Genomic DNA, 83,465 nt, shown 5'->3' on the forward strand with positions numbered 1-83,465 from the left:
ACGTACGGTGGTGCTCAACAGCCTGTCGAAAAGCCACGCCATGACCGGCTGGCGGGTAGGCTGGGTGGTCGGCCCGCCGACGTTGATCAGCCATCTGGAGAACCTGCTGCTGTGCATGCTTTATGGCTTGCCGGGGTTTATCCAGGCGGCGGCCATCAAGGCACTGGAACTGGATGAAGCCGTGGTCGGCAATGCCCGCACGGTGTATCGGCGCCGGCGTGACCTGGTGGTGAACGAGTTGCGTGCAATCAGTGCGCTGGACTGCCGAGTCCCCCAGGCCGGTATGTTCATGCTCGTGGACGTACGCCGTACCGGGCTTACGGGCCGGGACTTCGCCTGGCAACTGTATCGCCAGACCGGCGTATCGGTGCTGGACGCCCAGGCCTTTGGCCCCAGCGCCGAAGGGTTTGTACGGGTGTCGTTTACCGTCGCCGATGACACGCTCAAGGAAGCTTGCCGACGCATTGCCGGGTTCGTTGAAGGGCTTGGGGCCACTTTACGTGTTCGCCGATAACAGGCATAACACGCCCTTTGCCCCGTTCGAAGGACTGCCATGTCTCAAGGATTGACCTATCGCCAGGCCCACCTGGACGACCTGCACACCCTGTGCGTGCTCGGCCAGCCGCTGAACCGCCTGCACCACCAGGAACGGCCCGATATCTACCGTGACGCCACCGACCAGGTGGAGCGCGACCAGTCCCATTGGCGGCCCTGCCTCACCAGCCGGGTCCAGGCGGTGTTTCTGGCCGAGCGCCAGGGTGCGGGGGTCGGGTTTATCACCGCGCAGATCATCGAGACGGCCAGCCCGTTGCTGCAACCGCTGCGCGTCGCCCGGATCGGCTCGATCTGCGTGCTGGAGGCACAACGTGGCCAGGGCATTGGCCGCGAACTGATGACGCTCGCCGAACGCTGGGCGATCCGCCAGGGCGCCGGGGATCTGCGCCTGACCGTCTGGGCCTTCAACGAACCGGCCCAGCGGCTGTATGAAGAGTTGGGCTATGAAAAGCGCGCCTTCGAAATGGGCAAGCGCCTCGGTTAAATCGATGGACAAGCCGGCCGGCGATCAAGCTGCGACGGGCGTTGGCGTCATTCAGCCGCGATGAGGGCATTGTGCTGCCTTGACCTGATCCCCCTCCCCGCTGAAAATGCGCGACGCTTTTCCCGTCTCCCCGTTTACTGAAGTAGTGAAATTTCAATGTCTGATTCCCGTACCGAAGAATCCGTAGTCGCCTTGCAATCCAAAGCTGAATACGAAAACGCCATCAATCTTTCACAGCACGTGCCGGCGGCCAAGACCATCAGCGAGATGGTGCTGGACGCGTTCCACACCTCCAAGGAAAGCGACCAGATCCGCGAACTGCGCGTGGCCATCCGCCAGGCCCATGACGCTTTCGACGACGACAAGGCCTACGACCTGATGGGCGAGCTCAAGCAGCTCAAGGACGCCGAAGCCGCCGACAACGCAGCCCTCGAAGACCTCAACACCAAGTTCTCCATCAGCCGCATCCTGTCCAGCTTCAAGGACGACCCGCAGTTCCAGGAGCTGGTCTACGGCCTGGCCCTCAAGGTGCTGAACCAGACCCACCAGGCCATCAGCAACCCGAGCGCCGGCAAAGGCAAGGCTTCCCGCCCGAAGAAGGAAGCGGAAGTGTTCGCCATCAGCAAGGACGGCATCAGCGTCACCCTGCCGATGCGTTCGCCGCGCTCCAAGCCGAATGTCGACCGCGAGGCGTTTGAGTTCCTCGGTTTCAGCTTTGTGGGTGAAGGTGACGAGGCGGAACTGGAAGTTGAAACCTTTGTGGATAACTCGGGCGCCGAGCAGCCACTGACGCGTAAAAGCATCATCACCGCGCTGCAGCAGCAGACCGCGTTTGAGGGCTACAGCATCGCCCAGCAGTAACTCGATCTAAATGTGGGAGCGGGCTTGTGTGGGAGCTGGCTTGCCTGCGATAGCATCACCTCGTTGCACCTGACACTGCGAGGTGCCTGCATCGCGGGCAAGCCCAGCTCCCACATTGACCCTGCGCCACCGCAAATTCAGCCTACGACCTGAGCCGCAAACACCTCGCGAAACCGCTGCATCTCCTCAGCGTTGCCCACGGTGACCCGCACCCACTGCGGCCAGTTTTTCCACACGCGCCCAATCTTCACGCCCTGTTCGCCCAGCCGCTCGATGACCTGCTCCGCCGGACGGCGCACGTCAATCATGAAGCAGTTGCTGTGAGACACCGTGCAGGTGAATCCCCGGTTTTTCAGCCAGGCCACCGTCTCATCCCGCAACCGTGTATTCAGCGCCTTGCGCGCAGGTAGCAGTTGCGCATCCGCGAGGCTCGCACGGGCAGCGAGCAAGCTGGCGGCGGCCGGCACGTTATCCCCGCCAAACACCGCCAACTGTTCCAGCAACGCCGGATGACCGATGGCCAGCCCCAGGCGCGCACCGGCCAGGCCGTAGATTTTCGAGAACGTACGCAACACCAGCAAGTCGTCATGGTCCTTGACCCAGGCCACGCAACTGGGCGCGTCACTGAAGTCGATGTAGGCCTCGTCCACCAGCAAAATGCTGCCTTTGGGTTTGTTCGCCAGGGCCTGCTCAATGGCCTTGGCAGGCGTGAGGGTGCCGGTGGGATTGTTCGGGTTGCAGAGGTAGATCAGGCCGGGCTGGCGGTCAACGGCGAGCATTGCCGGAAGGTCGTGGGCATGGTCGGCGGCAAGGTCCACTTCATGCACCCTGGCCTTGCGTGACTCGGCGGCCTGGCGCGGCACTTCGTAGGAAGGCGTGGCCATCACCAGGCTGCGAGTTTCGCTGGTAAACGCCAGCACCGCGTAACGCAACGCGGCCATGGAGCCGGCGAACACCGCCACCTGTTCGTCGGAAATCCCCTGCTGCTGGGCAAATTGTTCGGCCAGCGCGTACATGTCCGGGTACGGATAGCGCCCCGAAACGGCAATGCCGCGCTGCATGGCCTGCCGCGCGGCCGGCGATGGGCCGTAGGGGCTTTCGTTGTAGTTGAGCAGTACCTCGGACGACGCAGCGGCAGGGCTTGCCTCTGCCCAGTCCAGGCGCCCCAGCAACGGCAAGGCCGCGCCCAGTGCGATCAGGGAACGACGACTCACGTTGACCATGAAGACCTCTCCTTGTCGGCTCGCAGCTTCAGGTGCGGGATTCGCCCCCGTTCCTACAATGGGGTATGACGAGGAAAACATCCGGTAATTTACCCGGCCAACAAAAAGCCCCGCGCTTCATATCGAAGGCGGGGCTTTTGTGTTTCTACCTACTTGGAATGAAAGCGCCGGTTCAGCGCAATCCGCTTGGCCTCCACTTCCCGCAGGTGTTTGTGATGCCGCCGCCACAGCACCAGCACGATGATCAGCACCAACACCACCAAACCACCGCCCCACAGCAGGTACGGCATGGCGGTGATCAACAACGGCGCATCCCCACCCCGACGCAGGCTGGTCACTTCTGCGGAACTGACGCTCAGCGCCGGGTTGCCGAAGGTGTGCAGGCTGTAGTTGGCAATGGCGGCGATTTGCGCGTCGTCCAGGTCGCCGCCCAGGGCCGGCATGCTTACGGCGCCGTCGGCCCCTTTGCGGTCGATGCCCGCGATGATCGCCATCACCAGGTTGTTGGCCTGGTTGCCGTTGAGCGCGGTGTTGAGGCTCAGGGACGGGTAGAACTTGTCTGCACTGCCCTGGCCATCGCGGCCATGGCAGCTGGAGCACGCCGAGTTGTAGAGGCGTGCGCCATCCATGCCGGTGGCATCGGCCAGTGAGGCCTGGTCGCCCTGGCCGGTTTCCAGGGTGCTCATGTCCACCGGCGTGACTTTACGCACCACCCGCTCAGTCTGGCCAGGATCGCGGATCGGCGGCACGGTGTGCAGGTAGGCAGCCATGGCATGTAGGTCGCTGTCGCTGAGGTAGCGGAAGCTGTTTTCCACCGCTTCGGCCATGCCGCCTGCGGCCTGGGCCTTGTCGGCGAGGTGGCCGTTTTTCAGGAAGTTGACCAGGTCGTCGTCGCTCCAGTCCCCCAGGCCGCTGACCTTGTCGGAGGTGATGTTGGGCGCAACCCAGCCTCCCAGTTTCGCACCGGCCAGGTACTGGCTGTTGTCCTCGGCCATCAGGGCGTTACGCGGGGTGTGGCAGGCGCCGCAGTGGGCGAGGTTGTCCACCAGGTACTGGCCACGGCGGGTCTGTTCGGTGGCGCCGGGCTTGGGCTCAAAACCCTGGCTGTCGAGGAACACCAGGTTCCAGCCGAACATCAGTTGGCGGATGTTGAACGGGAACGCCAGGTGGGTTTCCGGCACTGGCTGGTCCACGGCTTTGACGCCCTGTTGCAGGTACACGTACAAGGCGTGGATGTCGTCATCGCTCATGCCCTGGTATGAGGTGTAAGGCATCGCCGGGTACAGGTGCTGGCCCTTGGCATTGATGCCTTTACGCAAGGCGTCGGCCAGTTGCTGCTCGGTGTAGTCGCCAATGCCGTAGGCCTTGGACGGGGTGATGTTGCTGGAGATGATCTTGCCCATGGGCGAGTCGATCACATACCCACCGGCCAGCGGCGCGCCGCCGTTTTCAGCCGTACGGTGACAGGCTTCGCAGTCGCCGGCACGGGCCACATAGGCGCCTTTCTGGATCAGCGCGGCGGTGTCTTCAGCGGCAAACACCGGCAACGCGGTGAGCAGCAAGGCCAGCAACGGAAATTTAAGCAACCCCATGACCTAGACCTCCCGCGCAATGATGTCGGCCATACGGATACTCAGCGCCACGCCGGCCAGGGTCGGGTTGATGGTGCCGGAGGCCGGGATCACCCCGGTGGTGGCGAGGAACAGGTTGGCGTGGTCGTGGGTGCGGCACTCGTGGTTGACCACCGAGTCCTTGGGGTTGGCGCCCATGATCACAGTGCCCATCAGGTGGTCGCGGTTCTGGTAGCCGGTGTTGTCTTCCACCACCGTGCCGCCCATCAGTTGCACGAAATGCGCATAGTCTTCGGTGACGCCGGCCTTGGCCGCCTTCACGTAGTCGCCCACCTCGTAGTTGACCACCAGCATCGGGATGCCCAGGGCGTCCTTGCGGGTGCGGCTCGGGCGCACGGTGTTGGTCGCCAGCGGCAGGGTTTCATACACGGTGGACACGTCGACCCAACGCGCCGCGTCGTGGCGGATGCGCTCGTCCAGCTCCTTGCCGTACACGCCCTGGGCGATCAGCCGCTTGGCCACGGCGATGTTGGGCACGTTGTTGGAGATCGAGTGTTTGACCGAAGCCCGTTCCTTGCGGAACTCACCGTCACGGCGGTTGAAAATCCCGCCCTGCTGCACCGCCCCGCGCCCCGGCCACAAGGGTTCGTCGGCGATAAATTGCAGGCCCTGGCCAGTGTGGTCCATCAGGTTGCGACCGACCTGGTCGGAGGAGTTGGCCACCTCGGAAATCAGCAGCAACTTGGGGGTTTCCAGGCCATGGGCGGCGACGATGAAGTACTTGGCGGTGAGCCGCACATCGGCGCCGGTAGAGCTGCGGTAATGGATCGCGACGATCTTGCCGTCCGCGCCTTTTTCCAGCTTGTAGGCCGTGGCGTCGGTGATCAGCTTGGCGCCGGCCTGTTCGGCGTGGCGGGCGTGCACATCGCCGCTGTACATCGCGCCGATGGGGCACACCGGCATGCAGTTGTTGTTGCCGCTGCATGCCGGGCGCCCGTCGTAGGGTTCGGTGGCGCGGCCGTTGGGCTCATGGATAAAGTGATACCCGGCCGGGGCCATGCGTTCGCGCAGGCGCTGGAACAGGTAGGTATCGCCTTCCGGCGCCATCGGATAGGGGCTGGAGCGCGGCGGGAAAGCGCCGCCGCCCTGCCCGCTCTGGTCCTGGGTGTCGCTGCCGCAGACACCGAGGGCAATTTCCGCGCGCACGTAATAGGGTTCCAGCTCGCTGTATTCCAGCGGCCAGTCGCGACCTACGCCGTACAGGGTCTTGAGCTTCATATCGTTGGGCAAGTAACGCCAGCACGCCGCCGCCCAGTGCCAGGTGGTACCGCCCACCAGTTTCAACATGCCGGGACGAAATTCAAAAGAACCGGTGTTCTCGATGTATTGCTCATCATAAGAATGATGGGCCCACGGCTCATTCGGATACGGCGAGTTGTAATTGCCCTTGTTCGACGAATTACGGAAGTTCTCGACTATCTTCCAGCGAGGAATATGTTCACCCGCTTCCAGAATAATCACCGACTTGCCGTGTTTGGCCAATTCAAATGCTGCGTTACTGCCTAATGCGCCGGAGCCAACCACAATGACATCGGCGTCAAAATCCTGATTCATAAAAGTGCCTTGTCTTAGTCGTTGGCCAGCGTGGCCGGAGGATTAACCCAGTAATTGGTTTTTCCCCGGGAGTACGTCGGGATCACCGTGGCGTCCGCGGTCGGCGCGTAGGCCAGGGCGCCGGTGAAGGTCACCAGCCGCGTGCCGTCGGTGGCGCGCAGGGACACCGGCGTGCCGGTGTAGCCCAGGTACCAGGCCGAGACGATTTTCTGCGTCGTATCCTTGACCACCGGGTCGCGGTAGAACGGGCTGCCGGACAACTGGCTGACGCTGCGCAGGTGATGCTGGCCAACCTTGCTCCACAAGGCTTTGATCTTCTGGGGGAACGCAGGGTCGTTCTGGGTGCACTGGGCCAGGATGCGCAAGGACAAGGCGGCATCCACACTCGTGCGTTCGAGGAGGAACATCGACAATTGGCGGAACGATTCAATGTCGTCAGTGGCGGCGCTGCTGACGTCCTGCGCCAGCGCAACACCGGCCCACAGCGGGGCGAACAGGCCGGCACCGGTCAAGGCTGCGCCTGAATATAGGAGTTTTCTTCGGGTTATCACGGGATATCTCCTCATGAGTCGAACAACTATCGGCGCATCGGCCAAGTTCGACTTCACTGCAAAAGGCTGAGTACTTCGTTCACGGAGGTTGAACGGACTTTAAGAGCCCTTTTTATAGCTGCCAGGAGAACGCCAAGCTGTCGTGCAGCTTGTTAATTATGGATATGAGCAATAGCGCGACCGTCTATAACAGCCGCTTAAACACCGTACAGCAATTGATCCCGTAATAACATGAAACATCCGTTTGGATGTTTGCTCAGTTATGCAGGTAACTCGCCAGGGGATATTTCGCGCACAAGGTTTGGGCCTGTAAATACAGGGATTTCTGTACGGCAGCGTCGAGGGCGTACTTGTGCTCGCCCAAGGGCGTGACCGCGTCGAGTACCCGACACACCAGGTCGACCACCTCGCGGCATCCCTCGGCATCGATGTGGCGTTGCGCCAGGGAAACGCTGCCGATGCACAAGCCGTTGGCGACGAACGACGGGCGCGTCTCCCCCGGCGCGCGATGTTTGTCCACGAGGATGCCGCACTGCTCCAGCGCCGCCTGGGCGATGGCGCCGGTGATGCCCCCGCGCAAGCGAATCAGCACCGAGTGGTTTTCACTGTGCCCGCCCACCACCTCGTAGTCTCCCGCCTGAAATGCACTGGCGAGTTCATCAGCGGTGGTGCGAACCCGTGCCATCCAGGCGTCGAATTCCGCCGACATGGCGTAGCCGAACGCCGCCGCTTTCGCCGCAATCATGTTGAAAGCCGGCGCGCCCTGCATCCGCGGGAACACCGCCTGGTCGAGCAGGCGACTGAAGGTGGTCTTCAGGCCGGGCACCTTGGTTTCGGCATCCCGACCCGAAAGAATCAGGCCGCCACGAGGGCCACCCAGCTGGCGGTGGGTGCACAGCGTGGTGACGTGGGCCAAGTCGATCGGGCTTGGATGGCGCCCGGTGGCGACCAGGCCGGCGATGGTCGAGATGTCCGCCAGCAGGATCGACCCGGCTTCGTCGGCAATGGCGCGCAACCGTTCGAAATCAATGAGGTGTGAATAGGCCGTCGCACCGCAGATGATCACCCGCGGGCGATGGGCCAGGGCCAGGGTGCGTACCTCTTCGTAGTCGATCACGCCCTTGGACGTGGTGCCGTATCTGAGTGCCTTGTAGTACGCGCCGGTGAACGCCACCGGGCTGCCATGGCTCAAGTGCCCGCCGTGATCCGTGGCCATGCCGAGCACGGTGTCTCCCGGCTCCAGCAAGGCAGCCAGCACCTGGTAATGGGCGGTTGATGCCGAGTGTGATTGCACACCGGCGTACTGCGCACCGAACAGCTGACAGGCGCGGCGAACAGCCAGGGATTCGACCCGGTCGGCATTCTCGCAGCCGGCGTGATGACGCCAGCCAAGGGCACCCTCGGCGGTCACGTTGACCAGCACCGAGGCGGACGCCGCCAGGATATGCGGCTTCACCGCGCAGGACGAAGCAGACAGTGACAGGGTCTGGTGTTGGCGCGTGACCTCCGCATCCAGCAGCCCTGCCAGCTCCGCGTCTTCTGCCCGCAAATCCGCCAACCCTCGTTGCAACAGGCCGGCGTGGTGGGTAAGTGGTTGCGTGTCGACTGCCATTGTCCTGTGTTCCTTCCCTGAAAATCACGAACGCCTTTCCGTTGGGCGCAGGGCAATTAAGCAGAAAAATGAACATTTTCCAAATTAAATGATTCTTTTTGGCCGGGTACAGGGGGACAAGGCCCATGTGCCGGGGCTGAATGCTGGCCAATCGCCAAAAAACTGATCACGGTCTTTATTCTTGTAGCGGGCGCGTGCAACACTTCGCGCCGCGGCGAAGCACGCAACCCCGGCCAAAATGGACGCTCGGGGTAAAACATAGGGAAGTGGTGGGCATTTGATCCATAGAAAAGAACGCACCGAGTATTTGAAGAGCAATATCAAATACCTGATCAAAAGCCGCGGAGAGACGCAGCTGTCGCTGTGCAACGCGGCCGGCCTGACCAGAACCACGATCTACAACATCCTGGAAGGCAAGGTCGTCAACGTACAGCAGTCCACCATCCGCAAGATCTCGGATTTCTTTGGCGTCTCCTATGAAGAAATCGAGACCCTCGACTTTGAAGAAAAAGAGATCATCGACAGCAGTATTTCCCCCCAGGGAAACATGAACCCCGCTGCCGTGCCGATCATCAAGCAAAGCCAGGTCATGGCGAACATGGACAAGCGCATTGGCGAACTCGCCACGCTGTACCCGCTGACCTACTACTTCGGCACCTCCTACAACTTGATCGCTGTTCTACTGGAACATGAAATTGCCGGCGTCAACGAGCCCGGGGATTTGTTGATCGTGCAGAAAGGCTCGTCGAGCGACGACAAGGAAAAGTTGGTGTACGACTGCGCCAGCAAACAACTATTCATCACGGATGAAGCGTGTGTGAGCTCGGATCGTATCTGTGTGGTGGGAGATATCATCGAGGAGCGCTTCAATGACCACGTATGAGCACGAAGTCGAGAACAGCAAATACAAACTGCTGGGGTTCGAGAATGACAAGAGCCTGGCGGTGATCATGGTGATCGCCACGGGCAAGATCATTCGAGTAAAGCTGAGCGAAGTGCTGAACAGCGAAATCATGGACAATTTAAACAAAATGGAAGTCAAGAACATGTACAAGAAGTTCTATTCACAGGGCGGGGCGCTCACCGCGTACGAGCTCAACGACCGCAATGAGAACTCATGGATGATTTATATCATCCTGAACCTGCTGCTCTTCACGTTCTATATCTTTACCAGCATCGCCGCGACCAAACCGATTTACCTGGAGTCGCTGGGCATTATTGTCACCCCCGGCACGTTTCTGTACCCGCTGACATTCCTGATCGTGGACTTGCTCAACGAGCAGTTCGGCCTCCGGCTGGCGCGAAGGGCGATCCTGTTTGCGTTTGCCAGCAACGCGATGATCATCATCCTGCTCTACGGCTCGACCTTCCTCCCCGGCTTGCCCGGCTGGAAGCTCGACGGGCCTTACAACGACGTGATCATCCAGGTGTCGTCGGTGCTGATCGCCTCCTCGGTCTCGTTCCTGGTGTCGGAGAACATAAACTCGTACCTGCTGTGCAAGATCAAGGAGCTGACCAACTCCAGGTACCTGTTCCTGCGGATTTTCCTGAGTACGTTTTTCGCGGTGATTATCGACAGTTTCCTGTTCTGCTTCATCGCGTTCTACGGTGCGATGCAGACCAGCGACATCCTGAACATGATCTACGTGCAGATCGCGATCAAAGTCTGCTTTGCCTTCTTCAACATCCTGCCGGCCTACGGTGCCCGCTCGTTGTTCAAGCGCTACATCACAGGCGATAACCAGGCTGCGCAGCAAGCCAACTGATCGATGAACGTTCCCGTGCTCAGCACGGGAACGCTGCGCATCAACCCAGCTTGCCTTTCAGGCTCTGCATGACGGCAGCCTTGTTTTCCAGGTAGTCGTTCAGGCCCCGCGCACGAAGGTTGCACGCGTCGCAGTTGCCACAACCGGTGCCGATAATGCCGTTGTAGCAGGTCAGGGTCTGGTTGCGGATCAGGTCCAGCTGGTGGTGATAGTCCGCCAGGGCCCAGGTCTCGGCCTTGTTCAGCCACATCAGCGGCGTCTGCAGGCGCACATCGTATTCCATGCCCAATTGCAGCGCTTTATTCAGCGCCTTGACGAACTCGTCCCGGCAATCCGGGTAGCCCGAGAAGTCGGTTTCACACACGCCGGTGATCACGGTTTCTGCCTTGACCTGATAGGCGTAGATCGCCGCCAGGGTCAAAAACAGAATGTTCCGGCCTGGTACGAAGGTGCTTGGCAAACTCTCGCCCGAGCTGTTCACCGTGGGCACCGGGATGTTGTCGCGGGTCAGGCTGCTGATGGCCAGCTCGTTCAACAGCGACACATCCATCACCTTGTGAACGGTGGCGCCCAGTTGCTTGGCGAGCTTCTGTGCAACTTCAATTTCCGCCACATGCCGCTGGCCATAATCGAAGGTAATGCAGTGCACCTCGTCATACAGCGGCAGTGCCTGGATCAGGCAGGTTGTCGAGTCCTGCCCACCACTGAAGACGATAACGGCTTTTTTACTCATCATTCTGCTTCCTGCATTTATCACATGTGTAGGAGCAAGGGGGACGCCTAGTTCTTGCTCGCGAAAAACGTCAATGATAACGCAGCGTATCTGGTTTAACGCGGCGCCCTCTGGTTTTTCGCGAGCAAGCTCGCTCCTACAAAAAAGCCCCGCGCTTCTCACGAAGGCGGGGCTTTTTTTACTTCATCCACTCAGTGGGCGTACGTCAGCAGCAACTCTTTCGGCACCTGGAAATCCAGGGACATCATCACGCTCAAGGCGGTGATGGTGAAGATCGAGAAGACGAACAGCTTGCGTGCCCAGACGGTGTCATCCACCGCCTTGTAGCCGGTCCAGGCCATGTACAACCAGTACATGCCCATGGCGGCGGCGACGGCGAGGTAGCTCATGCCGGCGTAGCCACTGAAGGTCAACATCAAGGTCGCCACGAGGAAGGCCAGGATGTAGAGCAGGATGTGTTTCTTGGCGACCTTGATGCCACGCTTGACCGGCAGGACCGGAATCGAGGCAGCCAGGTAGTCATTGAAGCGGAAGATCGCGATGGCATAGGAGTGCGGCATCTGCCACAGGCTGAACATCACCAGCAGCACCAGCGCGGCCATGTCGAAGCTATTGGTCACAGCCACATAACCAATCACCGGCGGCATCGCCCCCGACAGACTGCCCACCAGCGTGCCGTGAACCGACTTGCGCTTGAGGTACAGGCTGTAGAAGCCGACGTAGATGACAAAGCCGATCACGGCAAACAGCGCCGCCAGCGGGTTGGCCACCTTGTACAACAACACGACGCCGGCGATACCCAGGATGGTCGCGAAGATCAGCGCCAGTTTCAGGGAGATGAGGCCCTGCACCAGCACACGATTCTTGGTGCGTTCCATCTTGATGTCGATATCGCGGTCGATGCAGTTGTTGAATACACAACCGGAAGCTACCACCAGGGACGTGCCGATCATCGCAGCCAGGAAAATGGCCAGATCGACATGCCCCTTGGAGGCCAGGAAGAAACCGCCTGCCACAGAAAGCACGTTACCGAAAATGATCCCCGGTTTGGTGATTTGGATAAAGTGCTTAAGCGACATCGGGTCTTACCTCACTTCGCCATCATGAACGTATGGATGCTGAACATGATCCATACCGACAGGCCAACCAGCAGGAGGATCACCAAGCCTGCGAACACGAACGCAATCACGTTATCGCGCTGAGCCTTGGAGCGGTCCAGGTGCAGGAAGTACACCAGGTGAACCAGCACCTGAATCACCGCGAACGCCAGGACGATCATCAAGGTGATCGACTTCGGCAAGGTTGGGTACATCACCAGGCCGAACGGGATCAGCGTCAGGATGACCGACAGGATGAAGCCGATGGCGTACGACTTGACGCTGCCGTGGCTGTCATCGTGGCTGTCATGGGAATGTGCATTAGCCATTACAGAGTCCCCATCAGGTAGACAACGGTGAAGACGCAGATCCAGACCACGTCCAGGAAGTGCCAGAACAGGCTCAGGCAGCTCAGGCGAGTCTTGTTGGTGTTGGTCAGGCCATGTTTGTTGACCTGATACATCATGGTCGCCATCCAGATCAGACCGGCAGTCACGTGCAGACCGTGGGTGCCTACCAGCGTGAAGAACGCCGACAGGAAGCCGCTACGGTGCGGGCCGTAACCTTCGGAGATCAGCAGGTGGAACTCGTTGACCTCCATGCCGATGAAGCCCAGGCCGAACAGGAAGGTCAGTGCCAACCAGCTCAGGACGCCTTTCTTGCTGCCCTTGTAGAAGGCCAGCATGGCGAAGCCGTAGGTGATCGAGCTGAACAACAGCAAGGCGGTTTCGCCGAGCACGTAAGGCAGTTCGAAGATGTCGTGGCCCGACGGGCCACCCGCTACGTTGTTTACCAGTACCGCGTACACCGCGAAGATCGACGCAAACAAGATGCAGTCGGTCATCAGGTAGAGCCAGAAACCGAATACGGTCATTGGCCCCGAGTCGTGGTGATGGTCATCGTGCCCATGGTCATCGACATGGGCGTGTCCAGCATTGGTCACTAAGTTCGACATGGTTTAAGCCTGTTCCAACGAGGTTTCAACACGGTTGGCCGGGATCTTCTTCTCGGCAACCAGGCGAGCGTGTTGCTCGGCTTCGATGCGTTCGATCACGTCGACCGGCACCATGTAGCCTTGGTCATCACGGGCAGCGTGAACGATGAAGTAGCCGATGGTGCCCACCAGGCTCACGATGGCCAGCCACCAGATGTGCCAGATCATTGCGAAACCGAATACGGTCAACAGCGCACCCATCACAACGCCGGTAGCGGTGTTGTTAGGCATGTGGATCGGTTCGTAACGCGCAGGCTTCTGGTACGCCGTACCGTCTTCCTTGGCTTCGGTGAACGGATCGATGCTGTCAGCCTTAGGCAGTACGGCAAAGTTGTAGAACGGCGGTGGCGACGAGGTCGACCATTCCAGGGTGTGTGCATTCCATGGGTCGCCGGATTCGCACATGTTCTGCTTGCGATCACGCACGCTGACATACAGCTGGATCAGCTGGCAGGCGATGCCCACGGCAATCATCACTGCACCGACCATGGCGACGTACAGGTACGGCACCCACTCAGGGTTGGTCGTGGCGTTCAGACGACGGGTCATGCCCATGAAGCCCAACGCGTAGAGCGGCATGAACGCGACGAAGAAGCCCGAGATCCAGAACCAGAATGCAGCCTTGCCCCAGCCTTCGTGCAGCTTGAAGCCGAACGCTTTCGGGAAGTAGAAGCTGAAGCCTGCGATGTAGCCGAATACTGCGCCGCCGATGATCACGTTATGGAAGTGAGCAATTACGAACAGGCTGTTGTGCAGTACGAAGTCAGCACCCGGGATGGCCAGCAGTACGCCAGTCATGCCGCCGATCGCGAAGGTCACCATGAAGCCCAGGGTCCACAGAACCTGGCTGGTGATACGCAGACGACCGTGATAGATGGTGAATAGCCAGTTAAATAGCTTCACCCCCGTCGGGATGGAAATCAGCATCGTCGCCAGTCCGAAGAACGCGTTGACGCTGGCCCCCGAACCCATGGTGAAGAAGTGGTGCAGCCAAACCATGAAGCCCAGTACCGAGATCGCGCCCGAGGCGTAGATCATCGAGTGGTGACCGAACAGGCGCTTGCCCGAGAAGGTCGAGATCACTTCAGAGAAGATACCGAACGCTGGCAGGATCAGGATGTACACCTCAGGGTGACCCCATGCCCAGAACAGGTTCACGTACATCATTGGATTGCCACCAAGTTCGTTGGTGAAAATGTGGAAATCCAGGTAACGGTCAAGCGACAGCAACGCCATGGTTGCAGCCAGGATCGGGAACGATGCAACGATCAGTACGTTGGCCCAGGTGCAGGTCCAGGTGAAGATCGGCATGTCCATCAGCTTCATGCCAGGGGCGCGCATTTTCAAGACGGTGGCCAGGAAGTTGACCCCCGTCAATGTCGTCCCGAGTCCTGATAACTGTAGCGCCCAGATGTAGTAATCCACACCCACGCCCGGACTGTAGGCCAGGCCCGACAGCGGCGGATACGCAACCCAACCGGTCTTGGCGAATTCGCCGACGCCCAGGGACAGGTTGATCAGTACCACGCCGGATACCAGCAGCCAGAAGCTCAAGGAGTTCAGGAACGGGAACGCAACGTCACGCGCACCGATCTGCAGCGGCAAGGCAAGGTTCATCAGGCCGGTGAAGAAAGGCATCGCCATGAAGATGATCATGATCACACCGTGGGCGGTGAAGATCTGGTCATAGTGTTCAGGAGGCAGGTAGCCAGGCGAACCCTCGGTGGCCATGGCCAACTGGGTACGCATCATGATGGCGTCGGCAAAACCACGCAGCAGCATGACCATGGCAACGATGACGTACATGACGCCGATTTTCTTGTGGTCGACCGAAGTCAGCCACTCGGTCCACAGGTAGGTCCACTTCTTGAAGTAAGTGATACCTGCAAACAGTGCCAGACCACCCAGCGCGATCATGGCGATGGTCACCATCACGATCGGCTCGTGGAACGGGACCGCATCCCAACTTAATTTACCAAACATCGTTTACTCCTCTGCCCCAGCAGTTGAATGCGCGCCCGTGTCAGAACCTTCAACCGCGGCCACTTCTTTCTTCTCGTGCTCGATCGGCTTGCCTGGTTTCATACCTTCGTACTTGTCGACGATTTTCTGAAACAGGTCCGGCTCGTACGTGGAGTACAGGGCGACAGGGTTGTTTTGGCTCGGTTTGGCAAGAGCGTCGTATTCAGCTTGATCAAGCTGTTTAGGTGCGGCCTTGACTTCGGCTACCCAGGCGTTGAAATCTTCCTGGCTTGTCGAGATCGCTTTGAATTTCATGCCGGTGAAGCCAGCACCGCTGTAGTTGGCGGAGATGCCTTCCATTTCAGCTTTCTCGTTCGCGATCAGGTGCAGACGGGTCTGCATGCCTGCCATCGCGTAGATCTGGCCGCCCAGCGCAGGGATGAAGAACGAGTTCATCACGGCATCGGAGGTGATCCGGAAGTTCAGCGGGGTGTTCTCCGGGAACCGGATCTGGTTCACAGTGGCGATACCCAGGTCCGGGTAGATGAACAGCCACTTCCAGTCCAGCGCGACCACTTCGATGTTGATCGGCTTGACGTCGGAGTCCAGCGGACGGTACGGGTCCAGCTCGTGGGTCGACTTATAGGTGATGTAACCCAGGGCGATGATGATGAGGATCGGAACCAGCCACACCGCGATTTCAATCTTGGTGGAGTGCGACCACTTCGGCGCGTAGGTGGCGCTGGTGTTCGACGCGCGGTATTTCCAGGCGAAGGCGAACGTCATGATGATCACGGGCACTACAACCAACAGCATCAGCAGAGTGGCGGTGATAATCAGGTTTCGTTGATCCAGACCGACCTGACCTTTAGGGTCGAGCAAGGTCCACTTGCAGCCTCCCAGCATTAACAGCATGCCGAGCAGCGGCAAAAAGCCTAGTAATCGGGGGTACCTGTTTTTACTCATCTCACGACCTCTAAAGCAGCTTGCGCAATGCAGTTGGGTTTTGATCGCCAACACTTCACCCTGCCAAGGGTTGGCATTTCTCTTCGATTGAATAAGGGCCTGCCCGTCGCACCTTGCGCGAATCGACACGTCCCGGGCTAGCGGTGAGTTCTTATTCGAATTCGTTGGTCAAAGGCCTTGTTACAGACCAATTCCATTTGGTGCGGATAGTTGAAAGGCTGCCGGCACCTGGGGTCGCATGAAACGTTACATCCGCTTCTCGACCGCCCTAGTTTGCTCAGGGGTGAGCAGCACCGGACATTCAGTGCGGGCGATTGTAGTTAGCTAGCGATGTATAAACCATGTCTTATCCAGAAATAATTTTTATCGTTTCCAGCAATAATCCTTCACCATTATTGCAAAGGTCCGCGATCGTATCGCGTTTGATTCTCGACAAAAACCACAAAAAATGCCGTGTTATTGGGCAATCTGCCACATCCCCTACGGGCTGTAAGGGCATCAAAAACGGATCCAAGTGCCCTGAAAACAAGGCATTCGTACGTCAGCCAATGTCGCCGACCTCGCGCCACTCGCGGCGTCGCCCAGACCACGAACTGACAGCCATAAAACGCCGCTTCTTGCAAATTTACGCCGCGTTTACGGGCGTCAGAAACGTCCCGCGACAGTGTCCGTGTGACAACATGTCGCATGCTGCGCGCACCCAAACTTGCCCCGCGTCACGGTCCCTTCACAAAATGCCTACAAACAAAAACGCCCCGGCCTTCTTTATAGGAAGGCCGGGGCGTTGACGGGCTACAGCTTAGGCTTTGCCCTGGCGATTACGGTAGATGCCCAGTGGCACCAGGATCACCGTGAGCACAAAGGCCACCAGCGCCCACTGGGCCAGGGACAGGCCAAGCACGGGCGGGTACGGCGTCTCGCAGAAGCCGTCGACCTGGAACCCCAGCGGAAACACCGAAGCCAGCGGCAGGCCATCGACAATCGGTTGCAGCACATCGATGCCGCAGCTGACCTTCGGAAAGAACTGGATGTACACGTGATAGCCGGCAGCGGCGACGCCACCCAGGGCACTGAGGGTCACCAGCGCTTCAAATACCGTGACACTGCGGGTGGTGCGCATGGCGGCACCGATGAAGGCGAAGATCGCGATCAGCAGCAAGGCATAACGTTGCAGGATGCACAGCGGGCATGGCGCCTCGCCCAACACCACCTGCATGTACAGCGCCCCGCCGATCAGCGCCAGGCAAATGATGCCCAGCAGTACCAGAAAGCGTCGCTCCCTGCCCAAACGCAATTCGTCGATCATCCCCGTTTCCCTTTAGCCAATTGTGGTTGTGCCAATGGCCGCAAGTTTACACGCGGACGGTGAAAGTTGAGCAGTTGGCGTGAGGAGGTTTAAACAGGGAGGGTTAACAGCGGATTAATCGGGGAAATGTTGTGACTGTACTGACGCCATCGCGGGCAAGCCCGGCTCCCACATTTGACTGAGTTGCCCAAGCAAACACTGTCCCATGTGGGAGCCGGGCTTGCCCGCGATGGAGCCGACCCGGTGTATCGATTAAATCCTATTCCAGCGCCGACGCCGGCCCAAAGAACTCATACCGGCTCTGCTTCTCCGGCACACCCAGGGCCTTCAGATGGCGCTTGATCGCCGCCATAAAGCCTTTAGGCCCCAGGAAGTACGCATCCACATCGCGCTCCTGCGGCAACCACGCCGCCAGTTGCTCCTGGCTCAGCATGCCAACCTTGTCCGCCGCGGGGCTCACGCCATCATCTTCGGCGTAGCAATAGAAGCGCTTGAGTTGCGGATGCTGCGCGGCCAGGCCGTCCACCCAGTCGCGGAACGCATGCACCCCGCCGTTGCGCGCGCAGTGGATAAAGTGAATCGGCCGCTCAGTGGCCAGGGCGGCTTCAAGCATCGGCAGGGTTGGCGTGATGCCCACGCCGCCGCTGATCAACACCAATGGCTTGTCGCTGGCCGCCAGGGTGAACTCACCCGATGGCGGGAACAGGTCGATGGTCGCGCCTACCGGGAACTGGTCATGCAGGTAGTTGGACACCCGGCCACCGGTTTCGCGCTTGACGCTGATGCGGTACTGGCCCGAATCGCCACGCGCCGACAGGGAATAGTTGCGGCGCACTTCCTCGCCCTCCAGCACCAGTTTCATGCCGATGTACTGGCCAGGCTCGGCGGCCAGGATCGGGCCGTTATCCACAGGCGCAAAGTAAAACGAGATGATTTCCGCGCTCTCCTCCACCCGCTTGACCAGGGTGAACGCGCGCGCACCGCGCCAGCCACCCGGTGCCTCTGCCTTCTCTTTATAGATAGCCGCCTCGGCACCGATCAGGATGTCAGCCAGTTGGCCATAGGCGGCGCCCCAGGCGTTCATCACTTCAGGGGTGGCGATTTCGCTGCCCAGCACTTCGGAAATCGCCCGCAGCAGGCAGGTACCCACGATCGGGTAATGCTCCGGCAGGATTTGCAGGGCCACGTGTTTGTTGATGATCTTGGCCACCAGATCGCCCAACTGGTCCAACTGGTCGATATGGCGGGCGTACATCAGCACGCCATTGGCCAGGGCCCGGGGCTGGTCGCCACTGGCCTGGTGGGCCTGGTTGAACAGTGGGCGAACTTCGGGGTACTCGGACAGCATCATGCGGTAGAAATGGGTGATCAGGGCTTCGCCGCCGCTTTCCAGCAGGGGCACGGTGGATTTGACGATGGCACGGTCTTGGGCACTAAGCATGGGAGACTCCTGGGTCTTCTTACTGAATACCCTTTACTACTCAGTATTCATGCCAACTAATAAATCCATATAAATCAGTATCTTGAGAATAATATAGTCAATATGACTCCCTCCACTTTATAGTCACTATGACTACAAGGAGTCATTATGACTGCAAAGCCGCTGCTCACCACCCTGCTGCCACTGGTCGCCGACCTGTCCCGCGAGTTGCCCGAAGGCGAGCGCTATCGACGCCTGCTCCAGGCCATGCGCGCCCTGCTGCCCTGCGATGCCGCCGCCCTGCTGCGCCTCGACGGCGAATGGCTGGTACCGCTGGCAGTGGATGGCTTGAGCACCGACACCCTCGGCCGGCGCTTCAAGGTCAGCGAGCACCCGCGCTTTGGCGTGCTGCTCAGCAGTCCCGGCCCGACCCGTTTTGACAGCGACAGCGACCTGCCCGACCCCTACGACGGTCTGGTGGACGGCCTGCACGGCCACCTGGAAGTCCACGATTGCATGGGCTGCCCGCTGTTTGTCGACGACCAGCCCTGGGGCCTGCTGACCCTCGATGCCCTCGACACCGAGCGTTTCGAGCGGGTGGAACTGGACGCCCTGCAAGCCTTCGCCAGCCTCGCGGCTGCGACGGTGAATGTCGCCGAGCGCATCGAACGCCTGGCCCTGCGCGCCGAAGACGAACACCAGCGGGCCGAAATCTACCGTCAGGCCAGCGGCCAGCAGCACAAGGAAATGATCGGCCAGAGCAAGACCCACAAACGCCTGGTGGAAGAAATCAACCTGGTGGGCGGCAGCGACCTGACGGTGTTGATCACCGGCGAGACCGGCGTTGGCAAGGAGCTGGTGGCCCAGGCGATCCATGCTGCATCAAACCGTGCGGAGAAACCGCTGATCAGCCTCAACTGCGCCGCCCTGCCGGAAACCCTGGTGGAAAGTGAGCTGTTCGGCCATGTGCGCGGGGCGTTTACCGGCGCGTTGAATGAACGCCGGGGCAAGTTCGAACTGGCGAATGGCGGCACGCTGTTCCTGGATGAAGTGGGCGAGTTGTCCCTTACCGTGCAGGCCAAGCTGCTGCGGGTGCTGCAAAGCGGCCAGTTGCAGCGCCTGGGGTCCGATAAGGAACATCAGGTGGATGTACGCCTGATCGCCGCCACCAACCGGGATTTGGCCGAAGAAGTACGCAACGGTCGCTATCGTGCGGACTTCTACCACCGTTTGAGCGTGTATCCGCTGCAAGTGCCCGCCCTGCGGGAGCGCGGCCGCGATGTGCTGTTGCTGGCGGGGTTTTTCCTTGAGCAGAACCGCTCACGCATGGGCCTGGGCAGTTTGCGCCTGACCAGCGATGCCCAGGCGGCGCTGCTGGCGTACACCTGGCCGGGGAATGTGCGCGAGCTGGAACACTTGATCGGCCGCAGTGCATTGAAAGCGTTGGGCAACTGCGGGGAACGGCCGAAGATTCTCAGCCTGGACGCGGCAGACCTGGACTTGCCGAACGTCAACGCGCCGCCGATCGCAGACCAGCCCGCCGACGTGCCGGACGTCACCGGCGACCTGCGCCTGGCCACCGAGAACTACCAGCGCCAGGTCATCAGTGCCTGCCTTGAACGCCACCAGCACAACTGGGCCAGCGCCGCCCGCGAGCTGGGCCTGGACCGGGCCAACCTGGGGCGGATGGCCAAGCGCCTCGGCCTGAAGGAGTGAACGGTGATTCCCAGGCAAAGGCGATCCACTGTGGCAGCTGGCTTGCCTGCGATGCAGGCACCTCGGTCCTTCAGCCGCACCGAGGTGATGCTATCGCGGGCAAGCCCGGCTCCCACACAAGCCCACCCCACAGTCAGACCTGCTTCGCTTTGTAGAGCGGACTGATCGGCGCGCTAGCCTTGGGCTTACGAAACACCAACACATTCCCCAGCATCACCAGCACCAGCCCGGCCAACGCCGGTGCGGTCCACTGATAGCCCTCGGCAAAGGCCGAGACGTTCAGCGCCACCACCGGGAACAGTACGGTGCAATACGCCGCCCGTTCCGGCCCCATGCGCCCGACCAGGGTCAGGTAGGCGGTAAACCCAATCACCGAACCCGGAATAACCAGGTACAGCAACGAACCGATGTAGCGGCTGTTCCACTCCATATCAAACGGAATGCCCTGCACCGCGCAGTACATCGCCAGCATCGACGCGCCATAGGCCATGCCCCAGGCGTTGGTGGTCAGCGGCTTGAGACCGGCCTTCTGTTGCAGGCTCGACAGCATGTTGCCCGCCGAAAAACACATCGTGCCAAGCAACGCCAAACCCAGGCCGAGCAAGGTTTGCGGGCTGGCGGTGTGCCCCACCAGTTCCGGCCAGAACAACAGGCCCAGGCCGAGCAAGCCAAGGCCACCGCCCATCAACACATTGCGCGCAACCTTCTGGCCGAAGAACACCCGGGCGTTGAGCGCGTTCCACAAGGTGGCCGTGGAGAACACCACCGCCACCAGGCCGCTGGGAATCCACTGGCTGGCCGTCAGGAAGCACATGAAGTTGACGCAGAACAGGCACAGGCCCTGGGCCAGGCAGATCAAATGCCCGCGGCGGTTCATCACCTGCAGCTTGCGGCTGAGCAGCAACATCACGAACAGCACCAGCGCCGCCAGGCCGAAGCGATAGACGATGGACACTGGAATCGCCACCACCCCCAGCTGCCATTTGAGGGCGATCCAGGTGGTGCCCCAGATCAGCACGGTGAGTAAATACAGGAATAGATTCATGACGGGCTCCTTGGGGTTGAGCCACAGTTTCGCCCCGGGTGGCGCCAAGTCTCTTGCACATTCTTGCGCTTTTGTCGGCTGCCGGGATCACAGCCGTCGCCGCTGGGAGTAGGATGCAAACCGTCAGAGAGTACGAATATGCCGCCACTGGAAACCCTGCAAGTCTTTCAATCCCTCAACCGCTCGCCCAACGCTCGCCTCGAGCTGTGCGCCGAGCTCGGTGACGGCTTGTCTGCAGCCTTGTGGAGCAACCACCACGACGCCCAGGATTACCAGGCCCCCGATCACCACACCCTGTCCTGCTACATCGGCGGCGGCACCGGCACCTTTCGCCGCGACCAGCCCGGCACCAAGGGCGGCCCGGACAAGCTGTGCATCCTGCCGGCCGAGCATCAGTCGGCCTGGGTGATCAACGGCGAGATCCGCCTGGCCCACGTGTATTTCAGCCCGGAGCAATTCGCCCTGGGCTGCGTGACCTTGCTGGACCGCGAGCCGCGGGAGCTGTTGTTGCGTGAGAGCACGTTTCTCGACGATGCCCAGCAGGCCCGGCGCTTTCACCAGTTGATCCGCCTGAACTGGAAAGAGCCCGGCGAACGCTTGCTGACCAGCAGCCTGGCCCATGAAATGCTCAGCCATACCTTGCTCAGCCAGGTGGGGATGCGTGAGGGTTTGCGCTTGAAAGGCGGACTCGCCGCCCACCAGCGCCGGCAATTGGTGGAGTACATCGACCAGCAACTGGCCGAGCCGGTCAGCCTGGGGCAGTTGGCGGGGTTGTGTGCGTTGTCCGAGTACCACTTTGCGCGGATGTTTCGCGAGAGTTTTGGCTTGCCGCCCCATCAGTACCTGCTGGCGCGGCGGCTGGCCCGCGCCCGGGAGCTGTTGCGGGGCGGGTCGTTGCCTCTGGGCGAGATCGCCCTGGCGTGCGGGTTTTCCAGTGCCAGCCACTTTACCAACCGGTTCCGCCAGGCGATGGGGGCGACGCCTGGGGAGTACCGGCAGGCGTTCCTGCCTTGAACCCGTCAGGGAATGGAGATTTGAGAATGTGGGAGCTGGCTTGCCTGCGATGCAGGCGACTCGGTACATCAGTAACACCGAGGTGATTCCATCGCAGGCAAGCCAGCTCCCACATTTTGATCCTCAGTGCTCATTTGATCTTCAGTGCTCAATAGTCCGTGCTGTTGGCCAGCGCCGTGGCTAATCGGTTTTCCAGTGCCTTGATGCGTGCACCTTCAACCACGTAGTTATTGCTCACCATCGCAAACACCAACTTGCGCCCACTGGCATCGGTGACATAACCGGTCAACGACGACACGCCACTCATGGAGCCGGTCTTGCCGTGCAGGTTGTTCTCGGCCGCCGTGCCCCGCAGGCGATAGCGCAGGCTGCCGCCCGCCATGCGCTGCGCATTACCGGCAATCGGCAAGGCGTTGTACCAGGCGTTGAACCAGGGCTGTTTGCTGGCGGCCAGCAGCAAGTCTGTCAGGTTCTGCGACGACACCAGGTTGCGCCGGGACAACCCCGAACCGTCCACCTGGTTCAACGTCGCTGTATCAATCCCCTGGCGCGTGAGGAACCCCGCCACCGCTGCCACACCCGCCTGAGCTGTCCCGGCATTGGCGGTCTTGCGGCCCATGGTCTTGAGCAATGCTTCAGACATGTTGTTGTTGGAAAGCTTGAGCAGCGGCGTGATCAACTCCTGCAGCGGCGCCGACTCATGCACCGCCAACACCGTTGCCGCCACGGGAGCCACACCCCCAATCACGCGGCGCCCTTGCACGGTAATCCCCTGCTGCGCCAACGCCTGCTCAAACAGATTGGCGACCAGTTGCGTCGGCTCCCACACACTGATCAGTTGCGGACTCTGCCGACCCGGCGCCAGCGCGCCACTGAGGCGCAACAGGTTGGTGCCATGCTGGCGGTTGATCCCATAGCTGTTGCCCGCCCCGCTGACGGCGCGGTTGCTGATCTGCACGTAGTCGGTAGCCGGGCTGATATCCACGGTCACCGGGCGCCCCGCCACTGCCGGCGCCTTGGCCGTGACCAGCAGGGAACCCGCATCAAAATCCGTATTGGGCGACACCGTCAGCGCCGAAATCTGCGCGCCGTAATAGGTGCTTTCGTCGTCCTGGGACCAGTCGACGCCCAGGCGCTCGGCGTCGAAAAAGCTGTCATCGAACACCAGGTCGCCTTGTACCTGCTTGATGCCCTGCTGCGCCAGGCTGGCGGCCAACGCCTGGTAATCCGCCCACTGGACCGTCGGGTCGCCCAGGCCGCGCAAGTAAAGATTGCCGTTAAGCACCGCGCCCTGGCGCAGGCCGTCACTCAACAGTTGCGTGGAAAACCGATACTGCGGCCCCAGCACATCCATTGCCGCCGCGGTGGTCAGCAACTTGAGGCTGGAGGCCGGGGTCAGCCGCGTGCGCGGGTCGTGCTGGTAGAGCGTGCTGCCGCTGCGGGCATCGCGCACCATCAGCGACACGCTGGCACCGTGCAGCGCCGGGTCGGCCAGCAGTTGGTCGAGGCTGGCGCTGGTGGAAGTTTTCGGCGCCGTGGCGCAACCGCCCAGCAACAAGCTCAAGCCCAGCAGCAGCCCGCCGGCGTGTGTCCATCGTCCCAACTGCATCGGTCTCGTGTTCCCGCAAAGTCATTAAAGGCGGCAACGCTAGCAGCTCGACAACCTTATGGCGAGGTAACCCGCTACATCGCCATAAGCTGTCGCCGAATTCAGAAGCTCAGCGTACTGGACACCGACACCTGTCGCGCATCGCCAATGGAGACGAATTGGGTGTTCACCGCGGAGGTGTAATAGGTGCGGTCAAACAGGTTCTTCACGTTGAGCTGGAACTTGACCTTCTGCCCGTCGACCTTGGTGTCATAGGTGGCAAACGCATCGGCCACGGTGTAACCCGGCAGGTCGAAACTGTTGGCCGCATCGCCCGAGCGCTCGCCGACATAACGTGCACCGGCACCGACCCGTAATTGGTCACCGCCAAGGATGCTGCCGAAGTCATACACCGCCGACAGCGAGCCGGTGTTTTTCGCGACGTTTTGCAGGCGGTTGCCCTTCAGCTCCGGGTCTTCGGTGACGACCGCATCGGTGTAGGCATAGCTGCCGATCACACTCCACTTGTCCGTCAGCTGACCGCTGGCATCCAGTTCCAGGCCGCGGGAGCGCACCTTGCCGGCGACGCTGTAGACCGAGGTCAGGCCATCGCCCACCTGCACCAGCACGTTGCGTTTTTCGATGTTGAACAGGGCGGCGCTGGCGGTGATGCGGCCCGGTATATCGAGCTTGGTCCCCAACTCCCAGGACTTCGACTGCTCCGGTTCAAGGCTGCCATCCAGTATCGTTTTGTTGGCCAGTGGCGCGATGGTGGAGTTGGGTTTGAACGACTCGGTGTAGCTGCCGTAGAACGAAAGTTCGTCGGTATAGCGGTACACCAGGCCGACGCGGGGCACCCACTTCTGGCCATTGCCGTTGGTGTTGGCGGTGAACGGGATGCCCTTGCCGGCGTATTGGTCGTACATCTGATAACGCGCGCCACCTACCAGAATCCACTGGTCGGTGAGGTGGATCGCGTCCTGCATAAACAGCGAGTCGCTGCGCAGCAGGTCGGTCTGGTTGCTGTCGGGGGCGCTGACGGTGGTGCCCGCCACTTCATTGCCGTAGACCGGGTCGTTGTAGTTGAACGTGCCACGGGGCGACTGGCGGATCAGGTCGGCGCGGTAGATCTTGCGGTACTCGTCATCCAGGCCGAAGGTCAGGTCGTGCTGCATGCCCGCGACGTTGACCTTGCCTTCAAGACTGGCGGTGGCGAAGCGGTCGGTGGTCAGTGCGCCCTGGGTGCCGTCCATGCTGCGGGTCAGGGTGCCATTGGCGTTGACCTTGACCACACGCACCTGGCTGGCGTCGTAGGTCTCGCGGTTCCAGCTGTAGCCGAAGTGGGCTTTCCAGTCGTCGTTCAGGTCGTGATCGGCTTCGAAGCGGTACAGGTCGGAGCGGCCTTCCATATTGTTGAAGGGCTCATCGAGACGGCGAGTCGACGGGATATTCAGCGGGTGGTTGGTCTTGGGGTCGATGGCGGTGCCACGGTCAAACGGCGAGAGAAACTCCCGATGCTCATAGGCAAACAACAACTTGGTGCTGTCGCCATACCAGGCCAGCGACGGCGCAATCAGGCTCTCGCGGTGGGTGCCGTAGTTGCGCCAGTAGTCTTCGTCTTCATGGTCGACAATCAAACGGTACGCCAACCCGCTGTCACCGATGGGGCCGGTGGTGTCGAGGTTGCCGCCGCTGCCGTTCTTGCCGTCACCAAAGGTCGAGCCGCGCACGGTCAGCGAGGTGGACTGGATCAGCTCGGGTTTCTTGCTGACGATATTCACCACGCCGCCCGGGTCCTGGATGCCGTACAGCAACGACGACGGGCCCTTGAGCACTTCGACGCGCTCGGCGGTGGAGTTCAGTGCCCGGCCCTGAACCAGCGGCATACCGTCCTGCATGATCGAACCGTTACGGTTGTCGCCAAAACCGCGCAGCATCACCGCGTCCTGGGTGCTGCCCAGGGTGTTGGCCTGGGTAATGCCGCTGATGTTGGTCAGGGCGTCGTCGAGGTTGCGCGGCTGTTGATCGCGCATCACCTGGGCCGGCACCACGTTGACGGTTTGCGGGGTTTCCAGCAGCAGGCCGTGGGAACGCATGACCGAGCTGGTAGGCGGCGGCTGATAACTGGTGGTATCCGAGGCCTGGGCGGCGCCGTTGATGGTGGTGGCGCCGAGGTTCAGGGCGCCTTCGGTGGGCAGCGGCTCCAGGGCCAGGGTGCGGGCGTCGATCTGGCGAAAGGTAAAGCCGGAATTGCCCAGCAAGCGCTGCATGGCCTGGGTCGCGCTCATCTGCCCGCTGATGGCCGGGGCCTTGATGGCGTAGGGTGCCTCGTCGGTGTAGACCACGCTGATACCGGTCACCCGGGTGAAATCGCTCAAGGCCTGAGGCAGCGGCTTGGCGGCCAGGGCAAAGTTGAACACCGTGCTCTGTTGCTGCGCGTCAGCCGCCTGCGCCACGCCCAAGGGCAGCAGCGCCAGCCCCGAAACCGCCAATACCGAGGCTCCCAGCCACTGTTTAACCGAACCCGCCGACGTTGCCCTGGACTTCATGCTGTGAGAACCCGTGTGTAAAAAAGCTGTTAATGCGAATTAATCGCAGTTTCAAGCACTGCACGGATGGCCGACAGGTTTACCTCACACCGATTTGAAAATAATTTCAGTCACGCCGGTTGGATCCGAAATCCGAAGCGCGGAACGTGCACATGCACGGTGCCGGCGCGTTCATCGGTGCGCCGCAGAATCAGCTCTTCACGCCCGGCAAACAGCAACTCCCCGGCCACCGGATCGGTGCCGTAGTCGGTGGCGCTGATGGTCACTTGCTGGCCGGGCTTGAAGCCGTTCGGGTCTTCGAAGATTTCTTCCGGCAGGTTGGCGGGTGTGGCGTTACGCGCAACTTCCAGGGCTTGCTCGGCGCTCATCTGGCTCGACGTGCCATGGCCGAAACCCAACACCCGGCCCAACCAGGCGGCTACAGCGGGATAGGCTTCCACCAGCGGCGAGGTTACCGGCGACCCCATGAGGAACCACAGCGGGTGGGCCAGGGCGAAGTCGGCAATCGACGGTTCGCCAAACAGGAAGTCGCCCTGCTGGTGCTGCAACTGCTGGTTGATACGGCCGATGATCACCGGCCATTGATGCTTGGCCTGATCCAGTTGCACACGGGTGGCCGTGCCGCCGCTGAACAACTTGCTGCGATCGGCCACCAGCACCTGGATCATTTCCGGCGGCACTTTGGCGAACTTCACCGCCAGGGACTCCGGCTGGAACACCAGGCTCACTGCATGAGCGAACACCGTCGAATCCGCCCAGGCGGCGAAGCTTTGGCTGACCAGCTCCAGGCCCTGGGGAAACAGGGCCGGCGCGGACTTTTCCTGCTCCAGGCGGCGGGCGATCAGCGCGGTGTCGCAGTAGATATCGGCGCCGACCTGCAGCACCGGGGTCTTGCGATAGCCACCGGTGAGGGCGGTCAAGTCAGGCTTGGGCATCACCGGCGAGATATGCACCGAACGCCAGGACAGCCCTTTGAATCCCAGCAGCAGGCGGGCTTTTTCAGCAAACGGGGATTGCGGGTAGTGGTGGAGGATCAACTCAGACATGCCAGGCTCCGCTCAATGAGTGAGCGTCCAGCTTAGCCTGCAAACCCGGCGAAGGCGCGCATGGGAACCTATCAGTCAAATTGATGGGCCGATCGCCGCCAGGCACTCCTTGGCGCTTTTCTTCAGCTTCTTGATCAGCCGTTCCTGGCGCAATGCCTCGGCCTTGCTGGTGCATGCTTCGGTGTACACCAGCGCCACCGCCGGGCTCGAAAGAAAAAACCGTGCGCCCTTGCCACTTTGGTGAGAGGCAAAGCGGCGCACCGGGTCATTGCTGATACCGCAATAGAGCGAGCCATTGGCGGCGCGCACCAGGTACACAAACCAGGGCTTGGTTTCGGAGGGAGTCGTCACGGATCAATTCGGCAAACCAAAGGAGCGCCAATCTTATCAACGACTGGCCTGGAACGCCTTCAACCCTTTCAGCGCCTGGGCGCGCACGGCGTTTTTCACCAGCGGTGTCCAGCCCAGCAACAGGCCTTTGGTGCCCAATGCCTGGCGCGACCAGCGCCACAGGTCGAAATGATCGTGGTGCTCGCAGATCTTGCCGTCGCGAAACACAAAGCGCGCCTGGATGTCGTTGACCACGGTATTGCCGGTGGCGCTGAACAGGTAGGTCGCCACCCAGTGCGCGCCGCCGGTGATTTCGTCGCTGCGCACACTGTCGAAGGTCAGGGAAAAATCCTTGGCCCGGGTGGTGAGCATGCGCCACATGTCGCCGGCATCACGCCCGCGCAACTCGCCGAACGCCGGGTCGCTGAACACCACGTCGTCGGTGTAGCAGGCGCTCATGGCCTCGGCATCAAGGCGCTGGAAGGCACTGTAGAACTCGGTGATCAGGGCGTTATGGGCATCGCTCATGGGCTGGTTCCGCAAAAGGGGTTGGATGGCCGGTACGATAATCCCCAAGGCCCGGGAACACTACTGGCATTAACGCCAGGAATATCCCATCCCACACATCAGGGAACCATCCCGCTGCTGCGAGCATAGGCAAACAAGTCCACATCGGTGGAGATACACAGGCGGTTCATGGCCGTGCTTTTCTGTTTGCTGATGGTGGAGATGCTGCGATTGAGCCGCGCAGCAATCTGGCTGACGGTCATGCCGCTGGCCAGCAGGCGCACCACTTCGCGCTCCTTGCCGGACAATTGCGGCGTTTGCGACTGGTCGCCAGTACCGGCCAGGTCCAACTGCAGACGCAGGTTTTCACTGACAAAGGTCTTGCCCTCGCTGATGGCCTTGATGGCCATGGGCAGTTCCTTGGCCGAAGCGCTCTTGGCGACAATAGCCCGGGCGCCCTGGGCGAAGGAGGCACGCAAGGTGGCAACATTGGCAAACATCGTCACCAGGATTACCGGCACATCGGGGTACTGGCGCTGCAGCAGGCCCAGCAACACATAGCCGTCGGCCTGTTGATTGCCCGGCATGGCAAAGTCCGTCACCAGCACATCGCAGGGCATGGCATTCAACAGCTTGAGCAGCTCGTCCGGCCCGTTGGCCTCTCCCACCACCTTGCACCGGCCGTTGGCCTCTATCACCACCCGCTGGCCAACTCGAACGATCGGATGGTCGTCAGCAATAATTACGCGAAGCATAGAAATCCAGACTGATGGCAAATTGATTTAAAAAAATACCCCCGTCCGGCCCGGGCAACAACCGCTGCCCCAACGTCGGTTTTCACCCCGGCCCAGTGTCTTTTAGAGGATGGACTTAACCCTACAAAACAAAAGGAATACACCTACAAAAAAAAGCTACAAACCTTGGTAATACGCCCTACGGATTCAGCTCATTCGTCATAAATCTGTCAAATACCGCAGATAAGCCATCACGTCCTTTTCAAACTGTTGAAGCTCCCGTTGGTTGAGCGCAATGCCGTGATCGCGCACTTGCTCGATCAGTTTCACGGCGCGGGTATCGAGATCGACGCCCCCCAGAAACACCAGGCCACCCACCAGTCGGTGCAGGCACTCGATCGCGGCAGCCCGGTCCAGCAAATGGCAGGCGCGGGCCAGCCCGGCAAAATCCGCATCCGCTTCAGCGCGCAAGCTGTGCAACATCTGGTTGACCATCTGCTCATCGCCGAAGGTGGCGATCAGGTCGGCGCGGGTTGGCCAAGGGGATTGCACCGGCGGCGAGTACGGGTCGACACCCACGCCGGGCGGCGGCAACCATTGCTCCAGCACGCTACGCAATTGATCAAGGGTCAACGGCTTGGGCAGCCAGGCATCCATGCCCGCCTCCTCGCAACGCCGAAAATCATCCGGGCCCGGGTTGGCGGTCAGGGCAATGATCGGCACGCGCCGGCAACCGCCTGCGCGTTCACGCCGCCTGATCTCCCGTGCCATGCGGTAGCCATCCATCACCGGCATCCGGCAGTCACTGATCACCAGGTCGAAATGGCTCAGGACACAGGCGTTCAACGCCAACTGCCCATTGCAGACCACCTCGTGAAGCAGCCCGAACTTCTGCAAAAACAAGCTCATCAATGTGCGGTAGGTGGGGTGGTCTTCAACCACCAATACCTTCAAATGCTGCCAGTGCGCGGGGGAACGACTCCCGGATACGGGATCCCTTGGCCTCATGGCCACCTCTATATCGGTGCATAGCAGGAGAATCTATCCATACGGATACATACATAGCTATACAAGAACTACGAGAAGACAAACTTTCCTACATCCGCAATCACCTATTCCGACCGGATAAAAATCGCTTTCTTCTGGCCCTTCCGATTCTCGTATTTGTTGTATTTCCCCCCTCCCACCCGACCGCTAAATTGCGCCCCAGCCCAAACGGGCAACCCCGCCATTTACATGTGGCGGGCAACTATCCGCACTGACCCAACGCTCAGCGCGCCGGCCTTCCCGCCGCCGCAATGACGCGCCTGTGTCAGTTGACCGAGACCTGGAAACACACCATGAACAAGCACCTGATCGCCCTTGCCAGCACCCTGTTGATCGCAGGCACGTCCTCCGCTTACGCGGCCAGCACGGTAGACCTCACCGTCAAGGGCATCATCACCCCGAATGCCTGCACCCCGACCCTGTCCGGCGGTGGCGTGATCGATCACGGCAAGATGTCGGCCAAAGATCTGAATCAGACCACGCCCACCCAACTTCCGTCCGCCTTGCTGCAAATGACCGTGACCTGTGATGCGCAGACTGCGTTCGCCCTCAAGGCCACCGACAACCGAAATGACCCATCGTCAGCAGACAACGTATTCACCCTTCAAATGACCGACGGCACACAAAAAATCGGCGGCTATAACTTGAACCTGAACACGTCGTTGGCCGACGGTGAGGCAGTGAGAAACATCCTGTCCGTTGATAGCGGAACATCTTGGACGCAGGGAACTACCTTTCAGAGGCTCGCCTGGCTTTCTGTGGCAGCGCTTACAGGTACCTCCACTCCGCGCCCTACGCAGCAACTGATCACGGAACTGCAATACGACGGCTACATCAATCGCGCCGACGGGCTGGACCTGAGCAACGAAGTCAACTTCGAAGGCTCGGCCACTATCGAAGTGATGTACCTGTAACCCGCCCAACGTCATTGCCACTGCAACCAAAGGTTTAGCCCGCTTATGAATTCCTCGTCCGTTGTCTTTCTCGCCACCCTGCTGCTTGCGCCCACGGCGCTGGCAATCAGCAAAACCGAACTCACCGTTCAAGGCATCATCACGCCCAGTGCCTGCGACCCCGTGGTCTCCAGTGGAGGTGTGGTGGACTACGGAAAGATGACGGCCAAGGAGCTCAACCCGGAGCAGCCCACTTCATTGCCGCCACAGTTCTTGCGACTGAGCATCCAGTGCGAAGGCCCAACCATGCTCGCACTCGACACCATTGATAACCGTGCCGGTTCGTCCATCAATCAATACCGGCACGGCCTGGGCATGACGCCCAGCAACGAAAAACTCGGGAGCGTCTCCTTTCACCTGCGCAATCCGGTCGCTGACGGCGCCCCAGTCAGAACACTCAACTCCACGGACGGCGGCGCCAGTTGGGTCCCCTCCAGCATGCTGAGTTTCTTCACCCTGACGGCCATCGCCGCCGCAGGTACCAGCACCACTCCGATCGCCATCACCCGGTTTGACGCCGACATGCAGCTGTACACCGCGATCGATGGCACCGACCGCCTGACCGTGCTCGATGAAATCCCCATGGACGGTCATGCAACCTTGCAAATGAAGTACCTGTAAGCCCCTTTTCCCAAAGGAATGTGCAACACATGAACACAACCCGAAACGCCCTGGCAGCGCTGGTGCTGCTGGGCACGAGCGCATCCGCCATGGCAGCGTCCACGGTGGAGCTGATCGTCAAAGGCGTAATCACCCCCAATGCCTGCGAGCCGAACCTGTCGGGCAACGGCGTGGTGGATTACGGAAAGATCTCGGCCAAGGACCTCAACCTCACCACCTACACCGAATTGCCCAAGACCACCTTGCAGCTGCAAATCACCTGCGACGGCAAGACCCTGTACGCCGTCAAGGGCACCGACAATCGGGTAGGTTCCTCGCCCTACACATTCATTTATGGCCTGGGCCTGATCAACGGTAACCAGAAGTTGGGGGGCTATGGATTACGCCTCAACAGCGCCACGGCTGATAGCGTCGCCACCACCCCGCTGCAGTCCCAGGACAACGGAACTACCTGGATGAGCCTGTATGAGGACTCCGACATAGGCCCAACGGATCTGGCGGCGTTTGGTGACCGGTCCACCGGCGTGTGGTTGCCCATCCCGATCCAGCAACTGATCACCAACCTGGAAGTCAACGCGTTCATCGTCCGCGCGGACAGCCTGGATTTGAGCGACGAACACCCAATCGACGGCTCCGCCACCTTCGAAGTCAAGTACCTGTAAGCCCACCGATGTACATGCCATGGACCGGCGCCCCTGGGACCTCGCCTCTGACTGCGAGGTTCGTTACCTGCACCGAGAAGCGAACGATGAACGGATACCTACGCCTTAGCGCGGCGCTGTTAGTGCTCAACACCAGCTCCACTGTTTTGGCCAGTACCGCCAGCGACATGACCGTCTCCGGCCTCGTCACCCCCAGTTCATGCACCGTCGGTTTGTCCGGCAGCGGCCTGATCGACCACGGCAAAATCCCGGTCCACCGCCTGAACCCCGATACGCCAACGACATTGCCCAGCGAGTGGCTGGATGTGGATATCAACTGCAGTGGGCCGATGCTGTTTGCCTTGATCGGCATGGACAGCCGGGCCGACTCATCGCCTACACCCGACACCGACTACGGCCTGGGGAAAAACCCCCATGCCACCAGCGAACACCTGGGCTGGGTCGGCCTGGCGTTCGAAAGCGCCCAGGGCGACGGCCAGGCCATGCAGGCGCTGGTGTCAAAAAACCAGGGCAGCAACTGGGTGCCGCAGTCCGAAATTCACCCCAAGACCCTGATGGGTTTTGCCCGGCCCGGCCGGCCGTTTCCCGAACCCATCGTCAGCCTGACCACGCGCATCCGCGCAGACACCACCATCCAGCCAGCGAACCGCCTCAGCCTAAAGCAGGAGGTGCCCCTCGACGGCTCACTGGTGCTGGATTTGCGTTACCTGTAATCAGCCTTTTAGGAACTGCGTCATGAAGACTTACCCAACCTTGAGCCGCGTGCTCGCCAGCCTGGCCATGGGCTGCTTGCTGAGCGCCCGGGCACACGCCGACGGCATGGTGCCCGACACCTCGGTGGTGATTGTCAACGAGGCCGACGGTGAAGCTTCAGTGTCGGTGACCAACACCGACGGCAAGCTCGCCCTGTTGCACGTCACCCTTGAAGACGTACCGGAAGACACCGAACCGCTGCTGTTTGTCACCCCGCCCCTGGCCCGGGTCGAAGCCGACAAGAGTCAATTGGTGCGCTTCATTTTGCAGAACCGCGAACCGCTGCAGACCCAACGCCTGAAGCGGGTGATTTTCGAAGGCATGCCCAAGGACCGCGCCGCAGTGCCCAGCGGGCATGCGCGGGTGGGCGTGACGGTGCGCCAGAACCTGCCGGTGATCATCCACCCCAAGGGCCTGGCGCCCAACCGCACACCATGGACAGGCCTGGCCTGGTCACTGGGCAACGGCCACCTGAAGGTGGCGAACGACACCAAATACGTGGTGCGCATGGCCCAGGAACTGCACCTGCTGCCGGGCAACGGCAAGGCCGTGCTGCCGCGCACCTACATCCTGCCCGGCGAGACCCTGAGCATCAAAGCACCGCCCGGCCCTGCGAGTTCGGTGCGGATGCAGCCGGCGACCGTCTACGGCTTTGCCGTCGCCGCCTTTGAAGCGCCCGTCATCGCAGAAAACGCCCAATAACGAAGTGACAGCCCAGTGACCGTCACCGGGAAGCCCGCCCACCGCAGGCTTCCATAACTTGAGTGCCTTACGTGAACACAGTCACCACTGACCCGGCTGGCGAAGCCGTGCCCGGTTTTCCTCATCGTCTTTTCGGCAGGCGGCTGGCCTGCGCCGCCCTGCCGCTGGCCAATGCACTGCTGTTGAGCCCCGCCTGGGCCGAGGGTTCGCCACCGGGCCAGGCGTTTGACCCGCAAACCCTGCACCAACGCGGCATCGATCCGGAACTGGCCTACCTGCTGCTGGACGCGCCGAGCTACACCAGTGGCCGGCACGCCGTAAGCCTGACGGTCAACGGCCAGCGCCGGGGTCGGGTCGACGCGCAGTTCGACCGCCAGGGCGCGCTGTGCTTCGACCGTGCCTTGCTCGACGCCGGCGACCTGGTGGTGCCGGCACCGCTGGGCGACAGCGGCTGCCATGACTTTCTCGGCGAATACCCGCAAACCGTGGTGGAGCAGGATCCGGCCAGCCTGAGCATCACCCTGGTGGTGCCCACCGAGTCCCTGCGCCCTCGGCAACGGGAGCTGTCGGGCTATGAAACCGGCGGTTTTGCCGGGCTGCTCAACTATGACGTGAGTGGGCTGTACAACCGTTATGGCGATGACGCCAGCCGGTTCGGCTCGGCCAACACCGAGGTGGGGTTCAATGCCGGCGACTGGATCGTACGCAGCCGCCAGGTGCAGACCTGGCAGGATTCCCGTTCGAGCAGCACGCACCTGGAAGCGTACGCCCAGCGTACCTTTGCCGAACAACAAGCCGTGTTGCAGGCCGGGCAGATCAACCTCTATAACCCGGTACTGGCCTCGGCGCAGATCACCGGGGCGCAGGTGTTCACCGAACAGGCGCTGCAAGACCAGGCACAGGGCGCAACCATCAACGGCATCGCCAACAGCCCGGCGCAGGTCGAGGTGCGGCAGAACGGCGCGCTGATCCATTCCACGGTGGTGCCCGCCGGCCCGTTCTCGTTGACCGATGTGCGGCGCCTGAACGCCCGCTCCGACGTCGAGGTGACCGTCAAGGAAAGCACCGGCGAGGAGCGCCGCTTCACCGTACCGGCGGTCATGCTCGGCATTGGCTTGCCCGCGCCGGGGTATTCAGTGGGCGCCGGGCGGGTGCGCAATATTGGCAACACCCGCGGCGAGGATCCGTGGGTTGTCAGCGCCGGATGGACCGGCCCATTGAGCCCCCGGCTCAGCCTGAGTGCCGGTGCGCTGATGGCCGAGGATTATCGTGCGACGGGCGCCAGCCTGGGGCTGCTGCCATGGCCGAACGGCCAGTTGCAACTGGCGACCCAACTCGCCGACACCCAGACCCACCCGCACGAACGCGGGGTACAGACCGACCTGTCACTGTCCCAGCGCCTGGGGCAGCAATGGTCGATCACCGCTGGCACGTCCCATCGCACCGAGGGCTACCGGGAACTGCAGGACACCGCCTATGAACCTCGGGACAACGACGCCCGTCGTTCGCGTTACCGTGACCAGCAAAGCCTGTCCTTGGGCTGGGCGCATCCCTGGCTCGGCGCCTTCAACGCCGGCATCTCGCGCACCAACACCTTCGACGGCCGGGACAGCAGCCGCGCCCTCGCCTCCTGGGGCACCAGTGTGCGCGGCGTGTCGCTGTCAGCCAGCGCCGAATGGCAAGTCAGTGGCCAACGCAACGATGAGAACGCGGTGTACCTGAGCCTCAGCGTGCCCCTGGGGGAAACCCGCCGGGGCCGGGCCTGGGTGCGCAACTCCGGCGGCGAACACCGCATCGGGCTGGGGGTGAGCGAACAGGTCGATGATCAATTGAGTTACCGGGTCAGCGCCGAACACGACAGCCGCGATCACCAGGTGGAATCGACCCTGGGCGTTTCCTACCTGCCGCGCTACGCCCAACTGGACCTCAACTACAGCCGCTCGGACGCCGAACGCTCCAGTTACCAGGGCGGCATCCGGGGCGGGATCGTCGCTCACAGTGACGGCGTGACCTTCTCGCCGTACCCGGTGCGCGATACCTTCGCCCTGGTGTCCGTGGGCGACATGCCCGGGATCAAACTCAGCACCCCAAGCGGCCCGGTCTGGACCGATGGCCAGGGCCAGGCGGTGGTCTCGCAAGTGGCCGCCTATGGCCGCAGCCCGGTGGAAGTGCAAACCCGCTCGTTGCCGCGCAACGCCGACATCAGCAATGGCCTGGCGGTGATTTCGGCCGGGCGCGGCGCGGTGGACCGCGTCGAGTTCGGCGTGGCCATGACCCGTCGCGCCCTGCTGACGGTGACCACCGACCACGGCGCGCCCCTGCCCCGCGGCGCCACGGTGAGCACCGCCGACGGCGAGTTCGTGACCCTGGTGCAGGAAGGCAGCCAGGTCTTTTTGCCCAACGTGCTGGACCCGCGTCGCTTGTGGGTCAAGGCACCCGGCACCCAACGCTGTGAGCTGAACTTTGCGCTGCCGGAAAAAGCCGACCCGCAGGTGTATTTCGAAACCGCCCCTGCCCGATGCCTGGCGCCATGAGGAACTCTGTGATGAACCGACTATTGCTGGCAGCCCTGGCCCTCGGCGCCCTGCCCGTGGCCCAGGCCGAAGATTGCCGTCTGAACCTCAGCGAGTCACGCCTGGATTTCGGCGTGATGAACCGCACGATCCACCGTGCACCGAGCGCTGAAACCCTACTGGGGGAGCGGCGCCTGAGTTTGACGATCAACTGCCCGCAACCCAGCGACATGAGCCTGTTTTACCGGGCATTGGCCGGCCACGGCGAGCGGTTTCGCTTTACCGACCGAGGCAGCTACGAGGTGCAGGTGAGCGACGCGGTGCTGGATGGCCAGGCCGTGGAATTGGGCCTGATTGCCGGCCAGGGCCAGGCGCCAGGCACGCGGGCCAACGTCCTCGCCTGGCGCCCGGACCAGGGCATCGTGCCGTTACGCGATGGCGTGCCAGCAACCGGCAGCGCGTTTTCCGTGCAACTACTGGTCAATGCCTGGGCCCAGGCCGATGCCACTCTGGTACGCGATGCCGTGACCTGGGAGACCTCCGGGCTGTTCGACGCAGTGGCCACCGGCCAGGCGCGGGAGTTGACCCTGCAAGCCGGCTTCGCCCCGGCCGCCTGCACCGCCAACTTGTCCAACGGCGGCATCGTCGATTTTGGCCGCATGTGGGCCAAGAGCCTGAACGCCGACAAGGAAAACGCTCTGGCTTCACGCAACCTGATGTTGAACATCGGTTGCGACGGGCCGACGCGTTTTACCCTGCGCATGCAAGACAACCGCAACGGCACCGCCACCGGCGGCACCGACGAAACTGCCTACGGCCTGGGGGTGGATAACAGCCGCAATAACATCGGCCGTTACTACCTCTACTTCGACCCCTTCGACCTGCAGGCCGACACCCTGCCCCAGGTGTACCGCACCGACTCCACCACCAACGGCGTGGCCTGGAGCAGCTCCAGCGCCTACCCGATTCCCATCGGCAGCAACAGCCTGCTGGGGTTCACCGACACACCCGGCAGCCACGCCGGCCCCACGGCGATCCAGAACCTGAACGGGCAGATCAGCGTCAGGGCCATTCTGGCGCCGATGAACACCCTGGACCTGAGCACCGAAGTACTGCTCGACGGCTCGGGCACGATTGAAATTCTCTACCTCTAACCACCCGCAAAGGACACTGTGATGAACACATGCCTGCTTTCCCTCGCCACTCTTTCACTGCTGGCCTTCAGCACTGCGACGTTCGCGGCCTCCCGCACCGAGTTTGCAGTCACCGGGTTGATCACCCCCAGCGCCTGCACCCCGGGGCTGTCGAGCGCCGGGGTGATCGATTACGGCAAGATTTCCCAGCAAGACCTGAACAGCGACACCGGCACCCGCCTGCCGATCCAGAACCTGAACGTGAACATCAGTTGCAACGGCCCCATCCGTTTCGCCCTGCGCATGCACGACAATCGCGACGGTTCGGCCAACGTCAACAGCGAGATCTACTACGGACTGGGGCTGGATAAAAGCGGCAACAAGATCGGCCTGTACTACCTGAGCTTCGACCCGGCGCAAACCATGACCGACAGCCTGGCCCAGGTGTATGGCACCGAATCCACCACTGGCGGCGTGGCCTGGCGCAGCGCCAACAGCAACCCGATCGACATCGGCGCCCGCAGCTACCTGGGGTTTACCGACACCGTCGGCAGTACGAGCGGGCCAGCGGCGATTCAAAATCTGATCAGCATCGTCAAGGTACAGACGGTGATCGCCGCCAAGCGCAACCTGGACCTCAGCAGCGAGGTCTACATGGACGGCTCCAGCACCCTGGAAGTGCTCTACCTCTAGACCTTCTCGCTGGTCACCGCCACATACCGCGCGCGCCCGGCGCCCAGGCCGGCCACGATGGCGCCCAGGCCGATCACCGCGAAAATCCAGCCGGTGGCGCCCCAGCCACCCGTCCAGTCGTGCACCAGGCCGACTGCAAACGGCCCCATGGACGCCAGGGTATAACCGATACCCTGGGCCATGCTCGACAGGTTGGCCGCCACATGGGAATCCCGCGAGCGCAGCACAATCAGGGTCAGCGCCAGGCTGAACGTACCGCCCTGGCCCAGGCCCAGCAGAATCGCCCAGCCCCACAAACCGTCCAGCGGCGCATACAGGCAACCGAACAGGCCGCCCAGCGTCAGCACCATCACCACCACGATGGCCAGACGCTGATCCTTGCCGCGTGTCGCCAGCCACGGTGCGGCCAGGGAACTGGCCAGTTGCACGATCACCGAGCCGGAGAGCACCAGGCCGGCCTGGGTGGCGGTGAGGCCACGGCCAATGAGAATCGACGGCAACCAGCCAAACACGATGTAGGCCAGGGACGATTGCAGGCCCATGTACAAGGTCACCTGCCAGGCCAGCGGGTCACGCAATAAACCCTTCACCCGATAAGCCACATGGTGCGCGCCATGCTTCTGGCCGACCTGCGGCAGCCAGAACAGCGCGGCGACCAACGCCGGGAGAATCCAGAAGCCCAGGCCGATGTTCCAGCTGTCGCCGAAGTAATGACTCAGCGGCACCGTGGAACCCGCCGCCAGCGCCGCGCCCAGGCACAGGGCCATGGTGTACACGCCGGTCATGGTGCCCGCCTGTTTGGCGAAGTCGCGCTTGACGATGCCCGGCAGCAGCACGCCGATAATACCGATGCTGGCGCCGGCCAACAGGCTGCCGGCGAACAGCCCGGCTTCACCGAAAGAACTGCGCAGGATAATGCCGCCCGCCAGGGTCAACAGGATCCCCAGTACCACCCGCTCGGCGCCAAAACGTCGGGCCAGGATCGGTGCCAACGGCGCAAACAGGCCCAGGCAAAGCACGGGCAAGGTGGTCAGCAGGCCGGCCTTTGCCGCCGACAAACCGAGGCTGCTGGAAACTTCCGCCAACAGCGGCGACATGCTCGACAGCGCCGGACGCAGGTTCAACGCCACCAGAATCAGGCCCAGCAGCAACAGCCACGGGCGACTCACCGCCGGCGGGCTGTGCTGCACCTCGTCGTCATCGGCTTCAGCGTCGATCAGCAGTTCTTCAAGGGCATTTTCTGAACGGGGCATGAGGTTCTCGGGTTCAAGGTTCATTGATCAACTGCCGGGACAGGGCCTTGGCGCGTTCCGGGTCCTGTTGCTCTACGGCATCGAGCAAGGCGCCGTGCAAATCGAACACCGCTTGCCGACGGGGCTGGATGTTCAGGGTCTGGCGCAGTTGCGCGCCGACGATGCTGGAGAAGTACTGGTACAGCTCGCTCAAGGCCGGGTTGTGGGCCGCGTCCACCAGGCGTTTGTGGAACACCAGGTCGCAGCTGATGTAGTGCTCCAGGTCGCCGTGGTAATGCTCGGCGCTGGTTTTCAATGCTTCGCGCAGGGCGACCAGGTCTGCATCGGTGCGCCGTAACGCTGCCAGGCCGCTGGCCTCGACTTCAAGAATCTGCCGTGTCTCCTGGGCCTGGGCCAGGGTGCAGTGGGACAAGGCTTTCATCGCGCCCAACGGGTCGGTCATGGAGCGCAGGTAGCTGCCGTCGCCCTGGCGGATCTCGATCAACCCGGAAAACGCCAACACCCGCATGGCTTCACGCACGGTGTTGCGGCTTATGCCCAGCTCGGCAGACAACTCGGGCTCGGTGGGCAGGCGCTCGCCGATGGCCCATACGCCTTGGGTGATGCGTTGGCGCAACTGGTCCAGAGCCTGGTCGACGAGGGAGCGTTTTATCAGGGGTGCGATGTCTGTCATGGGTTTCGTCCTTTCATCCAATCATAGGATGAATTTTCCTACATGGTAGTCAGACTTGCCTACAAGGGCAACGCACTAGGGTTGATTGGGTAACAAAAGGAGCGGGATTTCCGATTGATAAAATTACCCTTAGAGGGTAATTTCGGCTTCAGGTGTCTTATGGAAAAGTACACACCTCATTACGATTTGGCGGTGATAAAGGCGGATGTCAGGCGGCTTGGGAAGAAAGCATTTACCAATACCGCAGGAAGGACCGGCCAGGATATGGGCCTGACTATTGAAGAGATGCAGGCAGTCATTTTCGAACTGCAAACCAAGCTGTTGTACAAATCGATGACCACCTATGAAGACCATCGAGTGTGGCAGGACGTGTACCACACGAACTCACAAGATCTGGAGATTTATATAAAGGTGACGTACCGCCCTGCCGGCGGCCCACCCGTAATCTCCTTCAAGGAGAAAAACCCATGAAAACCCAGCAATGTTTCAGCTGCGGCGCGCGTGAGGGCGTGACACATTTCGAAGGGCGCGGCGAAACCATGAGCGTCAAGGGCATGGAGCGCCGTGTCGATAATCTTTCTGGTTGGGAGTGCCAGAAGTGCGGAGAAATCGAATGGGATCCCGAAAGTTCGGAGCGCCACGGGCAAGCCGGCGATGAACTGGTTATCGCCGCCCGGCAAATGATCGGCGCCGAGATGAAGCGTATCCGTCGCAAACTACACCTTACGCAAAAAGAAACCGTGCAACTGCTGTCCGGTGGCGGGCACAACGCATTTTCGCGTTACGAGCGCGGCGAGATTCTTCCGCCCAAGGCATTGATGCTGCTGATGCGCCTCCTGGATCGTTACCCGCATTTGCTCGCTGACGCAAAGGCCCTGGCCGAAGGTGCCGATCTGCGAGGAGCGTTTAAATATACCGAGCACAAGGAGCATGAAAGTCTTACGGTGGCCTGAACCGCAAAAAACCCGGCACAAGGCCGGGTTTATTTTTAAGCGTTACTCCCGCATCAATGCAAAATCTGGCTCAAGAACAACTTGGTCCGATCATTCTGCGGGTTGTCGAAGAAGTCATTCGGCGCTGCCTGCTCCACGATCTCGCCCTTGTCCATGAAGATCACGCGGTTGGCCACGGTGCGGGCAAAGCCCATTTCGTGGGTCACGCAGAGCATGGTCATGCCGTCTTCGGCCAGGCCGATCATGGTGTCGAGAACTTCCTTCACCATCTCCGGGTCGAGTGCCGAAGTCGGCTCATCGAACAGCATGATTTTCGGTTTCATGCACAGCGCACGGGCAATCGCCACGCGCTGTTGCTGGCCGCCGGACAGTTGCCCCGGAAACTTGTGGGCCTGCTCCGGAATACGCACGCGCTCAAGGTAATGCATGGCGATTTCTTCGGCCTTGCGCTTGGGCATCTTGCGTACCCACATCGGAGCCAGCGTGCAGTTCTGCAGGATGGTCAGGTGCGGGAACAGGTTGAAGTGCTGGAACACCATGCCGACTTCGCGGCGGATCGCTTCGATCTGCTTGAGGTCGTTGGTCAGCTCCACGCCATCGACCACGATGCGGCCCTGCTGGTGCTCTTCCAGGCGGTTGAGGCAGCGGATGGTGGTGGACTTGCCGGAACCCGACGGGCCGCACAGCACGATACGCTCGCCCTGCTTGACGTTCAGGTTGATGTCTTTCAACACGTGGAACTGGCCGTACCACTTGTTGACGCCCTGCATCTGAATAATGCCTTCAGGGCTCACAGGCTGTTTGATCGCTTCACTCATCACAAAACTCCTAACGCTTGTGGCCTGTGTCCAGCTTGTGTTCCAAATGAATGGAATAGCGGGACATACCAAAACAGAAAATCCAGAACACCAGGGCGGCGAACACGTAGCCTTCAGTGGCCATGCCCAACCATTTCGGGTCGGCGGCGGCTTGCTTGACGCTGTTGAGCAGGTCGAACAGGCCGATGATGATCACGAGGCTGGTGTCCTTGAACAACGCGATAAACGTGTTGACGATGCCCGGGATCACCATCTTCAGGGCTTGCGGCAGAATCACCAGGCCCATGCTGCGCCAGTAGCCCAGGCCCATCGCGGCGGCAGCTTCGTACTGCCCCTTGGGAATCGCCTGCAAGCCACCGCGCACCACTTCAGCCACGTAGGCCGACTGGAACAGGATCACGCCGATCAACGCCCGCAGCAGCTTGTCGATGCCCATGCCTTCCGGCAGGAACAGCGGCAACATCACCGACGACATGAACAGCACCGTGATCAACGGCACACCACGCCAGAACTCGATGAAGGTCACGCAGACCACACGAATGGCGGGCATGTTCGAACGCCGCCCCAGCGCCAGCACAATGCCCAGCGGCAAGGCGCCGGCGATGCCGACGGTGGCGATCACCAGGGTCAGCATCAAGCCGCCCCATTGGCTGGTCGCCACGTTGGTCATGCCGAAGATCCCGCCGTGGAGCAGGAAGTAGGCAACGATCGGGTACACCACCAAGAAGCTCAGGCCGTAGACCGCCTTGCGGGTAAAGCGCGAGATGAACAACGGCGCCACGCCCACGATGGCCAGCCACACGGTCAGGTCCACGCGCCAGCGCAGGTCGCCTGGGTAGTAGCCGTACATGAACTGCCCGAAGCGCTGTTGGATAAACACCCAGCACGCGCCTTCCTTGGTGCAGTCGGCACGGGTGGTGCCGACCCAGTTCGCATCGAGAATCGCCCAGTGCAGGATCGGCGGCACGACCAGGTAGATCAGGTAAAACGCCAACAGCGTCAGCAGGGTGTTGAGCCAGCTGGAAAACAGGTTGGCGCGCATCCATGCCATCGGCCCGAACACTTTGCTCGGTGGCGGCATATCAGGTTTGAAAGTATGCGTACTCATGCAGGTTTCCTCACCGCTCGATCAGCGCAATGCGCTTGTTGTACCAGTTCATCAGCAGGGAAATGCTGATGCTGATCGCCAGGTACACGCTCATGGTGATGGCAATAACCTCGATGGCCTGGCCGGTCTGGTTGAGCACCGTGCCGGCAAACAGCGAAACCATTTCCGGGTAACCGATACCGGCGGCCAGTGACGAGTTTTTCGCCAGGTTCAGGTATTGGCTGGTCAGCGGCGGGATGATCACGCGCAGGGCCTGCGGAATGATCACTTTGCGCAGGGTCGGACCGTTGCGCAGCCCGAGGGAACGCGCGGCTTCGGTCTGGCCGTGGCTGACGGACTTGATGCCTGAACGCACGATCTCGGCGATAAACGCTGCGGTGTACACGGTCAGGGCCAGGGTCAGCGCCAGCAGCTCGGGAATCAGCACCCAGCCGCCCACAAAGTTGAAGCCTTGCAGCTTGGGCATTTCCCAGTGCAGCGGCGCGCCGAACACCAGAGCGCACAGCGCAGGGATCACCACCAACAGTGCCAGGCCGGCCCAGAACTTGTGGAAGGGAACGCCAGTGGCTTCAAAGCGTTTGTTGGCCCAGCGGGCCATCAGCACAATGGCAACGATTGCCACCACTACGCTGATCACGAACGGCCAGAATCCGTCCGCCGCCAACGCGGCAGGCATATTCAGGCCACGACTGCTGACAAAGAATGTGTCACCGAAGTTATGGCTGTTGCGCGGCCCCGGCATCGTCAGGAAGACCGCGAAGTACCAGAACAGGATTTGCAGCAGCGGCGGAATGTTGCGGAACACTTCCACATACACGGTCGCCAGCTTGTTGATCATCCAGTTGGGTGACAGACGCGCCACACCAATGATGAAGCCAAGGATGGTCGCCAGGACCACACCGATCACCGTCACCAGCAAGGTATTGAGCAGACCGATCACAAAGACCCGGGCATAGCTGTCCGATTCGGTGTAGTCGATCAGGTGCTGAGCGATGCCGAAGCCGGCACTGCGCTCAAGAAAGTCGAAACCCGAGGTGATGCCCCGGTGTTGAAGGTTGGTTTGCGTGTTGTTGAACAGGTACCAGCCCAACGAGACCACCGCCACAATCGTGATGATCTGGAATAGCCACGCACGCACTTTTGGATCACTGAAGCTGAGCTTCTGTTTTGGTGCGCCGATTTGATTTTGCATTAAGTGCCCCAGGAATAATGGAACAGAACATCACCCGGCGGTTGGCCCACCGGGTGACAGAACCATCAGCTATCAGCGCACAGGTGGTGCGTATTGAATGCCACCGTTGGTCCACAGTGCGTTCAGGCCACGATCGATTTCCAGGGGAGTGCTTTTGCCGAGGTTTTTCTCGAACACTTCGCCGTAGTTACCGACTTGCTTGACGATCTGTACGACCCAGTCTTTCTTCACTTTCAGGTCTTTGCCGTATTCGCCGTCAGCACCCAGCAGACGGGCAACGTCCGGGTTCTTGGTGGACTTGGCTTCAGCTTCGACGTTTTTGGAGGTGATACCGGCTTCTTCAGCGTTGAGCATGGCGTAGCCAACCCAGCGCACGATGGCCAGCCACTCGTCATCGCCGTTACGCACGACAGGGCCCAGTGGTTCTTTGGAAATGGTTTCCGGCAACACCACGTAGTCCTTCGGCGAGGCCAGCTTGCTGCGCTGTGCGTAGAGCTGCGACTTGTCGGAGGTCAGCACGTCGCAACGCCCGGATTCCAGCGACTTGGCGCTTTCATCGGAGGTGTCGAACGTGATCGGGGTGTACTTCAGGTTGTTGGCGCGGAAGTAGTCGGAAACGTTCAGCTCAGTGGTGGTACCGGCCTGGATGCAGATGGTTGCACCGTCCAGTTCCTTGGCACTTTTAACACCCAGCTTGTTGTTCACCAGGAAGCCAACACCGTCGTAGTAGGTGATGAAGCCCGGGAATTTCAGGCCCATGCCGGCATCGCGGGAGCTGGTCATGGTGGTGTTGCGCGACAGGATGTCGACTTCGCCAGACTGAAGCGCGGTGAAACGCTCCTTGGCATTCAACTGGCTGAATTTGACCTTGGTTGCGTCGCCGAATACGGCAGCAGCAACAGCACGGCACACGTCAGCGTCGATCCCGAGGATCTTGCCGCTGGCATCCGGCACCGAGAAGCCCGGCAGACCGTCGCTCACGCCACACTGCACAAAGCCTTTCTTCTGCACGGCATCCAGAGTGGCGCCAGCCTGGGCGAAACCACTGACACCCAGTACGGTAGCCGCGGTCACGATGGCCAGGGTGGATTTCAATACCTTCATTCAAACCTCCAGTTTTGCTCTTGTTGTGTCGGAGCTCGAACCCCACCGCACCCTTATGAGGCGACATCGACCCGTGTTGGCTTTTTTTGGGGTCAAACAGCATGAGGTTTTTGCTTTAAGTCCAGTTGCTATCCCACAGGCGTCAGTCACTGATAGTGTTACCGCCTGGGGTGAGCCTTGACATCGGGTTTCACATAGCAAGCCCCGTACCAGACTGGCGGCTGAGTCGTTTCAGCCCACGGTCAAGAGCAAAAGATTCAACCTTGCGACATTCTCTTAACAGATCAACCTGTCGCGCACCGTTCCGACGCACTCAATCGGAGCGCACGCACATATATGGAGCAGACATGACCGACCCCTTGATTCTTCAGCCCGCCAAGCCCGCAGACGCCTGCGTAATCTGGTTGCATGGCCTGGGTGCCGATCGCTACGACTTCCTGCCGGTGGCCGAAGCCCTACAGGAAAAACTCCTGTCGACACGCTTTGTGCTGCCCCAGGCGCCGACACGCCCGGTAACCATTAATGGCGGCTACGAGATGCCCAGCTGGTACGACATCAAGGCCATGAGCCCGGCGCGCTCCATCAGCCTTGAAGAGCTGGAAGACTCGGCAAAAATGGTCACTGACCTGATCAAGGAACAAAAAAGCAGCGGAATAGACGCTTCGCGGATTTTCCTCGCCGGCTTTTCCCAGGGCGGCGCCGTGGTGTTCCACACCGCCTTCCTGAAATGGCAGGGCGCCCTGGGTGGCGTAATTGCCCTCTCCACCTATGCGCCGACCTTTGGCGACGAGCTTGAATTGTCGGCCAGCCAGCAACGGATTCCGGTGCTGTGCCTGCATGGCCAATACGACGACGTGGTACAGAACGCCATGGGCCGCAGCGCCTATGAGCATTTGAAGACCCGCGGTGTCACCGTTGCATGGCAGGAATACCCAATGGGCCACGAAGTGTTACCCCAGGAGATACACGATATTGGCACCTGGTTGGCCGCCCGCCTGGGCTGAAAACCACACATTCTGTAGCCGTATGACCAACGCACTACGCCGCGCCCGATTCTTGCATTACACTGGCCGGCGTACATTCCTTAACCAATTGATGAGATGACCGTGCTCAAAGCACTCAAGAAGATGTTCGGTAAAAGCGAGGCTGAGCAGCTCGCGCCAGGTTCCAGTGCCCCCGCCCACGTTCAAGGCAGCCGCAATGACGGCCAGCAGCCTGGCCGGACCGCACCTGTAGCCTCGCCAAAAAAAGAGCCGGTGACCACACCCGCCACGGTTAACGTCGCTGAAGAACCACCCGCCGAGAAACCACGCCCGGAAAAACCGCGCCGCGAACGCGCGCCAAAACCTGTGGTTATCCCCTGGAAACTGGAAGACTTCGTTGTCGAACCCCAGGAAGGCAAAACCCGCTTTCATGATTTCAAGCTCGCCCCGGAACTGATGCACGCCATCCAGGACCTGGGCTTCCCGTACTGCACGCCGATCCAGGCGCAAGTGCTGGGCTTCACCCTCGCCGGCAAAGACGCCATCGGTCGCGCCCAGACCGGCACCGGCAAGACCGCAGCCTTCCTGATCTCGATCATCACCCAGTTGCTGCAGACCCCGCCGCCCAAAGAGCGCTACATGGGTGAGCCGCGCGCACTGATCATCGCCCCGACCCGGGAGCTGGTGGTACAGATCGCCAAGGACGCCGCCGACCTGACCAAATACACCGGCCTCAACGTGATGACGTTTGTCGGTGGCATGGACTTCGACAAGCAGCTCAAGCACCTGGAAGCGCGTCACTGCGACATCCTGGTGGCCACGCCGGGCCGCTTGCTGGACTTCAACCAGCGCGGCGACGTGCACCTGGACATGGTCGAAGTGATGGTGCTGGACGAAGCCGACCGCATGCTCGACATGGGTTTTATCCCGCAAGTGCGTCAGATCATTCGCCAGACCCCGCCGAAAAACGAGCGCCAGACCCTGCTGTTCTCCGCGACCTTCACCGAAGACGTGATGAACCTCGCCAAGCAGTGGACCACCGACCCGTCCATCGTCGAGATCGAGGCACTGAACGTTGCCAGCGAGAACGTCGAGCAGCACATCTACGCGGTGGCCGGTGCCGACAAATACAAGCTGCTCTACAACCTGGTCAACGACAACGGTTGGGAGCGGGTCATGGTGTTTGCCAACCGCAAGGACGAAGTGCGGCGCATCGAAGAACGCCTGGTGCGTGATGGCGTAAATGCCGCGCAACTGTCGGGCGATGTGCCGCAGCATAAGCGCATCAAGACGTTGGAAGGCTTTCGCGAAGGCAAGATTCGCGTGCTGGTGGCTACCGACGTGGCCGGGCGCGGGATTCACATCGACGGCATCAGCCACGTGATCAACTTCACCCTGCCGGAAGTGCCGGACGACTATGTGCACCGTATTGGCCGCACCGGCCGTGCGGGCGCGGCGGGCGTGTCCATCAGCTTTGCCGGGGAAGACGATTCGTATCAGTTGCCGTCGATCGAAACCTTGCTGGGCCGCAAGATCAGCTGCGAGACGCCACCGACGCATTTGTTGCGCCCCGTGGAGCGCAAGCGCCCGTAACCCACCCGTCCCCAGCAGAGTCGGGCTTACCGGCGCCTGCCGGGGAGATAGCCCGGCTGCGGCTGGCACTACCCCCGATACAACTCTCCCGCGATGGGCTGGCGGATACGTGTCGCTTCGTCCCTGAACGACTGGTAGTAGCCTGCCGTGCTGCCAGGCATGTCCAGCAAGTGACTGCCCAGCGCCTGCGGTTGGGGCTGGGCCGAATCGGAAGGGGCTGGCAGCGCGGGGTCTGGCCTGGAGCCGGCCACTGCAGCTTTGGCTCTGGCCTCTATCGCGCGGCCAAAGTTAGTGGTTCTCAAGGCAAAACGGGTCACACCATAGGCCTTGCTGAAAGTGGTGATGCCCTGTTTATCGGTGAACTTATAGCTCATGCCCACCATGCGCTTGCCGGCGGCCAGCGCACCGCTACCCATTGGCGTATCGAAAAAACCCGCGTATTTGACAAAGTCCTTGGCCGTGCCGGCCTTTACGGCGGCGTTGTAGGCCAGGCTGGCCGAGGTGTAGGCCCCCGCGAAGCTGACGGTCCATGACGCAATCGAGAACCCCAGGGACGCCCATCCCAGGTTCTGGATGTGCCTGGAGCGGTCCCAGCCCATTTTTTTGTCGACCTCGGCGATACTCAGTGCCGTGGTACCCAGCGTCCCGCCCACAACCCCAAGTGCTGCAGAGGTCAGCAGCGCCGCCTTGGAGGCGACAATCATTGCCGCCGTCGACGCCGCAGCGGTGGCCGCAACGGCTGTTGCGGTCCCGGCCGCCAGCGCTGCGGCAGACGCCGCTGCCGTGTAGGCCGCCGCCGCCGCTACAAGCCCGGGTACCGCAAACCCTACCGTGACAATCGACAATGCCAACGCCCCCCCGGTCAGCGTCCACTTCAGCCAGCTGGGAAATAACCCGCTGGGGTCGATCATGTTGATCGGGTTACCGGCACAGTAGGCATAGCTATTGATCCCGCCCTCATCGAATGGACTCAGTGGATCAGGCTGCAAGAACACCATCAGGTCAGGGTCGTAGGCCCGCTGGCCGTTGCCGAGAAAGTACAGGTTGACCAACGCATCCAGCCGCTGGCCGTTGAACGCCGGCAGTTGCAGGTCGGCCAGGCTGCGGTTCTTGCCATCATCCGGGGGAATCTTCGCATCACCAAAGGGCGTGTAGTGGCGCGCTACATGAGCCTGGCCGGGGGCCGATAGGCCGCGCACGCTGCCGCTCGCGTCGTTCATATGCAGTTGCGGCCCGTCCACACCACCGCTGCGCGCGACCACCTCATCCCCGCCGCTGAAGTAACGGATCTTTTTGGTGCCTTCAACCAGGGTGTCGAGGCGATCACCTGCGTAGGCAAGCATCACCGGCGCTTCAGTGTTCCGGGACGCAAGCACTTGACGCGATTCGGCATCGTACTGGTAGTTGCACCTGAGGGTTGCGAGTTGCGCGGTAATCAGTTGCTCAAAGGCGTTGTACGTATAAGTCTTGCCCGTTGGGCTCGCCTGCAAGTTGCCCGCAGCGTCATAGGCCAGGGTGACATCCTGAGCCGGTTGCGTATGGGTCACGCGGGTCAACCGGGTGGGGTCGGCGGCGGTGAAGTAACGCTGACTGGTGTCTTGTGTGCCATCGGCAAAGAAGGTGACCACCCGCGCAATGTTATTGAGGTTGTCAAAGCTGAAATCCTGTCCGACGATGCCGCGCCCCCGATGGTCCCGAGGGTGTTCATCCCCGGTGCAGCGGTAGGTCTTGAGCCGCAGGTAGGCGTCATAGGTGAACGTCTCGCTGATCACCACACGTGCACTCGCATTACGAATCACCCGTGTCGCCAGCAGGCTGTTGGCGTGGTAGGTACTGGTCATCACCTGGAACAGCACGCCGTTTTGCTCAAAACTACGCTCCCTTTCTCGCCCAAGGGCATCATAGGCCAGCCGGGTAAGGACCCGCGTAGTGCCAGAGAGCGTGGTCAGGTTCAGCGGACGGCCCAAGGTGTCGTAGGTCTGCTCGATGACCAGGGTTGCGGTGGTCATCCTGGAAAACCGCCCGGCAGCATCATAATCCAGTGTGCTGCGCTGGCCATCGGCTGAGGTCTGATGCAGCGCGCGGCCGCCGGGAGAATAGCCGTACAGGGTGGTCAAGGTCGTGCCGTTGGCGGTTTGCACGTCCCTCTCGGGATAGCCGCTGGCATCCTGAACCGACTCATGGACGAGGCCGTTGGTCTCCGAACGCGTCAACGCGCCAGCAACCGGATCATGCCGGTAAACACTCGCCCCAAGCCCTGTCATTTCAATCCGGGTCGGCACATCCAACTCTCTGTCGTACGTCAGGGTCTGGCGCCCCCCACGCGGCGATACCATGGCCACCGGCTCCATCCATCCGGCTTCGTACTCCCAGGTCGTCGCCTGCCCCGTGGCGCGCTCCTGCCGGGTCATGCGGCCCAGGCTGTCGTAGGTACGCGCGCCCAACCGCGTGCCATCGACCGAGACCGCAACCGCCAACTCACTGCTGGTGCCGGGGGCATAGTCGGTTTTGCGCAGCCGTTGCGGGGTGCCGTCCACGGGCTTTTCCAGGGACGTCAGCACTCGGTCAAACGGGTCGTAGGTCAATTCAGTGACTGTTTTATTCACATCCACGATCGTCAGGCAGCGGCCCAAGCCATCGTAGGTGCGCGACTCGACTTCGACCTTAGCGTTGTTGGCATCCACGCGCTCCACCTTGATCGGCTGGTTATACGCATTGAAATAGGTCAGCCGTCGCTCACCGCCAACAATGCCTTCCTCCGTAAGATTGAGCAGCGGCTCGTACTCATTGATCATCACGCTGCCATCGGGGCCTGTGATACGGCTGGCGTTGCCCCATTTACTGTAGGCAAAGGTGTTTTTCAACGAGCGTTGCCCGTCGGTCAGGTAATCAAAACTGACCTCCTCCACCAGTTGCCCAAGCGCGTCATAACGCTGTGTGCCCGTGGCACGCTCCTGGTCATTCGCCCCCATCAGTTGGGCTTCGGACACCTGGCGTCCCAAGCCGTCGAAGTAGCTAATCGCCTTGTTGCCTTGGGCGTCCGTGGTGATCAGGTGGGCACGTTTGGTCGGCGTAGCAAAATGATAGGCATACGTGCGCGAGGCTTGCTGCACCGTGCCGGGAGACGTCGTCTCTTCGGTCAGCCGACCACTCACATCAAACGTCATTGCCAGGGTGCTGCCACTGTCGCGTGTCATCGCCAACAGGCGCCGATTGGTCAGTGAAAGCGTGCGCTTGGCTTCAAGCCATTGGCCCTCGCGCCCTTGCAGGCGTCGCGTTTCGACGAGGTTGTCGCCAGTGATGGTGTAGCTGAAATTGCTGGTCAACGCCTGCCCGTCGACGGTGCTGGTGGTGCTCCTCAGCCGGCCGGCCAGTTCAACAGGACTTTCAAAATACGTCTGCTGCAGGGCGAGCACACCCGCCTGGGTACTCGACTGCTGCAGCACAAAGTAGCTGCTGCCTGTCTGCGGTACGCGGGTATGCGTGTATTGCGTGAGTCGCGCCGCTGGCGTACTCCCGACTGGAACAAGTCGCTCTTGCTTAACGTAGCGCTGGAACAGATTATGGGGATCAGCCGGGCACTTGCCGCTCTCTCCGGCAATCGGGTAATAGGTGTACTCGGTGCGCACCCCAGAAGGCTCGGTGCGGCTCATTTCATTGCCGTAATCGTCAGTTTCGATGCGCTGGACCTCTTCCCGAGCGGTGCCACCGGCCACCAATTGATAGCGTTTGGTGATCGTTTTCGGCAACTGTAGGTTGGCAGGCTGGGCCGGAAACAGACCAGGCACCGTGTTATAGGTGATGCTCGTCGTGGCCCGCGTGCCTTCGCGAACGACCTGCTCCTCAGTCATCAAGTGAAACTTGTTGTAGGTGGTGCGCGTGACATGCAGCACCGCATTGCTGGTGCTCCGGCTGGTTTCCTCTGTCCAATAGTCATAATCGCTGCCGACCAGGTACAGGTTGTCTTCGCCCTCGCGAAATCCCCCCGAAAAGGGATAACCGGTAAAGTTCTTGCCCGGGCTGTAGGTATAAGTGCGGGTCATGGCTGGTTGATTGGCCGCCGGAGTCTGTACCCAACTGACGACACGTGGAATATATTGGTTGTTGCCGTACTGGTGCCCGTCCTCGACATAGGTAATCAGCTCGTCCCCGCCCGTCGGTGTTCGCACGCGCATGATGGGCACCAAGCCGTTACGGAACGCCGCACGGTACTCGAACACATAGGCGGCAGTGCCGCGCACCGCGCTACGGTCATAGGGCGCTGAAACCTGCGTCAGAAGATTATTGGTATGCAAAAACCAGACGCGGGCGTAACGACCACCGTCGACCCGCGTATCGGCTGTGGATAAGTTGGCGCCCGAGTAGGTCAGGACCAGCAAGTCTTGTTGAGCGTGATTGAGGATACGCTCCAGAAAGCCCGCCGTGCCGTAGCGAAAGGTCAACCGCTCACCATTTTCGAACAACATGGCAACGATCCGGTAGGGCACCGTACTGCCAGTGCGCTGCAAAATCTCGATGGTCCCGTCTATAGAGATCACGTGCAGCGTGTTGGCATCCGGCCGCTTGACAACGACGTCCTTTAACTTGCGATCCTTGATCACAACCGTACCGCCCACCGATGGCAGGCCTTGAGTCTGAAACTGTTCGCCGCTTAGCAGCGTGAGTTTGAAGCTGACCACATCAAACTCGGTATTGCTCAGGCGCCAGCCAATGCCATAGCCACTGTTGACCGTACTGAACATAGAGAATGACAGGACAATATTTCGACTGACTTCCAGCGCCCCCTGTGGGTATACGGTCGCCAGGCGGATTTGGCTACCATACTGGCCGGTGCGGGGATCGACCGAGCCATTGAGGTAGGAGCCGAAGTTAAAGGCATTAGAATAAATATTCACGGGAATACTCCTTTCAACCCAAACTAAAGGCTCGTCCTCAACGACCAAGGCGAACCGCTCAAACAGCATTAAAACTGAACACTGCGCCTATTAACCATTTCTTAGTTCAATACGGCGACCGCTGTCTGCTGGCGCCATGAAGAAAACATGTTCGCAGCCGTAATTATCCCATACCCGCCACTTACTACTCGTATTACCCGTAGTAATTGACGATTTGCTCCACAGTTTTACCGCACGAAAAATGGTCGAGATTTTATTGAACTCAACATAGGGATTCAGCGGATTACTCCCGCGATGCACATCTTGGGTGCGCAACTGTAACCCAGGAACATCTTTCGATATTACGACACCCGCCTTGCACCATCTAAACCCACTATCATTAATTGCCTGACAAAAAGAAGTTCGAAAATAATCGCCTTCGTTCTGCACCAGCAATGGATTATCGAGACCACGGCTAGACACAATCTTCAAGCCCGATGGCGTAGAATAATAATAAACATCCACATCTGTGTAGTTATCGCTTTGGGCACTGATATCGTGATACTCAACGAGGTCGGCAACTTTCAAAACATAGGGCCGAATTGGCAGAATGTTAATGGAAGAATCCTGCCCCACTGAAGAAGGGTTAGTACTAAAAATTTTCCCGCCCAGTTGAATGGTGGCCATAAACCTATGAGATTCAATCGCCGTAGTTGAATTAAATCGCATATATCGATCAATCACTTCATTCAGAACACCCGCAGTCATTTCAGCGGGACCATCATTTTGCTCTGGCGAATGTATAACCGCACCGCGACTCCACAGTCCCGTGTCATATATATTTTTATCGCGATCACAACTCCAGCCCGGCGGAAGTGGCTCGCGCGGATTCGCGGAATAACGGGTTACCGTAACGCTGTCACGTTCCTCCTTACTCAGTGTAATCGGCTCCCAGTACCCATCGCTGTTTTCACGCTCCGCCAGAACCTCGATCTGAACCTTGCATTGATGACGATCATTGGCATAAAGCTCACTCGTAGAACTCTGACCACTGGGAAGAACTATTCTCATGTGAGTAATGCGAACGGTTTCAACAGCGTTCAACGTCACATCCCCCGACGCAGCAACGTCCAGAATAAACCCATGCCCATTTCCATAATTATCCAGCAACGTCCATCGACTTCTGGTGTCTGCCGACCCAATCGACAGTGCAGAAAAAATACTGACCGCCCGCACGATTGTTGGGTATTTGTTAAATTGAATTTCAGGATTGGGTTCCGGCAAGCCCATATTAGCTTTGGTAATATCGGTCATATACAAGCGTGTGCCATCATCGTCTTTATTCAATACAATACCCACGCGACTCCCCCTTGATATGCCGAACGACTTGTTCACATATGAGGTTTTGAAATGATCACCTTCAAAGGCGATAGGCACCGGATTTGCCAAGCTCACATTTTCAACAAACTTAACTCCATCGGGTGGCACCCAATAATAAACTGCGACTGTCACCCGCGCACCTTCTTCTGGATCCCCTGCATAGGCTCCGTCAACATAGCGAGTAAAGTCGTTGGCATGCAGCTTGAAAGGCTTGCGGGGCGTCACTGTAATTAAAGACTTAGTAATTGACGTGCCCGCTGGAAAGTCCGTAGTTAAATATTCCGAACCTATAATGATACGCGCCAGGAACGTCGCAGGCCCGATAGAAGCCTCGGAATCAACCCGTAAGTAACGACGAACGACCTCGCAACCAGAGGGAGGAAAGACACTCTCTTGTTCTGCCTCCAAAGGGTCTAGCCCAGTATGCTCCCAAAGCCCCATTGCGTAACCACCACGCTCATCATCGCAGTGCCAACCCGCCGAAAGCGTAGGCTCCGCCCCCTCAACTGCATTCACAATAGTTACACTTTCCCGCTCACCCGGCGTAAGCGCCGCACTGCGCCATATGTTGTCCTCACCCAACACCTCCTTAGCCACCTCAATAAGCACCTCACATTGATGCCGGCCATTGGCGTACAGCTTATTACTGAAATGCCGCCCACCTGAGAGGGTTATTTTAAAATGAGAAATCCGGGAATCGCCAATTCTTGAGTGCATTTTTAGTTACTCCTGAAAATACCTATTAATTAGGATGCATATTTTCCAGGCACACACTCTTAACCTGCTCAATGACCAGTCAAAGAAGAAAACCCGATGCCCGAAGGTAATTGAAGCGCAGACCAGCCAACGCCAACAACTGTCAGAGTTGACAGTTGTTAAGACCTAATTGAAATAAACCAGCACGCGATATTGTATTGGACATTATGAAAGCAATCTTGCAGCTCGCCTCAAGACGTCCAACGATCCGCCGCCACATAATCACTGGCCCTCCCTTCCACCCAGCGCGCGCCTTCCTGGGTGTTTTCCTTCTTCCAGAACGGCGCCCGGGTTTTCAGATAGTCCATCACAAACGCACAGGCATCGAACGCCGCCTGGCGATGGGCGCTGGCTGCCGCAACAAACACAATCGGCTCGCCCGGCTCCAACGCGCCGATACGGTGCAGCACCTCCAGCTTGAGCAATGGCCAGCGCTGTGCGGCTTCCTCGGTGATCTTGGCCAGGGCTTTTTCGGTCATGCCGGGGTAGTGCTCCAGGAACATCCCCGCCACCTCGCGGCCGTCGTTGAAGTCGCGAACATAGCCGACAAAGCTCACCACGGCGCCCACGCCCACGTTGTCGGCGTGCATCGCGTTGACTTCGGCGCCCGGATCAAATGCCCCGGCCTGCACTCGAATCGCCATGGTCAGCCCCCGGTCACAGGCGGGAAGAACGCGACCTCGTCGCCAGCTTGCACAGGCTCGTCGAGCGCGCATATTTCCTGGTTGCGGGCGCACATCAGGCTGGCTTCATTGAGCACTTCAAAACCTGGGTCAGCCGCCAGCGCCAGACGCACGGCGTCGACGGTGGCGAAGTCGCCTTCCACCTCCAACGAGTCAAAGCCCACCGCTTCGCTGTAGCGCGCAAAAAACAGTACGTTGATGCTCATTGTTCATCCGCCTTGAAATGCCCACTTTTGCCGCCGAGCTTTTCCAGCAGGCGAATGTTTTCGATGGTCATGCCGCGATCCACGGCCTTGCACATGTCGTAGATCGTCAGGGCCGCCACGCTGGCCGCCGTCAGGGCTTCCATCTCGACGCCGGTCTGGCCGGAGAGTTTGCAGCGGGCGACGATGTGCACCGCGTCCAGGCCGTCGGCGCTGAGCTCAACCTTGACCCCGGTGAGCATCAACGGGTGGCACAGCGGGATCAGATCACTGGTTTTTTTCGCCGCCTGGATCCCGGCGATGCGGGCCACGGCAAACACGTCGCCCTTGGGGTGGGCGCCGTCGACAATCATTTTCAGGGTTTCGGGCAACATGCGCACCCGCGCTTCGGCCACGGCTTCACGGAACGTCACGGCTTTTTCAGTGACGTCGACCATGTGGGCGCGACCTTGGGAATCGAGATGAGTCAGCACAGGGATACTCCTGATCAGGAGCCCCGATTGTAAACCCAACACAGATCAAATGTGGGAGCCGGGCTTGCCCGCGATGCAGGCACCTCGGTCTTTCAGGAGCACCGCAGCGATGCAATCGCGGGCAAGCTCGACTCCCACAGGGGTTTCAGGTGAGCCGGGCGATGAAGTCATCGCCCGGAATCGGTTACAGGTGAGATTCGGCGTATTCGGCCAGAATCGAACGAGGGACACCCTGCAGGGCGATGTGCACGCCGTTCGGGAAGTCCTTGAAGCGTTCCGTCAGGTAAGTCAGCCCGGAGCTGGTCGCGGACAGGTAAGGGGTGTCGATCTGTGCCAGGTTGCCCAGGCACACCACTTTGGAACCGGCGCCGGCACGAGTGATGATGGTTTTCATCTGGTGCGGCGTGAGGTTCTGGCATTCATCGATCAAAATCAGGCTTTGCTGGAAGCTGCGACCCCGTATGTAGTTGAGGGATTTGAACTGCAACGGCACTTTGCTGAGGATGTAGTCGACGCTGCCATGGGTGTTTTCGTCATCCATGTGCAAGGCTTCGAGGTTGTCGGTGATTGCCCCCAGCCACGGCTCCATTTTTTCCGCTTCGGTGCCAGGCAGGAAGCCAATCTCCTGGTCCAGGCCCTGCACGCTGCGGGTAGCGATGATGCGGCGATAGCGCTTGGTCACCATGGTCTGTTCGATGGCGGCAGCCAGGGCGAGGATGGTTTTCCCCGAGCCTGCGGCGCCGGTCAGGTTGACCAGGTGGATGTCCGGATCAAGCAAGGCGTACAGCGCCAGGCTCTGGTAGATATCACGCGGTTTCAGACCCCAGGCTTCCTGGTGCAACAGGGGTTCCTGATGCAGGTCGAGGATCAGCAGCTTGTCGACCTGGATCTCTTTGATCCAGCCCACGAAGCCCTGTTCGTCGATGATGAATTCATTGATGTGCACGGCCGGCAGGTTGTCGATCAGTTGTACCTGGTGCCAGGTGCGGCCATGGTCCTGACGGGTTTCGACCTTGCTGACGAGGTCCCAGAAGGAGCCGGTCACGGTGTGATAACCGCGCGACAGCATCGACACGTCGTCGACCAACTGGTCAGTACTGTAGTCCTCGGCAGCGATCCCACACGCTCGTGCCTTGAGGCGCATATTGATGTCTTTGGTCACCAGCACCAGGCGCAAGTCCTTGTCACGCGCGTGCAGGTCGATCAATTGGTTGATGATTTTGTTGTCGTTCAGATTCTCCGGCAGCAGGCTGTTGGGCTCGCTGCGCTTGCTCATCAGAATCGACAGCAAGCCCTTGGGCCCGCTTTTGCCACGCTGGATCGGTACGCCCACCTCGACGTCATCGGGGGAGGCTTCGCCGAGGGTCTTGTCGATCAGGCGGATGGCCTGGCGGCATTCGGCGGCAACGCTGTGGTGCCCGCTTTTGAGTTTGTCGAGCTCCTCAAGCACGATCATCGGGATGGCGACGTGGTGTTCTTCGAAGTTAAGCAGTGCGTTTGGATCGTGAATCAGTACGTTGGTATCAAGCACATAAAGGATTGGCTGGTCGGAAGAAGGGTTACGTCCATGATCATCCATACTCGGTCACCTTTGTGGGAGCCAGTCGACGCAATACCGCGACAGTGCTGCGCCTCGATTCGACCGTCGAACGCACTTGAGGGGCGTCAAGTGCGGTGCACACAAGAGGTGTCTTGGAAGACGCCACCTGTGTTGCAGGTTTCGGCTGTCTGTCTTCGTAATACCGCAAAACACATGACAGGAAAAAGCACTTTGACGCTTTTTTGAAGTTTATTTTTCAGGATGACGAATAGCACTAGGCGAGCCGGCATTGCACCGTTAAAGTCGGAAGTCCGCCTGTATCGAAATATCTCCCAAATCCCCCCCCAAAAAACCTCAGCCCCAACAGGGCCGGGCTCTTCGTGCTTTTTCAGCGAAACGCTTCGCGGCAATCCTGCCAGCCGAGTCCACTTTCTGCCGTAGCGTGTAAAAGCCAGGGTAATGCGATGCGCGCCTTGTCCTGGGTGTCGTGGAACAGGATTATCCCGCGCCGCCACAGCAGCATCAGCGTGAGCACGCGGTTGGCCGATTCATCGGCCTTGAGCTTGCCGGCTTCGTCTTCTGAATCGATGTCCCACAATGCCACTTGCAGCCCCTGGGACTGGAAAAAACCCTGGCTGTCGGAACGGCGCTGGCCATAGGGCGGGCGGAACAGCGGCGCGTAGTTTTCGGGCATCAGGTTCTGGGCCAGGGAGGCGCTGCGGGTGATGGACGACTGCCAGTCGACCCAGTGGCTATGAGAGCGGTACTGCCAGCCCTGGATGCCGACGCACTGGCCCTGGTACAGCGCCTGCACATCGGTGACCGAGCTTTTCTCGACGCGGGTTTGCAGGCTGTTGCCTAGCACGAAGAAAAGGCCGTGCATTTTCTGTTTGCGCAGGTAGTCGGCCAGCCAGTCGGTGTTGCCGCTGACGGGGGACGGGCCGCTGTCGAAGGTCAGCAGGAACATCCGGTCGTTGAGTTCGTCGCCGTTGCGTTCGTGGTCGCCGAAGCGCGCGATTTCGCTGCTGATCTGCGGGAACAGGGCGGCCTTGCGTAACTGTTCATCCAGGTAGCGTTCGTGGAATGCGCGGCTGGGGCCGGCCCAGCCTATATAGAAGGAGCTGTCGCTTACCTCGAACTTGGCGGCTTGTTCGCGCAGGTCGTCCATGTTTTCCACCAGGTAGCAGAAAGAGGCGTCCTGTTCGCAGCTTTGTTGGGCGAAGGTGTAGTTTTCCAATAGCCGTTGCCACAGTTGGCGACGCAGGTCGTTGATCGAGGCCTGGTTGATGATCTTCAGGCCCAGGCGCTGTTTGAGGGCGGGTTCGTCGAGGGCTTCGCTGGCCAGCAGGGTGTGGGCGAACATCAGGATTTCAGCGCGTGAGGCGACGTCGAACAGGGCGGGGCTGCTGAGGCGTTCGGGCCAAACGCCGCGGTCCAGGGTGGCGACATCCACCGGGGCGGCTTGGGCGCCCAGGCAGATGAGCCAGGCTGACAGTAAAAGCGCAATTCGCACGAAGGGTCTCCCTTTCCAGAGTCGTCGGGCACTATAGCCGATCGCGTGGGGGGGGCTATTGGGTTGGTGTGTATATCCGTTGTTTAGGTCACGGCCGCTTATGGTTCCGCTCTTACAGCGGCTCACTTTTGAACAGCGCAAAAGTAAGCAAAACGCTCTTGCCCCACCACTCGGCACCTCGCTAATGCTCGGTGTGCCCGAACGCAGGTATTACTCCGCGGGCCGCCGCGACGGGGCGTCCCTGCCCCGTCGCGGCTAAACCGGCGTCCTGCCGGTTTACCCGCTCCGTAATACCTGCGTTCGGCCAGCGTGGTTTAACGGGGCGCCTAAGATCAAAATCAAGATCAAAAGCCAGAGCACAGCGGCCTACAGGCCGGCTTGAGTGTGGTGAAGCAAAGGCAAGATCAACATCTGAAGCCAGAGCGGGCACGGTCAACTGTGGGAGCTGGCTTGCCTGCGATGGCATCACCTCGGTGTGTCTGATGTACCGAGTTGTCTGCATCGCAGGCAAGCCAGCTCCTACAGAAAAGCGGCACTGCTTTCGCTCTGGATCTGGCTTTTAACACTCAGGTCGGCTTTCAGGCCGCCGTGCTCTTGCTTTTGCTTTTGATCTTGATCTGCGGGCCCCGTCAACCACGATGGCCGCAAGCAGGCACGGTGGAGCGGGTAAATCGGCAGGGATGCCGATTTAGCCGCGCCGGGCCATGGATGGCCCGTCGCGGCGGCCCGCGGAACCGGGCCGGAGTGCGGGCATGCCGAGCCTAAGCGAGGCACCGAGTGGTGGGGCAAAGACCTTTTGGTTACTTTTGGCTGGGCCGGCATTCCGGGCGTTTGCCAAAAGTGACCCGCTGTAAGAGCGGAACCCTAAGTGGCCGTTACCGCAGCAATGGATATGTACACAGCACAAACCCACTCCGCTATCACCATCATAGGTGGAGTCAAACCTCCCCAACCCCTAGAATCCCCCCACGATTAAAGGAGACGACTTCATGCTGACGGTGATTTCCCCCGCCAAAACCCTCGATTTCGAGTCAAAGCCGGTCACCCCGCGCTTCACCCAGCCGCAATACCTCGACCACTCCCAGGAGCTGATCGAACAACTGCGCGAACTGAGCCCGGCGCAGATCAGCGAACTGATGCACGTCTCCGACAAGATCGGCGGCCTCAACGCCGCACGCTTCGGCAGCTGGACCCCAGCCTTCACCCAGGCCAACGCCAAACAAGCCCTGCTGGCCTTCAAGGGCGACGTCTACACCGGCCTCAACGCCGAAACCTTCACCGACGCCGACTTCACCTACGCCCAGGACCACCTGCGCATGCTCTCCGGCCTGTACGGCCTGCTGCGCCCCCTGGACCTGATGATGCCGTACCGCCTCGAGATGGGCACCAAGCTGCCCAACGCCCGTGGCAAGGACCTGTACGCCTTCTGGGGCACCCGCATCAGCGAGTGGCTCAACGAAGCCCTCGCCGAACAAGGCGACGACGTGCTGCTCAACCTCGCGTCCAACGAGTACTTCTCGGCAGTCAAACGCCCGGCGCTGAACGCGCGGATCATCAACACCGAGTTCAAGGACCTGAAAAACGGCCAGTACAAGATCATCAGCTTCTACGCCAAAAAGGCCCGAGGCATGATGAGCCGCTTTGTGATTGAAGAACGCATCAACGACCCTGCCAGGCTCAAGGAGTTTGACGTGCAGGGTTATCGCTTCAATGCAGAGCAGTCAAAGCCGGATAACCTGGTGTTCCTGCGAGATCACGCACCGGAATAACCGGGCAACGAAAATCCAAATGTGGGAGCGGGCTTGCTCGCGAAAGCGGTGGTTCAGTCGATGCCTGTATTGGCTGACACACCGCCTTCGCGAGCAAGCCCGCTCCCACACTTTGTTCGGATTCCAGCCTTAAAATCGTCATTTATTTGGCGTCAAAAATAATTCTTCAGATTCCCTAACATTTATTTCACTCGACATTCGTCAATTTTTTTCGTAGTGGCACCACTTTTTTCAAACAGTAGTGGCACAAAACTATTTAACCCTCGCAACTCCCCGCAACTACTAGCCCAAGTAGCAAGTGCTATCACTATAGTACTAGTGCCATCTTTCCTAATATTTCAAGAAATTTCCGGAAACAGGATGAGCGGCCAGGAACTATGTCCTGAAGCACCGCTCATACCACCGGTAACGATTATCTCTGCAAATGTAAGAGATGACTTACGTGGCGACCAAAGGAAGTAGCAAAGTTGAAATACAACTTTGACTCAATGGTCAAATCATCAACTGACTAGTTGAAGGCGGACGAAAAGGCTTCACTATTTTCTCCGACAAGGCCAAGGCTGAGCTCACCTGTATGGGTCAGTGAGACAACCCAAGCCGTTGATACATAAGGGCTAAATCCCTCTTTCAACGCCTTGCGGCACTGGCGCCAGGCCCTTCCCCAGGAAGGCTGGCTGCATTTCAGGGCAAGCCCCAACAATAAGGCCAAGTTGCGCACAACTTGAGTGCATTAGTTAGTCACTCGACTTTTAGTATGCCTGCACTGGATATATCGACGTTTACTCGTCGCACTTTCCAGTGCCTGGGTGACGCTTCAAAACATGAACTCCGGCCATCTAGTGGCACGATTAACAATGAGGTAAATGCGATGCGCATCAGCATATTTGGTTTGGGTTACGTCGGCGCCGTATGTGCCGGTTGCCTGTCTGCACGGGGCCATGAGGTCGTTGGCGTAGACATCTCCAAGGAAAAGATCGACCTGATCAGCGCAGGCAAATCGCCCATCGTTGAACCGGGTCTGGGCGAACTGTTGAGCCAGGGTATTCAGACCGGCCGACTGCGCGGCACCACCAATTTCGCCGAAGCAATCCGTGATACCGATCTGTCGATGATTTGCGTCGGTACGCCGAGCAAGAAGAACGGCGACCTGGAACTCAACTACATCGAATCGGTGTGCCGCGAGATCGGTTTTGTTCTGCGTGACAAGACCACCCGCCACACCATCGTGGTGCGCAGCACCGTGCTGCCAGGCACCGTGGCCAATGTGGTGATCCCGATTCTCGAAGACTGCTCCGGCAAGAAGGCCGGCGTCGACTTCGGCGTCGCGGTGAACCCTGAGTTCCTGCGTGAAAGCACCGCCATCGCCGACTACGACCTGCCGCCGATGACCGTCATCGGTGAATTCGACAAAGCCTCCGGCGATGTCCTGCAGTCGCTGTACGAAGAGCTCGACGCCCCGATCATCCGCAAGGACATCGCCGTCGCCGAGATGATCAAGTACACCTGCAACGTCTGGCATGCGACCAAAGTCACCTTCGCCAACGAGATCGGCAACATCGCCAAGGCCGTCGGCGTCGACGGTCGCGAAGTGATGGAAGTGGTCTGCCAGGACAAGACCCTCAACCTGTCCCAGTACTACATGCGCCCAGGCTTCGCCTTCGGCGGCTCGTGCCTGCCCAAAGACGTGCGCGCCCTGACCTACCGCGCCAGCTCCCTGGACGTGGAAGCACCGCTGCTCAACTCGCTGATGCGCAGCAACGAGTCCCAGGTGCAGAACGCCTTTGACATCGTCTCCAGCCACGACAAACGCAAAGTCGCCTTGCTGGGCCTGAGCTTCAAGGCCGGCACCGATGACCTGCGCGAAAGCCCGCTGGTGGAACTGGCAGAGATGCTGATCGGCAAGGGTTTCGACCTGAGCATCTACGACAGCAACGTCGAATACGCCCGTGTGCACGGCGCCAACAAGGACTACATCGAAGGCAAGATCCCTCACGTCTCGTCCTTGCTCAACTCGGACTTCGACGAAGTGATCAACAACTCCGACGTGATCATCCTGGGCAACCGCGATGAGAAGTTCCGTGCCCTGGCGCATAACGCACCCCACGGCAAGCAAGTGGTCGACCTGGTGGGCTTCATGTCCAAGGCCACCAGCGTGACCGGTCGTACCGAAGGCATTTGCTGGTAACAGCAACGGCAAGTTTCGAGCTGCAAGCGTCCTGACCCCCAGCGCTTGCAGCTTGAAGCCTCCTTCACCTGCGGATGACGCCTATGTCCAAGTTAAAACACGTACTGCTCCAATCTGCCGGCTGGTTGTTGTTCCTCAGCCTGCTGATGGGTCTCGCCCTGCTGTTGCCGGCGAGTACGTTCGACTCCGAGTCGAAGAATTTTATTTTCCTGATTGGCGCCGTCGGTATCTGGCGCTACTCGATGGGTGCTACGCATTTCTTTCGCGGCATGCTGTTTTTGTACGTGGTCTACCCGCACCTGCGGCGCAAAGTGCGCAAGCTGGGCAAGGCGGCAGACCCGTCCCACGTATTCCTGATGGTGACAAGCTTTCGGATCGACGCGCTGACCACGGCCCAGGTCTACAGCTCGGTGATCCGCGAAGCCATCGAATGTGGCTTCCCCACCACGGTGGTGTGCTCCCTGGTGGAAATGTCCGATGAGCTGCTGGTCAAGAGCCTGTGGGCCAGGATGAACCCGCCCGACCACGTCAAGCTGGACTTCGTGCGCATCGCCGGTACCGGCAAGCGTGACGGCCTGGCCTTCGGTTTTCGCGCCATCTCGCGCCACCTGCCGGACGACCGCGCCGTGGTGGCCGTGATCGATGGCGACACCGTGCTTGCCGAAGGCGTCGTGCGCAAGACCGTGCCGTGGTTCCAGCTGTTCGGCAACGTCGGCGGCTTGACCACCAACGAGTTCTGCGAAGTGCGCGGCGGCTACATCATGAGCGAATGGCACAAGCTGCGCTTCGCCCAGCGCCACATCAACATGTGCTCCATGGCCTTGTCCAAGCGCGTGCTGACCATGACCGGCCGCATGTCGGTGTTCCGCGCCAACGTCGTCACCGACCCGGGCTTTATCGCCGACGTTGAAAGCGACTCCCTGCAACACTGGCGCCTGGGCCGCTTCAAGTTTTTGACCGGCGATGACAAGTCCAGCTGGTTCAGCCTGATGCGCCTGGGCTACGACACCTTCTACGTGCCGGATGCCGCGATCCACACCGTGGAACACCCGCCGGAAAAGAGCTTCATCAAGGCCAGCCGCAAACTGATGTTCCGCTGGTACGGCAACAACCTGCGCCAGAACTCACGGGCCCTGGGCCTGGGTATGCGACGCCTGGGCCTGTTCACCAGCATCGTGCTGTTCGACCAGCGCGTGTCGATGTGGACCTCCCTGCTGGGCCTGACCGTGGCGATCATCGCCACCTTCAAATACGGCGGCGCGTTCATCCTCGCGTACCTGCTGTGGATCGGCATCACCCGCCTGATCCTGACCCTGCTGTTGTCGTGCTCCGGTCACCGGATCGGCCCGGCTTACCCGGTGATTCTCTATTACAACCAGATCATGGGCGCGCTGGTGAAGATCTACGTGTTCTTCCGCCTTGATCAACAGTCCTGGACACGCCAGGACACCAAACTGACCCGCGATTTGGCCAGCTTTCAACGTTGGTTCAACACCTGGTCGTCTCGGACCATGACCTTCTCCGCCGGCAGCATTTTCGTCGCCGTGTTGCTGATGATGGTTTGACCCTGCCAAGCCTGAATTAACTAGGAACTACACCTGATGAACAGCCCAATGAATGCTCCAGTAAATGCCAACGTCGTCCATGAATCCGAAGCCCAGCGCCAACATGCCCGGGTAAAAATCCCGGCCAAGCTGCGCTTCTTCGGCGCCGACCATACGCCGATGGAAGTGCGGGTCATCGACCTGTCTGCCGGCGGCCTGGCGTTCAACGCCCCGCAGCAGCCGCTGAAAGTCGGTGACGTGCACAAGGGTCGCCTGCAGTTCGTGATCGATAACCTGGGCCTGGCGATGGACGTGGAGCTGCAGATTCGCTCCTACGACCGCCAGACCGGCCGCACCGGTTGCCAGTTCCAGAACCTCGACGCACAAGACATCTCGACCCTGCGCCACCTGATCACCTCGCACCTGGCCGGCGACATCGTGACCATGGGCGACGTGCTGGCGACCCTGCAACGCGACAACTTCACCAAGGCGCGCAAGGTCAAGGACGGCGGCAGCAACATGAGCTTCGGCGGCCGCCTGCGGGCCGTGACCTTCAGCCTCGGGATCTTCGTGGTGGGCCTGGTCGCATTCGGCTTCGTGGTGAAATCGGTATATGGCATGTACTTCGTCAGCCACGCCACTTCCGCCCTGGTAAGCGTGCCCGGGATGAACGTGACCATGCCGCGCGACGGCACCGTGCAGAGCCTGATCAAAGGTGACGCGGTCGCTGCCAAAGGTGCACCACTGGCGACCTTCAGCACCAGCATGCTCGATGTGCTCAAGGGCCACCTGGACGAAGACCAGCTGCAACCGGCCAAGGTGGAAGAGCTGTTCGGCAAGCAAATGACCGGCACCCTCACCTCCCCGTGCGACTGCGTCGTGGCCCAGCAATTGGTCGCCGACGGCCAGTACGCCAGCAAGGGCGACGTGATCTTCCAACTGGTGCCACGCGGCAGCCAGGCCAACGTTGACGCACGCTTCTCCTATCGCCAGTTTGCCGATGTTCGCCCGGGCACCCGTGTGAACTTCCAGGTGGCGGACGAAGAGCAGGTTCGCACCGGCACTATCGTCAGCAGCACCAGCCTCAACAGCGCTGAAATGTCCTCCGACATCCGCGTGCAGATCAAACCCGACGCCCCGCTGGACAGCACCTACGCCGGTCGCCCGGTTGAAGTAACCAGCGACCGTGGCCCATCCCTGAACTGGCTGATCGACAAAGCCATGGCTCACGGTCTGTAAGCGAGGACATGCCTGTGAACCCTATTCTAAAAACAGCGCTGGCCAATGTGGGAGCCGGGCTTGCCCGCGATGACGGTGGTGAATCCAACCTCGGCATCGCAGGCAAGCCAGCTCCCACCCAAAGCAGGTCCCACTCTGCCTTGGCGTATTGTGCCCTGGCCCTGGCCGTGAGCCTCGCCGGCTGCGCCGGCCTGCCCGACCAACGCCTGGCCAACGAAGCCTTGAAGCGCGGCGACACCGTCACCGCGCAGCAGAACTACCAGCAACTGGCAGACCTGGGCTACAGCGAGGCCCAGGTGGGCCTGGCGGATATCCAGGTCGGTACCCGCGACCCCGAGCAGATCAAGCAGGCCGAAGCCACGTACCGCGCGGCCGCCGACACCTCGCCCCGCGCCCAGGCACGCCTGGGCCGCCTGCTGGTGGCCAAGCCCGGCGCCACCGAAGCCGAGCACCATGAAGCCGAAGGCCTGTTGAAAAAAGCCTTTGCCAATGGCGAAGGCAACACCCTGATTCCGCTGGCGATGCTGTACCTGCAATACCCCCACAGTTTCCCGAACATCAACGCCCAGCAGCAGATCAGCAAATGGCGCGCCTCGGGTTACCCGGAAGCCGGCCTGGCCCAGGTGCTGCTGTATCGCACCCAGGACACCTACGACCAGCATCTGGACGAAGTGGAAAGCATCTGCAAGGCCGCGCTGAACACCACCGATATCTGCTACGTCGAACTGGCCACGGTCTATCAGAAAAAAGCCGAGCCGGAAAAACAGGCCGAACTGCTCAAGCAGATGGAAGCAGGCTACAGCCGCGGTACCGTCACCGCCCAACGGGTCGACAGCGTCGCTCGTGTACTGGGTGATGCCACCCTGGGCAAGACCGACGAAAAAACCGCCCAGGCCCTGCTGGAAAAAATCGCCCCGGGCTACCCGGCGTCCTGGGTCAGCCTGGCGCAACTGCTCTACGACTTCCCGGAACTGGGCGACGTCGACCAGATGATGAAGTACCTGGACAACGGCCGCGCCGCCGACCAGCCCCGCGCCGAACTGCTGCTGGGCAAGCTCTACTACGAAGGCAAGTGGGTCCCGGCTGACGCCAAGGCCGCCGAAGAACACTTCCAGAAAGCCGTCGGCCGCGAAGTCGCCGCCGATTACTACCTCGGCCAGATCTACCGCCGAGGCTACCTGGGCAAGGTCTATTCGCAAAAGGCCCTGGACCATTTGCTGACCGCTGCACGCAACGGCCAGAACAGCGCCGACTTTGCGATCGCCCAACTGTTTTCCCAAGGCAAGGGCACCAAGCCCGACCCGCTTAACGCCTATGTCTTCAGCCAGCTGGCCAAGGCCCAGGACACGCCGGAAGCCAACGACCTGGCGACCCAGCTCGAAGCCCCGCTGACCCCGGAGCAACGCGCCGAAGGCCAACGCCTGGTGCAACAGGAACTGGCCGTGCGCGGCACCCTGGCCCAAAGCACGCTGCAATTGCACGCCCTGCAAGAAGAAGACGGCGAGGAATCCCTATGAAGCTCAATCCATTCGTCAAGGCCGGCATCGGCCTGACCTTCGCCCTGCTGTGGTCGTGCCCGACCCTGGCCGCGCTGACCGAAGCCAAGAACTTCGGCCTGGAAGTGAAAGTCACCGGCCAGTCCGAAGATGACCGCGACCTGGGCACCCAGAAAGGCGGCGACGTCAACGGCATCGGCCTCGACCTGCGCCCGTGGATCTACGGCGAAAGCGGCAACTGGAGCGCCTACGCCATGGGCCAGGCGGTGACGTCCAGCGACATCATCGAGACCGACACCCTGCAACAGTCCTCCGATGACGCCACCCAACAGACCAGCAATGACGACCGCAAGAGCAAGAAGAACTACCTGGCGATGCGCGAGTTCTGGGTCGCCTACGGCGGCTTCACGCCCTACCCCGGCGAGATCCTCAAGCTGGGTCGCCAACGCCTGCGCAATGACGACGGCCAATGGCGCGACACCAATATCGAAGCGCTGAACTGGACCTTCGACACCACCTTGCTCAAGGCCAATGTCGGCGTCGCCGAGCGTTTCAGCGAATACCGCACCGACCTCAAGGAACTGTCGCCCAAGGACAAGGACCGTCAGCACCTGTACGCCGACGCCGCCTATCAGTGGACGCCAGGCCAGTGGATCGGCCTGCGCGCGCACCACACCCATGACGACGGCAAGCTCGACTACCCGCAACCAGGCGTGGCCACCGACTCGCTGGACAAACGCGAGAACGGCGACCTGACCTGGCTCGGCATCGAAGCCAACAGCGACGCCTACAACTGGCGCAACACCAACACCGTCAACTACTGGGCCAGCGTCACCGGCATGCAGGGCGACCGCGACACGGTCAACGCCTTGAACGCCGACGGCACCCGGCCGACCAACGCCAAGCGCAGCGATGACGTGAATGGCTGGGCCACCGACCTGGGTGTGCGCCTGCGCCTCGACCCACAGTGGCAAGTGGGCGCCGCCTACTCCCGCGCCAGCGCCGAATACGAGCAGAACGGCCTGCAAAGCAACCGTTCGAACTGGACCGGTACCCAGTCCCGCGTCCACCGTTTCGGCGAAGCGTTCCGTGGCGAAATGAACAACATGCAGTCCATGAGCCTGTTCGGTTCCTGGCAGCTGCGTGAGGACTATGACGCCAGCCTCGTGTACCACAAGTTCTGGCGCGTCGACGGCAACAAGCCGGTGGGCAGCAACGGCATCGATGCCGTGCAGAACAACACCGATGACGTGACCGGCGCGATCCTGTCCAGCACTTCCCTGCCGCTTGAAGACGGCAAGAAGGACCTGGGCCAGGAGATGGACCTGGTGGTCACCAAGTACTTCAAGAAAGGCCTGCTGCCGGCCGGGCTCAGCCAGTCGATCGACGAACCGTCGGCCCTGGTGCGCTTGCGTGCCGGTGTGTTCAAGCCGGGCGACGCCTACGGCAGCCAGGTCGACTCGTACATGCATCGCGCCTTTGTCGACGTGATCTGGAAGTTCTGATGGGAGCCTGCGCAATGAACCCTCAAGCCCTCAAAGGCTCGGTCAGCCTGCTGGTCGCAGCCATGCTGCTGGCCAGCACTTCGGCCTTCGCCGATGTCGCGCAGCAGGTCAAGGCGCCGACCATCGCCAAAGAGCTGCAACAGGCCAAGACCTACACCATCTCCAGCCCGCCGACCGCGCCGCTGGAGATGGCCAAGCCGGCGCTGCCGGACGTGTCCGGCTACACCGCAGCGAATATCGCGAAGAAAATCGTGCGTACGAAACCCGGCAAGATCAGCATCCGCCGGATGATGCAGGAAGACGCCCTGAAGGACTTCATCGGCGGCGACAACAAGATGGCCGAATGGGTAGTGCGCCAGCACGGCATTCCCCAGGCGATCTTCGTCGACGACGGCTACATGAACCTCAAGGACCTGCTGAAGAAAGTGCCCAAGCAGTACTTCAGCGAAACCTCGCCGGGGGTGTTCCTGGCCAAGTTGCCGATCGTGGTGGGCCGTAAAGGCATCCTCGAAATCGACAAGCAGACCCAGGAGTTGCGCCTGTCCCAGGAAGCCGGTTCGTTCCTGATCAACGACGGCCAGCTGTTTGTGCGCGACACCAGAATCACCGGCTGGCGCGAGAAGGCCAACGGCCCGGCGACCTTCCAGTCGCCCAAGGAATTCCGCCCGTTCCTGCTGGCCTGGGGCGGCACCGAGACCTACATCGCCAACAGCAAGATGGCCAGCTTCGGCTACGCCAACAGTAAGTCTTACGGCGTGAGTATTTCCCAGTACACGCCGAACATGGCCAAGGTGCTCAAGCGCCCCGAGCCGACGGGCTGGATCGTCGACTCCGAGTTCTCGGACATGTGGTACGGCTTCTACTGCTACGAAACCACCGGTTTTGTGCTCAAGGGCAATACCTACAAAGACAACATCGTCTACGGCATTGACCCCCACGACCGTTCCCACGGTTTGATCATCACCGACAACACCGTCTACGGCACGAAGAAGAAGCACGGCATCATCATTTCCCGGGAAGTGAACGACAGCTTCATCTTCAACAACCGCAGCTTCGACAACAAGCTCTCAGGCCTGGTGATCGACCGTAACAGCGTCAACAACCTGATCGCCGACAACGAGATCTACCGCAACCACACCGACGGCATCACCCTCTACGAGAGCGGCGATAACCTGCTGTGGGGCAACAAGGTGATCAGCAACCGTCGCCACGGCATCCGCATACGTAACAGCGTGAACATTCGCCTGTACGAAAACGTGGCCATGGCCAACGGGCTGACCGGCGTATACGGCCACATCAAGGACCTGACCGACACCGACCGCGACATCGCCCTCGACCCGTTCGACACCAAGGTCTCGCTGATCGTGGTCGGCGGTGAACTGGCCGCCAACGGCAGTGGGCCGCTGTCCATTGACTCGCCGTTGAGTGTCGAGCTGTACCGCGTGTCGATGCTTGCGCCGACCAAATCCAGTGGCATCAGCTTCTCGGGCGTCCTCGGCGATCGCCAGGAAGAGATTCTCGACTTGCTGGTACGCCAGAAAAAAGCCGTGCTGATCGACCCTGTCGAACGCCAGACCGAAATGCAGGACTGAGGATGACCTTTATGCACCCACACATGATCAAACTGCTCAGCCTTTCGGGTTTGACCCTCGGCCTGCTCGCGGCCAGCCAGGGCGTGCGCGCCGACGAAGTCCAGGCGCCGAAATTCAGCGCCGAACCGTGCTGCAGCCTGTGCCCGGCCGCCCACGACGCGAAGAACTACACCACACGCTACCAGCAGAACTTCACCACCCTGGTGCAAGCCCAGGGCGACTGGCTGTTCCGGACCCAGGAAGACCTGCGCACCGAATTCGACACCAGCCCCGCCGGCTACAAACGCATGCAGCAGTTGCACGATGCGTTCAAGAGCAAGGGCGTGGAACTGGTGGTGGTGTACCAGCCAACCCGTGGCCTGGTGAACCGCAACAAGCTCAACCCCGAAGAGAAAGCCAAGTTCGATTTCGACAAGGCCCTGGGCAATTACAAGACCATGCTCGGCCGCTTCGCCAAGATGGGCTACGTGGTGCCGGACCTGTCGCCGTTGACCAACGAGCAACTGCCCGACGAGTTGCCGGCCCACGATTTCTACTTCCGCGGCGACCAACACTGGACACCGTACGGCGCCCAGCGCACCGCAAAAATCGTCGGCGCCAAAGTACGCGCGATGCCGGAATTCGCCGGTATCCCGCAGCGTGAATTCGAGACCAAACGGTCCGGGCGCATGGGCAAGACCGGCACCCTGCACAACATGGCCGGGCAACTGTGCGGCACCAGCTACGCGATCCAGTACATGGACCAGTTCACCACCGAGCCCAAGGGTGAAGCGGGCGACGGCGACCTGTTCGGCGATTCCGGCAACCCGCAGATCACCCTCGTGGGCACCAGCCACAGCGGCAAGAACTACAACTTCGCCGGCTTCCTGGAACAGGAAATCGGTGCCGACATCCTCAACGTCGCCTTCCCCGGCGGAGGCCTGGAAGGCTCGATGATCCAGTACCTGGGCAGCGAAGAATTCCAGAAGACCCCGCCGAAGATTCTGATCTGGGAATTCTCGCCGCTGTACCGCCTGGACCAGGAAACCATCTACCGCCAGATGATGGCGCTGCTGGACAACGGCTGCGAAGGCAAGACCGCACAGATGAGTGCCAGCGCCACGTTGAAACCCGGCAAGAACGAATTGCTGGTTAACAGTTCGAACAAAGACCTGCGCAACTCCAGCCATCAGGTCGACATCCGCTTCGCCGACCCTTCGGTGAAAACCCTGCAAGCCACCCTCTGGTACATGAACGGGCGCCACGAGGACATCAAGATCGAGAAACCCGAAACATCCGATACAGACGGGCGTTTCGCCTTCGAACTGCGCACCGACGAAGACTGGGCCACGCAAAACCTGCTGGCCGTGGAAGTGCAGGGCCCTGAAGCGGGCCAGGCCGCGCAGAAGGTAGAAGCGAAAATTTGCACACGCAACGTATTCCCTGCCGGTGGTCAACAGACTGCTTCAACGGGGCAATGAGGTTACTTATGCAGAAGTTATTGATTCCAACGCTGCTGGGCCTGGCGATGTTTGCCGGTTCAGTCAACGCCGCCGCGCCACTGCGTCCACCCCAGGGTTATTTCGCCCCGGTGGAAGCGTTCAAGACCGGCGACTTCAAGAATGACTGCGACGCCATGCCGGCGCCGTACACCGGCTCGCTGCAATTTCGCAGCAAGTACGAAGGTTCGGACAAGGCCCGTTCCACCCTTAACGTGCAGTCCGAAAAAGCCTTTCGCGACAGCACCGCCGACATCACCAAGCTGGAAAAAGACACCAGCAAGCGCGTGATGCAGTTCATGCGCGACGGCCGCCCGGAGCAGCTGGAATGCACGCTGAACTGGCTCACCAGTTGGGCCAAGGCGGATGCGTTGATGTCCAAGGACTTCAACCACACCGGCAAGTCCATGCGCAAATGGGCCCTGGGCAGCATGGCTTCGGCCTATGTGCGCCTGAAGTTCTCCGACTCCCACCCGCTGGCCAACCACCAGCAGGAGTCGCAGTTGATCGAAGCCTGGTTCAGCAAGATGGCCGACCAGGTGGTAAGCGACTGGGACAACCTGCCGCTGGATAAAACCAACAACCACTCCTACTGGGCTGCCTGGTCGGTGATGGCGACGTCCATCGCCACCAACCGCCGCGACCTGTTTGACTGGGCTGTGAAGGAATACAAGGTCGGCGCCAATCAGGTGGATGCCCAAGGCTTCCTGCCCAACGAATTGAAGCGCCAGCAACGGGCCTTGTCGTACCACAACTACGCGCTGCCGCCGCTGGCGATGATCGCCAGTTTCGCCCTGGTCAACGGTGTTGACCTGCGCCAGGAAAACAACGGCGCGTTGAAACGCCTGGGTGACAACGTGCTGGCCGGGGTGAAAGACCCGGAAATCTTCGAGAAGAAGAACGGCAAGGAACAGGACATGAAGGACCTCAAGGAAGACATGAAATTTGCCTGGCTTGAGCCCTTCTGCACCCTCTACACCTGCGCGCCGGATGTGATCGAGCGCAAGCACGGGATGCAACCGTTCAAGACGTTCCGCCTCGGGGGTGACCTGACCAAGGTCTACGACCCGACGCACGAAAAAGGCAAAAAAGGCAGCTGATACAAAGCTCCCACACCTGGACTCGGTCCAAATGTGGGAGCTGGCTTTATGTGGGAGCTGGCTTGCCTGCGATGCAGACACCTCGGTAATTCAGACAAACCGAGTTGATCCCATCGCGGGCAAGCCCGGCTCCCACATGAGCCGACACACTGAACGCGTACACCCTCCCAGATTCGTGGGGGGTTTGGGGGGGCCGTTGGCCCTTGACTGTTGGTTAAACATGGAGAGATCGGGATGGTTTTCTCGTCCAATGTGTTCCTGTTTCTGTTCTTGCCGATCTTCCTCGGCTTGTACTACTTGAGCGGGCAACGCTATCGCAATCTGCTGCTGCTGATTGCCAGCTATGTGTTCTACGCCTGGTGGCGAGTGGACTTCCTGGCGCTGTTCGCCGCCGTGACGCTGTGGAACTACTGGATCGGCCTCAAGGTCGGTGCGGCAGGCGTGCGCACCAAGCCGGCCCAGCGCTGGCTGCTGTTGGGCGTGGCGGTCGACCTGTGCATTCTCGGCTACTTCAAGTACGCCAACTTCGGCGTCGACAGCATCAACCTGATGATGAAGTCGGCGGGCCTGGAGCCCTTTATCCTCACCCACGTGCTGTTGCCGATCGGGATCTCGTTCTACATCTTCGAGTCCATCAGCTACATCATCGACGTGTACCGCGGCGACACGCCGGCCACCCGCAACCTGATCGACTTTGCGGCGTTCGTGGCGATCTTCCCGCACCTGATTGCCGGCCCCGTGTTGCGCTTTCGCGACCTGGCCGACCAGTTCAACAACCGCACCCACACCCTGGATAAATTCTCCGAGGGCTGCACGCGATTCATGCAGGGTTTCATCAAGAAGGTGTTCATCGCCGACACCCTGGCGGTGGTCGCCGACCATTGCTTCGCCCTGCAAAACCCGACAACGGGAGACGCCTGGCTCGGCGCGCTGGCCTACACCGCGCAGCTGTACTTCGACTTCTCCGGCTACAGCGACATGGCGATCGGTCTGGGCTTGATGATGGGTTTCCGCTTCATGGAAAACTTCAAGCAGCCGTACATCAGCCAGTCGATCACCGAGTTCTGGCGGCGCTGGCACATCAGCCTGTCCACCTGGCTGCGTGACTACCTGTACATCACCCTGGGCGGCAACCGTAAAGGCACGTTGACCACCTACCGCAACCTGTTCCTGACCATGCTCCTGGGGGGCCTGTGGCACGGTGCGAACATCACCTACATCGTGTGGGGCGCCTGGCACGGCATGTGGCTGGCGATTGAAAAAGCCATCGGCCTCAACACCGCACCGCGCAGTTTCAACGTCGTGCGCTGGGCCTTCACCTTCCTGCTGGTGGTGATGGGCTGGGTGATCTTCCGCTCGGAAAACCTGCACGTGGCCGGTCGCATGTACGGCGCGATGTTCAGCTTCGGCGAATGGTCGCTGTCGGAACTCAACCGCGCCAGCCTCACCGGCCTGCAAGTGGCAACCCTGGTGGTGGCGTACGCAACCCTGGCGTTCTTCGGCCTGCGGGACTTCTACAGCAACCGCCCACCGGAAAAAACCAAGCCTGCAGTCAATACCCAGGCCGATGGCCCGGCCACTGCCCAACCGGGCTTGATCAAGGCGGTACCCGGCGACAACCCGGGCAGCATCCATGAGCCCGGCTACACCGTGGGCACCGAGGCCACCGTGCAACCGGCCTACTGGAGCGCCACCTGGCCACGCTACGCCATGCGCGCTGCAGTGCTGCTGCTGTTCGTGGCATCGATTCTCAAACTTTCGGCGCAGAGCTTCTCGCCGTTCCTTTACTTCCAGTTCTGAGGGAGCCGACCATGACCCGTTCATTACGCGTCCTCTACATCGCCTTGTTCCTCGCCGTGCTGCTGGCGTTGGGCGCCTGGTCGATGCGCAGTTTCCTGGGCTTCAGCACCAACGCCGACGCCACCGTGCTCAACGGTCGCTGGACCAAGGCCGTCGAGACCCATTACGACGACCAGTTCCCGATCAAGCGCCTGGGCACCAACCTCTGGGCAGCCCTGGACTACAAGCTGTTCAATGAAGGCCGCCCCGGCGTGGTGATTGGCCGCGACCACTGGTTGTACAGCGACGAGGAATTCAACCCCATCGTCAACGAAGACCAGAACCTGCAGGGCAACTACGCCCTGGTGGAAGGCGTGCGCCAGAAGCTCAAGGCCCAGGGCATCCAACTGGTGATGGCGATCGTGCCGGCCAAGGTGCGCCTGTACCCGGAACACCTGGGTGAAGTGCAACCGGCCAGCATCCACGCCGGTCTCTACCAGGACTTCCATGCCCGCATGGCCGCCGACAAGATCGTCGCCCCCGACCTGATGGGCCCGCTGCAACAGGCCAAGCTGCACGGCCAGCAGGTGTTCCTGCGCACCGACACCCACTGGACCCCGGACGGCGCTGAAGTGGCGGCCAAAGAGCTGGCCAGGACGATTGCGAATAAAACGCCCCTGAGCGGCGAGCCTCAACGCTTTGTCACCGAAGCCGAGAAGACCGAACCGCACAAGGGTGACCTGCGCCTGTTCCTGCCCCTGGACCCACTGTTCGAAAACCTGATGCCGCCCAAGGAGCCGCTGCAAAAACGCGTGACTCACCTGGCTGAGACCAAGGGCGACGACGCGCTGTTCAGCGACAGCGAAACCCCGGTGGCCCTGGTGGGCACCAGCTACAGCGCCAACCCGAACTGGAACTTTGTCGGCGCGCTGAAGCAAGCCCTGGGCAGCGACGTCATCAACTACTCCGAAGACGGCCACGGCCCGATCCTGCCGATGCTCAGCTACCTGAAAAGCGACGACTTCAAGAACAGCCCGCCACAGGTGCTGATCTGGGAGTTTCCTGAACGTTATCTGCCCGTGAACAACGAAATCGGCGACGCCGACCCGCAGTGGGTTGCGCAGCTCAAACAAGCCGGTATGCGCCAACAGAACATGGCTATCAATACACCAAAATCCGAGACGCCCGACCGGGCGCAAAACTGAAAGAGAGGTAACTCACATGACTTTCACTACTAACCTCGCAAAAACTTTTGCTCTCGTCGCCGGCATGAGCGTTGTTTCGATGTCTGCCTTCGCCGGTGGCGATGCCGCCCTCTACGGCCCCGTCGCGCCAAAAGGCTCGAGCTTTGTGCGGGTGTACAACGCCAGCAACCAGGAAGTCAGCGCCACCGTCGGCAGCACCAACTTAAGCGAAGTTGCACCGCTGGCCAGCAGTGACTTCAGCTTCATGCCAGGTGGTGACTACAGCGCCAAGGTCGGCAGCCAGACCCTGCCGGTCAAGCTCGCCGCCGACCACTACTACACCCTGGTCAGCAGTGGCAGCGGCCAGCCGCAACTGATCGAAGAACCGCCGTTCAAGAACAAGCAGAAATCCCTGGTGCGCGTGCAGAACCTCAGTGACAAGTCGCTGACCCTGAAAACCGCCGACGGCAAGACCGACGTGGTCCAGGCCGTAGCCGCCAAAGGCCGTGGCGAGCGCGAGATCAACCCGGTGAAGGTCAGCCTGGCCTTGTATGAAGGCGACAAGAAAGTCGGCGACGTAAAGCCCGTGGCCCTGGAGCGTGGTGAGGCCGCGGTGCTGTACGTCACCGGCACCGGCGCCAACCTGTCGCCAGTGTGGGTGAAACGCCCCGTGTCGACTCGCTAATGATTTATCTGAGTTGACACGCTCCTTGTGGGAGCTGGCTTGCCTGCGATGGCGGTCTTGAAGGCGCCATCGCAGGCAAGCCAGCTCCCACATTGTCAGCATTTCAACTCAGGCCCGGACAAAAACAAGAGTGAAACGACAAACCTTCGTAGCTCTGACCCATATCGATTCAAGGAGAAACACATGATCCCAGTAATCCTTTCCGGTGGTAGCGGCTCACGTCTTTGGCCGCTTTCCCGCAAACAGTTTCCCAAGCAGTTCCTGGCCCTGACCTCCGAGCACACCTTATTCCAGCAAACCCTGGAGCGCCTGGTATTCGAAGGCATGGATGCGCCCATCGTGGTCTGCAACAAAGACCACCGCTTTATCGTCAACGAGCAACTCGCCGCCCGCAAACTGGACACCCAGCGCATCCTGATGGAACCGTTCGGCCGCAACACCGCGCCAGCCGTGGCCCTGACGGCGATGATGCTGGTCAACGAAGGCCGTGACGAGCTGATGCTGGTACTGCCCGCCGACCACGTGCTGGACGACCAGAAAGCCCTGCAACGCGCCCTGGCCCTGGCCACCGTGGCCGCCGAGCGCGGCGAGATGGTGCTGTTCGGCGTACCGGCCACCCGTCCGGAAACCGGCTATGGCTATATCAAGTCGACCAACGATTCGCTGCTGCCCGAAGGCGTCAGCCGCGTGCAGCAGTTCGTGGAAAAACCGGATGAAAAACGCGCCGCCGAGTTCGTCAAAAGCGGGGGTTATTTCTGGAACAGCGGCATGTTCCTGTTCCGCGCCAGCCGCTTCCTCGAGGAGCTGAAAAAGCACGACCCGGACATCTACGACACGTGCATGCTGACCCTGGAACGCAGCAACCACACCGCCGACACCATCGACATCGACGAGTCCACCTTCGCCTGCTGCCCGGACAATTCCATCGACTATGCCGTGATGGAAAAAACCCAGCTGGCCTGCGTGGTGCCATTGACCGCCGGCTGGAGCGACGTGGGTTGCTGGGCATCGCTGTGGGACGTGAATGAAAAAGACGCCAACGGCAACGTCAGCAAGGGCGACGTGGTGATCCAGGACAGCAAGAACTGCATGATCCACGGCAACGGCAAACTGGTGTCGGTGATCGGCCTGGAAAACATCGTGGTGGTGGAAACCAAGGACGCGATGATGATTGCCCACAAGGACAAGGTCCAGGGCGTCAAGCAGATGGTCAATACCCTCAACGAACAGGGCCGCAGCGAAACTCAGAACCACTGCGAGGTCTACCGTCCGTGGGGCTCGTATGACTCGGTGGACATGGGCGGCCGCTTCCAGGTCAAGCACATCTCGGTCAAGCCGGGCGCGTGCCTGTCGTTGCAGATGCACCACCACCGCGCCGAACACTGGATCGTGGTCAGCGGCACCGCCGAAGTCACCTGTGACGAGAACGTGTTCCTGCTCACCGAAAACCAGTCCACCTACATCCCGATCGCCTCGGTGCACCGCTTGCGCAACCCGGGCAAGATTCCCTTGGAGATTATCGAGGTGCAGTCCGGCAGCTACCTGGGTGAAGACGATATCGAGCGCTTTGAAGATATCTACGGTCGGTCTACGCCGATCGAGCGTGGCGTGTCGGTGAAAACCATCGCGCAGTAACACCGCGGAAAAACAAGCGCCCGTCACTGACTGCGTCCCCTATCCGCAGTCAGTGGCGGGCTGTTTGTATACCGCCCTGACCTTAGCTGAACGGGCCCTTTTTAATGATGCGACTAACTGGGTTGCCATCGCCGTCTCGATACTTCAAGGGGATGTCGAACTTTGTATCCACGTAAAAAATGTTCTTGTTACCCGTTGGCATTACCGTAAGGCCCGACGTATTTATCTCGTAGTATTGCGTCATCTTTTGCTGGGTATTGCCGGTGGGACGCCGACCAAAGATCGTCCTGGATATCTCAGCCTGGGTCGTATCCCCAGGCCCCAGGTTCGTAAAGTAATGCCGGCGCTGGCCATGGGGTAAAGGTTGCCCTTTAAGATCTTTAGAGGACGGCTGCAAATGCCAGTCGGCATTGATGGAAGCCGATGCATCGTTCCCCGTGTAGTGGTAATACACGTTCTCGCCTTTGACGGGAGGGTCCAGTTCCGCTTTTTCGCCTGGAAAGGCTTCGGGCGTTCTAGGTCTTTTTGAGGCATTGGAAGAGGTCGGCTGTATATCGAGCGTCGCCGGGCGTTTGACCCCTTGACTGCCTTCCCCCCTCGCACCACCCAGCATCCTGTTCAGCCGCCATTGCCCCTCACCCGCCGACTGCAGGAACGCCACAGTCTTTTTGGTTTGCGGGTCAACGACTCGAACGTATCCGCTTTCGACTTTGTAAACCGGGCTGATTTCATACGGCTTGCTGACGCCGGTACCGTCGGTATAACGCACATAGAACTGCTCCCCGACTTGATAAGTACCGTCGCCCCTCATCGTACGGCCGTCGAGCACGTTCTCAGGAACGGAATAGGCACTGATGTCTGGCAACGTGCGCGTTGCGCCCCTACCTTGACCCGCTATTTCCGAGGGTGTCAGCGGCATGACCCTGGCTGCCAGCGACGGCTGCAGGACCGGGCGCAGAATCGGACTGGCCGTATCACCAGTCTTCACCCCGCCGCCGTAACGGCTATAGATCATGGCAAGTCGGTTGGGTTTGTCGAGCACCCTCACGATGGATTGGCCAGGCGCCCGGACGACCCTCAGCCCGGACTTGGTGAGCCTGACGGCAGTCGAAATACCCTTGCCAATCACCGGCAAGAGGTCCATGAACTGGGTGGCGATCTCGATACCGAACATCGTCTTGTTGTAGGCCGACTCCTTGGCCACCTCGGCGGAGCTGACAGAACCGAGATCCGCCTTATCGAGCAGTATCTCCGTCAGCTGTTTGTACAGTGCATCCTGAAAGTCACCCTGGATAGGTTTGAGGTACGCATTGCTTGTCAGCTCGTTCGCCTTGCCCACACGCTTGAGGTTTTTGATGACGTCGCCGTCTCGATAGTCCTGGATGACAGCCCCCAGGCTGTCCGGATTGAGCGGCGACGTTTTGCTTCGGGCATAGGCTTTCCATTCCGGCTGCTCGAAAAGCGCCTCCAGGGCAGCCTGGTTGGCAACTTGTCGAAAGGACATGCCGTCAGGCGCATCAGGGGTATACAACACCAGCGGCCCGGCCTCGGCCTCGCCATTGCCAATGGCGATGACACCCTGGAGCGCCTGGCCATGGTGACTGACGGTGTTGGCAACGATGTTTTTTCCATCCACCTGGGGCCGGGTGGCCGGGTCCGGAAAATCGAGCACGGTCTGGACCCACTCGGATGCCGGGGATCCCTGTGGATAAGCCTGCGGGTTCAACTCCCACAGAAACGCCTGCTTGTTCATCACATCGGACAGATTGGCTTTCCACGCGGAACGCAGTTTCCCCGGTTCTCCGGTCTGAGCGTCGGGCGCCATTCGCGTCTTGAGAAACTGGATGTAATTACCACCCACGTCCAGTTCATTGACCAATGCCTTGAGCTCTTCAGTTCCCAGGACCACGGGATTTCCGTCGGACCCCAGTACCGGCTTGCCCGAGGCGTCGGTCAAGGGTGCGGCGAATGCCACGGAAGAGTATTGGTGACTTTCTGCCGCAGGCCAGGCAGTGGGGTTTTTCAAGGCCAGCTCAGTCAGGGAACTATGGTGGCTGCTGACATTGCGTGGAACGTAGGCGCCGGGCCGGCCGGTATGCACTCTGGATTGCGTGGTGGTGGTCACCACGATCTTGTCCGGGTCAAAACTCGCCGTCGGGTATTTTTTCTGCAGCGCGGCGTTCAGTTGCTGATTGGCAAAACGCTGCAGCGAGGGAATTTCTTCCAGTAACGGCACCAGGTTCTGGAGGGATTGGTGCTCGCTCGTGTCCAGGTATTGATATTGCCCCGCGTCCATGGGGGACAGGTTTTTCAACCATGGCGGCTGTTGTTTATCTTCGAGCTTTTCACCCCGGGCAAGCATGGCATTGCTGCTGTCCATTTGAGACGACCAATTGGCGGCATTGTTCATGGCCTGGGCGATTTGGGGGCCGTCCATGTCGCTGGTGTCTGAGTGAATCAAAGCGTTCAGCTCGGCTTTTTGCCGCTCCAAAAGCTGAGGAACTGCTTCTGCTATCACATCTCCTGAAGTGGGCGCGAAACTGAGCGTCAGGTCATCCCCGCGCAAAGGCTTGCGCAGGTTTTCCACCGATAGCGGCAAACTTTCAGACAGGAGCTTTGCGGGGATACCTCCCTGGTCAATGCGCTGTGCCAGCGCCGCTTGCAGTTGGGCCGGGGTCGCAAATTCCTCAAACCCTTCGCCGGGGGTGTAAAGCACCACAGGGCCGTTACCTTCGTCAGCCTTGATGTTTTTGTCACCGTTGGGCCAGTGAGGTTGTGTCTTCCAGGAACCATCTGTGGAGGTAATCATGAAGGCTCCGGCCAGCCGCGCGCCGTTTGGCGTGTTGTCATCCAACGTGATCGGGTAAACGCCAGGCCGCGCACCGTCGGGGAAAGCGCTTTCCCGGGCGGCCAACGTGGGATAGCGGAACGCCTTGTCGATCAGGGCCTTGCTCGCCGGGCTCAGGGTACCGTCCTCCAGGCGCAGAGCCGCCTGGATGGAAAGCATTTCCCGGTGCAGGTTGATCAATTGATCTTGAGGTGGGCTCGGATCTTTTTCGTTGGGGCGGGGAGACGTCCAGAACCGAGTGACGGCGTTGGCAAACAGCTCCCCGATTTCTCCCACGGCGCCAGGCGTCCTGGCAACGTACTCTTGATACTCCTGCACAAATTGTTCGTAGCTGGGCTGCTGGCTGATCAACCGGTTTATTTTAATGTTGAGTGCATCGTGCTGGCCGAGGAAGCCCTGCTGAGCAGAAGCAGGCTTGCCAAAAACATACTCGGCGACCGTGGCCGGATGAATGCTCCGCACGACGGGTATGGCTGGCGTACCAATGGCAGGGAGGCCAGAAAATGGCGCCGGTGCTCCAGGGCCTGGCGCCTCGCTCCCAGAGGATGGCTGGTTGGATGAATCAGATGGAGGGGGAAGATCAGGATGATAGTGGGTATGACGCTTAACGATCATTGAATGGACCCTGTCATTAAGGGAGTCAGTCCGTTGCCCTTTTAAAAGTGATATCGCTCCGATGATGAATCAATCAGTGGGGTAAGAGAGTCCGCGGGTTCCTGTGGGAAAAATGCAATACGTTACGGTAGGTGAATAGGCTTGGCCCTCGAGCTCAGCTACGATGAACGCTCATGGCAAGCGAGGGTTTTATCGTGTTCATCGGTGTTCTGCTGGTCATTACCTGGCTAATCCTTCTGCTGCGCTACCCGGCCCGGGCCTTGCCGGTTTCGCTCGCGGCCGCCGTCGGCCTGGGCCTGGTGGCGATGTGGGTGGTGTGGCTGGACAACCGCGAGGCCCAGCAATTGGCACGCCTGGAGCTACGTACCGTGTACGCCCCTAAAGAGTGCCCGGCGGACCGCCCGCTCAAACTCACCTTGAACAACGGCAACAACGTGCCGCTGACCGAACTGCGCTGGCGCATCGCGGCCTATGCGCCGGGCGATACGGTCAACCTGGCGGACAACGTGTACGCTGCCCCGCGCTACCGCGGCCCCGGCGAGTTGCAGGCAGGCGCCACCTGGGAAGACTGCCTGCCGGTGCCGCCGCTGCGCCCCGGCTACCGCCCGCAAACCCTGGAATTTCGCGCCGAGCATTTGCAAGGCAGCTTTTCCGACTAACCCTGACAAAGGATTGATCCATGCCCAACGTACTCATTACCGGGTGTTCCAGTGGCATTGGCCGTGCCCTGGCGGATGCCTTCAAACACGCGGGCTTTGACGTGTGGGCCAGTGCCCGGCGCACCGAGGATGTTGCAACACTCAGCGCCGCCGGCTTTAACGCCGTGCAACTGGACGTCAACGACAGCGCTGCACTGGCGCACTTGGCCGGGCAGATCGGCGCGCTGGACGTACTGATCAACAACGCCGGCTACGGCGCCATGGGCCCGTTGCTCGACGGCGGCACCCAGGCGATGCAGCAGCAGTTCCAGACCAATGTGTTTTCAGTGGTCGGGGTGACGCAGGCGCTGTTCCCGGCCCTGCGCCAGCGCAAAGGGTTGGTGGTGAATATCGGCAGTGTCTCGGGTGTGCTGGTCACGCCGTTTGCCGGTGCGTACTGCGCTTCAAAAGCGGCGGTGCATGCCTTGAGCGATGCATTGCGCATGGAGCTGGCACCGTTTGGCGTGCGGGTGATGGAAGTGCAACCGGGGGCCATCGATACCAGCTTTGCAAAAAACGCCGGCACCCAGGCCGAGCTGTTGATCAATGAGCAATCGCCCTGGTGGCCACTGCGCGAAAGCATCCGCGCCCGGGCCAAGGCCTCTCAGGATCGGCCTACGCCCGCCAGCAAGTTCGCCGCCGATGTGCTCAAGGCCGTACAACAGAGCACACCGCCGCGCCTGTTGCGCTCGG

The 83,465-nt window shown here is 60.5% G+C and carries 69 protein-coding genes (1 of these 69 only partly in view); 34 read left to right on the forward strand and 35 right to left on the reverse strand.

Translation table 11 applies throughout. The features are described from left to right. From V3W39_RS25020 to V3W39_RS25030, 3 genes are all read left to right on the forward strand, one after another. A protein-coding gene (locus tag V3W39_RS25020; RefSeq protein ID WP_330213530.1) for a pyridoxal phosphate-dependent aminotransferase crosses the window boundary here: on the forward strand, positions 1-514 show its end. It extends 680 nt beyond the left edge of the window; 514 of the gene's 1,194 nt are visible here — the last part of the coding sequence; its start codon lies beyond the left edge, outside the window; the stop codon is at positions 512-514. A gap of 39 nt (positions 515-553) precedes the next feature. Next, complete coding sequence (locus V3W39_RS25025) at positions 554-1,039, forward strand: GNAT family N-acetyltransferase (protein WP_177040715.1); 486 nt, start codon at positions 554-556, stop codon at positions 1,037-1,039. A gap of 156 nt (positions 1,040-1,195) precedes the next feature. Beyond that, complete coding sequence (locus tag V3W39_RS25030; protein WP_177040719.1) at positions 1,196-1,900, forward strand: hypothetical protein; 705 nt, start codon at positions 1,196-1,198, stop codon at positions 1,898-1,900. A gap of 137 nt (positions 1,901-2,037) precedes the next feature. Here V3W39_RS25030 and ptaA read toward each other — a convergent pair whose 3' ends face one another. The 5 genes from ptaA to glyA all read right to left on the reverse strand — a co-directional run bounded on the left by ptaA (position 2,038) and on the right by glyA (position 8,471). Beyond that, a complete protein-coding gene (gene ptaA / locus V3W39_RS25035; protein WP_330213531.1) occupies positions 2,038-3,123 on the reverse strand; it encodes a pyoverdine biosynthesis transaminase PtaA in 1,086 nt (361 codons plus the stop codon). A 149-nt stretch (positions 3,124-3,272) separates the two neighbouring features. Then, positions 3,273-4,715 (reverse strand): c-type cytochrome, encoded by a 1,443-nt coding sequence (locus tag V3W39_RS25040; protein ID WP_330213532.1) that lies wholly within the window; start codon positions 4,713-4,715, stop codon positions 3,273-3,275. A 3-nt stretch (positions 4,716-4,718) separates the two neighbouring features. Further along, positions 4,719-6,308 carry a GMC family oxidoreductase gene (locus V3W39_RS25045; protein ID WP_177040724.1) on the reverse strand — a complete coding sequence of 530 codons (1,590 nt, stop codon included), beginning with the start codon at positions 6,306-6,308 and terminating at the stop codon, positions 4,719-4,721. A 14-nt stretch (positions 6,309-6,322) separates the two neighbouring features. After that, positions 6,323-6,874 (reverse strand): sugar dehydrogenase complex small subunit, encoded by a 552-nt coding sequence (locus tag V3W39_RS25050; protein WP_330213533.1) that lies wholly within the window; start codon positions 6,872-6,874, stop codon positions 6,323-6,325. Between the two features lie 241 nt (positions 6,875-7,115). After that, entirely contained in the window at positions 7,116-8,471 is a 1,356-nt protein-coding gene (gene glyA / locus V3W39_RS25055) for a serine hydroxymethyltransferase (RefSeq protein WP_330213534.1), read from the reverse strand. Between the two features lie 277 nt (positions 8,472-8,748). Here glyA and V3W39_RS25060 point away from each other — a divergent pair, with 277 nt between their 5' ends. Together V3W39_RS25060 and V3W39_RS25065 are read left to right on the forward strand one after the other, a co-directional pair. Beyond that, positions 8,749-9,354, forward strand: coding sequence for a helix-turn-helix transcriptional regulator (locus tag V3W39_RS25060; RefSeq protein ID WP_177079938.1), 606 nt, complete (start codon positions 8,749-8,751; stop codon positions 9,352-9,354). After that, a complete protein-coding gene (locus tag V3W39_RS25065; protein ID WP_177040732.1) occupies positions 9,341-10,237 on the forward strand; it encodes a queuosine precursor transporter in 897 nt (298 codons plus the stop codon). Before V3W39_RS25060 ends, V3W39_RS25065 begins: the two co-directional genes overlap by 14 nt. A gap of 40 nt (positions 10,238-10,277) precedes the next feature. Here the strand turns inward: V3W39_RS25065 and queC are convergent, their stop codons facing one another. The 8 genes from queC to hmpA all read right to left on the reverse strand — a co-directional run bounded on the left by queC (position 10,278) and on the right by hmpA (position 18,736). Beyond that, positions 10,278-10,970: a 7-cyano-7-deazaguanine synthase QueC gene (gene queC, locus V3W39_RS25070; protein ID WP_330213557.1), complete on the reverse strand. Its 693-nt coding sequence runs from the start codon at positions 10,968-10,970 to the stop codon at positions 10,278-10,280. Between the two features lie 191 nt (positions 10,971-11,161). Further along, positions 11,162-12,049, reverse strand: coding sequence for a heme o synthase (gene cyoE, locus V3W39_RS25075; protein WP_003216376.1), 888 nt, complete (start codon positions 12,047-12,049; stop codon positions 11,162-11,164). Positions 12,050-12,060: 11 nt separating this feature from the next. Next, the gene (gene cyoD / locus V3W39_RS25080) at positions 12,061-12,396 is read right to left on the reverse strand and encodes a cytochrome o ubiquinol oxidase subunit IV (RefSeq protein WP_003216374.1); all 336 of its coding nucleotides are present in this window, start codon (positions 12,394-12,396) and stop codon (positions 12,061-12,063) included. Next, on the reverse strand, positions 12,396-13,022 hold the full coding sequence (locus V3W39_RS25085) for a cytochrome o ubiquinol oxidase subunit III (RefSeq protein WP_008435616.1): 627 nt from the start codon (positions 13,020-13,022) through the stop codon (positions 12,396-12,398). The genes cyoD and V3W39_RS25085 overlap by 1 nt, the downstream gene beginning before the upstream one ends. A 3-nt stretch (positions 13,023-13,025) precedes the next feature. Then, on the reverse strand, positions 13,026-15,044 hold the full coding sequence (cyoB, locus tag V3W39_RS25090; protein ID WP_177040737.1) for a cytochrome o ubiquinol oxidase subunit I: 2,019 nt from the start codon (positions 15,042-15,044) through the stop codon (positions 13,026-13,028). A gap of 3 nt (positions 15,045-15,047) precedes the next feature. Then, positions 15,048-15,989, reverse strand: a complete 942-nt coding sequence (cyoA, locus tag V3W39_RS25095; RefSeq protein ID WP_177040739.1) for a ubiquinol oxidase subunit II — start codon at positions 15,987-15,989, stop codon at positions 15,048-15,050. A gap of 799 nt (positions 15,990-16,788) precedes the next feature. Next, complete coding sequence (locus V3W39_RS25105) at positions 16,789-17,295, reverse strand: disulfide bond formation protein B (RefSeq protein ID WP_008435621.1); 507 nt, start codon at positions 17,293-17,295, stop codon at positions 16,789-16,791. Positions 17,296-17,554: 259 nt separating this feature from the next. Beyond that, the gene (gene hmpA, locus V3W39_RS25110; protein WP_330213535.1) at positions 17,555-18,736 is read right to left on the reverse strand and encodes an NO-inducible flavohemoprotein; all 1,182 of its coding nucleotides are present in this window, start codon (positions 18,734-18,736) and stop codon (positions 17,555-17,557) included. A gap of 147 nt (positions 18,737-18,883) precedes the next feature. Here hmpA and norR point away from each other — a divergent pair, with 147 nt between their 5' ends. Further along, on the forward strand, positions 18,884-20,431 hold the full coding sequence (gene norR, locus V3W39_RS25115) for a nitric oxide reductase transcriptional regulator NorR (RefSeq protein ID WP_330213536.1): 1,548 nt from the start codon (positions 18,884-18,886) through the stop codon (positions 20,429-20,431). A 133-nt stretch (positions 20,432-20,564) separates the two neighbouring features. On the opposite strand, the gene V3W39_RS25120 is transcribed toward norR, so the two are convergent. Then, complete coding sequence (locus V3W39_RS25120) at positions 20,565-21,476, reverse strand: DMT family transporter (RefSeq protein WP_177121111.1); 912 nt, start codon at positions 21,474-21,476, stop codon at positions 20,565-20,567. Positions 21,477-21,614: 138 nt separating this feature from the next. On the opposite strand from V3W39_RS25120, the gene V3W39_RS25125 reads away from it, so the two are divergent. After that, positions 21,615-22,490, forward strand: a complete 876-nt coding sequence (locus tag V3W39_RS25125; protein ID WP_177040747.1) for a helix-turn-helix domain-containing protein — start codon at positions 21,615-21,617, stop codon at positions 22,488-22,490. Positions 22,491-22,638: 148 nt separating this feature from the next. Here the strand turns inward: V3W39_RS25125 and dacB are convergent, their stop codons facing one another. The 7 genes from dacB to V3W39_RS25160 form a co-directional block, all read right to left on the reverse strand. Then, entirely contained in the window at positions 22,639-24,099 is a 1,461-nt protein-coding gene (gene dacB, locus V3W39_RS25130; protein WP_330213537.1) for a D-alanyl-D-alanine carboxypeptidase/D-alanyl-D-alanine endopeptidase, read from the reverse strand. 101 nt (positions 24,100-24,200) lie between these two features. Beyond that, positions 24,201-26,627: a TonB-dependent siderophore receptor gene (locus V3W39_RS25135; protein ID WP_330213538.1), complete on the reverse strand. Its 2,427-nt coding sequence runs from the start codon at positions 26,625-26,627 to the stop codon at positions 24,201-24,203. Between the two features lie 110 nt (positions 26,628-26,737). Further along, entirely contained in the window at positions 26,738-27,673 is a 936-nt protein-coding gene (locus V3W39_RS25140; protein WP_330213539.1) for a glutathione S-transferase family protein, read from the reverse strand. A 75-nt stretch (positions 27,674-27,748) separates the two neighbouring features. After that, positions 27,749-28,024: a GIY-YIG nuclease family protein gene (locus V3W39_RS25145; protein WP_177040757.1), complete on the reverse strand. Its 276-nt coding sequence runs from the start codon at positions 28,022-28,024 to the stop codon at positions 27,749-27,751. 36 nt (positions 28,025-28,060) lie between these two features. Then, positions 28,061-28,531, reverse strand: a complete 471-nt coding sequence (locus tag V3W39_RS25150; protein WP_177040759.1) for a nuclear transport factor 2 family protein — start codon at positions 28,529-28,531, stop codon at positions 28,061-28,063. Positions 28,532-28,629: 98 nt separating this feature from the next. Beyond that, positions 28,630-29,265, reverse strand: a complete 636-nt coding sequence (locus tag V3W39_RS25155) for a response regulator transcription factor (protein WP_330213540.1) — start codon at positions 29,263-29,265, stop codon at positions 28,630-28,632. Positions 29,266-29,463: 198 nt separating this feature from the next. After that, on the reverse strand, positions 29,464-30,252 hold the full coding sequence (locus V3W39_RS25160) for a response regulator (RefSeq protein ID WP_259198215.1): 789 nt from the start codon (positions 30,250-30,252) through the stop codon (positions 29,464-29,466). A 332-nt stretch (positions 30,253-30,584) separates the two neighbouring features. Here V3W39_RS25160 and V3W39_RS25165 point away from each other — a divergent pair, with 332 nt between their 5' ends. The 8 genes from V3W39_RS25165 to V3W39_RS25200 all read left to right on the forward strand — a co-directional run bounded on the left by V3W39_RS25165 (position 30,585) and on the right by V3W39_RS25200 (position 38,321). Then, the gene (locus V3W39_RS25165; protein WP_330213541.1) at positions 30,585-31,205 is read left to right on the forward strand and encodes a DUF1120 domain-containing protein; all 621 of its coding nucleotides are present in this window, start codon (positions 30,585-30,587) and stop codon (positions 31,203-31,205) included. 45 nt (positions 31,206-31,250) lie between these two features. After that, positions 31,251-31,865 carry a DUF1120 domain-containing protein gene (locus V3W39_RS25170; protein WP_330213542.1) on the forward strand — a complete coding sequence of 205 codons (615 nt, stop codon included), beginning with the start codon at positions 31,251-31,253 and terminating at the stop codon, positions 31,863-31,865. A gap of 29 nt (positions 31,866-31,894) precedes the next feature. Further along, a complete protein-coding gene (locus V3W39_RS25175; protein ID WP_330213543.1) occupies positions 31,895-32,527 on the forward strand; it encodes a DUF1120 domain-containing protein in 633 nt (210 codons plus the stop codon). An 86-nt stretch (positions 32,528-32,613) separates the two neighbouring features. Next, entirely contained in the window at positions 32,614-33,240 is a 627-nt protein-coding gene (locus tag V3W39_RS25180) for a DUF1120 domain-containing protein (RefSeq protein WP_177040771.1), read from the forward strand. A 22-nt stretch (positions 33,241-33,262) separates the two neighbouring features. Further along, the gene (locus V3W39_RS25185) at positions 33,263-33,982 is read left to right on the forward strand and encodes a fimbria/pilus chaperone family protein (RefSeq protein ID WP_177040773.1); all 720 of its coding nucleotides are present in this window, start codon (positions 33,263-33,265) and stop codon (positions 33,980-33,982) included. A 71-nt stretch (positions 33,983-34,053) separates the two neighbouring features. Further along, complete coding sequence (locus V3W39_RS25190; RefSeq protein ID WP_442968427.1) at positions 34,054-36,516, forward strand: fimbria/pilus outer membrane usher protein; 2,463 nt, start codon at positions 34,054-34,056, stop codon at positions 36,514-36,516. An 11-nt stretch (positions 36,517-36,527) separates the two neighbouring features. Next, positions 36,528-37,649 (forward strand): DUF1120 domain-containing protein, encoded by a 1,122-nt coding sequence (locus V3W39_RS25195; protein ID WP_330213544.1) that lies wholly within the window; start codon positions 36,528-36,530, stop codon positions 37,647-37,649. A 21-nt stretch (positions 37,650-37,670) separates the two neighbouring features. Further along, positions 37,671-38,321 (forward strand): DUF1120 domain-containing protein, encoded by a 651-nt coding sequence (locus tag V3W39_RS25200; RefSeq protein WP_259198199.1) that lies wholly within the window; start codon positions 37,671-37,673, stop codon positions 38,319-38,321. On the opposite strand, the gene V3W39_RS25205 is transcribed toward V3W39_RS25200, so the two are convergent. Then, positions 38,318-39,598 carry a CynX/NimT family MFS transporter gene (locus V3W39_RS25205; protein WP_177079952.1) on the reverse strand — a complete coding sequence of 427 codons (1,281 nt, stop codon included), beginning with the start codon at positions 39,596-39,598 and terminating at the stop codon, positions 38,318-38,320. The two genes, V3W39_RS25200 and V3W39_RS25205, sit on opposite strands and share 4 nt — an antisense overlap. Further along, positions 39,588-40,247, reverse strand: a complete 660-nt coding sequence (locus V3W39_RS25210; protein WP_177079953.1) for a FadR/GntR family transcriptional regulator — start codon at positions 40,245-40,247, stop codon at positions 39,588-39,590. Before V3W39_RS25210 ends, V3W39_RS25205 begins: the two co-directional genes overlap by 11 nt. A gap of 159 nt (positions 40,248-40,406) precedes the next feature. Here V3W39_RS25210 and V3W39_RS25215 point away from each other — a divergent pair, with 159 nt between their 5' ends. Both V3W39_RS25215 and V3W39_RS25220 read left to right on the forward strand, forming a co-directional pair. Then, on the forward strand, positions 40,407-40,718 hold the full coding sequence (locus V3W39_RS25215; protein ID WP_177040787.1) for a type II toxin-antitoxin system MqsR family toxin: 312 nt from the start codon (positions 40,407-40,409) through the stop codon (positions 40,716-40,718). Then, positions 40,715-41,200, forward strand: coding sequence for a type II toxin-antitoxin system MqsA family antitoxin (locus tag V3W39_RS25220; RefSeq protein WP_330213545.1), 486 nt, complete (start codon positions 40,715-40,717; stop codon positions 41,198-41,200). The genes V3W39_RS25215 and V3W39_RS25220 overlap by 4 nt, the downstream gene beginning before the upstream one ends. Before the next feature lie 53 nt (positions 41,201-41,253). Here the strand turns inward: V3W39_RS25220 and V3W39_RS25225 are convergent, their stop codons facing one another. From V3W39_RS25225 to V3W39_RS25240, 4 genes are all read right to left on the reverse strand, one after another. Continuing rightward, positions 41,254-42,018 carry an amino acid ABC transporter ATP-binding protein gene (locus V3W39_RS25225; protein ID WP_003171943.1) on the reverse strand — a complete coding sequence of 255 codons (765 nt, stop codon included), beginning with the start codon at positions 42,016-42,018 and terminating at the stop codon, positions 41,254-41,256. Between the two features lie 10 nt (positions 42,019-42,028). Next, positions 42,029-43,126, reverse strand: a complete 1,098-nt coding sequence (locus tag V3W39_RS25230) for an amino acid ABC transporter permease (protein WP_177040790.1) — start codon at positions 43,124-43,126, stop codon at positions 42,029-42,031. 10 nt (positions 43,127-43,136) lie between these two features. Continuing rightward, complete coding sequence (locus V3W39_RS25235; protein WP_177040792.1) at positions 43,137-44,318, reverse strand: amino acid ABC transporter permease; 1,182 nt, start codon at positions 44,316-44,318, stop codon at positions 43,137-43,139. Between the two features lie 72 nt (positions 44,319-44,390). Next, on the reverse strand, positions 44,391-45,422 hold the full coding sequence (locus tag V3W39_RS25240) for an amino acid ABC transporter substrate-binding protein (RefSeq protein ID WP_003216321.1): 1,032 nt from the start codon (positions 45,420-45,422) through the stop codon (positions 44,391-44,393). 347 nt (positions 45,423-45,769) lie between these two features. On the opposite strand from V3W39_RS25240, the gene V3W39_RS25245 reads away from it, so the two are divergent. Together V3W39_RS25245 and rhlB are read left to right on the forward strand one after the other, a co-directional pair. After that, positions 45,770-46,426, forward strand: a complete 657-nt coding sequence (locus V3W39_RS25245; protein ID WP_177040794.1) for an alpha/beta hydrolase — start codon at positions 45,770-45,772, stop codon at positions 46,424-46,426. 96 nt (positions 46,427-46,522) lie between these two features. After that, complete coding sequence (rhlB, locus tag V3W39_RS25250) at positions 46,523-47,998, forward strand: ATP-dependent RNA helicase RhlB (protein ID WP_294738052.1); 1,476 nt, start codon at positions 46,523-46,525, stop codon at positions 47,996-47,998. Between the two features lie 68 nt (positions 47,999-48,066). On the opposite strand, the gene V3W39_RS25255 is transcribed toward rhlB, so the two are convergent. The 7 genes from V3W39_RS25255 to V3W39_RS25285 all read right to left on the reverse strand — a co-directional run bounded on the left by V3W39_RS25255 (position 48,067) and on the right by V3W39_RS25285 (position 59,420). Next, positions 48,067-52,893, reverse strand: coding sequence for an RHS repeat-associated core domain-containing protein (locus V3W39_RS25255; RefSeq protein WP_330213546.1), 4,827 nt, complete (start codon positions 52,891-52,893; stop codon positions 48,067-48,069). A 90-nt stretch (positions 52,894-52,983) separates the two neighbouring features. After that, the gene (locus V3W39_RS25260) at positions 52,984-54,969 is read right to left on the reverse strand and encodes a hypothetical protein (RefSeq protein WP_330213547.1); all 1,986 of its coding nucleotides are present in this window, start codon (positions 54,967-54,969) and stop codon (positions 52,984-52,986) included. Between the two features lie 230 nt (positions 54,970-55,199). Beyond that, positions 55,200-55,652 (reverse strand): molybdopterin synthase catalytic subunit MoaE, encoded by a 453-nt coding sequence (gene moaE / locus V3W39_RS25265; RefSeq protein WP_330213548.1) that lies wholly within the window; start codon positions 55,650-55,652, stop codon positions 55,200-55,202. A 2-nt stretch (positions 55,653-55,654) separates the two neighbouring features. Beyond that, complete coding sequence (moaD, locus tag V3W39_RS25270) at positions 55,655-55,897, reverse strand: molybdopterin converting factor subunit 1 (protein ID WP_177079956.1); 243 nt, start codon at positions 55,895-55,897, stop codon at positions 55,655-55,657. Then, the gene (gene moaC, locus V3W39_RS25275) at positions 55,894-56,367 is read right to left on the reverse strand and encodes a cyclic pyranopterin monophosphate synthase MoaC (protein WP_177040804.1); all 474 of its coding nucleotides are present in this window, start codon (positions 56,365-56,367) and stop codon (positions 55,894-55,896) included. Before moaC ends, moaD begins: the two co-directional genes overlap by 4 nt. Before the next feature lie 184 nt (positions 56,368-56,551). Further along, positions 56,552-57,946, reverse strand: coding sequence for a PhoH family protein (locus V3W39_RS25280; RefSeq protein ID WP_017135209.1), 1,395 nt, complete (start codon positions 57,944-57,946; stop codon positions 56,552-56,554). Positions 57,947-58,295: 349 nt separating this feature from the next. Further along, positions 58,296-59,420 carry a polysaccharide deacetylase family protein gene (locus tag V3W39_RS25285; protein ID WP_177079958.1) on the reverse strand — a complete coding sequence of 375 codons (1,125 nt, stop codon included), beginning with the start codon at positions 59,418-59,420 and terminating at the stop codon, positions 58,296-58,298. 989 nt (positions 59,421-60,409) lie between these two features. On the opposite strand from V3W39_RS25285, the gene yaaA reads away from it, so the two are divergent. The 13 genes from yaaA to V3W39_RS25350 all read left to right on the forward strand — a co-directional run bounded on the left by yaaA (position 60,410) and on the right by V3W39_RS25350 (position 78,611). Continuing rightward, complete coding sequence (gene yaaA, locus V3W39_RS25290) at positions 60,410-61,189, forward strand: peroxide stress protein YaaA (RefSeq protein WP_177043510.1); 780 nt, start codon at positions 60,410-60,412, stop codon at positions 61,187-61,189. 868 nt (positions 61,190-62,057) lie between these two features. Continuing rightward, complete coding sequence (locus V3W39_RS25295; RefSeq protein ID WP_330213549.1) at positions 62,058-63,374, forward strand: nucleotide sugar dehydrogenase; 1,317 nt, start codon at positions 62,058-62,060, stop codon at positions 63,372-63,374. Positions 63,375-63,457: 83 nt separating this feature from the next. Beyond that, entirely contained in the window at positions 63,458-64,939 is a 1,482-nt protein-coding gene (gene alg8 / locus V3W39_RS25300) for a mannuronan synthase (RefSeq protein ID WP_177043508.1), read from the forward strand. A 48-nt stretch (positions 64,940-64,987) separates the two neighbouring features. Continuing rightward, the gene (locus V3W39_RS25305; RefSeq protein WP_177043507.1) at positions 64,988-66,157 is read left to right on the forward strand and encodes an alginate biosynthesis protein Alg44; all 1,170 of its coding nucleotides are present in this window, start codon (positions 64,988-64,990) and stop codon (positions 66,155-66,157) included. Positions 66,158-66,171: 14 nt separating this feature from the next. Continuing rightward, the gene (algK, locus tag V3W39_RS25310; protein WP_371317313.1) at positions 66,172-67,674 is read left to right on the forward strand and encodes an alginate biosynthesis TPR repeat lipoprotein AlgK; all 1,503 of its coding nucleotides are present in this window, start codon (positions 66,172-66,174) and stop codon (positions 67,672-67,674) included. Further along, positions 67,671-69,158 carry an alginate export family protein gene (locus V3W39_RS25315; RefSeq protein ID WP_330213550.1) on the forward strand — a complete coding sequence of 496 codons (1,488 nt, stop codon included), beginning with the start codon at positions 67,671-67,673 and terminating at the stop codon, positions 69,156-69,158. Before algK ends, V3W39_RS25315 begins: the two co-directional genes overlap by 4 nt. Next, complete coding sequence (algG, locus tag V3W39_RS25320) at positions 69,158-70,750, forward strand: mannuronan 5-epimerase AlgG (protein WP_330213551.1); 1,593 nt, start codon at positions 69,158-69,160, stop codon at positions 70,748-70,750. The genes V3W39_RS25315 and algG overlap by 1 nt, the downstream gene beginning before the upstream one ends. Positions 70,751-70,761: 11 nt before the next feature. Continuing rightward, positions 70,762-72,210 carry an alginate O-acetyltransferase gene (locus tag V3W39_RS25325; RefSeq protein WP_177043524.1) on the forward strand — a complete coding sequence of 483 codons (1,449 nt, stop codon included), beginning with the start codon at positions 70,762-70,764 and terminating at the stop codon, positions 72,208-72,210. Positions 72,211-72,218: 8 nt separating this feature from the next. After that, positions 72,219-73,328 (forward strand): mannuronate-specific alginate lyase, encoded by a 1,110-nt coding sequence (locus V3W39_RS25330; RefSeq protein ID WP_330213552.1) that lies wholly within the window; start codon positions 72,219-72,221, stop codon positions 73,326-73,328. Positions 73,329-73,562: 234 nt separating this feature from the next. Then, positions 73,563-75,128 (forward strand): MBOAT family O-acyltransferase, encoded by a 1,566-nt coding sequence (locus tag V3W39_RS25335; protein WP_169386267.1) that lies wholly within the window; start codon positions 73,563-73,565, stop codon positions 75,126-75,128. 11 nt (positions 75,129-75,139) lie between these two features. Continuing rightward, positions 75,140-76,312 carry an alginate O-acetyltransferase gene (locus V3W39_RS25340; protein WP_177043503.1) on the forward strand — a complete coding sequence of 391 codons (1,173 nt, stop codon included), beginning with the start codon at positions 75,140-75,142 and terminating at the stop codon, positions 76,310-76,312. Positions 76,313-76,328: 16 nt separating this feature from the next. Continuing rightward, on the forward strand, positions 76,329-76,976 hold the full coding sequence (locus V3W39_RS25345; protein ID WP_177043502.1) for an alginate O-acetyltransferase AlgF: 648 nt from the start codon (positions 76,329-76,331) through the stop codon (positions 76,974-76,976). A 183-nt stretch (positions 76,977-77,159) separates the two neighbouring features. Next, complete coding sequence (locus V3W39_RS25350) at positions 77,160-78,611, forward strand: mannose-1-phosphate guanylyltransferase/mannose-6-phosphate isomerase (RefSeq protein WP_177043501.1); 1,452 nt, start codon at positions 77,160-77,162, stop codon at positions 78,609-78,611. Between the two features lie 82 nt (positions 78,612-78,693). On the opposite strand, the gene V3W39_RS25355 is transcribed toward V3W39_RS25350, so the two are convergent. Further along, positions 78,694-82,074, reverse strand: coding sequence for a dermonecrotic toxin domain-containing protein (locus V3W39_RS25355; RefSeq protein ID WP_330213553.1), 3,381 nt, complete (start codon positions 82,072-82,074; stop codon positions 78,694-78,696). Positions 82,075-82,268: 194 nt separating this feature from the next. On the opposite strand from V3W39_RS25355, the gene V3W39_RS25360 reads away from it, so the two are divergent. Together V3W39_RS25360 and V3W39_RS25365 are read left to right on the forward strand one after the other, a co-directional pair. Beyond that, positions 82,269-82,733 (forward strand): multidrug transporter, encoded by a 465-nt coding sequence (locus V3W39_RS25360; protein WP_177043523.1) that lies wholly within the window; start codon positions 82,269-82,271, stop codon positions 82,731-82,733. A 20-nt stretch (positions 82,734-82,753) separates the two neighbouring features. After that, positions 82,754-83,465 (forward strand): SDR family oxidoreductase (locus V3W39_RS25365; RefSeq protein WP_330213554.1); only part of this gene is annotated, 712 nt, incomplete at its 3' end.

This window comes from Pseudomonas sp. Z18(2022), from assembly GCF_036346535.1.
GTDB lineage: Bacteria > Pseudomonadota > Gammaproteobacteria > Pseudomonadales > Pseudomonadaceae > Aquipseudomonas > Aquipseudomonas yamanorum_A.

Bases quoted from the DNA above. Each gene is read 5' to 3' on its own strand.
- V3W39_RS25315 (WP_330213550.1), top strand. From the start codon at position 67,671: ATGAAGCTCAATCCATTCGTCAAGGCCGGCATCGGCCTGACCTTCGCC.
- V3W39_RS25185 (WP_177040773.1), top strand. From the start codon at position 33,263: ATGAAGACTTACCCAACCTTGAGCCGCGTGCTCGCCAGCCTGGCCATG.
- V3W39_RS25355 (WP_330213553.1), bottom strand. From the start codon at position 82,074: ATGATCGTTAAGCGTCATACCCACTATCATCCTGATCTTCCCCCTCCA.
- V3W39_RS25280 (WP_017135209.1), bottom strand. From the start codon at position 57,946: ATGGATGATCATGGACGTAACCCTTCTTCCGACCAGCCAATCCTTTAT.
- hmpA (WP_330213535.1), bottom strand. From the start codon at position 18,736: ATGCTTAGTGCCCAAGACCGTGCCATCGTCAAATCCACCGTGCCCCTG.
- V3W39_RS25105 (WP_008435621.1), bottom strand. From the start codon at position 17,295: ATGATCGACGAATTGCGTTTGGGCAGGGAGCGACGCTTTCTGGTACTG.
- V3W39_RS25045 (WP_177040724.1), bottom strand. From the start codon at position 6,308: ATGAATCAGGATTTTGACGCCGATGTCATTGTGGTTGGCTCCGGCGCA.
- V3W39_RS25210 (WP_177079953.1), bottom strand. From the start codon at position 40,247: ATGACAGACATCGCACCCCTGATAAAACGCTCCCTCGTCGACCAGGCT.
- dacB (WP_330213537.1), bottom strand. From the start codon at position 24,099: ATGCAGTTGGGACGATGGACACACGCCGGCGGGCTGCTGCTGGGCTTG.
- V3W39_RS25335 (WP_169386267.1), top strand. From the start codon at position 73,563: ATGGTTTTCTCGTCCAATGTGTTCCTGTTTCTGTTCTTGCCGATCTTC.
- V3W39_RS25205 (WP_177079952.1), bottom strand. From the start codon at position 39,598: ATGAACCTTGAACCCGAGAACCTCATGCCCCGTTCAGAAAATGCCCTT.
- yaaA (WP_177043510.1), top strand. From the start codon at position 60,410: ATGCTGACGGTGATTTCCCCCGCCAAAACCCTCGATTTCGAGTCAAAG.
- V3W39_RS25220 (WP_330213545.1), top strand. From the start codon at position 40,715: ATGAAAACCCAGCAATGTTTCAGCTGCGGCGCGCGTGAGGGCGTGACA.
- cyoE (WP_003216376.1), bottom strand. From the start codon at position 12,049: ATGTCGCTTAAGCACTTTATCCAAATCACCAAACCGGGGATCATTTTC.
- V3W39_RS25175 (WP_330213543.1), top strand. From the start codon at position 31,895: ATGAACACAACCCGAAACGCCCTGGCAGCGCTGGTGCTGCTGGGCACG.
- V3W39_RS25165 (WP_330213541.1), top strand. From the start codon at position 30,585: ATGAACAAGCACCTGATCGCCCTTGCCAGCACCCTGTTGATCGCAGGC.
- rhlB (WP_294738052.1), top strand. From the start codon at position 46,523: ATGACCGTGCTCAAAGCACTCAAGAAGATGTTCGGTAAAAGCGAGGCT.
- V3W39_RS25340 (WP_177043503.1), top strand. From the start codon at position 75,140: ATGACCCGTTCATTACGCGTCCTCTACATCGCCTTGTTCCTCGCCGTG.
- V3W39_RS25040 (WP_330213532.1), bottom strand. From the start codon at position 4,715: ATGGGGTTGCTTAAATTTCCGTTGCTGGCCTTGCTGCTCACCGCGTTG.
- V3W39_RS25195 (WP_330213544.1), top strand. From the start codon at position 36,528: ATGAACCGACTATTGCTGGCAGCCCTGGCCCTCGGCGCCCTGCCCGTG.
- V3W39_RS25030 (WP_177040719.1), top strand. From the start codon at position 1,196: ATGTCTGATTCCCGTACCGAAGAATCCGTAGTCGCCTTGCAATCCAAA.
- V3W39_RS25125 (WP_177040747.1), top strand. From the start codon at position 21,615: ATGCCGCCACTGGAAACCCTGCAAGTCTTTCAATCCCTCAACCGCTCG.
- cyoD (WP_003216374.1), bottom strand. From the start codon at position 12,396: ATGGCTAATGCACATTCCCATGACAGCCACGATGACAGCCACGGCAGC.
- queC (WP_330213557.1), bottom strand. From the start codon at position 10,970: ATGAGTAAAAAAGCCGTTATCGTCTTCAGTGGTGGGCAGGACTCGACA.
- V3W39_RS25160 (WP_259198215.1), bottom strand. From the start codon at position 30,252: ATGAGGCCAAGGGATCCCGTATCCGGGAGTCGTTCCCCCGCGCACTGG.
- V3W39_RS25245 (WP_177040794.1), top strand. From the start codon at position 45,770: ATGACCGACCCCTTGATTCTTCAGCCCGCCAAGCCCGCAGACGCCTGC.
- V3W39_RS25325 (WP_177043524.1), top strand. From the start codon at position 70,762: ATGCACCCACACATGATCAAACTGCTCAGCCTTTCGGGTTTGACCCTC.
- V3W39_RS25200 (WP_259198199.1), top strand. From the start codon at position 37,671: ATGAACACATGCCTGCTTTCCCTCGCCACTCTTTCACTGCTGGCCTTC.
- V3W39_RS25215 (WP_177040787.1), top strand. From the start codon at position 40,407: ATGGAAAAGTACACACCTCATTACGATTTGGCGGTGATAAAGGCGGAT.
- cyoA (WP_177040739.1), bottom strand. From the start codon at position 15,989: ATGAGTAAAAACAGGTACCCCCGATTACTAGGCTTTTTGCCGCTGCTC.
- V3W39_RS25235 (WP_177040792.1), bottom strand. From the start codon at position 44,318: ATGCAAAATCAAATCGGCGCACCAAAACAGAAGCTCAGCTTCAGTGAT.
- moaD (WP_177079956.1), bottom strand. From the start codon at position 55,897: ATGAGCATCAACGTACTGTTTTTTGCGCGCTACAGCGAAGCGGTGGGC.
- ptaA (WP_330213531.1), bottom strand. From the start codon at position 3,123: ATGGTCAACGTGAGTCGTCGTTCCCTGATCGCACTGGGCGCGGCCTTG.
- V3W39_RS25025 (WP_177040715.1), top strand. From the start codon at position 554: ATGTCTCAAGGATTGACCTATCGCCAGGCCCACCTGGACGACCTGCAC.
- V3W39_RS25260 (WP_330213547.1), bottom strand. From the start codon at position 54,969: ATGCACTCAAGAATTGGCGATTCCCGGATTTCTCATTTTAAAATAACC.
- V3W39_RS25180 (WP_177040771.1), top strand. From the start codon at position 32,614: ATGAACGGATACCTACGCCTTAGCGCGGCGCTGTTAGTGCTCAACACC.
- V3W39_RS25230 (WP_177040790.1), bottom strand. From the start codon at position 43,126: ATGAGTACGCATACTTTCAAACCTGATATGCCGCCACCGAGCAAAGTG.
- V3W39_RS25140 (WP_330213539.1), bottom strand. From the start codon at position 27,673: ATGTCTGAGTTGATCCTCCACCACTACCCGCAATCCCCGTTTGCTGAA.
- V3W39_RS25225 (WP_003171943.1), bottom strand. From the start codon at position 42,018: ATGAGTGAAGCGATCAAACAGCCTGTGAGCCCTGAAGGCATTATTCAG.
- V3W39_RS25330 (WP_330213552.1), top strand. From the start codon at position 72,219: ATGCAGAAGTTATTGATTCCAACGCTGCTGGGCCTGGCGATGTTTGCC.
- V3W39_RS25295 (WP_330213549.1), top strand. From the start codon at position 62,058: ATGCGCATCAGCATATTTGGTTTGGGTTACGTCGGCGCCGTATGTGCC.
- V3W39_RS25305 (WP_177043507.1), top strand. From the start codon at position 64,988: ATGAATGCTCCAGTAAATGCCAACGTCGTCCATGAATCCGAAGCCCAG.
- V3W39_RS25345 (WP_177043502.1), top strand. From the start codon at position 76,329: ATGACTTTCACTACTAACCTCGCAAAAACTTTTGCTCTCGTCGCCGGC.
- glyA (WP_330213534.1), bottom strand. From the start codon at position 8,471: ATGGCAGTCGACACGCAACCACTTACCCACCACGCCGGCCTGTTGCAA.
- V3W39_RS25150 (WP_177040759.1), bottom strand. From the start codon at position 28,531: ATGAGCGATGCCCATAACGCCCTGATCACCGAGTTCTACAGTGCCTTC.
- algG (WP_330213551.1), top strand. From the start codon at position 69,158: ATGGGAGCCTGCGCAATGAACCCTCAAGCCCTCAAAGGCTCGGTCAGC.
- V3W39_RS25135 (WP_330213538.1), bottom strand. From the start codon at position 26,627: ATGAAGTCCAGGGCAACGTCGGCGGGTTCGGTTAAACAGTGGCTGGGA.
- moaE (WP_330213548.1), bottom strand. From the start codon at position 55,652: ATGGCGATTCGAGTGCAGGCCGGGGCATTTGATCCGGGCGCCGAAGTC.
- norR (WP_330213536.1), top strand. From the start codon at position 18,884: ATGACTGCAAAGCCGCTGCTCACCACCCTGCTGCCACTGGTCGCCGAC.
- V3W39_RS25240 (WP_003216321.1), bottom strand. From the start codon at position 45,422: ATGAAGGTATTGAAATCCACCCTGGCCATCGTGACCGCGGCTACCGTA.
- V3W39_RS25065 (WP_177040732.1), top strand. From the start codon at position 9,341: ATGACCACGTATGAGCACGAAGTCGAGAACAGCAAATACAAACTGCTG.
- V3W39_RS25350 (WP_177043501.1), top strand. From the start codon at position 77,160: ATGATCCCAGTAATCCTTTCCGGTGGTAGCGGCTCACGTCTTTGGCCG.
- alg8 (WP_177043508.1), top strand. From the start codon at position 63,458: ATGTCCAAGTTAAAACACGTACTGCTCCAATCTGCCGGCTGGTTGTTG.
- V3W39_RS25155 (WP_330213540.1), bottom strand. From the start codon at position 29,265: ATGCTTCGCGTAATTATTGCTGACGACCATCCGATCGTTCGAGTTGGC.
- V3W39_RS25050 (WP_330213533.1), bottom strand. From the start codon at position 6,874: ATGAGGAGATATCCCGTGATAACCCGAAGAAAACTCCTATATTCAGGC.
- cyoB (WP_177040737.1), bottom strand. From the start codon at position 15,044: ATGTTTGGTAAATTAAGTTGGGATGCGGTCCCGTTCCACGAGCCGATC.
- V3W39_RS25120 (WP_177121111.1), bottom strand. From the start codon at position 21,476: ATGAATCTATTCCTGTATTTACTCACCGTGCTGATCTGGGGCACCACC.
- V3W39_RS25085 (WP_008435616.1), bottom strand. From the start codon at position 13,022: ATGTCGAACTTAGTGACCAATGCTGGACACGCCCATGTCGATGACCAT.
- V3W39_RS25170 (WP_330213542.1), top strand. From the start codon at position 31,251: ATGAATTCCTCGTCCGTTGTCTTTCTCGCCACCCTGCTGCTTGCGCCC.